We start from the raw sequence: 109,917 nt of genomic DNA, 5'->3' as shown, positions 1-109,917 counted from the left end.
GAACATCCATGTCGCCGTTTCACTGGGCCACCGCGGAGCGTGCCAGCCGGCTCCTGCGTCTTCTGATTCTCGTGCTTCTCGTCCTGGTGCCGCTCGCCGCGATCTATGCGCTCAGCGTCGGCGGCGCCGGCCGCGATGTGATGTATCTGCGGGACGAGGACGGCATCCTGCGACTGCACGCGGATGCGCCGGGCACGCGCCATGAGGTGATCGTCCAATGCGCCACGACGAACGGGAATCGCAAATGCACGCGCACCGAGCGCGACCTGAAGCCGGGCGAGCAGCCCGACACGCCGAAGACCCAGCTTCCGGCGCCGCCGCAGCACAGCGGCTTCATCAAGGCCGATTTCTCCGTCGCGGGCGATCCCGAGCTCGATCCGGCGGCGCAGGTCGTGCCGTTGCCGCCGCAACTGGTCGTGCGCAGCCGCGTCGACGCGCCGCCGCCGGGCGCGGGCGATGTCGCGCTGTCGGTGCTGTCGCTGCTGTTCGTGCTCGGCATCCTGTTCAACATCGAGCGGCTGCTGAAAGCGTTCGAGCAGGGCTCGGTCTTCGCCGAGGCCACCGTGCGCCGGCTCCAGCTTGTCGGGCTGTCCGTGGCCGCGCTCGGTTTCCTGCCGCAGGTCGACATCTTCGCGCTGCTGCGCAACGCGGCGCTGTCGCTGGTCGGCCCGGACCCTGTCGGTCCGCTGCCGCTGGTGGCGGGCGGCGGGATCAACATCGCGATGGTGCTCGCCGGCGTGTTCACCGTGCTGATCGCGCGCATCGTGCACGAGGCGAACGCGCTCGCCGAAGACGTGCGCGGCACGGTTTAGCCATGGGAATCGTGGTCAATCTCGACATCATGCTGGCGCGGCGGAAGATGAAGCTGACCGACCTGTCGGCGGCGGTCGACATCTCGCTGGCCAATCTGTCGATCCTGAAGACGGGACGGGCGCGGGCGATCCGCTTCTCGACGCTGGAATCGCTCTGCCGCGTCCTTGACTGCCAGCCGGGCGATATCCTGGAGTACCAGCCGGAGGAGGCGGCGGAACCCAAGCGGCCGCTGTTGCGAGCGGTGCGGCGGTAGTGGTCAGAATCGGAAAGGCCCACCCGCTGTCATCCGCCGCGAGTTCGTAGCGACAGCGTACGAACGGCGGACCCAGGTGAAATCTGCGCCGCCGGTGCAAACGTCAACTGGGTGCCCCGCATTCGCGGGGCATGACAGCTTTATTTATTTGCGCGCGGGCGCGCCTTTGGTGCCCTAACGCCCCCACGGATTGTCCGTGAAGTCGCCGACCGGGTGCAGCGGGATCTTCAGCGCCGGCTGCGTGCCGATATAGACGTAGAGCGTCATCGTCTTGGTCGTCGCGTCCCATTCGATCTGCGGCGCGATGCCGCCGGGCTTGCGGAAGGTCGTGCCGTCGAAATCCATCGGCCGGGGCGCCACCTCGCCCCAGGCGCCGGCCAGCCGGGCGCTCATATTCTGGCGCATCGCCGCGCGGTCGTCCTCGCTCGCGATGCCGGTGTCGACCACGTCGGGCGCGCTCACCCGCACGGTGCCGTCGGTCTCGATCTCCAGCCGCGCCGCGACGAAGGTCGTGCCGTCGTCGAACGCGCCCTCCCAGCGGCCCGCCGGCGGCGGGTTCCTGGAACAGGACGCAAGAAGCAGGGCGGCGAACAGGAGCGCGAGCAGCGGACGCATGACGCCTCACGACGAATCGGCGGCACAAGAATATTCCCATTTCGGACCGGCGAAACGCTCATACCGGCCCGGCGGCGGTTCTTTGTCCTTGGCGCGGCGGGCAAGGATTGATAGGTCAACGCCTCGCTCGTGAAAGTCGGATCGCCATGCCGCCCCTGCCCAAAGGCTTCCTCGCCGAATCGCTCCAGCGCATCCAGCCCTCGCCGACCATCGCGGCGTCGCAGAAGGCGCGCGACCTGAAGGCGGCGGGCCGCGACATTATCGGCCTGGCCATGGGCGAGCCCGACCACGACACGCCGGACAACATCAAGGAAGCGGCCATCGCCGCCATCCGCCGCGGCGAGACCAAATACACCGCGGTCGAGGGCATCCCCGAACTGCGCGCCGCGATCGTCAAGAAATTCAAGCGCGAGAACAATCTCGACTATGCGATCGCGCAGACCTTCGTTTCGCCCGGCGGCAAGGCGATCGTGTTCAACGCGCTCTTGGCGACGCTGAACCCGGGCGACGAGGCGATCTGCGTCGCGCCCTATTGGGTGTCCTATCCCGACATCGTGCTCTTGGCCGGCGGCACGCCGGTGATCGTCGAGACCCGGCTGGAAGATGGCTTCCGCCTGACGCCGGCGGCGCTGGAAGCGGCGATCACGCCCAAGACCAAATGGCTGGTCTTCAACCAGCCGTCCAACCCGACGGGGGCCTGCTACACGCGCGAGCAGCTCAAGGCGCTGACCGACGTGCTGCTGCGCCATCCCCAGGTCTGGATCCTGACCGACGACATGTACGAGCATCTGGTCTATGGCGGGTTCAAGTTCTCGACCATCGCCGAGGTCGAGCCCGGCCTCTACGACCGCACGCTGACGATGAACGGCGTGTCGAAGGCCTATTCGATGACCGGCTGGCGCATCGGCTATTGCGGCGGGCCGGAGCCCTTGATCAAGGCGATGGCCAAGCTGCAATCGCAGTCGGCGTCGAACGCCGCGTCGATCTCGCAATGGGCGAGCGTGGAGGCGCTGAACGGGCCGCAGGATTTCATCCCGAAATTCCAGAAGATCTTCGAGGAGCGCCGCGACCTCGTGGTCTCGATGCTGAACCAGGCGGCCGGGATCGAGTGTCCCAAGCCCGAGGGCGCGTTCTACGTCTATCCCTCGGTGCGCAAGCTGATCGGCAAGAAGACGCCGGAGGGCAAGACCATCGCGACCGACGAGGACTTCGCCGTCGCGCTGCTGGAGAGCGAGGGCGTGGCCGTGGTGCACGGCGCGGCGTTCGGCCTGTCGCCGTTCTTCCGCATCTCCTACGCGACCTCGACCAAGTCCCTGGAAGAAGCCTGCCGCCGCATCCAGCGGTTCTGCGCGAGCCTGCGGTAGGCCGTCCATTTCCCTTCCTTCCGTGGCATTCCTGCGATAGCGCCGCCGCGCCCGTCCGCTAAGCTGGCGCCTGGCGGGTGGGAGAGCGCGGATGGCCGACGAGCGCGATGGCACGTGGCGGCGATACGAATTCGTGCGATGGACCGACGTGACCGTGCCGGTCGAGGCCGCCCTGGTCTGGCTGGGACTCGCGATCATCGCCTTCGCGGTCGCCCTGCCGATCCTGGCCAGCGCCGGCGTGTCGAGCGCCCAGGTCTCGCGCGATCTGCCCGCGCTGCTGCGCCAGCCGGTGGCGGCGCAGCTCATCACCGCGACCTCGGACCTCGTTCTGGTGTTCTTCCTGTGGCGGATCGCGCGGCGCGTCGCCGACCGCGCGATGGTGGCGCGCTATCGCGCCGTCCCTGGCTGGGTCCTGCTGCTCGCGGCGCTGGGCGGCGCGGCGTTCGCGGTGCTGACGACCGTCGCGCTGGTGCAGCTCTACCAGCGCGGCCTCTACAAGCCGCACGACCATCCGAACGAGCGCATGTTCGCGCCGGGCCCGGCGTTCCAGTTCCCCGTCATCCTCTTCACCGTCGCGGCCGTCGCGCCCTTCGTGGAGGAGTTCTATTTCCGCGGCATCGTGCTGAGCTGGCTGTGCCGTAAGCTCCATGTCGTGCTTGCCGTCTTCGCCAGCGCCGCGATCTTTGCGCTGCTGCATTTCCGCTTCCTGACGCAGCCCGGCATCGAGGGATGGATGCTGACCGGGCTGATCGGCATGGTCGGCGTCGTCAACGCGACGCTGGCGCTGCGCACCCGCTCGCTGTGGCCGCCCTTTGCTTTTCACGCCGCCTATAACGGCACCCTGGCGGGCGTGACGATCGTGCCGTTCCTTATGGCGGGTCATTGAGGGCGCCATGGCGGCTCAGCGAAGCTGCGGCGAATGCACGGTGTGCTGCACCGCGCTCGCCATCGAGACCGCCGCGCTGCGCAAGGCGCCGGGCGTCGCCTGCGTTCATTGCACGGCGTCGGGCTGCGGCATCTACCTGACGCGCTATCCGATCTGCCGGAGCTATTTCTGCGGCTGGTTCGGCCTGCCGGAGCTCGGCGAGGACTGGCGGCCGGATCGCAGCGGCATCCTCATCTCGCCCCACGACGCGGGACAAAGCGAGGGCATCGAGTTCCTCGTGCTGGGCGGCGAACCCGCGATCCGCCGGCCGGCGTTCCTCACCGTCCTGACCGCGGTGCTGCGCGGCGGCACGCCGGTCTTCCTCGCCGTGCCGGGGCCCGCGGGCCATTATCCCGCGCGCCTGCGCCTAAACGATGCGCTGTCGCGCATCGCGCCGGAACGCCATGGCGACGCGCTGGCCGGCGCGCTGAAGGCCGCGAAGGGACACCGGTTCGAACCGATGGCGCCTTAGCGCCGCTCAATACCGCCCGCGCGTGCAGACCAGCCTGCCGTCGAAATTCGCGATGCGGCCGTCGCAGTCATAGGCGCCGTCGAGCGAGGTCCAGCGCCAGCTTGCGTCGCGCCGCTGGCAGGTCGCCTGCAGCGTGTAGCCGTCCATGCGGATGTTGCGGCAGGTCTCTCGATAGGAACCGCGCGGGCCGACGTCGTAATCGCGGCCGCGGTCGCGCCAGCCGCGCCGGCTGCATTCGAGCTGTCCGTTGTCGTTGGCGATGTGCCCGTCGCAGTCGCCGGCATTGTCGAGCCAGGTGTTGCGCCAGGATCCGTCGCGGCGCTGGCAGCTCGCGGTCAGCATGTCGCCGTCGAAATCGACATGGCGGCAGGTCGCCTCGTAGGAGCCGCTCGGCGTCCAGCGCGCCTGCGCGCCCGGCGCGAAAGCGAGAAAGGCCGCGGCGACGGCGGCGAAGCCGAGGGTCGATGGTTTCATGCAAATCTCCAATCGCACCGCGACAGACTATTGCGCAAGACGCGTTCGCACCTGCGGTATGCCGGTTCATATTACCGGGATTTGTGAACGGTGACACCTTGCCTTCGCCCGGTGGCGGCGCGAGCATCGCGCCATCGAAGTGGGGCGCGTGACGCGACCCGAAGACTCGGGATGCACGCCCGCCGCGCCCAGGAGCGCAACGTCAGTTGCGCGACCAAAGAAAGGTCGCGCAACGTCAGTTGCGCGACCAAGGAAGGGACCTGCCAGCAGCAGGCCCGCAGGAGGCGCTTAAATGTCAGGACAACATACCAGCGGCAGAGAACCACGCGCCGTGGCCGTGGTGGGACCTTATGGCAGCGGCAAGACCACGCTGCTGGAGAGCATCCTTTCCGTCACGGGCGCGGTGCAGCGAAAAGGCCAGGTGGCGCAGAAGAACACGGTGGGCGATTGCAGTCCCGAGGCGCGCGCCCGCCAGATGAGCGTCGAGGTCAATTGCGCGACGACGCGCTATCTCGACCAGGGTTTCACCTTCCTCGATTGCCCCGGCTCGATCGAATTCCTGTCGGACGCGCTGAACGTGCTGCCGGGCGTCGACGCCGCGATCGTGGTGTGCGAACCGGAGCCGGCCAAGCTGCAGATGCTGCAGCCCTATCTGAAGCGGCTCGCCGACCTGAAGATCCCGCATATCCTGTTCGTCAACAAGATCGACAAGGCGAGCGGCTCGCTGCGCGCGCTGCTGACGATGCTGCAGGACGCGAGCGAGATGCCGCTGCTGCTGCGCCAGATTCCGATCTGGGAGAACGATGTCGTGACCGGCTTCGTCGATCTGGCGCTCGAACGCGCCTATGTCTACCGCCCGCACGACGCCAGCGAGATCGTCGACATCGCCGACAAGGACAGCGAGAAGCGGGCGCGCTTCGCGATGCTGGAAAAGCTCGCCGACTATGACGAGCACCTGATGGAGGAACTGCTGCTCGACGTCGAGCCGCCGAAGGAGGAAGTGTTCGGCGATCTGGCGAAGGAATTGGCGCAGGGCCTCGTCGTGCCGGTGCTGCTCGGCTCGGCGGAAGGCGATAACGGCATCCGCCGTCTCCTGAAGGCGCTGCGCCACGAAGTGCCGCCGGTTTCGGCGGCGGCCAAGCGGCTGGGGCTCGAAACCAACGGCGATGCGGTGGTGCAAATCCTCAAGACCTATCATTCGAGCCATGGCGGCAAGCTGAGCCTGGCGCGCGTGCTATCCGGCACGCTGAAGGACGGCGCGCTCTTGCGCCGCGCCGATGGCGGCGAGGCGCGGGTCGGCGGCATCTTCGCCCTGAAGGGCGAGGCGCAGACCAAGCTTGCCGAAGCGCAGGCCGGCGACATCGTCGCGCTCGGCCGCCTCGAAGGCGTCGTCACCGGCGAGACGCTGGCCACGGGCAAGACGAAACTGCCGAAGGCCCTGATCGAACGGCTCACGCCGGTCTATCGCCTCGCCATCGAAGCGAGCGACCGCAAGGACGAGGTCAAGCTCACCTCCGCCATCGCGAAATTGCGCGAGGAGGATCCGTCGCTGATCTTCGACCAGAACGCCGAGCTTCAGGAGATGGCGCTGGTCGGCCAGGGCGAGATCCATCTGAAGGTCGCGGTCGAGAAGCTGCAGAGCAAATACGGCCTCAAGCTCAGGGTTCGTGCCCCCCGCATCCCCTACAAGGAGACCATCCGCAAGGGCGTGGCGCAGCATGGCCGCCACAAGCGCCAGAGCGGCGGCCACGGCCAGTTCGGCGACGTGCATCTCGACATCCGGCCCTTGCCGCGCGGCGCGGGTTTCGTGTTCGAGGACAAGATCAAGGGCGGCGTGGTGCCGCGCCAGTGGATCCCCTCGGTCGAGAAGGGCGTCGTCGATTATCTCAAGAGCGGACCGCTCGGCTTTCCGGTGGTCGATGTCGCCGTGGCGCTGACCGACGGATCGTACCACGCGGTCGATTCCTCCGATGCCGCGTTCCAGACCGCGGCGCGCATCGCGATGACGGAGGGCATGCCGAACTGCGCACCGGTGCTGCTCGAATCCATCATGCATGTGAAGATCCACGTGCCGAGCGAGGCGACGGCGAAGGTCAATGCGGTGGTCAGCGGACGGCGCGGCCAGCTCATGGGCTTCGACGCACGGCCGGGCTGGAAGGGCTGGGACACGGTGGAGGCGCAGATGCCGCAGTCGGAGCTCTCCGACCTGATCATCGACCTGCGCTCTTTGACGCAGGGCGTGGGTACGTTCGAAACGGCGTTCGACCATTTGGCCGAACTGACCGGCAAGCTCGCCGACCAGGTCGTGGCGACGGCCAAGGCGGCGTGAGAGGGGGCGCGGAGCGGCCAGGGCAGGGCCGCTCCGCCGTCTATCCGCTGTCACGCGCGGGCGCTAGTCTTGCCGCGATGTTCACAGCAAGGATTTGATCATGACCGATACGAACACAGAGACGCCCTTCCACGGCCGCGTGCGCGGCGCTTCGGGCCGGCTGCTCTGGCTCGGCCTGGCGCTATCTCTGCTGGGGATCGCGGCGATCGTCTTTCCGATGGCCTCCACGCTCGTCGCGGCGCTGGTTGTCGGCTGGACGCTTCTGTTCGGCGGCGCGCTGATCTTCGTCGGATCGTTCTCGATCCACGGCACCGGTCCGTTCTTCGGCGCGCTGCTCACCGGCCTGCTGTCGCTCGCCGCCGGCGTGTTCATCCTGTTCAGCCCGCTCGCCGGCGCCGTCGCGCTGACGCTGCTGCTGGGCTTCCTGTTCATGTTCCAGGGCGCGTTCGAGATCTTCTTCGCCTTCGAGCTGCGGCCGCTGCCCGGCTGGTGGAGCATGCTGCTGTCGGGACTGGCGAGTGCCTTCCTGGCGATCGTCATCGCGGCGGGCTGGCCGGAGGTCTCGACGATCGCGCTCGGCATCCTGCTGGGGGTGAACTTCCTCAGCACGGGTCTCGGCTACATCTTCGTGTCGCGGGCGCTGAAGCCTTAGGCCGTCGCGGCCGCGCCGAGCTCCACAAGCTCGGTGTGGCCGAAGCCCTTGGTGTAATCGAGGACCGACACCACGGTGAGCGTCACGCGGAACATCGCCATCTCGCCGGCGCCTTCCGGCGGCACGGCGGACATCACTTGCGGGAATTTCGCGAGCATGACTTGTCCGAAACGCGCCAGCTCGGCGGGATCGGTGATCCGCGTGGCGAGGCCGGCCGCCGAGATGCCCTCGATATGGTTCCAATCGGCGTAGGGCAGATTGATGGTCAGCGAAACCTTGTTGTTCTTCGCGAGGTTGCGCGCCTTCTGCGAAGCGGCGCCGGTGCCGAAATAGATCGCCAGCCCGTCGCCGGCATAGGACACCGTCACCGCCTGCGGCCAACCATCGGGCCGGACCGTTGCGATCGTCATGTCGTTGCCGGACGCGATGATGCGGCGGATCCGGTCGGTGAGCGCGGACATGACCGGTCTCCGAATGGACGGCGCAGGCTCTCAGTCGCGCGGCGCGGCGGCATTGCGCGCGATCAAACTTACTTCGGGAAATGCTGGGCCAGGTGCGCGCCGCAGGCCGCGATCGCGGTTTCGAGGCCGTCCGCGATCCGGCCGGTCTTCGCCGTCGCCGTGAACGCCGCGACGATGGCGTTCCATTTGTCCTGGCCGATCCGGCGGTCCAGCGCGTCGTCGGTGACGAGTTCGACATAGCGCTCGCCCAGCGAGGCGAACACCACCATGCCCAGCTTGCGCTCGTGCGCCGCCAGGATGCGGGCGGCATAGGCGCGATGCGCGAACTGGCGCGCCCGCTCGTGCTTCAGCCGGCGCGGCACCAGCAACAGCTTGAGCGGCGGCCATTCCAGCGCCACCGAGGACAGCACGAAGACGACGGCCTCGATCGCGAAGGCATCGCCCAGCGGCAGGCCGGGGCGGACCGCCGCCAGGAGGCCGCCGACGATCAGCGCGGCGAAGGCGCCATAGGCAACGGGATAGAGCGCGTAGCGGTCGCTGACCGGCACGATCAGAAGCTCGAAGCGCGCCGAGGTCTTGGCGCGCACGGCATCGACCGCCTTCGCCAAGCGCGCGTTCTCCTCGGGGTTCAGCTTCGCCATCACCAGTGCCCCGAGGCGCCGCCGCCGCCGAACGAGCCGCCGCCGCCGGAGAACCCTCCACCGCTGCCGCCGCTCCAACCGCCGCCACCGCCCCAGCCGCCGCCGCGCCCGCCGCCCAGGCCGCCGAGGAAGAACAGCGGCCAGAGGAAGCGCCCGAAGACGAGCCACAGCACGATGATGATGACGATGATGGGGATGTGGAATCCGCCGCCGCCGTCGTCGCTCGCGTCGCGCTGCAGCGACTGGAAATCCTGGGGGGGCGAGGTCGACGGCTTGCCGCCCAGCGCCTGCAGCGTGACCAGCGTGCCGTTCAGCACGCCTGTGTCGTAATCGCCCTTGCGGAAGGCGGGCAGCATCACGTTCTGCACGATCAGCACGCTCTGCGCGTCGGTCAGCGTGCCTTCCAGGCCGTAGCCGACCTCGATCCGCACGTCGTGGGTGCTCGGCGAGACGATGATGAGGGCGCCGTTGTTGCGGCCCTTCTGGCCGATGCCCCAGGCGCGGCCGAGCTGGTAGCCGTAATCCTCGATCGTGGTGCCGCGCAGCGATTTGAGCGTCGCGACCACGACCTGGTTGCCGGTCTGTTTCTCGTGCTCGGCCAGGAGCGCGGTGAGCTTTTCCCGCGTGTCGTCCGAAAGGACGGCCGCCTCGTCCACCACGCGCCCGGTCAGCGGCGGGAAGTCGAGCGCCGCTGCCCGCGCCGCCACCGCCAGGAAGGCGAGGGCGGCGAGCGCGACCGCGAAGACCCGCGAGCCGAGGCGCATGGTCAGAACTGCACGGTCGGCGTGGACTGGTTCTTCTCCGAAGTGGTGAACACCTCGCGCGGCTTGGCGTCGGGATAGAAGATCGCCGCCACCCAGCGCGACGGGATGGTGCGCAGCGTGGTGTTGTAGCGCTGCACCGCGTCGATGTAATCCTTGCGCGCCACGGTGATGCGGTTCTCCGTGCCTTCGAGCTGCGCCTGCAGCGCCAGGAAGTTCTGGTTCGACTTCAGGTCGGGATAGTTCTCGCTCACCGCCAGGAGGCGGCCGAGCGCGCCGGAGATCGCGGCCTGGTTCTGCTCGAACTCGTGGAATTTCTCGGGATTGGTGAGGATGTCGGACGGGATCGTCATCTGGGTCGCATGGGCGCGCGCCTCGGTGACTTCGCGCAGCACGGTCTCTTCCTGCTTGGCATAGCCCTTGACGGTCGCGACCAGGTTGGGGATCAGATCGGCGCGGCGCTGGTACTGGTTCTGCACCTCGCTCCAGGCCGCCTTCACCTGCTCGTCCTGGGTCGGCACGTCGTTGATGCCGCAGGCCGTAAGGCCGAACAAAACGAGGCCGAGCGCCAGGAAGCGGCCGGCGTATTTCATGACGGTCGAAGACATGGATTTCATCTCCCTCGCAAAGCTGACGACATCAGGAACAGGCGTTTACGCCTTAAGTATTGTGCCCGGTCAACATTTTCAAAAAAAACGCCGGGGAAGCTTTCGCGGCCCCGGCGTCAGTGTGCTTGGGATGCGCAGGGCCCGAAGGCCCCGCGCCGGTCAAGTGCTTTGGGGGCACAAAACCGCGCCGCCGGCCGCATTTGGGGGGATGGCCGGCAGCGTCATTGGAAGTAGGTGCGGTTTTGGACGGTTCAAGGGGGTGGTTTCAGGCCGGCGCGCAAATCCGCCAGGGTCACCATCAAGAGCCTGGGATCGAGTGGCGATACTTCGAAACCCTGCCGTTCATAAAAGGTCGTAGCCTCGTCGGATATGGCGTGAACGATCATGCCCCTGATTCCGATGTAATCGGCGGCGCGCATCACGCGCAGTGCCGCGTCGCGAACGAGCAGCGATCCGAAGCCCGACCCATGAAGCCTTCTCGCTATCGCGAGACGCGCGAGCACGGCCACGGGGACCGGTTCAGGCATATTTCGCCGGAAGCGGCCAGTGACGCCGGCCGTCTCGATTGCGCCGGACGCGAGTGCGAAATAGCCCACAACGCGGCGGCTTTCGCAGAGAACGAAGGTGCGGGAAGCGCCGCTCGCCTGATTGGCGCGCGCGCGCCGCCGCAACCAATCGTCCAGAGACGGGACACCGCAATCGAAGCCTTCGATCTCGTGATCGCCATCGAGCGGCTCCGGAGATGTCGGTATGGCCCCTATTCCCAAGGCGGGCGTTTCGCCAGCATCTTGCGCAGGCGTGCATTCGGCTTGGGAGGTGCATCCAGCCGCTTGACGAACTCGGCATAGGCCTCGGGACTGACTCGGAACAAGGTTCGCTCGAGAAGCGCCTCTTCCGCGGCGCGTCTTGCGGCTTCGAGGATGAAGTCCGTGCGGGTCTTTCCCGTTGCCTCGGCGGCGCGGTCGATCAATCCGCGCTCGGAGGCGCGAATGCGGATGTTCAGCGTCTCGCGACGCTTGGGCTCATGAACGGTCATCGGCCGATCCTCCGAGGGTCACCCTACCATGGCCGTAATGTCGTTGTCATTACAAAGAATCAGAACTTCCAGTCCTTCGACGCCTTGACCAGGAAGTCCCGGAACGCGCCGACGCGCTTGGATTGCCGCAAGGCGTCCGCGTAGACCAGATGCACGTCGAAGCTCGGGCCCGGCACGTCGGGCAACACGCGGATCAGGTGCGGCCGGTTGGCGGCGACATAATCCGGCACCGCGGAGATGCCGAGGCCGGCTTCCGTCGCGCACAATATGCCGGTGACGTTGTTGATGCGCACCGTGCGGCCCTTGCCGTTCATGCGCCGCCGCGTCTGGTCGAGCAGCCAGTTGATCTCGCGGATCTCGGGCGCCGCGGTCTCGCCATAGGAGATGACCGTGTGGTCGGCGATCTCGTCGAGCGTGCGCGGCGTGCCGTACTTATCCAGATATTCCTTCGTCGCGTACATGTGGTAATGCACGGTGAAGAGCTTGCGTTGGATGAGGTCGGCCTGCACCGGGGCGCGCATGCGGATGGCGATGTCGGCCTCGCGCTGCGCCAGATCGAGTTCGCGATCCTCCATCACGAGATGCACCTCGACTTCGGTGTATTCCTTCAGGAAGTCGTCGAGCCGCGGCACCAGCCAATAGGTGCCGATGCCGTGGCTGGAGGTGATCTTGAGCGCGCCGCGCGGCGCCTCGCGCACGTTCTTGAGCGCCTCCTCGGCCTGGGCGAGGCGGGTCAGCACGTCGCTGACCGCGGCGTAGAGCATCTCGCCCTCGTCGGTCAGCGTCAGGCCGCGGGCGTGGCGCTGGAACAGGGGCGTGGTGATCTCTTCTTCCAAGGCGCTGATCTGGCGGCTGACGGCGGACTGGCTGAGCGTCAGCATCTGGCCGGCATGGGTGAAGCTGCCCGCCGAGGCGACCGCGTGAAAGATGCGAAGCTTGTCCCAGTCCATCTTCGTTACCTTATTCGGGCCGGCGGGCCCTAGCTACATAGTTCAATGCAAAGTTCGTGACGCATAATTTCAGTGCCCGCCGGCGAGGAAGCGCTCGGCTTCCAGCGCCGCCATGCAGCCCATGCCGGCCGCCGTCACGGCCTGGCGGAAAATCTTGTCCTTCACGTCGCCCGCGGCGAACACGCCGGCGACGCTGGTGTGGGTCGAATCGGGCGCGGTCTTGATGTAGCCCGCCTCGTCCATCTCCAGCTTGCCCTTGAACAGTTCGGTCGCCGGCGAATGGCCGATGGCGATGAAGAGGCCGTCCACCGCGAGATCGTGGATCGAGCCGGTGATCGTGTTGCGCAGCTTGACGCCGGTGACGCCTTTCGGGTTCTCGCCACCCAGGACATTGACGACCTCGGTGTCGAACAGGCATTCGATCTTGGGGTTCGCCAGCACGCGGGTCTGGTTGGTCATGTCGGCGCGGAAACTGTCGCGGCGGTGGATCAGCGTGACCTTCTCGGCGAAATTGGTCAGAAACAGCGCTTCCTCGGTCGCGGTATTGCCGCCGCCGACCACGGCGACGTTCTTGCCGCGGAAGAAGAAGCCGTCGCAGGTCGCGCAGGCGCTGACGCCGAAGCCCTGGTATTTGCTCTCCGACGGCAGGCCCAGCCAGTTGGCGCTGGCGCCGGTGGCGATGATCAGCGTGTCGGCGGTGTAGTCGGTGCCGCTGTCTCCCTTGAGCCGGAACGGCCGGCGGGTGAGATCGACGCCGGCGATCGTGTCCTGGACCATCTTGGTGCCGAGATGGGCGGCCTGCGCCTGCATCTGCTCCATCAGCCAGGGGCCCTGGATCGCGTCGGCGAAGCCGGGATAGTTCTCGACCTCGGTGGTGATGGTGAGCTGGCCGCCCGGCTGGATGCCGGCGATCAAGGTCGGCTCCAGCATGGCGCGCGCGGCATAGACCGCGGCGGTGCAACCGGCCGGGCCGCTGCCGAGGATGACGACTTTGGAATGGGACATGACCGCTCCGACTCGGCGGGGAGCCGGACGCCGAGGGCGCGCCGGCCGCCTGGCCACGCCCCGAAAGCCCATCGCCCCTTGGCTGAGACTTCTCATATCGGAAGGCCGGCCCGAAAGGTCAAGCAGGCCGAATTGCAGTTTTGTGGCAGGGATTTGGCCGGCCCCGCGGCACTTTTGCAAAAGCGACATGGCGAATCGGGACGGGAACTTGCGCTACAGAAATATTATTGCGCTGGACGGGCGAGAAGGGTTAAATGCCGCCCGTTTCCATTCAGTCGAAGGTCCTGCCGTGGAGCATCACAAGCTCGATTCCATCGATATGCGCATTCTGTCCGAACTTCAGGCGAATGGCCGCATCACCAATGTCGAACTGTCCCGCCGGGCGAAGATTACCGCGCCGCCATGCTTGCGCCGGATGCGGGCCTTGGAGAAGACCGGATTCATCCAGGGCTATCACGCCGATCTTGACGCCAAGGCACTGGGCTTCGAGGTGACGGCTTATGTCTTCGTGCGGCTCTCCAGCCAGCACGACACGGACCTGAAGCACTTCGAGGAACGGGTGCGTTCCTGGCCGGCGGTGCGCGAGTGCTACATGCTGTCGGGCGAGGTGGATTTCCTGCTGAAATGCGTGGCGACCGACCTTTCCAGCTTTCAGCGTTTCGTGACCGAGACGCTGACGGCGGAGAAGAACGTCGCCAGCGTGAAGAGCTCGCTGGTGATCCATTCGAGCAAGAACGAAGCCGGCGTCCCGTTGGAAGTGCGCGCCTGATCGCCTATCCCGCGATGTCCCGCCCCTTGGTCTCGGGCAGGAACAGCAGCGTCACGACGAAGCCGATCGCGGCGATGCTCACCGGGTACCACAGCCCGGCATAGAGATTGCCCGTCGCCGCCACGATGGCGAAGGCGATGGGCGGCAGGAAACCGCCGAACCAGCCCACCCCCAGATGATAGGGCAGCGACAGCGCCGAATAGCGGATGCGCGTCGGAAACAGCTCCACCAGCGCCGCCGCCTGCGGGCCGTAAAGCGCGGCCGCCGCGACCACGAAAATCAGCAGCAGTCCGAAGGCCAGCGGGAAATCGACCCGGCGCGAATCCGCCTTCGCCGGATAGCCCGCCGCGGCCAGCAAGGTCTTCACCTCGGCGGCGAAATTCTTCTGCGCCGTCGCCAGCGCGGTGCTCGCCAGCACCGTTCCGTCGATGCTCGACAGAGTCGCCGTGCCGACCCGGATGCGCGCCAGTTCGCCGGGCGGGGTGGCCTCGTTGCGATAGGGCACGCCGAGATTGGCGAGGGTGCTCTTGGCGATGTCGCAGGAGCTGGCGAATTTCGACTGGCCGACAAGGTCGAACTGGAACGAGCAGTCGCCGGGCGCCGCGAACACCGTGACCGGCGCCTTCGCGATGGCCTCGGTCAGGCCGGGATTGACCGCCGCCGCCAGGAGCTGGAAGCCCGGCACGAACGCGACGGCGGCGAGCAGAAGCCCGCCCAGCATCACGGGCTTGCGCCCGACCCGGTCGGACAGCCGCGCGAAGAAGATATGCAGCAGCGCGCTCGCCACCGTCACGCTCAGGATCAGAAGGTTCACCAGGCGCGGCTCGACCTTCATGACACGCTCCAGGAAGAACTGGGTGTAGAACTGCGCCGTGTACCAGACCGCGCCCTGGCCCATCAGCAGGCCGATCAGCACCACGAGCACGATGCGCAGATTGCGCCAGCGCAGGAAGGTCTCCGACAAGGGCGCGCGCGAGGTCGTGCCGGCCTCCTTCAAGGCGCGGAACGCCGGCGACTCGTCGAGCTTCAGCCTGATCCAGATCGAGATCGCGAGCAGGATCGCCGACAGCAGGAACGGCACGCGCCAGCCCCAGGCGGCGAAGGCGTCCTCGCCCATCGCGGTGCGCAGGATGAGAATGACGCAGAGCGCGAGGAACAGGCCCACCGTGGCGGCGACCTGGATCCAGCCCGTCGCCGCGCCGCGCCGGTCGCGCTCGGCATGCTCGGCGACATAGACCGCCGCGCCGCCATATTCGCCGCCGACCGCGAAGCCCTGCAACACGCGCAGCGCGATCAGGAGAAAGGGCGCCAGCCCGCCGATCGCCGCGGTGTCGGGCAGCAGCCCGATGGCGAAAGTGGCGAGGCCCATGATGACGATGGTGAAGAGGAAGGTGCGCTTGCGCCCCGTGCGGTCGCCGAAATAACCGAACACCAGACCGCCGAACGGCCGCACCGCGAAGCCGACCGCGAAGGTCAGGAGCGCGAAGATATAGCCCTTGGTCTCGCCCGCGCCGGCGAAGAAATGCCGGCTGACGATCGACAGCAGCGAGCCGAAAATGAAGAAGTCGTACCACTCGAACACGGTGCCGGCGGCCGATGCCGACAGCACCAGCCCCATGCGCGTGCGGCGCGTTTCGGCCATCGACCAACTCCCCCGGACCGAAAAGAACTAACGGAGCGGAGCCGCCGGCTCAACCTCTAACCGTACCCGGAGCGATTCCGCTTCGTCGGCCGCGCCGGTTTCTGATAGCCTCGCCGGCGGGATCGGGGAGCAGGCCATGGTCAATAAAGAGTTCGATCTGCAGGGCGTCAATCACCTGGCGCTGGTATGCAAGGACATGGCGCGCACCGTCGATTTCTATTCCAACCTGCTCGGCATGCCGCTCATCAAGACCATCGAACTGCCGGGCGGCATGGGACAGCACTTCTTTTTCGATCTCGGCAATGGCGACAGCCTCGCCTTCTTCTGGTTTCCGAGCGCGCCGGACGCCGCGCCCGGTGTGGCCTCGGCCGCGCGGGGCATGATCCCGGGACCCTCCGCCCACGGATCGATGAACCATGTCGCGATCAACGTGCCGGCGGAGCGGATCGACGAATATTACGAAAAGCTCCGCGCCAAGGGCATCAAGGCGAGCCGGGTGATCAACCACGACGAATCGCCGATGCAGGCGAGCCTGGAGCGGACGCCGACGACCTTCGTGCGCTCGATCTATTTCTACGATCCCGACGGCATCGCGCTGGAATTCGCCGCCTGGACCCGCCCCCTCGGCACGGCGGCGGACGTCGCGGTCAAGCCGGCCAAGGCCGAGGACAAGACGCGGTATTTAGAAACGGCGAAATAACTTTCCTCCCCCGCTGTTGCGGGGGAGGAAATTTATCGTTGCGCCGCGATCGGAAAATACGCCTGCGTCAGCATGTCCAGGTCGAGCGGCGGCTCGACGATCATCTGCATCGCGGCGGCGCGGACGAAGGACTTGTCCGCCTCCGTGGTCAGGTATTCCACCGGCGATTTCCCGTCGACGCGGGCAAGGAACAGCATCGGCAGCAGCCGCGCCGTGCGGCGGTCGATCTCGCGCGCCTTCTCCCAACCGACGCCCGCGAGATAGGCGGTCTTCAGCGCCGCGAAGCCTTGCGCGTATGGCGCCGTCCATTGCGGCTGCCACACCGCCTTGAGCAGAAAATGGTTCAGGCAGAAGGCGAGGTCGAAGGCCGGATCGCCGTAGCAGGCGGTCTCCGCGTCCAGGAACACCGGGCCGTGCGGCCCGCACAGGATGTTCTTGGGCGAAATGTCGCCCTGCATCAGCGCGATGCGCGCGGCCGCGATGCGCGCCGCCTCGCCCCGGATCGCGGGCGCCAGGAGCGGATGGCGCTCCGCGGTGAACAGCAGATAGGGCTCCAGCCGCAGCGCCTGGAATTGCGCGCCGTTGTCGAATGCCGCGGCGATGTCGGCGCGGCCGGCGGTTGCGCCATGGATGCGGGCGAGCGCCGCGCCCACCGCGCCCGCGAAGCCGATATCGATGCGGCCCGCCGCCAATTCGCCCTTCCAGACCGGATAGGTTCGCGGCGGCAGGAATTCCATCGCGAACATGTGCCGCGCGCGGTCTTCGCCGACGACCTTGGGCACCCAGCGCGGATCGATCGCGGCCACCAGCCGAATCCAGGCGACTTCGGTCGCGGCGCGTTCCGGCGGCGCGCGCCAGTCCGCCGCCACGTTCAGCTTCTCCAGCGCCCGTTTGACCACGACGGGCGGCCGGCGCTTCACCTCGACGCGCCAGATATCGCAGGAGACGCCGCCGGCCAGCCGCGCCAGGGCGAATTGTTCGCCTTCGGCGAGCAGACCCATGCCGGCCAGCGCCGCGCCGACCTCGACCTGTTCCTTTGCGCTCATAACCTTTTATAACCGCTTCGCCCGCCCCGCACCTAGATGCACATGCCGCAGAAGCTCACCGATCCGGAAGTCCTCGCCGAGGCGATCATCGCCGCGGTCGGCCGCAGAATCGTGCTCGGCCTGCCGCTCGGCCTCGGCAAGGCGAACCATGTCGCCAACGCGCTGTTCCGGCGCGCGGCGAAGGATCCGTCGATCGAATTGCACATCTTCACGGCGCTGACGCTGGAGGCGCCGGTGGCCAAGAGCGAGCTCGAACGCCGGTTCACGGCGCCGATCTCCGAACGCCTGCTCGGCGGCTATCCGCCGCTCGACTACGCGGTGGCGCTGCATTGCGGCAGCTTGCCGCCCAATATCCGGGTCGACGAGTTCTTCTTCCTCGCCGGACGCTGGCTGAGCAACGGCGCGGCGCAGCGCAGCTACATCTCGGCCAATTACACCCATGCCGCCGATTATCTCTTGGCGCGCGGCGTCAACGTCGTCGCCCAGCTCGTCGCCGGACGCGGCGAGCGCTACAGCCTGAGCTGCAATCCCGATCTCACGCTCGACCTGCTTTCGGCGCGCGAGCAAGGCCGCGCGAACTTCCTGCTGGTGGGGCAGGTGAATTCCGAACTGCCCTTCATGCCGGGCGACGGCGATCTTCCGGGCGAGACCTTCAGCCATATTCTCGACGGCAACGACTTTCCGCTGTTCAGCGTGCCCAAGCAGCCGATCGCCACGGCGGAATATGCCAGCGGCATCCATATCGCGCGGCTGATCGCCGACGGCGGCACGCTGCAGATCGGCATCGGCGAGGAGGGCGACGCCGCGGTCCAGGCGATGATCCTGCGCCACCGCGAGACGGAGGCGTTCGGCGAAGCGGTGAACCGGCTCACCGGCGGCGCGCCGCCGCTCGCCATCGAACAGCGTGCGCCCTTCGCGCAAGGGCTTTACGGCCTCAGCGAGATGCTGGTCGACGGCTTCCTCGCGCTGATCGATGCCGGCATCGTCAAGCGCGAAGTCGACGGCGTTTTGGTGCATGGCGGCTTCTTCGTCGGGCCCAACAGCTTCTACCGCCGCCTGCGCGAGATGGCGCCGGACGAGCTCGCGCGCATCCAGATGACGCGCATCTCCTTCACCAACGCGCTTTACGGCGGCGAAGCGGCCAAGCGCGCCGCCCGCGTCAAGGCGCGCTTCGTCAACAGCGCGATGATGGCGACGCTGCTGGGCGCGGTGATCTCCGACGGATTGGAAGACGGGCGCGTGGTCAGCGGCGTCGGCGGCCAGTTCAATTTCGTCGACCAGGCCTTCGCGCTCGAAGGCGCCCGCTCGATCATCGCGATTGCCGCGACGCGGGGCCAGGGCCGGCGCATGCAGTCGAATGTCCGCTGGTCCTACGGCCACACGACGGTCCCGCGCCATCTGCGCGACATCGTGGTCAGCGAATACGGCATCGCCGATCTGCGCGGCAAAAGCGACGCGGATGTCGTGGAACAGATGCTCGCGATCGCGGATTCCCGCTTCCAGGACGAGCTTCTGCGGCGCGCGAAAGACGCCGGCAAGATCGCGCGCGATTACGAAATTCCCGCCGCGCATCGCGACAACCATCCCGGCCGCATCGAGACGGCGCTGGCGCCGCTGCGGGCGCGCGGCCTTTTGCCGGATTATCCGCTCGGCTGCGATTTCACGCCGGTCGAGCGGCGCCTGCTGCCGGCACTCGAACGCCTCAAGGATGCAACGCCGCGCCAATTGATAGGCTTTGCCGCGTCCGGCCTGTCGCCGGCGCCGAACGAAGCCGAGGCGCTGCGGCGCATGGCACTGGAAACGCCCAGGGGACTGGCCGAACGCCTCTATCGCGCGCTGGTGCGCGGCGCGCTCAAGACCTGACCGGACCGTGAGAAACATCACCGCGGCGTGAAGCGCCTTTGCGGTCCGTGCATCGCGCGCGCCGCCGGGCTAGTGTCGCGCCGCAAAACCGGGGAGGAACGCATGTCCCGCCATTGGATGGCCGCCGCTTTTCTGACGGCAACGCTCGCCGCCGCGCCGGCATTCGCGAAAGCACCAGCCGCCGTGACCGCCGCCATCGCCGATCCCGGCCGGCCGGACGCCGACCGGAAGGTCGACGACGAGCGCAAGCCCGCCGAGATGGTCGTCTTCGCCGGCATCCGGCCCGGTAGCCGCGTCATGGACCTGGCGCCCGGCGGCGGCTATTTCACGCGCATCTTCGCGAAAGTGGTGGGCGACAAGGGCTGGGTCTATGCCTTCGTGCCGGCCGAGCTCGATCCGATCCTCGCCAAGCGCTCGCCGGGCGTCGACATCAAGAAGATGTTCGCCGCCTATCCGAATGTCAGCGTGCTGCACGGGCCGATCAACAGCCTGGCCGCGCCGGAATCGCTCGACGTGGTGTGGACGGCGCAGAACTATCACGACTTCCACGATCCGTTCTACGCGCCGGCCGATCTCGCCCTCGTCAACAAGGCGGTGTTCGCCGCGCTGAAGCCGGGCGGGGTTTTCGTCGTGCTCGACCACGCGGCCGCGAACGGCTCGGGCCTGCGCGACACCGACACGCTGCACCGCATCGACGAGGCGGCGGTCAAGCAGGAGGTCGAGGCGGCCGGCTTCAAATTCGCGGGCGAGAGCAACGTGCTGCGCAACCCCAAGGACCCGCGCGACAAGCTCGTCTTCGATCCCTCGATCCGCCATCATACGGACCAATTCATCCTCAAATTCATCAAGCCGAGACACTGACAAGGACCTGGATGCGCGCCCGACTTTTCACGCTCGTTTCGGGCGCTCTTCTATTCCTGGCATCGGCGAGGGCGGACCCGCCGGCGGTTCCCGCCGTTCCCCCCGCGGCACCAGCATCCGCCGCGCCGGTCGCGGCGCAGCGCTATCGCGGCACGCTGGCGGAATTCGACGGGCCGTTCCTGACGTTGACGCTGACCGGCAAGAAGACGGTGACCCTCGGCATGACGGCGGAGACGCGCATCGTCCACAACCGCGCCCTGATGCTGGCCGATCTTCAGGCCGGGACCTATGTCGGCGTCGCGGCGCTCAAGGGCGCCGACGGCAAGCTACGGGCGCAGGGCATCCGCGTCTATCCGGCCGAGATGCGCGGGCAGGGCGAGGGCGCCTATCCCATCGATCCGGCGAACCCGATGCGGCTTCTGATCAACGGCGCGGTCACGTCGGTGGCGCCCGGCGGCATCGGCGGCGTGGTGACCATCGCTTTCCATGGCGCGGCCGCCCAGGCGGGAAGCGAATGCGCCGGCCGCGCGGCGCCGGACGGCTGCAACGGAGCGGCCGCGATCCAGTTCGCGCGCGGCGTGCCGATCATCGCGATCGAGGCCGGCGACACCGCGCAGCTCCTGCCCGGCGCGACGGTCAGCGTTTCGGCGGCGGCCGACGCCAGCGGAACGCTGGTCGCGACGACGGTCACCGTGGAGCGCGACGCGCCGCCGCCGAAGGTCCCGGCCGCGCCTTGAAGGGGCGGGGAACGCCGCCGCGTCAGTCGATCCACAGCCCGCGCTTGCGATGCCAGCCCTCGATCGACTCCCTGGAATATTCCTGGAACTTCTTGTCGCCCGGGCCGATGTCGGGCACCACCCAGCTCGGCTTGTAGCGCAGCATCAGATGCACCTTCGACGGCGGCTTGGGCAGCGCGGTGTCGATCGCCGAGGCGAAGGGATGCACCAGCTCCGGCCAGGCGTCGTCGTACATCCACAGCGCCGTGGCGCATTTGGAACAGAAATTCCGCTGCCCCGAGCTGGTGCGGCAGCTTCCGTCCTCCTCGCGGATCTTCGCGTGATAGACCCGGATCGCCCGCTTGCCCTCCATGTCGAGCGTCGCGAAATCGCCCATGATGTTGATGGCGAAGCCGCCGCCGCCCGCCGTCTTGCGGCAGATCGAGCAATAACAGAGCTGATAGGGATGGGGCGTATGGCTTTGCAGGCGGAACGTCACCGCGCGGCAATGGCACGAGCCTTCGAGAAGTTTCGGCACGGGAGTCTCCTGTCTTACGCCGTCAGTCCCTCGGCCTTCAGTGCCCGGTGCACGGCGGGACGCGCGGTGACGCGGGTGCGGAAATCGGCGACGTTCCGCGGCACCTCGATCTTCTGGAAGATCGACCAGCTTGTCATCACGAAGAAATAGGCGTCCGCGACGGTGAAGGTCTCGCCGGTCAGATAGCTCTGGTCGCCCAGCGCCGCCCCGGCGAAGGCGAAGTGCTTGGCGAGTTTCGCGCGCGACTCCGCCTTGACCTCGGCCAAGGCCGCGGGGTCGAACAGCGGCGAGAAGCTCTTGTGCATCTCCGAATTGACGAAGCTCAGCCATTCGATCACGCGATAGCGCGCGACGTCGCCGACCGGCGGCAACAGCCCTGCCTCGGGCTTGAGATCGGCGAGGTACTGCACGATCGCCGGGCCTTCGCTCAGCAGCGTGCCGTCGTCGAGCAGCAGCGCCGGCACATAGCCCTTGGGCGAGATGGCATGGAAGTCCGCGCCCGACGCGGTCCTATGCGTCTTGATGTCGACCCTCTCATATTCGAGCGCGATCCCCGCCTCCTCCGCCACGATGTGCGGCGACAGCGAACAGGTCCCGCGCGCGAAATAAAGCTTCATGACGGCCTCCGACGGAACGGGCGGACTGTGCTTCGGGACGGCGGCGCGATCAACCCGACTTTACGGCCGTTGCGCGGGTGCCTAGGGTCTTCACATGACCGATCTCGTATCTCTTCCGCCGCAGCCCGCCGGCACGCCCTGGCCGACGCGGGATTGGCCGACCGGCGATGTTCCCGCCTCCGCCGACCGGACGCGCCTGCACCAACTCGCCGACTATGCCTTCGCGTCCATCCTGCCCGACGATCTACGCGAGACCCATGCGCTGGTCGTGATCCATCGCGGCCGCCTTGTATTCGAGCGCTATGGCGCCGGCGTGACCGCCACCGACACGCTGCCGTCCTGGTCGGTCGCCAAGAGCATCACCCAGGCCCTTATGGGCCTTGTGGTGAAGGACGGCCTGGCCGACATCACCGCGCCGGCCGCCGTGCCGGAATGGCGGGAGCCCGGCGATCCGCGCCGCGCGATCACGCTCGATCAGATGCTGCGCATGTCCGACGGGCTCGCCTTTCTCGAAGTCTACACGCCGGACGGGCCGTCGGACACGGTCGCGATGCTGTTCGGCGAGGGCAGGGACGACGTCGCGCATTACGCCGCGCAGAAGCCGCTGGCGCACGCGCCGGGCACGTTCTGGTCCTATTCCAGCGGCACAGCGAATCTGGTGGCGCGCGCCGCCTCGATCGCGACGGGCAAGTTCGGCGCCGACTTCGAGGCTTACATGCGCGCGCGATTGTTCGCGCCGCTCGGCATGGCCTCGCCTGTGCCGAAATTCGACGCGGCGGGCACCTTCATCGGCTCGTCCTATTGCTTTGCGACGGCGCGCGACTTCGCGCGTTTCGGCCTGCTTTATCTGCGCGACGGCGTCTGGGATGGCGTGCGATTGTTGCCGGAAGGCTGGGTCGATTACGCCCGCACGCCGACCTCGCAGGAGTCGATCGAGACCGGCCGCTATGGCGCGCATTGGTGGCTCGACATCGCCGGCCCGGGCAGCTTCTCGGCGAACGGCTTTCAGGGGCAGTTCATCGTGGTGGTGCCGGATCGCGATCTCGTCATCGTGCGCCTCGGCGCCACGCAAGAGGACACGATCGAGAGCGTCAAGCAATGGATCAAGGCGATCGCGGAATGCTTTCCGCGGACCGCCTGACTATTCCCGCTCGCGCCCGCCCTGGCGCCAGCGCGTGACGATGGCGTCGAGCGAGGCGCGCTCCAGCTTCTGGCCCTTCCACGATTTGGAGAAGCCGGCGTTCATGTTCTTCGGGACATTGCCGCGGCCCAGCACGTCGAACTTGATGCGCATCGGCATCGACACGCCCTGGCCGAGCACGATGGCCTCGCGGTCGCCGAGCAGCGGCAGGAAATCGAGCAGATCGATCATGCCCTCATAGGTGTTGGCGCGGATCACCTGCTGGTCGCGCTCGCTGGAAAGGCGCATGGCGACTGCGGTGCCGCATTGCGACAGGATGTTGGGATCGAGGTCGGACGGCCGCTGCGTCACCAGCGCCAGCGACAGCGAGTATTTGCGTCCCTCCTTGGCGATGCGCCCCAGTTCGCGCCGCGTCGGCACGAAGGTCACGTCCTTGTCCGAGGCCGGGGCGTAGCGATGCGCCTCCTCGCAGACCAGCAGCATCGGCACCGCGCCGTTGCTCCAGACGGCGAGGTCGAAGGCAAGCCGCGAGATCACCGAGATGATGACGTCGAGGATTTCCGGCGGCGCGGTGGAAAGGTCCACCACGGTGATCGGCCGCCCCTCGTTCGGGATGCGGAACAGCCGGCTCAGCACGTCGGTCATCGTGTCCTGGATGGTCAGGCTGCCGAACATGAAATTGTAGCGCTGGTCGGCGACCAGGCTCTCGATCTGGGTCTTCAGCCGGCGATAGGGCAGCGTCATATGCGTGCGTTCCAGCTTGCCCAGCCGGTCGTCGATATAGGCGGTCACGTCGGAGAGGCGGAACGGCGTCGGCGTGTCGACGCTGATGACCGCGGACATTTCCTGCGGCCGGCGCGCGCGGCCCGCCGCGGCTTCCGAATAGCGCCGCTTGGCGTAGACCACCGCCTCGCTCAGGATCTCGATCTCGGCGTCGTGGTGCTGGTCCTTGGAGGTCAGCGCCGCCGACAATTCGGTGAAGTTGAGCAGCCAGAAGGGCAGGTTGAAATTGTTCAGCGTGACCCGCTCCACCATGCCCTCGAAGGCGGTGGCATATTCGTTGTGCACGTCCAGGATCACGACATGGGCGCCGGAATGCTCGTAGAGCAGCCGCTGCAGGATCGCGGTGAGCGCGCAGGACTTGCCCGAGCCGGTCGAGCCCACCACGATGAAATGCTTGGCGAGCAGATCGTCGGTCAGGAGCCGCGCCGGCACGCTCGGGTCCTGGAACAGGGTGCCGACCTTGACGCTGGCGACCGCCGGCGGGGCGTAGACGCGGGTCAGGTCGTGGCGGTCGGCGAACAGCACCGGATCGCCGATCGAGGGAAGCTGCGTCACGCCGCGCTTGAAGGTCAGGCGCTTGGAAGTGTCGTCGACCGCCACTTCGCCGGCGAGATTGATCTCGATGAGGCCGGTCTCCTCGGGGCCGTCGGCGTTGGGCATCGGCGCGGTCATCGCCGAGACCAGTCCCATCACGGCGGAAGCGGGCGTCACGATCTTCACCAGCGCGCCGATCTGCACGCGCGGATCCTTGGCCGCGACCGCGCCCTTGGCCCGGTGCTCCAGCACCGCGATGCAGTGCGAGCCGGCGACCGACACGACATGGGCGATCTGCACCGGCGGGCTGGCCGGCACGCCGCGGCGTTCCTTGGGCAGGGCCGCGCTGGCGGGCGGTGCCGGCGGACGGAAGACCTGGTTCATGACGCGGCGCTCCGTGGCAGGCTGAAGAGGACGGTGGTGCCCTGGCCGGGCTTGCTCTCGATGAAGATGTCGCCGCCGTGCTGGCGCGCCAGTCCGCGCGCGATGGGAAGGCCGAGGCCGGCCCCTTCCTGGGTGCGCGACAGATGGCCCTGGACCTGGCCGAAGGGCTTGAGCGCGACGGCGATCTGGTCGGGGGACATGCCGACGCCGGTATCGGCCACGGCGATGGTCGCGCCGCCATCGGGATTGGCGCGCGCCACCAGGACGATGCGGCCGCGCTCCGGCGTGAATTTGCTGGCGTTGGAAAGCAGGTTCACCAGCACCTGCCGGATGCGCTTGGAATCGACCGTCAGCATCGGCAGGTCGCGCGGCACGCGCACGTCCAGCGCCTGGTGCTTTTGCGCGATCGCCTCGCGCATCGTCTCGGCGGCGGCGTCCACGATGTCGCCCAGATCGGCCGGCTGGCGGTTGAGCACGAAGCTGCCGCTCTCGATCTTGGAGATGTCTAGGATGTCGGACACGACCTCGAGCAGCCGGCGCCCCGATTTGGCGATGTGCTGGGCGTATTCGGCGCTTCTGGGGTCCTTCTGCGACACGATCACGTCGGAGAAGCCGATGATCGAATTGAGCGGCGTGCGCAGCTCGTGGCTCATCGTGGCGAGGAAGGCGGATTTGGTGCGGTTGGCGAGTTCGGATTCGGCGCGCGCGGCCTTCATCGCCTGTTCGTGCCGCTTGCGCATCGTCATCTCGCCGAGAGATTCCGCGTATCGCGACAGAAGCGATTCCCGAAGCGCGATCTTGCGCTGGCGTTGCATGCGTGCACCCCGACTGAAGGGCCGAGGATAGGGGGCGATACTTTCACTCCCGGTTAACGACGGTTCCCGTTCCAGGGTAAACGGCCGTTAACGCTCCGGCCGTGCCGAGCTTCCCGCAGCGATGTTCGGGTCACGAGGGTAGATGGATCGACGTTCATGCGGCGATGCTCGCCACGCCGCTGGCCGGCGTCAACACGGCGCGATGGAACAGCCACCGAAGAGGCCCGGATGGCATGGGCGTTCGCTTGCGTGGTAGCATCCAATTCGTCCGCGTCGTTGAACACCGGGAGACCGCATGCCCAAAGTGGCGATACTCGACGACTATGCCGGCGTCGCGCTCGACCTCGCCGACTGGTCGCCCGTGCGGAGCAGGGCGGACGTCACGGCTTTCGACCGTCATCTCACCGAGGACGAGGCCGTGGAGGCGCTGCAAGCGTTCGACGCGGTCTGCACCCTGCGCGAGCGCATGGCTTTTCCGCGCACGCTGATCGAGCGGCTGCCGAAACTGAAACTGATCACCATCGTCGGCATGAGCCTGACGAACCTGGACATGGCGGCCGCCGGCGAACGGGGCATCCTTGTGGTCCATCCCAACTTCGCCAACCCCAGATTCGCCGCTGCCGGCAACGGCACCCCGGAACTGGCTTGGGGGTTGATGATCGCGACGGTGCGCAACCTGGCCGAAGAACATCGGCGCATGCGCGAGGGCGGGTGGCAGACCACCACCGGCATGACCTTGCACGGCAAGACGCTCGGCCTTCTCGGCCTCGGCCGGATCGGCAAACGCATGGCCGAATACGCGAAAGTGTTCGGGATGGAGGTCATCGCCTGGAGCCAGAATCTGACCGACGAGGCCGCGGCGGCGGTTGGCGTGCGCCGGGTCGAGAAAACGGCTCTCTTTGCGGAAGCGGATGTGGTCTCCATCCATCTGGTGCTGTCGGAGCGCACGCGAGGTCTCGTCACCGAATCCGAACTGGCGCTGATGAAGCCGAGCGCCTATCTGATCAACACGTCCCGAGGCCCGATCGTCGACGAAGCGGCTCTGATCGCCGCGCTCGGGGCCGGACAGATCGCCGGAGCGGGACTGGATGTCTACGACGCCGAACCGCTGCCGGCCGATCATCCGTTGCGGTTCCTGCCGAACGTGACGCTGTCTCCCCACCTTGGATACGTCACCCGCGAATTGCTGGGCGCGGTCTATTCCGACGCGGTGGAAGCCGTGGCGGCGTGGCTGGATGGAAAGCCCGTGCGGATCGTGAACCGCGAGGCGCTGCGGCGTTAGACTTCGCCGGGAAAGCATCTGGATCGGACCCGTCACGGCAGGCTTGCATGTTCGCGCGGACCGCCGCGCATCGCCCGCCGAGACGGCAGGCGAAGCAGCTCGCCGGTCCTCGCCGTCTCGCCGATGAGCGCCCGCAACGAAGCCACCGCCACCGGACCGATATGCGGCAGCGAGAGAAGGCTGCGATCCGACCATTCGGCGGCATCGTCCAGCGTGAAAATGCCGGCGCGCTTCAGCGCGGTGACCGCGCGTTTCGGCAGGTTCAGTCCCCCAAGCGCGCATTCCTTGCGAGGGCCGTCTCATGGCACCACCGTCTTCGAACCCCATTGCCGACCGCCGGATCAGCGGCCGATCGGAATCAGCTTGTCGCGGTAATATTTCGCGTCGGCGGGTTGCGTGCCGCTTACCAGCCCTTTCTGGGCCTCCATCGCCAGATGGGCGAGCAGCCCCGGCATCTGCCAGCCGGCCTGGCGGTGCAGGCTATCCAGAACCGCATTGACGCCTTGCTGATCGACAGCGCCGTGGCGCGCGTTCTGGCCTGGACGGCGCTCGCCGTGCCGCTCGGCATGGCGATCCGATGCCTGCGCGGCGCCTTCCGGATCGCCACATCGGCTTGAGGTCGATGGCCGAGGCCGCCCGGCTTGAAAACCCTGCTATAACCATCCGGCCATGCTTGTCCGCCATCTTGCCTATTTCGTGACCCTGGCGCGGGAGCGCCACTTCGCGCGCGCCGCGGAGGCCAGCAACGTGGCGCAGCCGACGCTGTCCGCCGCGATCCGCAAGCTGGAAGAGGACCTCGAGGCCCGCCTCGTGATCCGCAATCACCACTTCGTCGGATTGACGCCGGAGGGCGAGCGGGTGCTCGCCTGGGGCCGGCAGATTCTCACCGACTACAACAGCCTGCGCGACGACCTCTCGCGCCTGCGCAAGGGCATGGTCGGCACGCTGCGGCTCGGCGTCATCCCGGCCGCCATGCCCTCGGTGTCGTTCGTCACGGCGAAGTTCTGCAAGGACCATCCGGCCGCGGACGTCGAAATCCAGTCGCTGAACTCGCGCACCATCCAGCGCGGCCTCGACGCATTCGAGCTCGACGGCGGCATCACCTATCTGGAGAACGAGCCGCTGGAGAATGTCCGCCGCATTCCGCTTTACCGCGAGCATTACGTGTTCGTGACGCGGCGCGAGCATCCGCTGGCGGCGCGCCGCACCGTCACCTGGACCGAGGCCGCCGCCGAGAAGCTCTGCCTTCTCAGCGAGGACATGCAGAACCGGCGCATCATCACCAATCTTCTCGCCTCCATCGGCGTGGCGATAACGCCGCCGATCGTCAGCAATTCCTTTCTCGGCATCTATTCGCACCTCCAGCACGGCGAATGGTCGAGCATCGTGCCGCACACCTTCTCCTACATGTTCGGCGGCATGCGCGATCTGGTGGCCATCGACCTGGTCGAGCCGGTGCACACGCAAGCCATCGGGCTGGTGCTCTCCAACCGGGAGCCGCCGTCGCCGATGTCGAACGCGCTGCTCGCCACGGTGCTGGAAGGCGATCTCGGCTTCACCTTCTCGCAACCGCGAGAAGCTTGATCGGATTCGCCTATCAGGCGTTCCAAAGCTTTCATTGGATGCTGCAACGCACGCAGGACCAGTATCGCCGCGTTCGATGCGAGACGAAGGCGCGCCAAGCGCACGCTTCCTTCGAACGAGGAAACGATCCGGCGCGCGACACTTCGATGACAATCCCCAAGACCGCCATGGACGTTCCTCTTCCGCAAAATTCGAAGCATGAGGAATATCCCAATGGCGAAGGTTGTTTGCGTTCTCTATGACGATCCGGTCACCGGCTATCCCAAATCCTATGCGCGGGACGGCCTGCCGAAGATAGACGGCTATCCCGGCGGGCAGACGCTGCCGACCCCCGAAGCGATCGATTTCAAGCCGGGCACGCTGCTGGGCAGCGTGTCGGGCGAGCTGGGTCTGCGCAAATATCTCGAATCCCACGGCCACAAATTCGTCGTGACCTCCGACAAGGACGGCCCGGACTCGGTGTTCGAGCGCGAGCTGGTCGATGCCGACATCGTGATCTCGCAGCCCTTCTGGCCGGCCTATCTGACCGCCGAGCGCATCGCCAAGGCCAAGAACCTGAAGCTCGCGATCACCGCCGGCATCGGGTCCGACCACGTCGATCTGAAGGCCGCGAGCGAGCGCGGCATCTCGGTCGTCGAGGTGACCTATTGCAACTCGATCAGCGTCTCCGAGCATGTCGTGATGATGATCCTCGGGCTGGTGCGCAACTACATCCCCTCCTATCAGTGGGTGGTGAAGGGCGGCTGGAACATCGCCGACTGCGTGGCACGCTCCTATGACGTCGAAGGCATGCATGTCGGCACCGTGGCCGCCGGCCGCATCGGCCTGGCCGTGCTGAAGCGGCTTAAGCCCTTCGACATGCACCTGCACTATTACGACCGCCATCGCCTGCCGGATGCGGTCGAGAAGGAACTGGGCCTGACCTGGCATCCCAATGTCGAGGACATGGTGAAGGTGTGCGACGTCGTCACCATCAACGCGCCGCTGCATCCCGAGACCGAGGGCCTGTTCAACGACAAGCTGCTGTCGAAGATGAAGCGCGGCGCCTATCTGGTGAACACGGCACGCGGCAAGATCTGCGACCGCGACGCCATCGTGCGCGCATTGGAAAGCGGCCAGCTCGCCGGCTATGCGGGCGACGTCTGGTTCCCGCAGCCGGCGCCCAAGGATCATCCGTGGCGGACCATGCCGCATCACGGTATGACGCCGCATATCTCCGGCACCTCGCTGTCGGCGCAGGCACGCTACGCGGCGGGCACGCGCGAGATCCTGGAATGCTTCTTCGAGGGTCGTCCGATCCGCGATGAGTACCTGATCGTTCAGGGCGGCAAGCTCGCGGGCACCGGCGCGCATTCCTACAGCGAAGGCGACGCCACCAAGGGTTCCGAAGAAGCCGCCAAGTTCAAACGATAAAAACGCAAGGGAGGGGCCGGCACGCGCCGGCCCTTCTCGTTTTGGAAACACCGGGAATGTCCATACAGGACGACGCTTCAAAGCTGGGGCCGGAGCCTCTGCCGTCGCTGGCGCGCAAGCTCGGCTTCGCGGCGGTTTCCGGCCTCGGCGGGTTCATCGTGATCTTCCTGCTGGCGCAGGCGAGCGCGAGCCTGCACACGATGCTTCTCATCGCGCCGTTCGGGGCGAGCTGCGTGCTGGTGTTCGCGCTGCCGCACAGCCCCCTGGCGCAGCCGCGCAATGTGATCGGCGGGCATCTGGTGTCCGCCACGGTCGGCCTTTCGGCTTACGCGCTGCTCGGCGCCACGCCGTGGAGCTTCGCGCTCGCGGTCGGGCTTTCCATCGCGCTCATGGAATTGACCGGCACGCTGCACCCGCCGGCCGGCGCCGATCCCATCGTGGCGATCCTGGCCAAGGCGGGATGGACGTTCCTGCTGTCGCCGGTGCTCGCGGGCGCGGTGCTGATCGTCGCCGGCGCCTTCGTCTATCACCGCATCCTTTCGCATCGACCCTATCCAATCCAATAAAATCGGGAGACCTCATGACCAGCACGACCCTTTCCGGCACCGGAGGCTCGAGTTTCCTCGCGCGCGAGCGCACCATCGCGGGCCCCGCCTTCAACCGCTGGCTGGTGCCGCCGGCGGCGCTCGCCATCCATCTGTGCATCGGCATGGCCTATGGCTTCAGCGTGTTCTGGCTGCCGATGAGCAAGATGCTGCCCGGCGCGGCCGCCTGCTCGGGCGGATTCCTCGCCGAGTTGACGGCGAGCAATTGCAACTGGTCGGTTGCCGACGTCACCCACATCTTCGAGACCTTCATCGCCATGCTGGGCATCTCGGCGGCGATCTGGGGCGGCTGGCTGGAGCGCGCCGGGCCGCGCCGGGCCGGGCTCTACGCCGCGTTGTGCTGGGGCGGCGGACTGATCCTCGGCGGCTATGGCGTGCTGATCCACCAGCTCTGGCTGGTCTATCTCGGCTGCGGCTTCATCGGCGGCATCGGGCAGGGGCTGGGCTACATCACGCCGGTCTCGACCCTGATCAAATGGTTTCCCGACCGCCGCGGCATGGCGACCGGCTTCGCCATCATGGGCTATGGCGGCGGCGCGATGATCGGCTCGCCGCTCGCGGTGTGGCTGATGGCGCGCTTCGCGACCGACGGGACGTCGGGCGTGTCGAGCACGCTGATGGTCATGGGCGCGATCTATTTCGTCGCCATGGCGCTCGGCGCCTTCGGCTTCCGCGTCGCGCCGGTCGGCTGGAAGCCCGCCGGCTGGACCCAACCGGCCGCCGCGAACAGCGGCATGATCACCGGCCGCCATGTCCATCTGAACGTCGCATGGAAGACGCCGCAATTCTGGCTGATCTGGGGCGTGTTGTGCATGAACGTCACCGCCGGCATCGCCGTGATCTCGATGGCGAGCCCGATGCTGCAGGAGGTGTTCGGCGGCCGGCTGCTCGGTCTGGCCGCGCATACCGCGCTCACCGACCTGCAAAAGGCGGCGATCGTCGCCGCCGCGGCGGGACTGGTCGGCCTGATCAGCCTCTTCAACAGCCTGGGCCGGCTGTTCTGGGCCTCGCTGTCGGATTATCTCGGCCGGAAGAACACCTATTTCGTGTTCTTCATTCTCGGCATCGTCCTCTACTGTCTGCTGCCGACCTGGGGCCATATGGGTCTTGCGACCGCGTTCGTGGCCTCGGTCTGCATCATCATCACGATGTATGGCGGCGGCTTCGCCACCCTTCCGGCCTATCTCGCCGATATCTTCGGCACGCAGATGGTCGGCGCCATCCATGGCCGGCTCATCACCGCCTGGTCGGTCGCCGGCGTGGCGGGACCGGCGCTGATCGCGGGCCTGCGCGACACCCAGCTTGCGCATGGCGTGCCGAAAGCGCTCGTCTATGACGGGACGCTCTACATCATGGCCGGCCTTCTGTTCGTCGGCCTGCTGTGCAACCTGTTCGTGCGGCCGGTCAACGAGAAGAACTACATGACCGAGGAACAGCTGGCGCGCGAACGGGCGCTGCAGCATGAAGACCGCGTGACGGCCGATGCCGCTACCGCGGCGCGGGGCGGGCTCGGCGCGCTCGGCGTCGTGGCGTGGCTGGCGGTGGGCGTTCCGTTCCTGATCGGCCTTTATATCGCCCTCACCAAGGCGGCGGCGCTGTTCTGACGGCGCGCCGCGCCAACATTCGCGTGATATCCCATTGGATATCACGCGATTTGAGGCGAAGCTCGCCTCTTGCCGGACGGACGGCCTCGCGACGGCACAGCGCGGTCCGCGAGAGGGAGGGTCGCCGTGATTTTGCTCTTGTTGTCGTATCTCGGCGGCGTCCTGACGATCGTCAGCCCCTGCATCCTGCCGGTCCTGCCGTTCGTGTTCGCGCGCGCCGATCAGCCCTTTGTGCGTTCGGGGTTGCCGCTGTTGCTGGGCATGGCGCTCACCTTCGCCGCCATCGCGACGCTTGCGACGCTGGGCGGCAGTTGGGCCATCCACGCGAACCAGTATGGCCGGATCGCCGCGCTGATCCTGCTCGCGTTTTTCGGGCTCACGCTGCTTTCGGATTCGCTCGCCGAGCGGCTGACGCGGCCGCTCGTTGCGTTCGGCGACCGGCTCAGCCGGCGGACCGGCGATACTGGCGACGGAAACGGCAATATCGGCGCCTCGCTCTTGCTGGGCGTCGCCACCGGCCTGCTCTGGGCGCCGTGCGCCGGGCCCATTCTCGGTCTGATCCTGACCGGCGCGGCGATCAAGGGCGCGAGCGCCAGCACGACGCTGCTGCTGTTTGCCTATGCGGCCGGCGCCGCGACGTCGCTCGCGGCGGCGCTTCTGGTCGGCGGCCGCGTCTTTGCGTTCATGAAGAAATCCCTGGGCGCCGGCGAATGGATCAGGCGCGGGCTGGGCGTCGCGGTGCTTCTGGGCGTGGTCGCCATCGCGCTGGGACTGGACACCGGCATCCTGGCGCGGCTGTCGCTCGCCCGGACGGCGGGCCTCGAACAGGTGCTTGTCGACAAGGCCATGCCGGAGCGCAAGGTGACGACCGTGGCGGTGGCGGGCAGCGATCTTCCGGTCGAGGGCACGTTCCCGTCGCTTGGCGGCGCGACGACCTGGCTGAACGCGCCGCCGCTGACGCCAGCGCAGTTGCGCGGCAAGGTCGTATTGGTGGATTTCTGGACGTACTCCTGCATCAACTGCCTGCGCGCTTTGCCCTATATCCGCGCCTGGGCGGCGAAGTACAAGGATCACGGCCTGGTCGTGATCGGCGTGCACGCGCCGGAATTTGCCTTCGAGAAGGACCTCGACAACGTGAAGACCGCGGTTCGCGATCTCGGCGTGACCTATCCGGTCGCCTTGGACGACGACTTGAAGATCTGGCAGGCGTTCCACAACGAATATTGGCCGGCGCACTACTTCATCGACGCGCAGGGCCGCATCCGCCACCATCATTTCGGCGAAGGCGCGTACGACGATTCCGAAAGGGTGATCCAGAAGCTCCTGAAGGAAGCCGGCTACCGGAACGTGCCGGCGGGCATCGTCAATCCGCAGGCCACCGGCGCCCTGGCCGCCGCCGACAACGCCGACATGCAGTCGCCGGAGACCTATATCGGCTACGCGCGCGCCGAGAATTTCGCCTCGGGCACGCCGTTATTCGATGCGCCGCAGTCTTATGCCGTGCCGACTTCGCTCCAGCTCAACCAATGGGGCCTGGTCGGGACCTGGACCATCTCCGGCGAGCACGCCGCGCTCGCCCGCGCGCCGGGCGAGATCGTCTTCCGCTTCTACGCCCGCGACCTGCATCTGGTGATGGGTCCCGGACCGGACGGCAAGCCGGTGCGGTTCCGGGTGACGATCGACGGCGCGCCGCCCGGCGCGGACCACGGCGCCGACACCGACCAGAACGGGTCCGGCACGATCACCGGACAGCGGCTCTATCAGCTGGTTCGGCAGAACGGCCCGGTCGGCGGCCGAACCTTCGCGATCAAGTTCCTGGATCCCGGCGTTCAGGCGTTCTCATTCACGTTCGGCTGATCGGCCCGCCGCGACAGGTGTGGGCCGTCAAATGGGCTTCGCGGGCGCGTGATGTTCAGGAAAATATCACGCTTGGCCCGGGCGAATTTCGCGTCCGGAGACGCAAACTTGGGAAGAGGAGGCGCGGAATGTCTGAAATGTATCAACGTCAAGTAAAATATCGGACCAAGGACGCGGCGGATTCCTGAGGCATCTCGCCAGGAGACGATGGCGACAAGGTAGTGCTTGATGCTGGTGCAGATGTGCCCACGCAGCGTTGATTGCTTAAAGACTCGAAGGTGATCGACCGCTGCATCACTGATACCAAGAGGCGGAAAGGCGGCCTCATGATATTGCACTAAAGAGTCTTGCGGCTCGTGATCTAAAGGCCCGCGGGTGAGGTATGGCGTACCGGTCGAACGAACTTGTTCGTATACGCTTCTAAGTATCCGCTCGAATTCCGGTACATGAGCCTCTATCTGCGTGATGCGTATCCCTTTGAAGTACCTGTTGAAGGCCTGTCTTTCAGCGTCTCCCACATAGCGGTACTCATAGTCTGCGCCGTCACCGATCACTCTGGCGGTTATAATATAGCGGAGGATCGTCGCCATGCCACGCAGCGTCAGGTCGTCGCGCGCGGGAAACCGCCTTTGCCCACACAAGGAGCGTCAGTAATCGATTCCGCTTTTGACGAATGTGTTTTGCGCACCTTCGATCGATACCGGCGCAGAATCGGCGGCTCGCTGACGTACGATGAGCAGTAGCAAATCGCACCTATCTATCTGATTTATTTGGTTAACTTTCGTGGTGGTACCCGCCGAAATACCCACTTTCCGGCTGATACCCATGCATCCCATCATTTTCGCGGAATCGCGGCCGGATTGAAAGGTCGCGCCGAGCGGGCCAGCGTGACGAGGTCAGATCTTTCCGGCTGCCAGTCATGGGCGTCTCTTTCCAGCAGAAGAGCCGTCCCCTCTGCGAGAGCAGATCGTTGATGCTGACAAGCGGTGCCGGCGTGAGGTTGAAACGGGCGAGAGCCGCAAAGGCTCGCTCTTCGCGATCATGGCGTGGTTGCGGGCCGACGGTCCGCGCCTCTTCCGCTTCGCGACCGTCTTCGGATTGGTGCTGCATCGACTGAAAAAGATGCCCCCTCAAATCCGGGATCAAAAACAAATCAAGAAGAGCGCTCCGTCATTTCATCGTCGGCATGACGAATTCCGCGCCGGCGCGGATTCCCGTCGGCCAGCGCATGGTCGCGGTCTTGAGCTGCGTGTAGAAGCGGACGCCCTCCGGGCCATGCATATGGTGGTCTCCGAACAGGGACCGCTTCCAGCCACCGAAGGAGTGGAACGCCATCGGCACGGGGATCGGCACGTTGATGCCGACCATCCCGGCCTGGACGTCGGAGAGGAAGGTGCTGGCGGCGTCGCCATCGCGGGTGAAGATCGCGGTGCCGTTGCCGAACTCATGCGCATTCACCAGGCCCAGCGCGTCGTCGAAACTTTTTGCGCGCACAACGGAAAGCACAGGTCCGAAAATCTCTTCCTTATAGATGCGCATGTCCGGGCGCACATGATCGAACAAGCTGCCGCCGAGGAAAAAGCCGTCTTCATAGCCTTGCAGTCGCAGCCCGCGGCCATCCACCACGAGGTCGGCACCTTCCGCGACACCGAGGTCGATATAGGACGACACCTTTTCGCGATGCTGCGCTGTCACCAGCGGCCCCATCTCGGCCTCCTCGTCGATGCCCGGACCCACCTTCAGCGCCGCGACGCGGGGCTTCAGCCTCTCGACCAGCGCATCGGCGGTGCCCGCGCCCACCGGCACCGCGACGGAGATCGCCATGCAGCGCTCGCCTGCCGAGCCGTAAGCCGCGCCCATCAAGGCGTCAACGGCCTGGTCGAGGTCGGCGTCGGGCATGACGATCATATGGTTCTTGGCGCCGCCCAAAGCCTGCACCCGCTTTCCGGCCGCCGTGCCGCGCCTATAGACATATTCAGCGATGGGTGTCGAACCGACGAAGCTGATCGCGCGCACCTTGGGATGGTCGAGCAGCGCGTCCACCGCGATCTTGTCGCCCTGCAACACGTTGAACACCCCGTCCGGCAGTCCCGCTTTTTTCAATAATTCGGCCAGGGCCACCGCGAGCGACGGATCCTTCTCGGAGGGCTTGCAGACGAAGGTGTTGCCGCAGGCCAGCGCCACCGGAAACATCCACATCGGAACCATGGCCGGAAAGTTGAACGGCGTGATGCCGGCAACGACACCCAAGGGCTGGCGCAGCGCGACGGAATCGACGCCGCGGCCGACGCTTTCGCTGTATTCGCCCTTGAGCAGTTGCGGGATGCCGCAGGCGAACTCGACGACCTCCAACCCGCGCGCGATTTCGCCTTTTGCGTCCGACAGGATCTTGCCGTGCTCGGCGGTGATGATCGCGGCCAGCGTATCGGTGGCGGCCTCGACCAGGGCGCGGAAACGGAACAGCACACGCGCGCGCACATGCGGCGGCGTCGCCGACCAAGCCGGGAAGGCATCGGCGGCGGCGGCGATCGCGGCATCGGCGTCCTCGCGCGAGGCGAGCGCGACACGTCCCGTCACCGCGCCAGTCGCGGGATTGAACACGTCCGCGAAGCGTTCCGAGGTCCCGGCGACATGCATGCCGTTCACAAAATGCGTGATGTCCCGAACGGTCCTGCTCATGCGTGGTCTCCGTCGCGCCATACGTCCGCGTATAGCTGCTCTATCTCTTCATGGCTGGGTACGCGCGGATTGTTGCCCGGCGAGCCGGAGGCGAGCGCCTGTTTCGCCATCGTCCCGATCAGGCCGTTCCAGCGTGCCTCATCGATGCCATAGGCCTTGGGCGGCGGCACTTCGAGATCCGTGTTGAGCCGCGAGAGTTCTTCGAGCAGGCGTGCCACCGCAGCCTGGTCGCCTTCGCCTTCGTTGGCGATGGCCATGGCGCGGGCGCTGTCGGCGTAGCGGCCGAGCGCGGCGGGCGCGGAATAAGCCGTCACCGCCGGCAGCAGCATCGCGTTCGACAGGCCGTGCGGCACATGGAAATGCGCACCGATCGGCCGGCTCATGCCGTGCACAAGCGCGACGGAGCTGTTGGAAAAGGCTATGCCGGCGAGCGTGGCGCCGATCATCAGCGCCTCGCGCCCCGCGCGGTCCGCCGGATCGCGATAGACGCGGCGAAGATTGGGCGCGATGGCGCGCATGGCGCTCAGCGCCATCGCATCGGAGAACGGATTGGCGCGCTTCGAAACATAGGCCTCGATCGCATGCGTCAGCGAGTCGATGCCGGTATCGGCGGTCAGCCGCCTCGGCTTGGTCAGGGTGAACTCGAAATCGATCAGCGCGGCGATGGGCAGATAGGCGACGCCGGGGCACAGCATCTTCTCGTCGGTGACCTCGTCGGTGACGATGGTGAAGCGCGTGGCTTCGGAGCCGGTGCCCGCCGTGGTCGGGATCGCGATGATGGGAAGGCCGGGTTCGTCCTGAACATGCGGCGCCTTGTAGTCCTGCATCCGCCCGCCATGGACCGCGAGCACGGCGATCGCCTTTGCGCTGTCCATCGGGCTGCCGCCGCCGAATCCGATGACGCAGTCGTGCTCCGCCTCGCGCAGGAAGGCGAGGCCGGCCTCAACCGATGCGACCGTGGGATCGGGAATGGAATCGGCGAACACGCGAGGCGCGATACCCGCCGCCTTCAGCCCATCGGCGAGGCGATCCACGCGTCCGCTGTCGACGAGATAACGGTCGGTGACGATCAGCGGGCGTGACAGGCCCTGTTGTTGGAGAACCGCCGCCAATTCGGCGGAGGCGCCGCCGCCGATCCGCATCAGGCGCGGCAACGCGATCGCTGCAACCATTATTTCCTCGAAGATTTTTGTGTTCTGTGCAAGCCGGCCGGCAGGCTAGTCCGGCCGGGTGTGCGGAAAAACAAGCATTATCGCGCCATCTATGTGCGCAAATGTGGAAGATGAGCGTCTTGCCTATTGCCGCATCGCTGCGACCCGCGCGGTGTCCTCGCGCACCGAGCGGCTCGCCTGCCAGAAGCACCAAGCCGCGGCGGCAAGTGGGATAATGGTCGTCACCATGGCGTAGCGCAGCGAATCCGTGCCGAAGCGCGGACGCAGCAGATCGGAGACGATACCGACCCATTGCGGGCCGAGGCCCAGCCCCACCATATTGACCATGAACAGCAGGAGCGCCTGTGCCTTGGCGCGAACGCGAAGCGGCGACAGTCCCTGCACTGCCGCGAAACTCGGGCCCATATAAGTCGTGCTCAGGGCCGAGGGGATCGCCGCCGCCGCAATGGTCCAGGTCAGGCTGTCGGCGAGATAAAACACCGGGAAGGCGGGCAGGGCGAGCAGCACGCCGATCATCGACACATACATGCCCCAGCGCCTGTCCGTTTTGCCGAGCCGGTCGGCGATCACGCCGGCCAGCATCGTGCCGAAGAAGCCGAAGAAACCGGTGAGCAGTGCCAGCATGACGCCGATCTCCACCGGCGTCATGTGGTGCGTGCGGGACAGGAAGGAGGGGTTGAACGCGAGCCCGGCATAGCCGGTGAAGGAGCTGAGCGACGCGCCCGCCACGATGTAGCGGAAGCTGCGCAGCGCGAACAGATGCTTCGCCGCCCCCAAGATGCCGGGCGCCTTGGCGGTGTCTTCCAGCCGGTCGACAAGGCCGCGTTTCGGCTCCTCGATGGTGAAGAGGAACAGGAAGACGAGGATGAGGCCGGGGATGCCCGCCACCATGAACGCCGCGCGCCATCCATAATGCTCGGCGAACCAGCCGCCGCCGAAAAATGCGATCAGCAGGCCGATGTTGAGGCCACTGGAATAGACGCCGAGCGCCGTCGCCCGTTCCTCCGGCGGAAACAGGTCGGAGATCATCGTGCTGACCGCCGGGGAAGTCCCCGCCTCGCCGATGCCGGTGCCGAAACGGGCGGCCAGAAGCTGCACGAAATTCGTGACATAACCCGACAGGAACGTCGTCGCGCTGAACAGCGCCAGCGTCACCGCGATGAGGTTGCGCCGGCTCACCCGGTCGGCAATCAGCGCCAGCGGCAGGCCGAGCACCGAATAGACCACGGCGAAGACGGGTCCGGCGAGCATGCCGAGCTCGGTATCGGTCAGGTGGAATTCCGCCTTGATCTGCGGCAGCAGGATGTTGAGGATTTGCCGGTTCATGTAATTGACGACGTAGATGAGCGTCACCATCGCCAGAACGTAATTGCGATGTTTGAACAGGCTCCGGCGGCGCGGAGCGATGGTGTTTTCGATGTTCACGCGGGCGGCTCCCGTTTGCCGGCGGCCGGCTTATCGCAGAAGACCGCTCGCGCCAAGCTTTATCCGAAACACTGGCATATTGACCTTTCTGGACTTTTGAGGCTAGGTTTTTTGCGCTCGATCGCGCCGCCCATCCGCGCGTGCATTGCATAACAAGAGCATCAGGGACGAACAGGCAGCGCCAATCCAAACGGCGCGGGGAAGAAGGCGGCAATGACGGACGCGCTCCATCGCATCGCGAAATTCTGCGGCCGCTTCGCGGCAAAGGCCGTCCTCGTGTCGATCGCCTTGGGTGCGCTGTCGGCGACGGCGCCGGCGGCCGGCGACAATCCGGGGCTCGCCGTCGCGCGGCTCGCCCGCGATGTCGATCGCGCCGAAGCGGTGCGCGACGTCAAGCGGCTCCAGATCGCCTATGCGCAATATTCGCAATTCGGCCTGTGGAACGAGATGGCGGCCCTGTTCGCCGACCGGGCCGAGCTGATCTACGGCAAGGACACGGCGCGCGGGCGCAAGGCGATTGCCGCCTACTTCCTGAACAGTTTCGGCAATGGCCGGCAAGGCCTGCCGCCGGGCGGCCTGCACACCCAGATGGTGTTCGATCCGATCGTCAATCTGTCCGTCGACGGCAAGACCGCCAAGGCGCGCTGGCACGAGGTGTCGATGCTCGGTCGCTTTGGCGCGAACGCCGACTGGGCCGGCGGCGTCGAGGAGAATGAGTATGTAAAGGAGCATGGCGTTTGGAAGTTCGCGCGCCTGCATTATTTCCCGATATTCGCCGGCCCCTACGAGGCGGGCTGGAGGAACGTCGATGCCGACCAGAAGGTCGTTCCCTATCACTACACGCCGGATGAGGCGGGCACTCCCGTTCCCGACGCGGTGGGCAATACCGGCGTCGTGGTTTCGAAACAAAAGCCCGCCGCGCGCCTTCTGGAGATCGACCGGCGCATTTCGGCGATGAACGACGAGGACAAAGTCCGCAATCTTCAGAACGCCTATGGTTATTACGTCGACCGCAAGATGTGGGACGATGTCACCGATCTCTTCACCGAAGACGGCACGCTCGAAATCGCCGATCTGGGCGTCTATAGCGGCGTGAAGAGCATCCGCCGCGCACTGGAACGGCACGGCCCGGCGGGACTCCTGCGTGGCCAGCTCAACGATCACGTCATGCCCGACACTCTGGTAACCATTTCGTCCGGCGGAATGGAGGCCCACGCGCGCGGCATCGAATTCGCCATGCTGGGCGACGTCGATAGCGGCACGGCATCGATGGGGCTGGCGGTTTTCGAGAACCGCTATGTCAAGCAAGATGGCGTCTGGCGGATTCGCGAAGTGCGGATTTTTCCGGTCATGAGCACCGATTACTATCAAGGCTGGGCCAAGAGTGCGCTGCGCACGCCGGCGCCGGCGGCACCATTCGCGCCCGATGCGCCGGTGCCCGCGTCCGATGCCATGGAAGGCCAAGCGATTCCGGTCTTCCGCGATCCGAACCCGGGCAGCGGCAAGCCGGTGGCCTATCCGGCGGCCGCGCGCATCGTGGGCGGGGGCGATCTGCTTTCGCCGGTCGCCGCCGCGCCCGCTCCGCATGTGACGCTGGCCGACGCGCAGCGCAAGCTTGCGGTGTCGAAAGCCTATGACGGGGTCGATAATATCTCGGCCGCCTTCGACTGGATCAACGACTATCAATGGGACAAGTCGAGTGCCCTCTTTACCAAGGATGGGCGGCGGCAGAAATATCTTGTCGGCTTCTATATCGGTCCGGAGCGCATCCGTCAGGCGGAGGTTTCCGAACTGGGCGAGTTGAAGACGCCCCGCGGTTCCATCGACAATCATTTCCGCACCCAGCCGGTCATCGATGTCGCCCCGGACGGAAAATCCGCGAACATCCGCACCCGGCTGCTTTTGATGCGCAGCAGCGCCACGCGCGCCGGCGCGTTCTCCAGCGGCATGTACCCGAACGATCATGCCGTCCTCGATGGCGGCGTGTGGAAATTCACCAATGTCGCGATCGACGAGCCCTATTTCCAATCCGCCAGCTATGCCGATGGCTGGGCGCGCTTTCCGGCTCCCGTCCCGCCGCCGTCCGGTCCGCGCAAGCCGACGATCATGGACAAATTGATCCATGATTTCCCGCCGGACATCCCGCTCACCACCATGCCGATGCGCGAACAGGGTTTCGGCGGCGACGCCAAGATCATCGAATTCCCGGACATCAAGCCGATGTGGTTCAGCTATCGCAATCCGGTCAGCGGCCGCGTGCCGCCCTATTACTGCCCGGACGAGACGACCTGCGAAAAGGATCTGGAAAAGCCGAGGTAGCCGTGCGCGTCGCCGCGTCACGGCACGCCCATGAAGGCGCCTTGCGCCGAGGCCGCCTCGTCGAGGATGAACCGGCGGGCGGTGCGAATACGCGCCGTTTCGGCGGTATCGGCGTGCATCACGAGCCAGTAGCTGCGCCGCAGCGATATCTTCTTCGGCAGCACGGGCACCAGGTTCGTTTGGCGCGAGGCAATGAAGGCCGGCAGCACGCACAGGCCATAGCCGGCGAGCGCCGCTTCCATCTGGGCATGCAGGCTCGAACTCTGCAGGTGTGGGCGCCGCTTGAAGCCGATCTCGCTCAGATAGTCCAGGTCGCGCATGAAGACGAGATCGTCGATATAACCGCAAAACAGGTGACTCTGGAGGTCTTCGCGCGTGCGTATGGCCGGTGCGCGCGCAAGGTAGGATTTGGCGCCATAGACGTACAGCATATAGTCCGTCAGCCGTTCCGAGACGAAGCGGCCTTGTCCCGGTGGCTGCAGGGTGATGGCGATGTCCGCTTCGCGGCGTGACAGCGCGACGATCTGCTGGATCGCAATCAGCTCTATGGAGAGGTTGGGCTGGGCAGCCGCGAAGCGCGGCAGCTTGGCGGCCAGGAAGAAATTTCCGAAGCCTTCCAGGGAGCTGATGCGCACGACGCCGGTGATCTTGGGATCGGTTCCCGCGATGCTCGCCATCGCCCGCAGGGTTTCGCTCTCGATGGCCTGCGCCGAAGCCAGCAGCCGCTCGCCCGTCTGGGTGAGATTATAGCCGCGCGGATTTCGCTCGAAGAACTTGGCCCCGAGCGAGCGTTCGAGATTGTCCAGCCTGCGGATGACCGTCGCATGGTCGACGGCGAGCCAGCGGCTGGCCTGGGAGATGGTCTTCGCGCGCGCAACGGCGAGAAGAAATTGCAGGTCGTCCCAGTTGAATCGCTTCGTCACGCGTCCCTCCCGCATTTTTGCACATAGACGGCGCGATAATGCACGTTTTTTCGCACAATCCGACATACTAGATTCGGCCTGGGAACTGCGATCGGCGGCGCGCCGGTCAAGGATAGTTGTCGTATAGCACAAAAAACTATACTATTGACTTTTCGAGGCCGGCTTCGCAAGGTTCCCGCCTATAAGAGTGTGGCGACGACCGTTCTGCGTGCCGCACCGGCTCCTTGGGGGCCGGCGCGCAGAGCGTCGGTGAGATCACACCGGGCTGGAAACGTGACCTGCGAGGGCGAGGGAATGTATCACCACGACGATGGCGTCTGCGTGCGCCGATGCCTTCGAACCGATCGCATCGCGAATCACCCATCTGTGCAGCGCCATGCCGCTCCCGGCATCTTCGCCATCGATCCCGCTCTCTCCGCCAAACGGCCGGGCGCGTCGCGTTGCGGCGGCTTGCAAAAGCAGGATCCGGCCGCGCGGGTGTGGCGCCCGCGGCACAGCATCGACCTTATCGTAAAGGTCATAGAACTAGACTTTGACAACAAAGCCGAAAACTGAATTGAATGCTTGCATAATCGGACGGCCTGGTAAGGGCCGCTGGCTGGGAGGAAGACGCGTTGAACATTCGGGTCGCGCCAAGCGGTTTGAGCCGTGGATGTGAGGGCAATGCGCCCGCGCATCCGTCGGGCGGCCCCGCCGCGCAATCCCGCACCCATCGTCCCGGCCCGCGCGCGCTTGCCCACAACGGGTGTTCGCCAATGAGGCGAAGCGTGTGGTGTGCCCGCCGTCGCCGGCCATATCGTTCATCAAAAACCTGAAAGAGGGGGAAATCCAATGAAGGTTCGGAAAAAAAGGAATGCGGCGGAAACCTTGGGGAAGGGGTGGCGGGGTAGCCGCGCGCGCGCGCGCTCGGCGGGAATGATCGGACCGCTTGCCCTGGCGATGGTCGGATGCATCGGCTTTCACGGCGCCGCCAGCGCGCAGGACGCATCGGCCGCGCCGGCTCCGGACGTGGAAACGGTCGTGGTCACGGGCAGCCAGATTCAGCGCAGCGGCTTCGAAGCGCCGACGCCGATGACGACGGTGAGCGAGAAAGAGCTTCAGCTCAAAGCCGTCGTGAACATTTCCAGCCTCCAATACGATATTCCGGAGTTCAAGCCGCAACAGGACGTTTCCAACAATGCCGCCCCGATCGGCGGCGCCAATCTCGACCTTCGCGGGCTCGGCCCGACGCGCACATTGGTCCTCCTCGATGGCCGGCGCCTCGAAGCCTCGAACCCGGTGGGTGGGATCGACGTCTCGCTGATCCCCGGCGCTCTGGTCAACCGGGTCGAGATCGTCACCGGCGGCGCCTCGGCCGCCTATGGCTCGGACGCGGTGTCCGGCGTGGTCAACATTTCGCTCGACAACAAATTCGAAGGCCTGAAGGCGCAAGCCCAGTACGGCCAGACCGGCTATGACGACGTCAAGGAGGCCGATCTGTCCGGCGCCTGGGGCACCTCGTTCGCCGGCGGGCGCGGCCATTTGGTCGTTGCGGCGGATGTCTACAACAATACGGGCGAGAACAACGAAGGCTCGCGCCCCTGGGGCGCCAAGAATGGCTGCTTGCTGATTAATCCGAAGAATTCGACCAGCGGGCCGATCACCGCAACGAACATCATCGCCACGGGCTGCACTTGGTCGCAGATGACCGATGGCGGCTTGATCGATAGCGGCGTGGCGAAAGGCACCGCCTTCGGCGTCGGCGGCACGCCCTATCCGTTCCAATACGGTCAATATGTCGGCGTGTTCTGGCAGCAGGGCGGCGGCGGCGGCAGCGAGCAGGGCCAAGCCAACATCTTCCCCAAGGAACGGCGCGACGTCGGCTATGGCCGCTTGACGTACGACTTCAACGAAAACATCACCGGCTATGTCGACGTGCTCTATGCGCACGAAACCGGCTTCTATCACCTCGTCAGCAATTACGATAACGGCACACTGACGATCCACAACGACAATGCCTTCCTGCCTACTGCGATCAAGAACGAGATGGCGGGGGCCGGCCAGACCACCTTCCTTTATGGCCGCTCCGGCATTGACGGCGGCTTCGGCGGCAATTATTCGGCGCAGAATGACGGCCGTTATGCGGCGGGCCTCGAAGGCGTGTTCGGTGACGGCTGGTCGTGGGATGCCCACGCGCAGATTTCGCGCAACCAATATTATGCGACCGTCCCGAACAATCGCATCCAGGCCAATTGGCTCAACGCGGTGGATTCGGTGATCAATCCGGCCACCGGTCAGCCGGTCTGCCGTTCGACCCTGGCGAATCCCAACAATGGCTGCGTACCGGCCGACGTGTTCGGCATCAATATGGTGAGCCCGGCCTCCATCGCCTATTACGAGGGTACGTCGTGGACGCGCGAGGAGCAGAGCCAGAACGATTACGCGGTCAACCTGCGCGGCAATCCGTTCTCCATCTGGGCCGGCCCGGTATCCGTCGCCACCGGCTTCGAATATCGTTCCGAAACGATCGATGGCACATCGGATCCGATTTCGCTCGCTTCCGGCTGGCGCTCGGTCAACCAGCAGCCCATCAATGGCGCCGTCAATGTCAAGGAAGGCTATGTCGAAACCGTCATCCCGCTCGCCAACGACTATTCCTGGGCGAAGTTGCTTGAGGTCAACGCCGCAGCGCGCGTAACCGACTACAGCACCAGCGGCACGGTCGAGACCTGGAAGGTCGGCTTGAACTATATGCCGATCGACGATCTGCGTCTGCGCGGAACGATCTCGCACGACATTCGCGCGCCCACCATCAACGAGCTGTTCTCGGGCCAGAACACCACCCTGAACCAGCCCGTCACCGATCCGTTCAACAACAACCGCCAGTCGCTTGTCCTGCAACTCAACGGCGGCAACCCGGCGCTTCGGCCCGAAATCTCGGACACCCGCACCTTCGGCCTGGTCTATCAGCCGAGTTATCTTCCCGGCCTCAGGACGTCAATCGACTACTACAACATCAACATCGCGGGCGCGATCACGACAACCCCGGTGCAGACGATCATCCAGGACTGCTTCCTGGGCCAGACGATCTTCTGTCCCCTGATCACGCGTGATCCCGTGACCCAGACCATCACCAAGGTTCAGGCCACGTTGATCAATTCGCAGACCCTGAAGACCAGCGGCGTGGATTTCGAGATGGATTACGATTTTCCGGTGGATGACTGGTTCAAGGGCACGGGCGGCGATCTCGACTTCCGCGTCCTCGGCACCTATGTCGATCACCTTATCTCGATCAACAACAATGTGGCCATCGACAATGCCGGTCAGGTCATGAGTGGCGTGCCGCATTGGCGGGTCAATATCGGCGCGACCTACACCAACGAGCCGTATACGTTCTCGGTCCTCGTTCGCAACGTCCAGGGCGGCCTTTACAATGCGACCTATGTCCAAGGTGTGGACATCAACAACAACAACATCTCCGGCCGTACCTATGTCGACCTGTCGACCTCCTACGACTACGACGAACACTGGACGTTCTACGCTCGCGGCGTGAACGTGTTCGACGTCGATCCGCCGCTGGTGCCTCAGAACTTCTCGCTGGCCAATGCCGCCCAGTCGCCTTATTACGACCGCCTCGGCGCGCGATGGATGGCCGGCATCCGGATGAGGTACTGATCTTTACGGGGACCTTCGTCCGCGGAAGCGGGCGAGGGTCTTCCGGCTTGAAGCGTGTCGTTCCGGGAGAGAGATATGCATCATTCGGCTTTGAAGAAAGCGGCGATCTGTGCCGCGGTCGTCGCGATCGCGGCATCGGTCTGCGGCGCGGCGGCCGCCGAGGCCACCCGGCATTACGACATCATGGAGTTCGACCGGCCGGCGGAGGGCAGGGATGTCGCGTTCAATGCTTGGCTCGACGAGCAATATATTCCCGCCCTGCTGGCGGTGCCCGGCGTCGTGACGGCGCAGCGTCTCCACATCGATCGGGGACAGACGCCCGATGGCCCGCCCTATGTCACGATTTTCGGCGTCGAGACCGCGGATCTGGATGCGACCAGGGCGACCATCGCTCAGCGCGCCAGGAATATTCCGCAAACCGATGCCGTCGATACCGCAAGCACCATCACCGCGATCTTTTCTCCGCTCGGCCCCACCGTCATGGCAAAGGATTTGCCGGGCATCAGCCCGCCGGCGCCGGTTCCGGGCAAAACCGAACTGCGGACCTACTATCTCTTCGCCCATCTCAACGTGGCCGAGGGCCATGACGAGGAGTTCAACACATTCTACAACGAGACGCATCGCCCGGATGTGCTGCGCAATCCGGGGATGGTCTGGGGCGCGCGCTCCAAGCTCGTCGCCATCGAACCGGCGGGAACCGTGTTTCCCGGCTATCTCGCGGCGTATGAGTTCCAGAGCTACGATCTCGACGGCAGCATCGCCGAAGTGATTCGCCGCCTGCGCACCGGCATCACCCGTCCCTTTCCCAAGGGATCGTTCGGCAAGGGCGTGCTGAATTTTTATCTCTCGCCGATCGGCCCGGTGCGGCACGCGAAGTAGCGTTTCCGCAAGGCGGCGCCGATGCTCAGATCACGGGCGCGATGAAGACGTGCTCCTGAAGAACTGGCGTTCGGCTCTTGTTGCGCGAGATGAAGGTGCTTCCGTCGGCGCCCCAGGTCTTCATCTGGTCGGAGAAATTCATTTGTCCCCGCCCATCGGTGCTGGCTTCCCACCACACCTCCGCGATGCCGTCGATACCGGGATACACCGCTTCGTCGCCCGGAATCGTGCCGACGATCTCGGACAGGACGAAGCCTTTCAGGCCCGGCACCGTGAGCGCCATCGGGCCGTGGATCGTGAGCCAGTGATCGACGAATTCCGCATGGGTCAAGCCGTCCTTGCGCACCAAGAGCGCGAATTGCTTGATCGTGCCGCGCGGCGGCGGAATGAAGACGTGCTGCCGCGTCACAAAGGTCGTGGCCTTGCTCGCGAGCGCATCGGTCGCTGCGGCCCAGTCCTTGGCGGCGGACAAGGTCGTCTTTCGTGCAGCGTCGTTCGGCGACCACACCTCCAGGACGCCATCGACGGGCGCAGAGGGGATGGAGGCGTCGAGATTGGCCGGCAATTTCTCGCCGATGACTTCGGACATCACGAGCCCACTGAAGAAATTCGGCAACGCCTTCGCCGCGCTTCCCTGAGCCAGCCATTGCGCGGCGAAGTCTTCATGCGAGAGGCCGTCCTTGCGCGCCACGACGGTCAGGTATCGGCGGGCCGGCGTCCCATCCGCCGTCGCGCGCAACGCGGGCGCGCAGACCGCAAGGACAGCGGCACCCGCCAGGATCCCACGTCTCGTATGCAGCAATGCCGGCATCGGTCGTCTCCTCAGTACGGCGGGCCAGCTCTGTGGTGGCTGCCTCGATTCTTTTCGGTAAAAAGTGCTATCATCTAATTATCCGTGTTTTAAGTGTTTTGTCAAAAGCGCTATGCTTTAATTCGACTGAAAGGACAGTCTTATGATCGTTTACCGGCGGCGCACCTCGAACGACGCGGCCCGCGAGGACGAGGTCTGAATGGCGACCCATATGACGCTCCACGATGCGGTTTCGCAATTCGTGCGCGACGGCGATGTCGTCGCGCTCGAGGGCTTCACCCATCTCATTCCCTATGCCGCGGGCCACGAGATCATCCGTCAGGAGCGCCGGAACCTGACGCTCGTGCGCATGACGCCCGATATCCTCTACGACCAGATGATCGGCATGGGCTGCGCGGCCCGGCTGACGTTTTCCTGGGGTGGCAATCCCGGAGTGGGATCGCTGCACCGTCTTCGCGATGCGGTGGAGAAATCCTGGCCGGGCCCCCTGGCGCTCGACGAGCACAGCCACGCCGCGATGGCCAACGCGTATGACGCCGGCGCCGCCAATCTTCCCTTTGCCGTCTTTCGCGGCTACCGCGGCGCCGAATTGGCCGAGGTCAATCCCCGGATCAAATCCATCGCCTGTCCCTTCACCGGCGAAAGGCTGGCGGCCGTGCCGGCAATTCGCCCCGACGTTGCGGTCATCCACGCGCAGAAGGCCGATGCCGACGGCAATGTGCTGATCGAGGGCATTGTCGGCGTGCAGAAACAGGCGGTGCTGGCGGCCAAGCGTTCGATCGTGACGGTGGAGGAACGCGTGACGTCGTTGGACGCGGCAAGCCCGAACGCCTGCATCCTGCCGCACTGGGCGGTGGGCGCGGTGGTGGTGGTGCGAGGCGGGGCGTTTCCGTCCTATGCCCAGGGCTATTATCCGCGCAACAACGGCTTCTATATCGCCTGGGACGACATTGCGCGCGAGCGCGACACATTCCTCGCCTGGATGGACGAAAACGTGATGCGCAAGGGGCCGGACGTATTCGCGTCGCAGGCCTATCGGCGCAACGAAGCCTAGAACCGAAAGATGCCCGAACCGATGCCCGAGACCTATTCGCCGGACGAAATCATGACGGTCGCGGCGGCACGGCTGCTGGCCAGCAGCGATGTCTGCTTCGTCGGCATCGGAAATCCGTCCGCGGCCTGCAACCTCGCGCGGCTGTCGCACGCGCCCGGCATCACGCTGATCTACGAATCCGGCACCATCGGAACGCGTCCGAGCGTGCTGCCGCTCTCCATCGGCGACGGCGAGCTGTGCGAGACCGCGCTGACGACGGTTTCGGTGCCGGAGATGTTTCGCTATTGGCTACAGGGCGGGCGGATCACCGTCGGTTTCCTCGGTGCGGCCCAGCTCGACCGTTATGGCAATATCAACACCACCTTTGTCGGCGGAACCTACGGCCGGCCCAAGACCCGGCTTCCGGGCGGTGGCGGGGCGCCCGAAATCGCGACCGCCTGTCAGGCCGTCTTCGTGGTCATGAAACAGTCCAAGCGCAGCTTCGTGGAGAAGGTCGATTTTGTTACCTCGCTCGGCTTCGGCAGCGGCGGCAACGAGCGTTGGCGCCTCGGCGTCGCGACCAAAGGACCCGTCAAGGTCATCACCGATCTGTGCATTATGGAACCCGATCCAACGACCAAGGCTCTCACCGTCGTCAGCCTGCATCCCGGCATCGCGCGCGAGCAGGTGCGGGCGGCGACAGGTTGGGAGGTGAACTTCGCGGAGCGGCTGGAGGAGACCGTTCCGCCGGGCCGCGAGGAACTTGCTATCCTGCGCGAATTGCATGCGCGCACCCGCGCCGCGCACGGCGACGGCAGATAGAACGGAGGGCCGACTGAGCCATACCGATGGATGTCATCGAGCTCGACGAGGTCTCTACACGATGTGCATCGGCGTCGGCCGGCATCGCCACGATCTTGGAGCGGGGTCTAGCGCGCTATCATACGGTCGATGGGGCCGGACCGATCGCCCGTAATGGGCCTATAGTCCAGTCATCTCGCTTTTGGTAAATTCCCTGCTATCCTGAAACGATTCTCTGCCCACCGGGCATAGGTAGTGGCGGGAATTCTTGGCGAGATCCGGTGTAGGAGTTTCCGTTCCGCCGTAATATTGTTGGAGCGCAGAACGCATCCTGTCAAACAAAGAGCCCGATGGCGTGGCATTCCGGTCGCCTTGCTTGCGGCTCCCTGAGGCGGCGGGCTTCTCCGTCGAATGCCCCGACAATGCCACGATATTTCAAGTGAGGACTACAAGTGCGCGAACAAGAAAGTGACGCAAAATCGGTGCTTGCGAACGGCAGCAGCGGCGTCTCGCGCTATATACAGCTCGCCACGCTGTTCCGGCGCCATATCGCGACGGGACGCTGGAAGATCGGCGAGCAGATCCCGACGATCGAGGAGTTGGCCGCGGAGCACGGCGTTGCGCGCGCCACCGTGCGACAGGCACTGGATATTCTGGACAGCGAAAAGCTGATCGAACGGTTCCGTGCCAAGGGCACGTTCGTGACGCACCATCCCGAAGAGCAATTGTGGTGCGAGGTCGAGACGGACTGGCCCGGCCTGCTGCGTTCGCGCAAGGGCGCGACGATCGAAACCCTCGCCGAAAGCGTCAACCAGCAGCTTCCCGTGCTGCCGGATGTCGCGGGCAAGCACACCAAAGGCTACCGCCATTTTCGCCGCCGCCACTGGCGCAACGGCGAACCGTTTCTTTTATCGGACATCTATATCGACGAGGCCCTTTGCAAGCGCGTGCCGCGCGCCACGATCGCGACGAAGACGGGCCTGCAAATCTTGTCCGAAGTGCGCGGCCTGGAAATCGGCGACGTCCGCCAGATCCTGACGATCGGCGCCGCGGACATGGTCACCGCGGAGATGCTTAACATGGATTTGAACGCCCCCGTCGCCTTCATGCGGCGCTACGCCTCCGACAAGAAAGGTTCGCTCATCTTCATGGGTGAAACCGTCTATCGCGGCGATGTGGTCTGGCTCAGCATGAAGCTGAAATAGGCCTGCGGCCGGACCGCCGGCTGGCGTCACGGCAAGAAAGACTAAAAACATGGCTTAATAGGTCTTGAGGAGCCGGATTTTCGTCTCTAAAGTCCGCGTCAGGCGCCCATGGGCAGTATCGGCGCGTTCACAAGACCGGAGTTGGGGCATTTCGATGAAGCTTTATTGGGCATCGCGGTCTCCGTTCGTGCGCAAGGTCATGATCCTGGCGCATGAAACCGGCCAGGCCGAGCGCCTGACGCTGGCCAGCACCGCCGTCTCGATGACAAAAGCCAATGAGGTGCTGCTGAACGACAACCCGCTCAGCAAGATTCCCACGCTTGTGCTCGACGACGGCCGTCCGCTCTACGACTCGCGGCTGATCTGCGAATATCTCGACGCCCTTCACGGCCAGCGCAAATTCTTTCCCGAGGCCGGCGAGGCGCGCTGGGACGCGCTGCGCCGCCAGGCTCTGGGCGACGGGCTGATGGATGCGCTCATCTTGTGGCGGCAGGAGCGACTGAAGACGCTGGAACGGCAGACGCCGGAATTGCTGACGGCGTTCGCGCTCAAGGTCGCGACGGCCCTCGATCAGCTGGAAGAACAGGCCGAGGCGCTTGCCGAAGCACCGTTCGACATCGGCAGCGTCACGCTCGGCTGCATGCTCTCTTATATCGATTTTCGCTTCGCCGATCTTTCCTGGCGCAGCGACCGGCCGCTTCTGGCCGCCTGGCATGAAGGCTTTGAGAGCCGGCCGTCGGTCCGCGCCACCAGGCCCGATCCCGTCGTTTCCTGATCCCGCGCCGCAAATGACGTCTTCGAGAAGGTAATCCGAAATGGCCGATGTCCAGCAACCTGTCATGCCGAAAATGCCTACGCGGCCCCGCAACACGCTGCCGCCTTTGGCCTGCGACGGGCACACGCATGTCTTCGGCCCGTTCGACGGCTTTCCCCTGATGCTTCCGTCGAGCTACCCGCCGCCGGACGCACCGGTCGAGCGGCATCTGAAGATGCTGGATACGATCGGCGCGGCGCGCGGCGTCATCGTGCAGCCCGCGCCCTACAGCACCGATACGCGTCTGATGGTGCATGCGCTGAAGGCGGCCAAGGGCCGTCTGCGGGGCATTGCCATCGCCACACCGGCGATCGCCGATGCCGCTTTACGCGAACTCGACGAGGCGGGCGTGCGCGGCCTGCGCTTCGTCGACATGCTAGACCTTCAGGGCAACAAATTTTCGGGCGCGGTTTCGGCGCGCGAACTCACGCATCTCGCCCCGCGCATGAAGGCGCTGGGCTGGCATGCCGAACTCTGGGCGAATCTGGACGACCACCTGGCCCTGCTACCCGATCTCATTCCGCACGGCATCGCCATCGTGCTCGATCACCTAGCCTGTCTCGATGTTTCCCGCGGCGTCGGCGATCCGTCGTTCCAGTCGCTGCTGCGCCATGTCCGCGTCGGCGATGTCTATGTGAAGCTCACGCTCTGCCGCCGCTCGAACCAGTATCCGTCTTATGCGGAGCTGAAGCCGTTCCACGATGCGCTGGTCGCGGCCAATCCCGACCGGCTGCTCTGGGGGTCGGACTGGCCCTATGTCGCCATGGGCGACAGCGCCCCCGATGTCGGGGTCATGGTCGATCTGGTGCATGACTGGGTGCCCGACGCCGCCATTCGCCGGAAGATATTCGTCGACAATCCGGCGCGGGTTTACGCCTTCTGAGCGGCGCGGTCTTTCGGAGGGCCCCATGAAACTCGCCACCTTCCTGTCGCCATCGGGCGCCCGGCGCATCGGCGCGGTGGACGTCGCGAAGGATCGCGTCCTGGACCTTGCGGGCGCGGCGAAAATCCTCAAGGGCGATGGGGATGTCTTTGCCAGCATGATCGACCTGATCGAATCCGGCGACGCGGGCTTCGCCGAGGCCAAGCGTGTTGCCGAAGAATGGCCGCAAGGGGCAAGCCTGCCGCTGACCGGCCTCGATCTACTTGCGCCGTTGCCGCGTCCGGTCTCGCTGCGCGACTGCCTGGTGTTCCAGCAGCACATGATCAACGGCGCCGAGCGGCTCTCCCGGATTTCCGGGCACCCGCCGGTGCCGATCACGCCGCTCTGGTTCGAGCGACCGACCTATTACAAGGGCAACCGGATGAGCGTGATTGGAAGCGGCGCTGACATTATCTGGCCGCGCTATTCCGAGCAGATGGATTTCGAGCTCGAACTCGCCTGCATCGTCGGACGCGGCGGCAAGGACATATCGCGCGCCGAAGGGCTGGATCACATTTTCGGCTTTACCATTTTCAACGACGTCTCTGCGCGCGACACCCAGGCCAAGGAAAAAATCTTCAGCCAGGGCCCGACCAAGGGCAAGGATTTCGATACCGGCAACGTCCTCGGACCGTGGATCACGACGCGGGACGAAATCGGCGACCCACAGGATCTGGACATGGAAGTGCGGATCAATGGCGAGCGCTGGGGCGGCGGGAATTCGTCCGATATGTATCATTCCTTCGCCGCCATCATCGCCTTTATCTCGATCGAGGAAACCCTGTATCCCGGCGAAGTCATCGGCAGCGGAACTGTCGGCACCGGCTGCGGCCTGGAATTCGACCGCTTTCTCAAGCCGAACGACACGATCGAATTGGAAATTGAGAAGATCGGCATCTTGCGCAACCGCATCGTGCGCCGGCACGCCTGAAGACTGTGCGGCGCAAAGCTCCGAAAGCGAGGAGGCGCGCGCGCCGCCGCCCGTGCGTGTCGCGTGGCGGGCGAGTTGCCGGCGTCCGACTTGAGCGCTGGCGGCGGGATCAGCGGCGCATAGCCGGAACGCCATCCGATTTTCCGCATTCTGCGCCCGAAGTTTTCGGATTCGTTCGGACGCGTGCGATTTGCCGTCCGCCATGGTAGAGCACCGCCGAACGGGAGTTCGATGCCATGAAACAATACGGCCATTTCATCGACGGCAAGACCGTCGCGGTCGCGTCCAAGGCGTTCCGCGAATGGTCCGCCGTCAATCCCCAGCGCCGCGCCCGGGTGATGTTCAATTTCAAGGCGATGGTCGAGAAGAACATGGACGAGCTGGCGCGCCTGCTGTCGTCCGAGCACGGCAAGGTCGTCGCCGAAGTCCCGGTGCCGCTGGCCTATCACACGTTCGGCGGCTGGAAGCGCTCGGCGTTCGGCGACGTGAATCAGCACGGCCCGGAGGGCGTGCGGTTCTATACACGCGTCGAGACGGTGACGGCGCGCTGGCCCAAAGGCGGCGTGCGCGAAAACGCCAGCTTCGTAATTCCGACGATGAAATGAATGCCCGCCTGTCACCCCCGGCTGAGCGATGCGACAGCATCGCGAAGGGGAGGGGGCCCAGGCGGTCAGAGTAAGCTAGGTCTACCCGCCTGGATCCCCTTCCTCTCGCTTCGCTCGGCCGGGGATGACAGTGAGTGGAAATGAATGGCTGACGAGCCAGAAATAATCCTCGTGGGCGGCCGCGACATCGGCATGGCGTTGCGCGATTTCACCGACACGGTGCCCTACGCCCAGACTCGCTAGCTCCAGCGCTGGAGGCAGCCAGGCTGGCCCAGAAAAGCACCCGCTCCAGAGGCGTCCTAGCGGGTTTGGGAAGGGTTAGGGGTAGGCAGCACCATAAACGATAATATATAATATAATCAGACACTTACATGTCAACTTGGCGGGCCACGGCCGACGATGATGAGCACTATGTCTACGCTATAGCCCGATAATCTCAGGCACAAAGGCTGGCCGAGGCCGGACCGTCTCGCTCCTGGGATTAGCGAAGGTCGGAATGCGGGTCTGGCCCGCATGGGCTAACAGCGTGGTAAAGATTTCGACCAGAGGTGCCCCGTCAACCAAGGGAGAGGACGATGACTGACGCGGCGACCGGCGCGGCTTCCGCACCGCTTTTCAAGTATGTGGACATCGCCGGCCTGAAGCGAATTCTCGAAGGCTCCATACGGTTCACACAGCCGAGCGCCTTCAACGATCCGTTCGAGTTGCTGCCGGAAGTCGTGGTCCCTAACGACACGGGCGAAAAGCAGCTCAGCTTTTCGTTCGACGTACGGGCGCAACGCCGGCAGCCGCCGCCGGGTGCGCTGAACGAGGTGCCGGACGGCTGCCAGGCGAGCGACTCCATGTCGCGCGACATCGTTCAGCAGTTCAACACCCTTATCGGCATTCTTTGTCTGTCGCGGGTTAGTGACTCGCTCTTAATGTGGTCCCACTATGCCAATCAATATGCCGGCGCCGTGGTTGAGTTTGACGGATCGCACGAATTCTTCGACGGCCAGATCGATGTCGAATATCGACCGCGACGGCCGATGCGCGATGTCGGCGCATACGTCTCTCCGCCCCAACCAATCCCCGTCGCCGAACTTTGCGCAAAGTCCGAGGAGTGGAAATACGAGCAGGAAGTCCGGGTCATACGCAGCCTTGCAGATTGCGAGGAAAAGGGCATTGGTCCCCGCGGGTTTCCAGTTTACACACAGCATCTCCCGCCTGAGTGTATCAAATCCGTAACCCTAGGCGAGAGAACGCCCATCACCGAGCAGCGCGCGATCTATGACGCTGTGAAAGACACTCGGATAATCCTCACGCTCGCCGCCATCGACCATCGCGGCTATGCGTTCAGACGCGAGTTGATTAAAATGGCCGTTCCGGCGTCAGAGATGAATCCATGGATCACGCCGCGCACGGCTCACATCTTCAGCCACCTAACGACGCCATTCGGCGAGATCGCGCGTCATCTGATCGCCAACCATCCGATGAGCAAGACCGTCAACAAGCCCGTGTGAATGCAGCGCATGCGATAGTCTAGAATGTAATCCCCCATCCTATTTTCCGGATGGTAGAAAACCGGAATAGCGAAAAGTATGTGGTATCGTTGTCGTAGCACGCTTGCGGCGAGGAGTATGGGATGAAGGTGCCGCTGAAAATCACGGTATCGCCGCTCCGAAACATGGAGACCGTATTGTAGAGGGGTGAGTTAACGGGAATTACTGTCGAACCATGAGGCTGCGTGTTCTGTTCATCGACGCCATACGCATAGTAATTCCCTAAAGAAAGCTCGACTCCCAATCCGCCGCTGCTCAGATCCTGGGTATGCACCTCCAAGGACAGACGTATTCCCTTGTCTGGTGAGTTGTTATCGATGGAGTTCACCTCACCGACCCAGCCGGATACCTCGCCCCTCGGTATCGCCGCGCAAAACTCCTTCCGAAATTCCAAATCAATCTTGTCTCGCTGGATGTCGTTCGGAGCGCTCTCATGGAGATCATTGTATTTTGAAAGGATGCGCGTGAGTTCTCTTTGTTGTGTTGGAACCTGAACGCTGTTTTGTGCCCATGAGATTGAGGCACTGCAGACGCTTACGACCAGCGCCAACATAATGGTGGTAGGGAGTCGGCTCATTCGATTACCCTCTGTGCGAGCTCTGCCAGCGTTACAAATTCAATTCCAAACTTTGTATTGAGCCACTGGCGATTATCGTGGTCGAGCACGGAACGACCCGTGCCATCCTTTCGGAAATCTTCACTGCAAAAAAGCTTCAAGCCGAAACCGTAGTGAGCAGCAACACTATCGCCGTCTGCCCATTCACGGACTGCTTCTGCTACCTTTCTCCTTTCCGGCTTATCCTTCGCGCGGCCAAGGCCTTGCAGGAATAACTCCGGATTCTCGACACCATCACGTTGGCTAAACTGCAATCCAAGCTCGACAGCGATGGCCTGACCGACGCCGCGTCTCGCGATTTCAGTTGTCAGCTCATTTACCTTGTCCATGCAACGGACGAGTTCGAGTATTCCCCCATCCGGCTCGTAAAGCTCGCAATCTTGGTCCCTCAGATGATATCCGCCGATTCGGGCAGCCGTTCGTAAGGATCGCATGCCTAGCTCCAGTGCCGCCCGGACTCTTGCAGAGGATCGGGGGTCGAGGGGATTTCGGACATGCCGGATGCCAACCGTGAGAGTGACATTATTCTTGCCGGTCGATGAGGCATCGGAAACCACCCGAGCGCTCCCAAGAACGTCGGCACGATCGACGTTCTTGATTCCCTCCAACGTGATAACGGTCTCACTAAAAAAGCCGCGAACGCGCCCAGCCCGCATGGCAGCCGCGACAATGGCCCCGCTTGCGCCGGTCCCACGTTGCGCGGTTTCGGGGGCAACCACCGAGGCCAGCGTGTTGGTGTCGAACGTCACCGTCAAAGGAGTTGAATCGTACGGTCGATGCATCGGCGTGAGCATTACCACATGCGTCCTGACAGCGCCCGCCTTGCTCTCATCCGTCGAGAAAGATGGCGATGCGGTGTCCTGCTGGCGACGAACGACCGGAGCGGACGCGATCCTAATCGTCGGTCTCAGAAGCGGTGGCTCATGCACAAGTCCGTTCGTCGCGCAGCCGCGACCTGGCACCTCGCTACGCAAATTTGCGCCATTCCGATCAAGGTTCATGGACAGTCCCGACTGTACGATATGCGCCAATCCTGCTCAGCGACGACATGGTCAAAGATCGTAGTTAGGGTTGTGCGACGTAGGAAGAGCGAAGGCACGAAGGCGCCGATTTGTGCTGGGACGGGGATGGCAAGATAAAGCGGATTTTCAATCCGCGCTCCCTTCGGTCGTAAGTGGTTGTCTGCACATTGTTTTTGAGCCGCTTTACGGCGATGTAGCGGCACTCCGAACGGTGTGCGTGGTGCCGCCTGAGGCACTTTTCTCTTTATTTTCAATGCAAAAGTGGGTGGCGGTCGCAAGGTGCCGCGTGGCGCGTTCTGCCGTTTCTACGCTACAGCAAGTCTTTTTCCGCCACACCACGACGAGTGCTTTCGAGGACTTGCGCATCCCGAATCCGATGCTGATCGTCCTGTCATGGCAGGCAATGACGCAGACGATTTCCGCATCAAACCGGGGCGGTCCCGTACCCAAAGGACGCGCGTCCGTTCGCACGACCTGCCGTTCCTGCAACAGGTCAAGGCGGCCGTTCGCAAGGCCGGCGGCAACCCCAATCGGATCGGCCGGGGATCGGGATCGGCGGGCAGCCGGAAAGGGGAAGGCGGCGGGCGGTTCAATGCGCACGGCCGGGGCGCGAAGGTGGTGGCTTCCTTTCCGAAAGACGGTGGCGGATGGAGCCGCGACGGGAACGGCGCGCGGTTTCGTTCGCGCCGTGTGGTGGTCAAGGCGCGGGTGGTCAAGCTCAACCCGCAGCGCGGCTCACGCGGCCTGAAGATGCGCGGCACGGTGAGCAAGGCGGCCGACGCCCACCTGCGCTACCTCGAACGCGACGGGGTGATGCGCGACGGCGAGAAGGGCCGCGCCTATTCCGCCATTGAGAACGAGGCGGATGGTCGTGCCTTTGTCGAGCGCGGGCGGGAGGACCGTCACCAGTTCCGCTTCATCGTCGCGCCGGAGGATTCCGTCGAGATGAGCGACCTGCGCGGCTTCACCCGCGACCTCATGCGGCAGATGGAAACCGACCTCGGCACGAAGCTCGATTGGGTTGCGGTCGATCACCACAACACCGGCCACCCCCATACCCATGTGATCGTTCGGGGCGTTCTCGACGATGGCCGTATCCTCAATATCGCCGGCGACTACATAGCCCATGGGGTCCGCCACCGGGCGAGCGAACTGGTGACGCTGGAACTCGGGCCACAGACCGAGCTTGATGTCGCCCGCAAGCTGGCGACCGAGGTGGATGCCGAACGGCTGACCCGGCTCGACCGGATGCTCATCACCGAGCAACAGGAGAAGGGCGTCGTGGACCTGCGCCCTGACGCCGCCGAGGGCTACACCGTCCGCGCCAACCGGCATCTGCTGATCGATCGGGCGAAGCGGCTGGAACGCTACGACCTCGCCACCGAAACCGAACCTGGACGCTGGGCCATCTCCGACAGGGCCGAGCCGACCTTGAAGGCTCTGGGCGAGCGCAACGACATCATCAAGACCATGCACCGGGCACTGGCCGATCACGGCATCGCGGACGAGCGCGGCCCGAGCCAGTATGTCACCCACGGCAAGCAGATCGCCCATCCAGTCGTCGGGCGCGTGCTCGCCAAGGGATTGGCCGGCGACGAGATGGGCGACCGGCTGCATCTGGTCATCGACGGGGTAGACGGTCGCACCCACTATGTCGAGACGGCGGATGCGACCAAGCTGGACGAGATCAAACGGGGGCATATCATCTCGCTCGATCCCGCCCCGACCAAGGCCGAGCCGAGACCCGCCGACCTCAATATCAACACGATGGCGGAAGCCAATGGCGGCATCTACCGGCCGAGCCAGCATCTGGAAGCCACGCGGGACATCATCGAACGCCGCCACGGCGACCCGGACGCCTTCATCCGCTCCCATGTCCGCCGTCTGGAAGCGCTTCGCCGTGCCGGGCACGTCGAACGCATCGACGCCGATCACTGGAAAATCCCCGCCGACATCGCCGAGCGCGGTGTCGCCTATGACGCGCAGGGGCGACCCAAGGACTTCGCTGCCCGCACGCTCTCCACCCTTGACCTTGAACGGCAGATCGGCAGCGGCGGCGCAACCTGGCTGGATCGGGAGCTTGTCGCCGACAAACGGACCCCGCTGGCCGAGGCGGGGTTCGGCCAGGAGGTAAAGGATGCCCTCCATCGCCGCGCCGAGCGGCTGGTGGAGATAGGCTACGCCACGGACAATGGGCAAACCATTACCATCCCGCGCAAGACCATCGCCGCGCTGGAACGACAAGAGGTCGATCACGTTGGCCGGCAGATGGCGGCCGAGCGCGGGCTGCCCTACGCGCCAAGCGGGCCGGGGGAATATGTGACCGGCCGGCTGGCGGGCGTCGCCAATCTTACCAGCGGGCGCTTCGCCATGATCGAGGACGGCATGGGCTTCCAGCTCGTGCCCTGGCAGCCAGTTCTCGAAAAGCGTATCGACCAGTACATCAGCGGTGTCCGGCGCTCCGACGGCGGCATTGATTGGGGATTCGGTAGAAAAAGAGAACTTGGGATCGGATTATGATCGCCTGTGTCACGCCACGCCTCGGAGATTCGGATTTTATATGAACGGAGGCGGGCTTTACGATAAGTGCGAAGCCCTTAGCCGCGTAACCGCGGCCGGACATTTATGGATGAATGCAAATTAGTGAAGGAACGGCCGCTCATGCTAGACGCCCGCGAGGCCATTCAAGCGATAGGTGACTCCCTCGCGGCCTTTATGAAGTCAGGCCCGCAGTCGGACGCTCACCAAGATGAGATCAAGAGGCAGGTGGCCGAAGTCGTACGGGACATATCGGCTACGGTCGAACAAGCGACAGCCACCTATAAGCTGGCCGGCGAAGATTTTCTTGAAAAGGTGATACAAGTCAGAGGCATGCCAACCCGTCAAATCATTGGCGGCGACGGCCAATCTGGCCTAGTTAGTTCTAGCGGTAGTCAAATCGCAGGGAATTTCGACGCGCTGTTGCCAAATATAAAGGTCTGCCTTGCAGAGTGCGTAGCGACTTATCATTTGCAGGCACAGCACTATTTCGATCAGCAGATAAGTGAGTTTAACTCTCGATTAGAGCAATTTATTGAACAAGTGCCGAGCGTCGGAACAAAAGACAAGGCTGCCAAAAGACAGATTACGGAGATCAAGAAGGAGCTTCAGCAATTAGCAAAGTGGGAGAAGCTATTCTATGTCTATAAGGCAAATAGCCTTGCCGCTGAGATCGAATACATATTCTCCCTTCAAGGAAATCCGCTTGCAGCGATTTGGCACTACAGCGAATTGGATGAACAAGGCGAATATCAAAAGACCTACGATCACGAGGCGCGCGACGGAAAAGTTTACGCCGTGCGGGGCAATTGGGCTATCGAGAAGGGCCTTATGAATGCGGGCGCCCACGGCTACATCAATGATTCCACAAGGCCCGCTCAAGAAGTTGGCTGCATGTGTCGCCTTCAATGGGTTTACAATCTCCGTAGCTTGCCAAGCGACATGATAACAGCGAAGGGGCGATCCGAGCTTGAGCGTGTGACGGCAATTATCGCTAGTTCGCCCGAGCCACCCCCACAAAAGTCGTCGAGCGCGGCCGTGCCGGGGAATGACCGGAACCGCCCCAAAAGCTGGCTTGGGCGTTTATTTGGCCGAGATTGATGCTTCCCCATGCAAACCTGCTTCCTCGATGAGGCCGGACCGGCTCCAGCCCGTCAAGGCTGGCGCTGGCGCGCCACCGCTGCGCGGCTTACGGCCTTGACCGGCTGTCCCCGGCCCGGCAGGGGGCTCTCCAGGCAAGTAAGGCTGATTGGGAGTGATCCACTCCTTCCCTGACGAGGGGCTGGTCACGGCCCATTGCCCGTGATAGGTTACATGTAACTTATTTGGAGATTGATCATGCCATCGGCATCGAGGCCCAAGCCCTCCCGCGTGAAGGTACGGGAACATCGAGAACGCCTGCGGTCGCAGGGCCTTCGTCCAATTCAGATTTGGGTACCGGATGTGCGCTCGCCATCGTTCCGGTCGGAGGCACACCGCCAGTCCTTGGCCGTGGCGGCGAGCGCGCATGCCCGCGAGGATCAGGCGTTTATCGACGCAGTATCGGACTGGGGCGATGAATGAGGCGTGGCGACATCTGGACCGTCGCCGGCGGCAAGGATTACGCGGGCAAACCGCGCCCGGTTGTCATCGTGCAGGATGACAGCTTCGACGCCACCGACTCGATCACCGTCTGCGCCTTTACGACGGACGCAACCGAAGCGCCTCTGTTCCGCCTGCCCGTGGAGCCGAACGAGCGCAACGGGCTGCGCGCAGCTTGCCGGCTGATGGTGGACAAGATCACTACCGTCCCGAAGTCTAAGGTCGGCGCGCATGTCGGTCGCTTGGACGACGAGGACATCCTACGGCTCAATCAAGCGATCCTCGTGTTCCTTGGGCTGGCCGTGTCTCCGAGGACGCAACGGGAGGCTTAGACAGTGAGGGAACTGCTCTGGACCGCGCTCGCTACGCTCCGCTCGTCTGATGTCATACCACGCAAGTATTTTCACGCTCCGCCGCGAAGCGTGCTGTGGCGTAAAATTCGGCTATTCTTGTCTCGGGTTAGTCGCGCGATCCTGTCGGGATGTCCCAACCGCGTGCCCTTCACCGCAAAGACCGTCGCGACTATCCGCACCTGGACGTCCTGCCCGACGATCTTTACGTCCAGTTGGAGCCGTGGCCCCGCATCGGCCGGCCGCCGAAGCATGATGTTGCGACGTGGACCGTCACCGACGACTGGCCCCGGCGCGTCCCGGTCACGGAAGCCGAGGTTGACGTGTTCGAGGCATGGTTCGGCGACCTCTTCGATGAACTGTTTGGGCCGTGCCGATGATTTGACAAGGAGACTTCTGCCATGACCGTGCCGCTGCGCGCCGCCCTCTATCTGCGCGTCTCGACGGCGCGGCAGGCCGAGCATGATGTCTCCATTCCAGATCAGAAGCGGCAGGGCGAAACCTATTGCCAGTCGCGCGGCTACCAGCTTGTCGAGACCTACGTTGAACCCGGCGCATCCGCCACGAACGACCGCCGCCCCGAATTCCAGCGCATGATCGAAGCGGGCACCAGCAAGCCTGCGGTGTTCGATGTCGTCATCGTCCATTCGTTCAGCAGGTTCTTCCGCGATCACTTCGAGCTTGAATTTTACGTCCGCCGGCTCGCCAAGAACGGCGTCAAGCTCGTCTCCATTACGCAGGAGATGGGCGACGATCCCATGCACGTCATGATGCGTCAGATCATGGCGCTGTTCGACGAGTACCAGTCCAAAGAGAACGCCAAGCACGTCCTGCGGGCCTTGAAGGAGAATGCCCGTCAGGGTTTCTGGAACGGCTCCCTGCCGCCCATTGGCTATCGCATCGTCGCGGCGGAGCAGCGTGGGGCCAAGGTCAAAAAGAAGCTGGAAATCGATCCGCTGCACGCCGACACGATCCGACTGATTTATAGGCTTGCGCTGGAGGGCGACGGCACGTCCGGCCCAATGGGCGTGAAGAACATCACGGCTCATCTCAACCGCCACCGCCTCTTCACCCGCGACGGCGGACGCTGGGGCATCGGGCAGGTTCATCGCATCCTGACGCGGCGCACCTATATCGGTGAGCACGAGTTCAACAAGCGCTCCAAGGCCAAGGCGTTGAAGCCGGTCAGCGAGATCGTCACCGTCGCCGTGCCGCCGATCATCGATCAGACGACCTTCGATGCCGTGCAGGCGCATCTTCGTTCACGAAACCCCAAAGTCACGCCGGCCCGTGTGGTCAGCGGCCCCACCCTCCTTACCGGCATCTGCTTTTGCGCTGACTGCGGCGGGGCTATGACGCTCCGCACGGGCAAGGGCGGGCGCTATCGCTACTACACCTGCTCGATCAAGGCACGGCAGGGCGAGACGGGCTGCAAAGGCCGCTCGATCCCGATGGAGAAGCTGGACAACCTTGTGGCCAGCCATATCGAGGACAGGCTGTTGCAGCCCGAGCGGCTTAAGGAAGTGCTGGCCGCCGTGCTCGACCGCCGGCAGGAGCGCTCGGAACGTCGCCGCGAACACATCGCTGAACTGAACAAGCGCGCCACCGAGACCGACCTACGGCTCAAGCGGCTCTATGACGCCATCGAGTCGGGCGTGGCCGATCTGGGCGACACGGCGCTGAGAGACCGTATCGCCGGCCTCAAGGCAACTCGCGATCAGGCGCAGGCAGACTCCGAGCGCGCTCAGGCCATGCTCGAAAGCTCCGGCCAGCAGGCGATCACGCCGCAGATGGTCCGCAAGTTCGCCCGGACGGCGCGGGAGCGTATGCGGATCGAGGGTGGTGGCTACCGTCGCGACCATCTCCGCGCGCTTGCCCAGCGCGTCGAAGTCGCTGACAAAGAAGTCCGCATCATGGGATCGAAGGGGGATTTGCTCAGAACCCTTGCCACTGGTGCGGGCGTAGCGCCGGCTACGCCCGGCGTGCCCAGTTCTGTTCTGAAGTGGCGGACAGGGAGGGATTCGAACCCTCGAACGGCTATTAACCGTTACACACTTTCCAGGCGTGCGCCTTAAACCACTCGGCCACCTGTCCGGGACGCCCGCCTTGATAGACGGCGGCGCGAGATATCCCGCCTGCAGGCCAAATGCAAACCCGGACAATTCCTGGGAATTTCGCCCTCGCCGAACCGGCCCCTTGCGGGCAGCGCGGCACCCCGCACTTTGCCTTCGGCAACATGAACTTTCTGTTCGGTTCGAGAAACTTTTGAGCGGGACCGGATTCTAGTTTCGCGCCCGGAGCGCTGCCATGCGGACGTTGGGGAATGTCCGCCGACCGAAGGCAGGACAGTGCAGAGCTCGCAGGACGGCGTGCCCCAGCCCCCGCTCTTTATCGCCGGCATCGAGCAGGCGATCGCCGCCGGCGATCTCGACCTTGCCGCGCAACTGGCCCAGCGGGCGCTGGATGCCGGCCACACCCATCCGCTCCTGTTCGAAAGCCGGGGCCGGTGCAGGCTGCGCCGCGGCCAGCTCAAGGATGCGCTCGACGATCTGCAGCGCGCCCACGCCCTGGCGCCGAAATCGACGCGGACCCTGTGCGCGCTCGCCGAATGCCTGAACGCGCTCGGCCGGCCGCGCATGGCCGTCCTCGCCTGCGGCGACGCCCTGACGATCGACGCGACGCTCGCCGGCGCCTGGTTCCAGAAAGGCCTGGCGCATCGCCAGCTCAACCAGCCGGAGCGGGCCGAGGTCTGTTTTCGGCAGGCCGTCCGCCACGACCCCGCCTTGGCGCCCGCCTGCGCCGAGCTTGCGCCGGCCGCGCGCGTCGGCAAGCCGGCGGACTGAACGGCCGGCGCGAAAACGGGCGGCCCGCATGGACCGCCCGTTCGCGAAGGCTTGCGTGCCGTCCTAGTCGGTGCCGGCGCGGCCGAGGCCGAGATCGTGCTCCGCCGCGACGATGGAGATCGTGTAGCCGGCCGTCACGTCGAACAGCGTCATCACCATGATGAAGAAGAACGGCGTCGAGGCGAAGCCCTTCACCACGATGAATTCGACCAGCGCGATGATGAAGACCAGGAGCGACAGGCCGTGATTGATGATCTCGCGCGAGGTCGTGCGCGTCGCCTTGACCACTTCCACGAACAGCAGGCACAGGCTGAGCAGGACGAGGAAGTCGCCGAAGCTGAACTTCCAGACATCGCCCGAGAACATCGGAATGGACACGGCGTGCTCGTAGCTCAGCAGGTCCTGCGTGGCGTGATGCAGGATCGCGCCGCCGCCCAGGGCGATCAGATTGTAGACGATGAGCGGAATCACAAGCAGCGGAAACAGGCGAAACATGGAATCCTCCCCACGGGCATTTCCGGCACCGCCGGCAAATGCGGCTAAAGCTACGGGACCGACACGGCCGTCAGGCTTGTACCATATTGGGGCGAAAAAGGGGCGCGGTTAACGCGGCCGATGGTTAAGCCGGCGGCGCCGCGGCTTTCCGGGTGCGGTCGCGGTAGATCATGTAAAGATTGCGCAGATAGATCGGGATCGGCATGCCCTGGCCGATCAGCAGCGGCCAGGCCTGGATGTGCACCGCATAGGCGAAGCTGATCAGCCCGCCGCCGAGGCTGCAATACCAGAAGGCGACCGGCACCACGCTGTGGCCTTCCTGCTCGCTGCGCAGCCACTGGATCAGGAAGCGCACGCCGAAGATCGCCTGGCCGAAGAAGCCGATGCCGGTCCACACGGTGTCATAAGGGTGCTGCAGCGCCAGCATATAGAGATGCGTGAGATAGCTCATCAGATCTCCCGCGATTCGGCGTTGGCCCGAAAACGCCGCTGCAGCCAGCGCACGCCCAGAATGTCGTTCACGCTCACCAGCAGCCGGCCGAAATTGGTGTACTTCGAGCGGCCATGCGTCCGCGGGCGATGGTTCACCTCGGCGAAGCGCACGTCATAGCCCTCGCGGATCATGAGCGTGATGATGAAGCGGTGGATATGGTCGAAATAGGGAAGGGCGAGGAAGGCCTCGCGGCGGAACACTTTGAGGCCGCAGCCGGTGTCGATGGCGCCATCGTCGAGCAGGCGGGCGCGGATCGCATTGCCCAGCCGGGACGCGAGGCGCCGGCTGAACGTGTCCTTGCGGCGGGCGCGCACGCCGGAAACCACGCCGACATTGCCCGCGTCGGGGCCGCGCAGCACGGCGAGCAGCTTGGGGATGTCGGCCGGATCGTTCTGGCCGTCGCCGTCCAGCGTGACGATGGTTTCGGAGCGGGCGGCGCGCACGCCGGTGCGGATGCCGCGGCTCTGGCCGAGATTGCGGCCGTGCCGGATCACGCGCAGCGACGGGATTTCGCTCTTGAGTGCCGCCAGCGCCGCGCCGGTGCCGTCGGTCGAGCCGTCGTCGACGAAGATGATCTCGGCGTCCTCGCCGTTCACCGCGGCCGCGATCTCGCGCGCCAGCGGGCCGACATTCTCGGCTTCGTCCTTGACCGGCACGACTACGGAGAGGGCGACCGCCATGCTGAGGTTCCGTTCGATCCCATCGTAGAATAGAGTGCCCGCCGGCCGTCCTTGGGCCTGCCTTTCGGGCGCGCGGCCGGGCGCCTTATACAGGCCCGGCCCCTCAAGAAACAGGCTTGTTCCAGGATGACCCATTTGCCGCAATCCCCCCGCCGGAGGCACCCGGCCGCGGCAACGCCATACAAGGGACGTTCCAGATGAGCGGCAACGACGAGGCTGTCGCCCCGCCGCCCGTGATGCTCGCGCCGCAAGTGCCGGCGACGCGGACCGGCCACGCTTTGTCCTGGGCGGCGCGCCATTGGTGGGCGACGCTGGCCGTGCTGTGCCTGGCGCTGTGGCTGCCGGGCATCCTCAGCCTGCCGCCCATCGACCGCGACGAGAGCCGCTTCGCGCAGTCCTCGCGCCAGATGCTTGAGACCGGCAATTTCATCGACATCCGCCTCGGCCATGTGCCGCGCTACAAGAAGCCGGCCGGCATCTATTGGCTCCAGTCCGCGACGACCGCCATCGCCGGCCTCGGCGACCGCAGCCATATCTGGACCTACCGTCTCGCTTCGCTGCTCGGCGGCATTCTGGCGGTCCTTTTATGTTTCTGGTGCGCGCGGACCTTTGCGATCCCCGAGGTCGCCTGGCTCGGCGCGGCGCTGATGGGGACCTCGCTCCTCCTCACCGCCGAATCGACCATGGCGACCACCGACGCGGTGCAGCTCGCCTGCCTGATGGGCGCGATGGGCGTCTTGCTTCGCATCTATCTCGCGTCGCGCGCGCCCGACCGTCCGGCGGTCGGCACGGGTCTGGTCCTGATCGGCTGGGGCGCCTTCGCCGCCGGCATCCTGGTGAAGGGACCGGTCGTGCCCGGCGTCTGCGCCGTGACCGTGCTCGCGCTCATCGCCTGGGGGCGCGGCGACTGGCGCTGGCTTGCCGGCACCAAGCCGCTTCTCGGCGTCCCGCTGATGCTGCTGATCGTGCTGCCCTGGGGCATCGCGATCCTGCTCGCGAGCCATGGTGCGTTCTACGAACAGTCGCTGGGTCAGGACTTCGCCGCCAAGCTGGCCGGCGGGCAGGAGAGCCACGGCGCTTGGCCGGGCACTTATCTGCTGCTCGTGACGCTGACCTTCTGGCCGGCGATCCTGTTCGTCGTGCCCGGTCTCGGCGCCGCGATTCGCGGTCGCGACGATCCGGCGACCCGCTTCCTTCTGGCCTGGGCCGGCGCGAGCTGGCTGATGATCGAAATCGTACCGACCAAGCTGCCCAACTACATCCTGCCGGCCTATCCACCGCTCGCGATGCTGGCGGCCGTCTGGATGCTGTGGCCGCGCGAGACCAACGGCCCGCGCTGGCAGGCGGCGCTCTCTTATCTATCGGCCGTGCAGTTCCTGATCGGGGCTGCGGCGCTGGCGGCCGCGCCGATCCTGGTGTCGCTCTATTATGGGCCCGGCGCGCCCTGGTGGCTGATCGCGCCGGCGGTGCTCGGCGCGCTCCTCGGCCTGACCGCCCTCATCCTCTATCTTCGCACCGCGAAAGTGCCCGCCTTCGCCTTCGCGATACTCTCGGTTTTCGTGGCTTATCCGACGCTTACCGCCGGCGCCGGGCCGCGGCTGGACGCGATCTGGATCAGCCCGCGCGCCGCCGCGCTCGTCGCGAAATATGCCAGGCCGGGCGACCCGCCGGTGGTCGCCGCCGGCTATGCCGAGCCCAGCCTGCTCTTCGCGCTGGGAACCGAGACGCGGTTGACCGACGGGATGGGCGCGGCCGAGGTCGGCGCCTATCAGGGCGGCCTTGCCCTCGTCGAAGACGCGGAGCGGCCGTCCTTCCTCGCCCATCTGGCCGAGCGCGAGACCGACGCGGTGCCGCTCGACCGGCTCGACGGGTTCAACTACACGCGCGGCCGCAAGGTGCACATCACGCTCTATCGCGTGACGGCGACCCACGACGTGACCGTTCCCCCGGCCGAGTGAGGCGCGTCGGTCACAGGCCGGCAATTCATTCACAGGGACGTTCGATCGGGCCGCCCCCCGTCGCGCGGACGCCAATGCGCCGGTCCTACGGTCGACGGCGCTGTCCGCATGCCGCCCAGGACGGTCGAATGCAGCGTCCGCGAAATTCATCCGATGCCGATTCGGCAAGGGTTAGATGCAACGCGAGTTGAATCGGACCGCGCCCGATGCGCCGGCCCTCGCGATCGTCCTCATACGCATCGAATGGCCCCCTCGAAGGTCGTCGCGCGGCGTTCGTTGCCGCTCGACGCGGCGGGGCCGACCGCTTGTTACTCTTGACGCGTGAATTGAAGCTACTAAATATCGCTCTCGTTGTTGCATCCGTTGATGGGGAGTCGTTGGGGCTTTCGCGTGGATCGCAACTTCGGAGCGTCTTATAGGACGATGAGTCTCCAAATCGCGCGGGGGCGTGAAGCCAAGCCTCCGCTCCGGACGATCCGCCCAAGGCAGGATGTCCGACCCCAACTGACGGAAGCGTCCGGCGCGCAGCCGCTGCTTGCTCCCTCCAAAGAGGCCGCCCCCGCGAAGAAGGTGGCCCTCCGCTTCCCCGTCAATCCCGATACGCGCGCTTTCTACAAGACCTTCTATCCCGGCACCTCGACGGTGGAGTGGAACGACTGGCGCTGGCAGATGCGCGCCCGCATCCGCACCCGCGACGAGCTGGTCCGCATCTTCTCGCTGTCGGCCGACGAGTTCGACGCGGTGAGCCGCCACAAGGGCTCGCTCCCGGTCGGCATCACGCCTTATTACGCCAGCCTGATGGGGCTGAAGGACGCCCGCGAACCCTTGCGGCGCACCCACATCATGACCGGCGACGAATACCTGACCACGGCCGGCGAGGACGACGACCCCCTGGCCGAGGACCACGACATGGCCGCGCCGGGCCTGGTCCACCGCTATCCCGACCGCGTGCTGTTCCTGACCACCGGCACCTGCTCGACCTATTGCCGCTATTGCACGCGGGCCCGCGTCGTCGGCAATCCGGGCGGCGAATACCAGTTCTCGACCAAGCAATGGGAACAGGCCCTCGCCTATCTGGAGCAGCACACCGAGATCCGCGACGTGCTGCTCTCGGGCGGCGACCCGCTGACCCTGGGCGACGACAAGCTCGACTGGCTGCTCGGGCGCCTTCGGGCGATGAAGCACATCGAGTTCCTGCGAATCGGCACCAAGATGCCGGTCGTGACGCCCCAGCGCATCACCAAGAACCTGATCGCCATCCTGAAGAAGTATCACCCGCTCTGGATGAGCATCCACTTCACCCATCCGGCCGAGTTGACCGACGAGGTCACCGAATCGACCGCCCGGCTGGCTGATGCCGGCATCCCGCTCGGCAGCCAGACCGTGCTGATGAAGGGCATCAACGACGACATCGAGGTGATGAAGCCATTGATGCAGGGCCTGCTCAAGCGCCGGGTCCGTCCCTATTACCTCTATCAATGCGATCCGATCCGCGGCTCGGCCCATTTCCGCACCAAGGTGGAGAAGGGCCTGGAGATCATCGAGGGGCTGCGCGGCCACACCACAGGCTATGCGACGCCGATCTTCGCGGTCGATGCGCCGGGCGGCGGCGGCAAGATCCAGATCGCGCCGGACTTTGTGGCGGGGCGCGACGGCGACGATCTGCTGCTGCGCAATTTCGAGGGCGGCGTGTACCGCTACCCCGATCCCGGCGGCACGCTGGGCGCCGACAAATAGGCGGCTAAGGTCGAAGGCGAAGTTATGCGATCACCCAGCCTCTCCGAACGGGGAGGCCGAACTGTTTGGGATATGCGCACTTCCATCACCTCCCCCTTGCGGGGAGGTCGAAAAAGATTCGCGCGAAAGCGCGAAGCTTTTTCGGGTGGGGGGCCGCTCCCTCCGTCCGGCACCGCCCCCCACCCGGAAAACATCTCGCTGCGCTCAATGTTTTTCGACCTCCCCGCAAGGGGGAGGTGATTTCATGCTCCGCATCGGCGTCACCTTCGATTTGCGCAAGGACTACCTCGCCCAGGGTTACAGCGAGGAGGAGACGGCCGAGTTCGACGCCGAAGTCACCATCGACGGTCTCTGCGACGCTCTCGCCGGGCTCGGCTTCGCGCCCGTCCGCATCGGCAATGTGAAGGCCCTGGTCGCGCGCCTCGCCGCCGGCGACCGCTGGGACGGCGTGTTCAATTTCTGCGAGGGCCTCAAGGGCCTGGCGCGCGAGGCCCAGGTTCCGGCGATCCTGGAAGCCTACGACATCCCTTATGTGTTCTCCGATCCGCTGACCATGGCGGTGACGCTCGACAAGGCGATGTGCAAGCGGATCGCGCGCGATTGCGGCGTGCCGACGGCGGACTTCGCCGTGATCGAGCGGATCGAGGACGTCGACGCCATCGACCTGCCGTTCCCGCTCTTCCTGAAGCCCGTCGCCGAAGGCTCGGGCAAGGGCATCGGTACCAACAACAAGGTCGCCGACCGCGCTCAGATGCGCGCCACCGCCGCCGACCTGCTGGCGCGCTTCCGCCAACCGGTCCTGGTCGAGCCGTTTCTCGCCGGGCGCGAGTTCACCGTCGGCATCACCGGTACCGGCCACAGCGCCGCCGTGCTTGGCGTCAGCGAGATCGTGCCCTTGGCCGGCTATCACGGCGACGGCTACGGCCTCGTCAACAAGCAGGACTGGGACGGCCGCCTCGACATCGTGGGCGCGCCGCCGGCCGAGGCGAAAGCCGCCGGCGAAGTCGCGCTCGCGGCCTGGCGCTGTCTTCGATGCCGCGACGGCGGGCGAATCGACATACGATGCGACGGCGCGGGCAGGCCGTTTTTCATCGAGGTCAATCCGCTGGCCGGCCTTCGGCCGGAGTACTCGGACATGTGCTTCATCGCCGCGCGCGAGGGCGTTTCGTACCAGGAGCTGATCGGCAGGATCATGGACTCGTTCCTGAGGCGCTATCCGGCGCTGGCGAAGTAGGAAATTGGGGGACCGCATGCGCATTCTCGTTCTGCATTCCGACGTGCCGCCCGACGCGCCGCCGGAGGACATCGACACGCTGACCTCGGCCGAGGCCGTGGCCCAGGCGCTCCTGAAGCACGGCCACGAAGTCTCCAAGGCGCCGTTCACCACCGATACGGACCGGTTCCGCGCGCTGCTGGCGCACGAGGGCGCCGATGTCGTGTTCAACCTGGTCGAGGGCGTCGACGGGCTCGGGCGGCTCGCGCCCGTCGCGCCGCGCATGCTGGAGGAGGCCGGCGCCGTCTTCACCGGCGTCGATTACGCCGCCATGGCGGTCACCACCGACAAGCCGCTCACCAAGCGCAAGCTGCGCGAGGCCGGCATCGCCACCGCCGACTGGCACGAGCCGCCCGATTGGGCCGGCCTGGACGACCGCAAATACATCGTCAAGTCGACGCTGGAGGACGCCTCGGTCGGCCTCGACGACGGCTGCGTCGTGGAAGGCGCAGAGGCGGTCAGGCGCCGGGCGGCGGAAAGCCTGGCGCGCCATGGCGGCCAATGGTTCGCCGAGGAATATATCGACGGGCGCGAATACAACATCTCCATGATGCAGGGCCCGAACGGCAAGCCGATGGTCCTGCCGCTGGCCGAGATGCGGTTCGACGACTGGCCGTCCGACAAGCCGCGCATCGTCGGCTATGGCGCCAAATGGGACGAGAGCCTGGACATCAACGACCAGATGATCCGCTGCTTCGAGACCGAGACCGCCGAACCGGTGCTGGCCGCCAAGCTCAAGCGGGCCTGCCTGCGCACCTGGAAGCTGTTCGGCTTCACCGGCTATGTCCGCGTCGACTTCCGCGTCACGCCGAAGGGCGAGCCCCTGGTGCTGGAGATCAACACCAATCCCTGCATCGCGCCCGATGCCGGCTTCGCCGCCGCGGGCGAGAAGATCGGCCTCGCCTACGACCAGCTGGTCCAGCGAGTGGTCGACACCGCGCTCGCCAACGCCAGGGCGCAATCGACGAAGAAGAGAGCCGGCGGCCGCTCGGATCGCACGGCGCTCAAGAAGATCGCATGAGCGTCGTCCCGCTCGCCCGAAGCTACATCTGCGTGCAGGGCGCGCCGGTGATCCATTCGGTCGACACGGCGATCTTCTCGCTGCGCTATTTCGCCAAATGCATGGACTGCATCTTCTGCGACGACCAGTGCTGCTCCTATGGCGTCGATATCGACGTCGGCAACGCGATGCGCATCGCCGCGCTGGGCGAGGATTTCTCGGCGCGCATCGCCGCCCCGCGCACCGAATGGTTCACCGACGCGGTGACGGACGACGCCGAATTTCCCACCGGGCGCTATATCCGCACGCGCGAGCGGGGCGGCAAATGCGTGTTCCGCAACGCGCGGGGCCGCGGCTGCGCCATCCACGCCTATGCGATCGAGAAGGGCATCGACTATCACGAGCTCAAGCCGATCGTCTCGACGCTGTTCCCCACGACCTTCAACTACGGCGTGCTCGAAGCGAGCAGCGAGGTCCACGACAAGAGCCTCGCCTGCGCCGGCCAGGGGCCGAGCGTCTATGAGGGCGCCCGCGACGAGCTCAAATACTATTTCGGCGAGGATTTCGTGGCCGAGCTCGACCGGCTGGCGGCTCAGGGCCCCGAGAGGATGAAGCGCCGGTCGAGCGGCTGAACCTCGCGCGCGCTGTCGGGATAGAGCGCGACGAATTTGTCGATGCTCGCCGGATCGACCTTCACCCCGTGCCGCAGCACGATCCAGCGCACGATCTGGCTGTAGGGCGGCGTCGTCAGCGAGCCCATATAGGTCCAGTAGTGCCGATCCTTCGGCAACAGCGTGTTGGGATCTATCCTGACGCGGTTCGACGGCCCGGGGCTCGCCGGCGCGGCGTCCATGATCGCCTTGAAGGCCGCGTTCGCCGCCCCGGTGTCCAGGAAGACGCCCAGCACGACGGCATCGCCGTCCAGCGTGTTCACGAAATGCAGTTCCATCGGCGTCTGCACGCCGTTCACCTCATGCTCGCTCTTGTGATGGAAGTGGAACTGGCTGAGCGTGTAGACCTTGCCGTCATAGGCGACGGTGTTGGTGCCGCCGACGGGCGTCACCTTGATGGTGTGGCCGTCATTGGTGACGTCGAAGTCGCGCGAGCGGTAATCGACGACGAACGGTTTGATCTTCGCCGGGATCGTGCCGACGATGTTCACCGGCGATTGCTGGTCGCCGACCGGCTCGCCGCCGCCGGCGTCCGAGGCATGGGCGGAGAACGCGATGGCCGCGGCGGCCGCCAGGCCGATCCAGAGTGCCCTGAATTTCATCCCGTCCCCCAACCGAAAGCCGGCGGGATTTTCAACGGATGCCGATGGCCGTCAAGGCCGCGCCGCCCCCGCAAACATGGGGTGCTCAGACCGCCTCGACCCGGCTCGCCAGTTCGCGGCCCAGCCGGTGCTCGCGCACCGCGATATAGGCTCCAGCCGCCGTGACGACGGCGGCGCCCGCCAGCACCAGCGTTGCCGGCACCTCGGCGAAGACCAGATAGCCGAACGCCACCGCCCAGATCATCGCGGTGTAGTCGAACGGCGCCAGCAGCGAGGGTTCGGCATAGCGGTAGCCGAACGTCATCATGATCTGCCCGAAGCCGCCGCAGATGCCGCCCAGGATCAGCCAGGTCGCCATCCACAAGGTGAGCGGCACGCGCCACCAGATCATGGTGACCGCGCCCAGCGCGGCGCAGAACGACATGAAGTAGAAGACGATGGTCTCGCTTTTCTCCGTGGCGCTCATCTGGCGGATGAAGATCACCACGAAGGCCGAGAACAGCGCGGCGGTCAGCGCCAGGCCGGCGCCCACCGACAAGCCGCCCGAGGCCATGCCGAGCAATCCGCCATGCGGCTGGACCATCAGGATCACCCCGCCGAACGCCACCACCACGGCGAAGCCGCGATGCGGCCCCACCTTTTCCTTCAGCATCAGCGCCGCCAGGATCACCGCGAAGACCGGTTGCACGAAGCCGAAGGCCGTGATGTCGGCCAGCGGCAGAAGCTTCAGCGCCGCGAAGCCGAGGAACATCGAGGACGAGCCGATCGCCGCGCGCATCAGGTGCAGTCCCGGCCGCTTGGTCCGTATCAGTGCCGCCGGCCCGACCGTGTAGAAGGAGAGCGCCAGCAGCGGCACCAGGGCGAAGAAGGCGCGGAAGAACACCACCTCGCCGACCGGCACGGTGTTGCCGGCCAGCTTCAGGGCGACATATTGGACGGAGAAGGCGAAGGTCGCGCCGAGCTTCAGCGCGATGCCCCGGGAGGAGTGCTGCATCGCGGTCAGTCTACAGCCAGCCGCGCCGCTCGAACCAGCCGTAAGGCAGAATGCCGGATATGACGACGATGACGAGCGCGTTTTGCGCCAGGTGAGGATAAAACAAGACGCCCCAACCGACAGGTCGCCATGTCCATCGCCCTCCCCACCTTCGCCGATGTCGAAGCCGCCGCGGCGCGGATCGCGCCCTATGCGGTGCGCACGCCGCTTCTGGAGAACGCCGAGCTCAACGCCCGCGCCGGCGGACGCATCTTCCTCAAGCCCGAGCCGTTGCAGCGCACCGGCTCGTTCAAATTCCGCGGCGCCGTCAACACGGTGCTGCAGATCCCGCCCGACAAGCGCGCCGGCGGCGTCGTCGCCTTCTCGTCGGGCAACCACGCCCAGGGCGTGGCGGCCGCGGCGGCGCAGTTCGGCCTGCCGGCAACCATCGTGATGCCGAAGGATGCGCCGCAGGCCAAGATCGCCGGCACGCGCCGGCTCGGTGCGACCATCGTGTTCTACGACCGGCTGACCGACGACCGCGAAGCCATCGCGCAGGCCATCGTCGAGCGCACCGGCGCGACCCTGATCCAGCCCTTCGACAACGCCATGGTGGTCGCGGGGCAGGGGACGATCGGGCTGGAGATCGCCGCCGACGCGAAGGCCGCCGGCGTCGTCCTCGATTCGGTCGTCTCGCCCTGCGGCGGCGGCGGCTTGCTGACCGGAATCGCGCTCGCCCTGTCCGGCACCAGTCCGGCGACGCGGGTGATCGGCGTCGAGCCGGAGGGCTTCGACGGCATGCGCCGGTCGCTGGCGGCCGGCGCGCGGACGGCCGCCCCGGGCGGCGCCCTGTCGATCGCCGATGCCCTGATGGCGCCGGCGCCCGGCCATATCCCCTTCGCGCTTGCGAAAAAATTTGTGGCTGAAGTGCGTACCGTGACGGACCCGGAGCTCGAAAGGGCCGTCAGCTATGCCTTCCAGCGGTTGAAAATCGTCGTCGAGCCGGGCGGCGCGGCCGCCCTGGCGGCGGTGCTCGCGGGCAAATTCGATACCAGAAACAAGGCCATCGCGGTCGTTCTGTCCGGCGGCAACGCCGATATCGCCATGGTTGTGCGCTGCTGTGCGTCCATCACCGATCCGTAACCATACTGGGTTACCATTTGCGCCCGATCAGCTTTTCTTATCCACAACAACGTGTTTAGGATTGGGCAACCAAAATATGGCGGGCGTTGGGGACCATGAACGAGGGACAGGGTAGCGGCTCACTCCGCTACGCCGCTTCGATTGCGCTTTTGGTGGTAACGGTGGCGTTGCTGGGATGCGGCACGCTGACTTTGCTGCCGCGCCCCTCCTCCGACAGCCCCAGCAGCAGCCAGCTCCGCTCCCTGCAGGACCTCGCCACCGCTTATATAAGAGTGCAGCCGGGCGAGACCCGCGCCTCCCAGCTCGCGGCGCTCGGCTTCGACACCACGACCGCGAATGTCCAGGTTCTTTCCTATCTCGGCGTCATGGAGCGGTTCGCCGGCGATTCGCGCAAATTCGACCGGATGGACGCGGCGCTGCAGGAATGCATCGAGGCGCGCGACCGCTGCACCGCGCTGGTGTTCAAGCCCGGCGACCAGAGAAGCGGCTCCGGCATGTTCGCCTCCTTCGGCCTGGGCTCGGCCAACGCGGCGACGCGCGAGGCGGCGGTGACGCTGCTGGTGCAGGACGGCCGCGTCGCCTACAAGGCGATCAGCGGCGTGCCGCAGACGATGCTGGCGCAGCGCGAGCCCGCGCCGGCGCCGATCGAGCGCCCGCGCACCGCCGCGATCCCGGTTTCGGCCCGGACGGTTTACTGAATCACTCTTCCGTCTTGCCGCAGGCCGGATCGGCCTTGCATTCGGCCAGCCGCTTGTCGAACGCGGCCCGCGCCTTGGCGAAGAAGGCGCGGCAGCCTCGCGGGTCGATGAACGGATTGGGTTTGGCGCCGAGCCGCGCCGTCTTTTCCTTCATGTCGAAGAACTGGCCATGCGCGCCGAGGAACACGTCGCATTTCAGTCCGTCCAGCGTCGCGAAGGATTTCTCGTAATCCGCCGCCTGGTTCGGATAGCGCGGATCGCCGATCAGCCGGTAGCTCGACAGCACCGATAGGCTGCACAGGAACAGCGCGTTTTCCGTCTTGCCGTCCATCGTCACCGGCAGCGTCCAACTCGTGCAGCCCTTGGTGTGGCCCGCCGTGATGTGCGCGGTGATCGCCACGCCGCCCAGCGTCACGCGCTCGCCGTCGGCGATAATGCGGTCCGGCCTGGCCGGTGGGAAGTCCGCGCCGCCCGCTTCCAGCGCCGGCGCATCCGGCGCGCTGGCGACGAATTTCGCCCCGGTCGCGGCGCGGATCGCCGCGATGCCGCCAGCGTGATCGAAATGGGCGTGGCTGTTCAGGATGTATTTGATCCCTTTGGGATCGAAGCCGAGCGCGCGGATATGACCGAGGATCATCGGCGCGGTCTGCGCAAACCCGCCATCGAGCAGGATGTAGCCGTCCCGCGTCACGATCAGATAGGACGTCACGTCGCTCGCGCCGACGTAATAGAGATCGTCGGCGATCTTGAACGGTGCCTGGGGCTGGTTCATCGCCGCCATGTCGGGCGGCAGTTCGGCGGCGGTGGAAAAAGAAAGAGCGCCGGCGGCCATCGCCGCCAGCGCTCCGATAAGTGTCGTCCGTCTCATCGATGGCTCAGCGCGGGGCCAAGACCATCATCATCTGGCGGCCTTCCATCTTCGGCCACTGTTCCATCTTGGCGACCGGCTCGACGTCCTTGTGGACGCGGTTGAGCAGGTCCATGCCGAGATTCTGGTGCGCCATCTCGCGGCCGCGGAAGCGCAGCGTGACCTTGACCTTGTCGCCCTCGTCGAAGAAGCGGCGCATCTGCTTCATCTTGGTGTCGTAGTCGTGGTCGTCGATGGTCGGGCGCATCTTGATCTCCTTGATCTCGATGACCTTCTGCTTCTTGCGCGCCTCGGCGGCCTTCTTCTGCTGTTCGTATTTGAACTTGCCGTAGTCCATCAGCTTGACCACGGGAGGCTTCGCCTCGGGCGACACCTCGACCAGGTCGAAGCCTTTTTCTTCCGCGATGGCGCGGCCTTCGTCGAGGCCGATCTCGCCGTACTTATGGCCGTCGTCGCCGATCAGAAGGATGGTGCGCGAAAAGATCTCCTCGTTCACGCGGGGGCCGCCCTTGGCCGGAGCCTTGTCGGGCTGCTGAAAACGTCTGGGGACTATGACTTTCTCTCCTCATTTGCGCCCACGCGAAAACGCATTCCGCGAGGACCCTTGCCGTTATGCCTCGCGAAACGATGTCCGGTTCTGCGGCGTGGCGGGGTGTCCTCGCAAAGCGTCGCGCGGGGCGACGGTTGACCCCTTAAGAATAGGAGCCAAATCCGTTAACGCAAGGGCTATTCGGCCACATCCACACGGGATTCGGCTTCCTTTTTCAGCCGTTCTATGACGGTTTCGAGCGGCATCGGCCCCAGATCCTTGCCGGAACGCAGACGCACCGCGACTTTTCCTTCCGCCGCCTCGCGCTCGCCGACTACCAGCATGTAGGGGATCTTCTTGAGCTGGGCGTCGCGGATCTTCTTCTGCATGCGCTCGTTGCTGGTGTCGATGTCGACGCGCAGGCCGGTGGTGCCGTTGACGACCGGCGCCTGGAAGATCGCGTCCACGACCTTGTGGCCGTAGTCGAATGCCTTCTCGCTGATCGGAATCACCCGCGCCTGCACCGGCGCCAGCCAGGTCGGGAAGTTGCCGGCGTAATGCTCGATCAGGAAGGCGGTGAAGCGCTCGTGGCTGCCCAAGGGCGCGCGATGGATCACATAGACCGGATGCTCGCCGCCGTCCTCGCCGATATAGGAGAGGCCGAAAGTCTTGGTCGCCATGAAGTCGAGCTGGTTGGTCGAGATCGCATACTCGGTCCCGATCACGCTCTTGATCATGAAGTCGACCTTGGGGCCGTAGAACGCGGCCTCGCCCTCGGCCTCGACATAGGGCAGGCCGCTCTCGGTCATCGCCGCGCGGATGATCTCGCCCGAGGCGCGCCAGCTTTCCGGCTCGTCGACGAAATTGTGCTTCTTGGTCAGGTCGGGCAGCGAGAAGCGCATGTAATAGTCCTTGATGCCCATCAGGTCGTAATAGCGGGCATGCAGGCGCATCACCTTCAGGAACTCGTCCTTGGCCTGGTCGAAGCGGCAATAGATATGCGCGTCGTTCTGGGTGAAGCCGCGCACGCGCATCAGCCCCGACAATCCGCCCGACGCCTCGTAGCGATAGCAATGGCCGTATTCCGCGAGCCGCAGGGGAAGTTCACGATAAGAGTGCCGCGTCGCCAGATAGATCATGTGGTGATGCGGGCAGTTCATCGGCTTGAGGTAGTAGTTCTCGCCCTCGATATCGATCGGCGAGTACATGTCGTCGCCGTAGTAGGCGAGATGCCGCGAGCGGATGTAGAGATTTTCCTTGGTGATCTCCGGAGTCGACACGCGCTTGTAGCCGTCGCGCCGCTCCTCCTGCACCGCGAGGAATTCCAGCTCCTGGCGGATCACCATGCCGTTGGGCATCCACAGGGGCAGGCCGGCGCCGACCTCCGGCGAGAAGGTGAACAGTTCCAGGTCGCGGCCGATGCGGCGGTGGTCGCGCTTCTCCTGCTCGGCCAGCCGTTCGAGATGGGCGTCTAATTCCTTCTGGTCGCGCCAGGCGGTGCCGTAGATGCGCTGGAGCTGCGCGTTCTTGGCGTCGCCGCGCCAATAGGCGCCGGCGATCTTGGTCAGCTTGAAGGCGTCGCCGATCGGCGCGGTGGTCGCGAAATGCGGGCCGCGGCACAGATCGTGCCAGTTGCCGTGATAGTAGATCGACACGTCCTCGTCGGATGGAATGCTCTCGATCAGCTCGGCCTTGTAGGTCTCGCCGATGTCCTTGAAGTGCTGGATCGCCTTGGCGCGCGGCCACACTTCGCGCGCGGTCGGCAGCGCCGCCTTCACGATCTCGTGCATCTTGGCTTCGATCTTCGGCAGGTCTTCCGGGGTGAACGGCTCGGCGCGCGCGAAGTCGTAATAGAAGCCGTCCTCGATCGCCGGGCCGATGGTCACCTGGGTTCCGGGATAGAGATCCTGCACCGCCATCGCGAGCACATGCGCGGCGTCGTGGCGGATCAGCTCCAGCGCCTCGGGGTCTTTCCTTGTGATGATGCGGACATTGGCGTCCCGTTCGATCGGGCGGAACAGGTCCCATTGCTTGCCGTTCACTTCGACGATCAGCGCCGCCTTGGCGAGGCCCGGACCGATGGAAGCGGCGATTTGCGCGCCCGTCACGCCCGAGTTGAAATCCAGGGTCTTGCCGTCGGGCAGGGTGATGTGGATCGGCGAGGCGGCGGACATGGTCCAGTCTCCATACGGAAGAGAGGGCGGACCATGAGTCGAAGTCGCGCCGCAAGTCAAGGAATGGGCCCGGATTTCAGCTATGCGCGGCGCCGCCGCCGGGTGAAACTCGTCGCGGAGCGGCACACTATATTTGGAGAAACGACATGAGATGTTTTGCCATTCTAGGCGCCCTGGCCGTCCTCGCCCTGACCGCGCCGGCGGCGGCGCAGCAGCAGCAGCATGCCCGGATCTGCCTGAAATCCCGCCTGATCGACCGCACGACCGTGGTCAACCCGAAGAAGCTCCTGTTCCGCCTGAAGGACGGCAGGGTCTATGCCAGCCATCTGCGCACGCCGTGCCTGGGCCTCAACTTCAACGGCTTCGTCTATGTCACGCCGCTGGACGAGATCTGCGGCGGCACGCAATCCATCCGTGTGCTGCGGACCAACCAGATCTGCGTGCTGGGGCCGTTCGTGCCCGAGCAGATCGGCCAGCGCGCCGGCTGATATTGCCTCGGCCGCGTCCGGCGGGCTTGATGTAGGCTTCTGCAGGGGAGTGACCATGCCGGCGACACAGCGCAGCAGCCTGGACGCGGAATTCGCGAAGCGGGAAATTCCGCCGCGATGAACCTTGTTCGTTTCGCCGCGTTCCTGGCGGCCGCGCTCGTGCTCGCGGGTTGCGGCAAGGCGCCGCCGACCGACAACGAGATGGCCGCGAGCTTCCGCGCCCGGCGCGCCGCGTTCGAGACGCTGCGCACCGATCTGTGCAAGCTCAAATACGATCTCACCGTGATGCGCGATCCGCCCTGGGCGCAGCCGCAGATGCCGCCGGCGGACGAGAAGCGCCTGCGCGCCCTGCTCGGCACGCTGGGTGCCGCGGGCGTGAAATACATCCGCGGCTGCCAGCTCTGGATCGAGGTGTGGTCGGCCGGCGTCGGCGAGCCCGCCGCCTACAAGAAGTACCGCTATGGGCCGCCGCTCTACCGCATCATCGAGATCAAGGAGCCGCCGCCGAAGGACCTGAACGACTATCTCGACAAGCGCGTCGCGATCGCCTCCTTCGAGAAGAACATCGAGGGCGATTGGTGGATCGAACTGGATCACTGGCGATGAGGCGCGCGCGGCCGGCGCGTCCTACGGTTGCGCGCGGCGGCGCGGGCCGCGATCCGCGTTTCTACTCGCGGTAGAGCGCCCGCGCGTCCACGCCCCCCAAAACAAGGGGGATGCCGCGATGCGCGTTTCGTCCAATATTCCCGGGCGTATTTTGAAGTCCTGCGGATGCCATGACCGCTACATCCGAAGACGGCGCGGTCGATCCCAATCGTCTGCCTACGGCGGAATTCGCCGTCGTGTTCGACGGCACGCCGGGGCTGTATCTCGTGCTCGACCCGAGCTTCATGATCGTGGCCGCGAACGATGCGTTCTGCGCGGCGACGATGACGGAGCGCGACGCGATCCTCGGGCGGCATCTGTTCGAGGTGTTTCCCGACAATCCCGGCGACTCCGCCGCCGACGGGGTGCAGAATCTGCGCGCCTCGCTTTTGAAGGTGCTCAAGTCGCGCCAGCCCGACCGCATGAACGTCCAGAAATACGACGTCCGCGAGCACGGCACCGGCGCCTTCGCGGAGCGCTATTGGAGCTGGCTCAACGTTCCGGTGATGGGACCGGACGGCTATGTGAAGTGGATCATCCACAGCGTCGAGGACGTGACCGAGCTGATGAATTTGCGCACCGAGTTCGCGGCCCGGCGCGGCGCCGCGGCGGCGCAGCGCCTGCTCACGCAGCTGCGCGAGACCGAGCGCGAACTGGCCGCCGCGCGCACGCAGAACGCCGAGCTGCGCGAGAGCCTGCGCAAGCAGGCGAAGGGCTGAGCGGTCAGACCGCGCCGCTGCGCCAGCGCACGCGGCCGAAGATTCGCAACTGCTCCGCTTCCTCGGGCGCGAGCGTCTGCGTGCCGTATTCGGGATTGCGCGACTTCAGCGTCACCGTGCCGTTCGGCGCCGTCTCCACGAAGCGCACGAAGTACCGGCCGTCGCGCAGCGAGACATAGAGGCCGTCGCGCGCGATGCGGTCGTTGGAGGTGTCGACCAGCAGCAGGTCGCCGTCGCGGATCACCGGCTCGTTGGCGGCGCCGCGCTGGACCACGATGCGCAGCTTGTCGATATCCGCGGCGCCCAGGCCGTGCAGGAAGCCGGCCGAGAACAGCACCGCATCCTCGCCGCCGTCCGGCCCCGCATCGGCGTCGCGCGCGACCGGGATCGACACGAAACCGTCGGGCTCCGCCTCGCCCGCCTGCCGCGATCCCTCGCCGCTGGCGAGCCAGTCGAGCGAGACGTTCTTGGCGGCGGCGAGCCGCGCGACGAGTTCGAAGGGCGGCTTGGCGCGCCCGGCGATGTAGGAGGCAAGATGCTCCGGCGTCACGCCCGCGATCTCCGCCGCCTCGACGCGATTGGGAAACTGATCGAGCAGCCAGCGTATCCGTTCGCCCAATTCGACCCGAAAATTTGCCGGAGCTTCCCCGACATTCCTCGGGAAGCTGCGATTTCCTTTAGATTTTCTCCCGATCACGCCGAAATTCCTACAATTTTCTCTTGACCGCAGGTTGCAATGTCCGATATCTAAAGTTTTGTCTGCTTGAAGACTTGCGGACCGCGAGTTTGTTCTGGACAGCCGTGATATTCATGGGTGCCTGGGCGATTTGTCGTCCGCAAATCGCGGAAACCCGACCTTTATCGGGTTGGTATGCGGAGGGCGTCAAGCGGCGGCGCGCAGAAGAGTCGAGTCCTGGCCGGTATTCTTCCGCACCGGCCGCTCTTTCCGCGCGTCGCTCACTTCTTCCGGGTGTCGCGCTTGGCCGCGAAAATTGCGATTGAAGGAATGCCGGACCGTCAGAATGTCCACCGCCTCGGTGCCCAGACCCGCTCGCTCCCGCCCGCCCTTCAATCGCTCATTTCGTACTGGTTGCGGAAATGCGGCGGGCGGCCGATGCCGGCAGGGGTCAGCACACCCGAGCAGGACCTCCGACCATGGCTCGGCAACCTCGCTTTGATCGAGATCTCAGGCGACCAGCAATTCCGCTTTCGCCTTTCGGGTACAAATCTCATCCGCCGTTTCGGCCGGGAGGCGACGGGGCTGAACGTCGACGTCCTCGCCGACGACATCAAGCGCCAATTGCGGTCGATCCTGAACGCCACGATCCGGGCCGGCGTGCCGGTCGTCGCGAATTCCGCGGTCCCGCTCGGCCGCGCGACGTATTGGCATTGCGAGGTGGCGCTGCCGCTGGCGGGCGCCGGCGGCGGGCTGAGCACCATCCTGTTCTGCAGCTATCCGCAGGCGGTGTCCTAGGCGGGCAGGTGCTGCTCGATCCAGTGGTTGAGCTCGCCGGGCGGCAGCGCGCCCGACAGCCGCGCGATCTCCCTGCCGCGCTGGAACAGGATCAGCGTCGGGATCGAGCGGATGGCGAACCGCGCCGACAGCGCGCCCTCGGCGTCGGAATCGACCTTGGCGAGACGCGCCCTGGGCTCGAACAGGGCGGCCGCCTTCTCGAAGCCGGGCGCCATCATCCGGCACGGGCCGCACCACGCGGCCCAGAAATCGACCAGCAGCGGCAGGTCGGAATTGGCGTGACGGTCGAACCGCGCCGCCGTCAGGGCCAGCGGCCGGCCCTCGAACAACGCCTTGTGGCAGCGCCCGCAGCGAGCATCCCCCGGCGCGCGCCCGGCCGGAACCCGGTTGGCGGCGTCGCAATGCGGGCAGGGAACGATCCGGGCTTCCATTCAGCGGAAAATGGGCATCGCGGGGCGCGGTTGCAATCCCGCCCCGCCTCCGCATTATGCGCGCCGCAAAACGAGCACACGCCCATGACCGACACGCTGCCCGACCGCCTCTCGACCGATCCCGACAGCAAGCACTACAACCGCGAGCTTCTCGAGCGCGGCGTCGGCATCCGCTTCAACGGCCAGGAAAAGACCAATGTCGAGGAGTATTGCGTCAGCGAAGGCTGGGTGCGGCTGGCCGTCGGCAAGACGGTCGACCGCCACGGACGGCCGATGACGATCAAGTACAAGGGCAAGGTGGAGCCCTTTCTCCAAGGCCCGGCCGACGGCGCCACCGAACCGGCGTAGCGCCGTCGCGCGGTTCGCGCCTTAGGCGCCGCCGAGGAAATCCGACTTGCCGATCACGATGCCCTTGTGCCGCAACAGGGCATAGGCGGTGGTCACGTGGAACAGGAAGTTCGGCAGCGCGTAGCCGGCCAGGAAGTCGCGGCCGGTGAATTTCCTCTCGCCGCTGGGGAATTTGAGCACGATCTCACGGTCCTCGGCGCCGGCAAGCTGCTCCGGCCTGATCGTCTCCAGGAAGGCGATGGTCTTCTGCAGCCGCGTGTGCAGCTCCGGGAAGGTCGTTTCGGTGTCCGGCATGCCCGGCGGCGTAACGTCGGCGAGCCGCGCGGCGGCGCCCTTGGCGGCGTCCGACGCCAATTGGATCTGGTGGGTGAAGGGACGCATGTCCGGCGCCAGCCGCGCCTCGAGAAGTTCGCTGAGCGGCAGGTCGTCGGCCTTGGCCTGCGCCACCGCCTTGTCGAGGATTTTCGACAGGCTGGTCAGGCTGCGGATCATCACCGGAATGGAGGCGTCGTAGATCGTATAGGCCATGGTGTCCTCGCTTGGGATATTGCGCGCGCACCGGACGCCTCTTCGCGGCGCCGATCAAGGCTTGAAATCGGTCGCCCCGGCCCAGTGGCGGTTTTATTCGTCGGTCGTCGATCGCGCGTCGCGATCCCGTCCCGGGCGGAGCGCGTCAAACCGGCTAGGCGGGCCCGCCGCCTACTTGCGGTATTGCCCGGTGAGGTTTTCGTCCCCGGCCTCGCCGCTGTTCTGCTTGGGCGGCGGACGGCGGACATGGCCGCCATGGCCGCTTGAGATCTGGGCCACGGTCGGGGCGCCGGAATCGTCGGAAGGGCCGGCATGCGGCGCCGGAACGGGGCGGTTGCCATCGCGCGCGACGCGCGGCGCCGGCTCCGACGGCACGCCGTTCAGCACCAGGGCATGGCGGCCATTGTCGAGCGACCAGGAGCGGAAGCGCTCCAGGAAGCTTTGGCCCAGAAGCGCGCTGCTCTCGTCGCCGCCGATACTGGCCGTGACGTCGTGCACCACGATATTGCCGACCTTCAGCGTGCGGATGCGCACCACGCGCCCGTGCTCGGTCGACCCGTCGGCGAGCGTGTAGTCTTCGGTGCCCAGCAGGTCGCTCTGCTGGATGGCGCCGGCGCGCTGCAGCTTGCGGTACACGCCGGCGGGGATGTTCACGTCGGAGGCGCCGCTGTCGACGATGCAGTCGATGGTGACGAGGCCGTTCACCGTCACCGGCACGACATAGACCCCGCCGTCCTTCTTCATCGGGATCGCGGCGGTCGAAGCGGCGGGCGGCGGCGCGGCCGCCAGCGCCGCCTGGGCGGCGCCGAGCGCGAGAGCGGCCGACAAGGCGGCGGCGCGTGCATGTCTGAACATCGTTCCAGCCCTTAAGCGATCCGGCGGGATCGCGTCCCTTCGCGCGGGATATCAGTTGCGCAGGCAATCTTGGCAAATCGGGGGCGAACCGGAAAGGGCGCTCTATGGCGACCGCGAGGCGGCGTGGCCCCAGCCGTCGTCGTTGCGCGGCGGGAACACGGCGCGGAACACGATCATCGGCCGCGACGCGCCGCGAATGGCGAGCGCCACCAGGGGCGCGACGATCACGCCCTCATTGCCGCACATCCCGCTGGACAGCGCCGGCCGCATCGCGCGCAGCCATACGAGGTCGTCGAGCGCGCGCGAGCCGTTCGACAGCCGCTCGGCGATCGCGTCCATATGCCCGGCATAGACGGTCCAGGCGCCGCCGAGCGGGGCGGCGGCCTTGCGCAAGAGTTCCGCCGCGCCCAGCGGACTGGTCGGCACGACGGTATAGAGGTCTTCGTTGAGCATGGAGAGGATGGCGAGCCAGCGCGTCGTCATCTTCTCGTCGCGCCGAAGCCGCGCGTCGCGCAGGGCGCGCTCCGCGTCGGCGAGTTTCTGCGCGAGAGCCACCACCGGATCGATCTGCATCGGCCCAATTCCCTTGCGAGGACGTTAACCGCGCGGCGTCCGATTACGCCGCTGTGAGCAGTATTGGACGATTCTCCGATACGCCAAACGTCGTTGCTGTGGATTCTCGAATTTGCATAAAAGTTTAGAGATATGTACCGAAACGGGACGCGGCGCGGATCAAATGAATCCGGACCGTTTCGAAGGCAGGAGCAGCAGTGATCCTTATCGAGTTCGTGATTTTCGTCGTGTCGTCCGGGCTGTTCTACAGCGGGCGGTTTCGCCACCATCTGTGGGCCGTGGTGGTCGCGGGCGCCATCGCGACGGCATCCTCGCTGCTGTTCTTCTACGATCTCTACGAGAAGCTCGAAGTCCGCACCGAAGCGCCGGTCAAGGTCGTGAAGCAGCTCGTGCGCGTGCCCGTCGTGCAGCACGTCTCCCAGCCGCCGGCGCTGTCCAAACAGGAGAACTGCCGCAACGATTACCCGTTCTTCGCGCGGGTGTTCGACCGGGAGGGCACCACCGAGCTCGCCTTCACGGTATCGGCGGACGGCACGGTGCGCGATGTCAAGGTCGCCAAGTCGAGCGGCTCGGACGGCCTCGACGACGCCGCCGTGCACTGCGTGGCCAAGTGGCACTACCGCCCCGCGGTCAAGGACGGGCAACTCGTCGATGCGCCGATGACGGTGAAAGTGGCGTGGAATTTGGATCAGGACGATGCGCAGGGCAAGCCCGATCCGGACACGCAGAAGGCGCCTGACCCCGAAAAGAAGCAGGACGGCTTTCCCTGACCGCCACGCAACAAAAAAGGCCGCGTGTCGTCACCGGGCCTTTTCCTCTTCGCTCTGCAATTAGAGCCGTTTCGGTTTGGATTGAATCATTCAAAGAATAGTCGTCATCGCCCGCTTTATGCGGGCGATCCAATTTTCTTTGTGCGGCCAAATTGGATTGCCCGGACAAGCCGGGCAATGACGACTTCCGGTGAATAATTTCAAACCGAAAGGGCTTTAGGATTGGCATGCCGCCCCGTCCTGCGCCGCCATTTTGCCCGACTCGATCTCACAAGAGCGGCGTTACCTTCGCTTTCAGAAGAGCGACGAGGGCCGGCTCCATGAAGGAGAATCTGTCGGGAATATCGAGACAGACGACGCGCGTGTTTTTCAACGCGGACCGAAACCGCGACGTCAGTTTTTCGCGGTGGGACTTTTCCATCACGAAGATGATGTCCGCCCACGCCACCAGGTCGGCGTCGAGCGGCGCGTCGGCGTCACGACCGACACCGGCCGACGCCACCTCGATTCCCGGATGATCGGAAAACACGGCTTCGGCGGTGGGGCTGCGAAGCCGGTTGCGACCGCAGACGAAGAGCACATGCTTCATGTGTCGAGTTTACCTGCCCGACGCGCGGCGGGAAATCGACCGTCGCCGCGAACGTCCGACGGGCCTTGCCGCAAAGAAAAAGGGCCGGATCGCTCCGGCCCTTTTCCGCATTTCTGTCGAACGACTGGATGGCCCGGACAAGCCGGGCCACAAGCTTTAGAAGTCCATGTCGCCCATGCCGCCGCCGCCCATGCCGCCGCCGGGCATGCCGCCGCCGCCCGATTCCTTCTTCGGACGATCGGCGACCATCGCCTCCGTCGTGATCAGAAGGGCCGCCACGCTCGACGCGTTCTGCAGCGCGACGCGGACCACCTTGGTCGGGTCGACGATGCCGAGGTCGATCAGGTCGCCATAGGTCTCGGTCTGCGCGTTGAAGCCGAAGGTGGACGACTTCTGCTCGAGCAGCTTGCCGACCACGATGGAGGCCTCGACGCCCGCGTTCTCGACGATCTGACGGATCGGAGCCTGGATCGCGCGACGCACGATCGCGATGCCCTGGGTCTGGTCGTCATTGTCGCCGGCGACGCCATTGAGCGACTTGGTGGCGTAGAGCAGGGCGGTACCGCCGCCCGGCACGATGCCTTCCTCGACCGCCGCCTTGGTGGCGTTGAGCGCGTCGTCGACGCGATCCTTCTTCTCCTTGACCTCGACCTCGGTCGCGCCGCCGACGCGGATCACCGCAACGCCGCCGGCGAGCTTCGCCAGACGTTCCTGCAGCTTCTCCTTGTCGTAGTCCGACGTGGTTTCCTCGATCTGGGTCTTGATCTGGCCGACGCGGGCCTGGATCTCCGACTTCTTGCCGGCGCCGTCGATGATCGTGGTGTTGTCCTTGTCGATGCGGACCTTCTTGGCCGTGCCCAGCATGTTCAGCTTGACGTTCTCGAGCTTGATGCCGAGGTCTTCGCTGATCACCTGGCCGCCGGTCACGATGGCGATGTCTTCCAGCATCGCCTTGCGGCGATCGCCGAAGCCCGGCGCCTTGACGGCGGCAACCTTGAGGCCGCCGCGCAGCTTGTTCACGACGAGCGTGGCCAGGGCCTCGCCCTCGATCTCTTCGGCGATGATGAGCAGGGGACGGCCCGACTGCACGACCGCTTCCAGGATCGGCAGCAAGGGCTGCAGGCTGGTGAGCTTCTTCTCGTGGATGAGGATCGACGGCTCGTCGAGCTCGGCGACCATCTTGTCCGCGTTGGTGATGAAGTAGGGCGAGATATAGCCGCGGTCGAACTGCATGCCTTCGACGACGTCGAGCTCGGTGGCGAGGGACTTGGCTTCCTCGACCGTGATCACGCCTTCATTGCCGACCTTGGCCATCGCTTCGGCGATCATCTTGCCGACTTCGGTGTCGCCGTTCGCGCTGATCGTGCCGACCTGGCCGATCTCTTCGTTCGACTTGACCTTCTTGGAGCGCTTCTTGAGGTCGGCGACGACGATCTCGACCGCCTTCTCGATGCCGCGCTTCAGGTCCATCGGGTTCATGCCGGCGCTGACCGCCTTGGAACCCTCGCGGACTATTGCGCGTGCCAAGACTGTCGCCGTCGTCGTGCCGTCGCCGGCCGCGTCGTTGGTCTTGGAGGCCACTTCGCGCACCATCTGGGCGCCCATGTTCTCGAACTTGTCGCCGAGCTCGATCTCCTTGGCCACCGTCACGCCGTCCTTGGTCGTGCGCGGGGCGCCGAAGCTCTTCTCGATGACGACGTTGCGGCCCTTCGGGCCCAGCGTCACCTGCACTGCATCGGCGAGGATGTCGACGCCGCGGAGCAGACGCTCACGCGCATCGGCGCCGAATTTTACGTCCTTGGCTGCCATGTGTCTTTATCTCCTGTGAGAACTTGAATTACGCGGCCTTCTTCGAGGACGACTTGCGGCCCTCGAGAATGCCCATGATGTCGGACTCCTTCATGATCAGGAGATCCTCGCCCTCGACCTTGACCTCGGTGCCCGACCACTTGCCGAACAGCACGAAATCGCCGGCCTTCACTTCCGGAACGACGCGCTTGCCATTGTCGTCGAGCGCGCCGGGGCCGACCGAGATGACTTCGCCTTCCTGGGGCTTTTCCTGCACGGTGTCGGGAATGATGATTCCCCCGGCGGTCTTCTGTTCCTCTTTCACGCGACGGACGACCACGCGGTCGCCAAGCGGACGGAATTTCATGCGTCTTGCTCCCTAGATTGTTGAGACTAAAGGATTAATCCCGAATGGCAGCACTCGCCTTTGGAGAGTGCCAAGCCATATAGTGGGCTATTTAGGGTGGCTGTTGATGGGCGTCAAGAACCTTGTCCGGGCAAGGATCGAGACTTTCGTCGTTATTTAACGCCGTCCGGGTGCTGGATTCTGCCGGGCACAGCAAGGAGACCGACGATGAGCTGGTACGATGACCTTCAGGCCAACCTCAAAGACGCCGCGACCAAGGCCGGCCTCACGCCCGAAAAGCTCAAATCGGTCGGCGATACTTTGAACCGGGAACTCGCGCGCGTGCCCGATCACGCCAAGGCGCTGAAGGCGGCGGCGGAGCAGCACGGCGTCGAAGTCGACAAGATTCTGGAAGCCCTCAACCACGCCGGCGCGGAGATGACCAAGGCGGTCGACGATGCCGCGAGCGCGGTGTCTCGCAACGTCCCGCCGCCGCCAAAGGCGTAGAAAGAGAGGCGGCCTTCGCCGCCTAGTCCAGCACCTTGCCGTCGAAATCGCTGGCGTCGTGGCGTTCGATCACCTGGCCCTCCACGGGGCCGAAGGCGCGGTTGACGGCGCGGCCGCGCTTCACCGCGGGACGCGCCGCGATCTGGTCCACCCAGCGGATGACATGCGTGTACTCATGCACCGACAGGAACTCGGCGGCATTGTAGGCTGCGCCCTTCACGACCGAGCCGTACCACGGGAAGATCGCGATGTCGGCGATGGTGTATTCGTCGCCCGCGAAATATTCGTGATCGGCGAGATGGCGGTTCAGCACGTCGAGCTGGCGCTTGGTCTCCATCGCGAAGCGGTCGATGGCGTATTCGATCTTGATCGGCGCATAGGCATAGAAATGCCCGAACCCGCCGCCGACGTAAGGCGCGCTGCCCATCTGCCAGAACAGCCAGTTGAAGGTCTCGGTGCGCTTGGTGCCGCTCCTGGGCAGGAAGGCGCTGTCGAACTTCTCGGCGAGATGCACCAGGATCGACGCCGACTCGAACACCCGCGTCGGCGGGTTGGTGGTGTGGTCGGCCAGCGCCGGGATCTTGGAATTGGGATTGAGTTCGACGAAGCCCGAGCCGAACTGGTCGCCCTTGCCGATATTGATCAGCCAGGCGTCGTACTCGGCGCCCTTGTGGCCGGCGGCGAGCAGCTCCTCGAACATGATCGTCACCTTCACGCCGTTGGGCGTGCCCAGCGAGTAGAGCTGGAAGGGATGCTTGCCGATCGGCAGCACCTTCTCATGCGTCGGCCCGGCGATCGGCCGGTTGATGTTGGCGAACTGCCCGCCGCTCGGCTTGTCCCAGGTCCACACCTTGGGCGGCGTATAGGGGACGTCGGTCATCGCAAGGCTCCTCGCATGGTCGCTGGAGCCGACTTTGCTGCGCCTTGGACGCGCGCGCAACGGGGCAGCCGGGCCCGTCCTTGGGCCGGCGCCGTGTTTTCCGCGCGCTATGCGCCGTCAGTGCAGCGCGAATTCGCCGCCGACGAGCTTTAGCTCCGCGTCGCTGATCAGTCCGCGCGAGGCGACGCGCACCTGAAAGAGCTTGCCCTCGATCGAGGTCTCCCAGAAGCGCAGGAATTTGTTGAGCACGGGAAAGCGCGGTGCGACGTCGAGATCCTGCCAGATAAACGTCTGAAGCATCGCGGGATGGTCGGGCAGGCGATAGACGATCTCCGCGGTGGTCAGGCGATAGCCGCGAAGACGGGACTCGAGATTGCTCATCATGACCCCTTCGATCTTTGCTCCGTTACGCCCTTCCTCGACTGCGTTTCCCGATCCTGTCACATCATTGTTAAACGCAGGATGAAGCGGTTTGGTGCATCTTGTCGAGCGCCGCGTTCGGCAGCACTCCGCGGCCGCGAGTGCTTGAAAGCGCCGCGCGGCCGGCGCAGCATCGCGCGCGGGGGCGTCGCCAAAGGGATAGTGTCGAAGCCGCATGCCCGCCCGGTTCACGATGGAGAATGGACGCGCGCTCCTGGGCGCGGGCATCGCCTACTTGGAAGGCGACGGCAGGGGGCTTGCGGCTTCGCTGGCGCTGCACGGATTGTTCGCGGCGCTGTTGCTGCTGATGATGCTTCATCGCGGCGCGCCGCCGGCGGCCGCGCCGCCGCACATCGTGCCGATCGACGTCATCCGCCTGGGCGAGGAAACGACCTCGCCGCCCGCGCCGGTGAAGGCGAAAATCCCGCGCCCCTTCGCGCCGCGCACCGCCGCGCGCGAGCCGGCTTCCGCGAACCGCCCCGAAGGCACCTCGCCGAAAGGCACCAGGCCGCTGCCCGACGACCTCGAGACCAAGCTGAATTCGCTAGCGCGCCTGCGCCAGCCGCAGAGCAACACCAGGCCGCTGGAAACGCCGGCGGCGGAGGAGGCGGCGAGCAGCAACGACGCGGCGCCCGGCAACGAGGCGGCCTATGCGGTGCGCGATCTCATCCGCGCCCAGGTCGAGCGCAAATGGAATTTCAACGTCGCGCTGCTCGGCAATCGCGGCTTCATCGTCGCGCTGCGCATCGTCGTCTTAAAGAACGGCACGGTGGCGAGCGCCGAGATCCTCGACCGCGAGCGCTATACGCGCGACGCGCTCTACCGCGACATCGCGCTCAGCGCCCGCAACGCGGTGCTGCTGTCCTCGCCGCTGACGCTGCCGGCCGGCGCGATCGACTACAGCATGGAAGTGACGTTGAACCTGAACCCGCGCGATGCGCTCAGATAGCCAGGGCGGCGAGCGCGTCGCGGCTGCGCTTGGCGGGGCCGAAGCCTTCCATCCCGTGCTGCCACTGGAACGCGACGACCGCGCCCTTGACCGGCTGGATCAGCGCCAGCGCCATGGCCAGGGTAAGCGGGATCCAGAGCAGCGCGTGCAGCCAGAGCGGCGGCGAGTAAGCGGCTTCCACGCCGAGCGTCAGCGCCACCACGATGTGGCCGACGATCACGATCACCAGATAGGCGGGGAAGTCGTCGGCGCGGTGGTGATGCAACTCCTCGCCGCACACCGGGCAGTTGTCGTTCACTTTGAGGAAGGCCCGGAACATCCGGCCTTCGCCGCAATTGGGGCAGCGGCCGAGCAATCCGCGGATCACGGGCTCTGCCTGAAGCTCCTGGAGCTTGGACGTCAGCGCGTTCATGGTGGTGGACGTAGTACCGTGCCGGCTACCGGACAATGAACGGCGTCGCACATGCCGCAGGGTCGGTTGTCGCACGCTATGGCAGCGTCCGCGCCACGCGGAATCCGGCCAGGCTCGAATAATCATATTCGCCCTTCACCGCCGGCGCGCCGGTGCGTGCCGCCGAGCGCACGAACACCGGCACGTTGTCCCACGAGCCGCCGCGCAGCACATGCCGCGTGCAATCGCCGCCGCCCGTCCAGGCCGAGCCGTCGCGCGGCGCGCCGAGATAGCTCGGATGCCAGCAATCCGCCGTCCACTGCCAGGCATTGCCCAGCATGCCGAACAGGCCGAACGGGTTGGCCGCGAAGCTGTCGACCTCCGTCAGCACCCGCGCGTCCGACTTGCTGCCGCAGCCATTGCAATTGGCGTTGCCGGCGCCCAGATCGTCGCCCCACCAGCGCGCCGTCGCGGTGCCACCGCGCGCGGCATATTCCCATTCCGCCTCGCTCGGCAGGCGATAGGGTCCGGCGCGCCCCGCAAGCTGCGGCCGCGCCGTCTTCACCGTCGCGTTGAGCCAGTCGACATAGGCCTGCGCATCCTTCCATTCCAGGCACACCGCCGGCCAGCGCGGCGGCTCGACCTCGGCCGGCGGCCGCGGCAGCCCGCCCGCCGCCGGCTGCCAGCGCAGGTTCAGGATCGAATTGCAGGCCGCCGGCCGATAGCCGGTCTCCTGGAGGAAGCGCAGGAATTCCTCGCTCGTGACATCGAACTTGCCGAGCGCGAAGGCCCGCACCGAAACGGCGTGAAGCGGCCCTTCATTGTCGAAATGGCCCGCCTCGCCTGGCGGGCTTCCCATCGTGAAGCCGCCGGCCGGAATACCGACCATCACCGGACAGCCGGGGCACTCCTGGAATTCGCGGTCCGTGTGCTCTTCGCCATGCGCCGCGCTCCACGACAGGGCAAGCACGAGGAGGAGGAGAACGCGTTTCAAGGTGTGGGGTGCGCCGTTGTTTGCCTGACCGAACGTAAGTTTGCGCAACCGTGCTGGCAAGCCGCGCGGCCATGGTGACGCAAAAGTGAGAGGCGATGTTGTGCGCGCCCGCGATCGCCGCCACAGTGCATGAACCGCTATCCAAGGCTTGCCATGTCCGCCGACATTCCCGAAGGCTTTAGGCCGTTCAAGTTCAACATGGGCTTCATCGAAGTCGTCGGCCCGCTCTATGGCAAATGGGACGGCGCGACGCTGACGATGGGCTTTCGCGTCGAGATGCGCCACTGCAATCCCGGCCAGGTCGCGCATGGCGGCATGCTCGCCACCTTCGCCGACATGTTCATCCCCATCGCGGCGCGCGTGCAGGCCAAGGCCGATGTCGGCTTCGCGCCGACCGTGAACCTGACGCTCGATTACATCGCGCCGGCCAAGCTCGGCGCCTGGGTCGAGGGCCGGGCGGAGTTCCTGCGCGCCGGCAAGAGCCTGTTCTTCGCGCAGGGGCTGGCGACGGCGGACGGTGTGCTGTGCCTTCGGGCCAGCGCGATCTTCAAGGTCACCGCGCCGATGGGCGTCGTGGCGACGCCCGAAGCGATGTTCGGCGACGCGTGACCTTCCGGCGGCGGTGGTTTTGCGCGCGCGGCGTCATCGGGCATACTCCGGCGCGCCATGAGCGACTTGACCCCACCGCCGACGCCGAACGCGGACACGCGCTGGAAATTCATCCGCGACGTCGCCGTGTTCGAGATGAAGCTGGCGCTCAACAATCTGCACAATTTCTTCCAGATCCCGCTGACGCTGGCGGTGGCGGCGTTCGATCTGGTGATCCGGGGCAAGACCGAGGGCGAGCGCTTCTACAAGATCGTGGAGATGGGCCGCACCATCGACGATTCGATCGACATCTATTCCATCGTCGCCCATCGCGAGCGCGTCCTGAACAAGGATTTCACGGTCGACGCGGTGATCGGCAAGGTCGAGGCGGTGATCCTGCGCGAATTCGAGAAGGGCGGCACCGCCGCCAGCATGAAGCAGGCGGTGGACAAGGCGATCGACGAGATGCAGGCCAAGACCGGCGACGCCGCCGCCAAGGCGGCCGACGCGGCCAAGGCCGCGGCCGACAAGCTGCACGAGACGGTGCGCAAGATGGGCGGCGACGCGCCTTAGAGGCGGTTAGAGTCCGTTGCGATGGAATCCGTTGCGATCTGTTGGGATATTCCAATCCCAAATTGCCATGGTCCGTCCCAAATTGTCATGGCCCGCGAATGCGGGCCATCCAGGTGACAACGCTACTGGCTTCAACGGAATTGGCGCTTCAACTGGATGGCCCGCATTCGCGGGCCATGACACCATTTGTGAATTTCAATAGCGCGCAGACCCTAACCGCCCTCGAACCCTTCCAGCACGTTGACCGTGATCCCCGCCAGCGCATCGAGATTATACCCGCCCTCGAACTGGAACAGGGTCGGCAGGCCCAGCGCCGCGATCTTCTCTCCCATACGTAGATAATCCGCCGCCGCCAGCTTGAACTTCGAGATCGGATCGGCCTCGAACGTATCGAGCCCCAGCGACACCAGCAGCACGTCCGGCCCGAACGCCGCGATCCGCTTCGCCGCCGCGCCCAGCGCCTCGCCATAGCGGTCCCACGCCGTGTACATCGGCAAGGGCAGGTTCAGATTCGCGCCTTCGCCCGCGCCCGCGCCGATCTCGTCCGCGAAGCCCAGGAAATGCGGATAGGCGAAACTCGGATCGCCGTGGATCGAGCAGAACAGCACGTCGCCGCGGCCGTAGAAGATGCTCTGCGTGCCGTTGCCGTGGTGATAGTCGACATCGAGGATCGCCGGCCGCAGCCCCTGGTCCGCGAACCACTGCGCCGCGACGGCGAGGTTGTTGAGATAGCAATAGCCGCCGAACACATCGGCGCTGGCGTGATGGCCGGGCGGGCGCGCCAGCGCGAAGGCGGATCGCGCGCCGCTCCTGATCTCCGCCGCCGCCGACAGCGCGCAATCGACCGCCGACAGCGCCGCGCTCCAGGTGCCTTTCAGGATCGGCGTCGCGGTATCGAAGGCATAGGTGCCGAGCCGCGATTCGACATCGCCCTCGAAACGGTCGCGCATGCCGCGTCCCGGCCAGGCGGACGGAATCGCCGGCGGCGCCTCCTCGCCATACTGCTTGCGCCACAGCGCGCTGGCCTCGCCGAGGAAGCGCACCAGCCCCGCATCGTGCACCCGCGCAATCGGCGCCATGCCGAAATCGGCGGGCGCCTGGATCGGCCCGACGTTCCGCCGCTCGGCCTCGGCCTTCACGCGTTCCACCCGCGCCGGCACTTCGACGGCCGGACTCATCCGCCCGCCCTCGAACTCCTCGGGCGGCGCATGGCCCAGATGGACGGGCGAATAGAAAACCTTCATGGGCCCATCTGTAGCATGATCGCGCCGGCCGCAATCACGCCGGCGGCGAGCCAGCGGCGCGGCGTCATGTGCTCGCCCAGGAACGTCATCGCCAGCGCGGTGCCGAACAGCACGCTGGTCTCGCGCAAGGCCGCGAGCTGCGCCGTGGCGCCGAAGCTGTAGGCCAGCATCGCCGAACCATAGGTCGTGATCGAAAGCGCGCCCAGGAGCACGCCGAGCTTCCATTGCCGCCGCGCCTCGATCACCACCGCGCGGCCGCGGATGCCGGGCGCCGTCAGCAGCACCGAGGCGCCATGCGCCACGAAGAACCACGCCACATAGCTCAGCGGCTGCTCCACCGCGCGCACGCCCGAGGCGTCGATCAGCGTGTAGACGCCGATGGTCAGTCCCGTGGCGAGCGCATAGGCGAGGCCCTTCAGCGCGCCGTCGGTCGCGCGATGCGACAGCCCGATCGCGATCACCCCGCCGCACACCATCACGATGCCCAATATCTCGCTGACCGGAGCGTGCTCGCGCAGGATCAGGATCGCGCCGATGGCGGTGAACAGCGGACCGGTGCCGCGCGCCACCGGATAGACGGCGGAGAACGCGCCGTTCTCGTATGACTTGACCAGCAAAAGCTCGTAGAGCGCATGCACGAAGGCGGTGGCGACCAGCAGCCACACCGCGATCCCGCGCGGCGGCGGCAGGAAAAACAGCGCCGGCGTCACCAGCACCGCCGAGAACACGCCGATCAGCAGCCGCATGGCGTATTTGTCTTCGGCGCGCTTGGTCAGCACGTTGACGACGGCATGCACGGCGGCCGAAACGAAGATGAGAACGAGCGCGAAGGTCACGCATCGACCTTATCTTGGCGCCGCTTTCGCGCAATACTGCCGCCGCATCGCTACCCAAAGGGAAACATGACCGCCTTGAACGAAGACCTCATCGGCGTCGCGGGCGGCGTGGCCCGGCTGCAGACGCCCGCGCTCGTCATCGACCTGGACGTCTTCGAACGCAATCTGGCGCGCATGGTCGCCCATGCGAAGGCGGCCGGCGTCGGCCTTCGCCCGCACGCCAAGACGCACAAATCGGTCGAGATCGCCAGGCGCCAGATCGCGGTCGGCGCCAACGGCATATGCTGCGCCAAGCTCGGCGAGGCCGAGGCGCTGGCCGAGGGCGGCATCGAATCGATCCTCATCACCTCGCCGGTCGTCACCGAGGCGGGCATCGCGCGGCTGATGGCGCTGAACGCGCGCATGCCGGAGCTGATGGCGGTCTGCGACAACGCGACGGTGGCGGCGCGTCTGGACGCGGCGGCGCGGGCGGCGGGCAAGCCGCTCAAGGTCCTGGTCGACATCGATCCGGGCATCAGCCGCACCGGCATCCGCCCCGCCGACGCGCCCGCGCTGGTCGAGCAGGTCGCGGCCGCGTCCGGCCTCGCCTATTGCGGCCTGCAATGCTATGCGGGCCAGGCCCAGCACATGGAATCGCCGAACGAACGGCGCGCCGTCTCGCTTCAGGTGATGCAGGAATTGGGCGCGCTGCGCGACACGCTGGCGAAATCCGGACTCGCGCCGAAGATCATATCGGGCGGCGGCACCGGCACCTTCGACATCGATCCGGACGCGCGGGTGCTGACCGAGCTTCAGGTCGGCTCCTACATCTTCATGGACAAGCAGTACAACGAGGTGTGGGAGAAACCCGGCGACCGCCCGCCGTTCGAAACCGCGCTGTTCGTGCAGACCACGGTGATCAGCGCCAATCGCGCCGGCCTCGCCACCACCGATGCGGGCTTCAAATCCTTCGCGACCGATGCCGGTCCGCCGCTGCTGCATGCGGGCGCGCCCGCCGGCGCGGTCTATTTTTTCTTCGGCGACGAGCAGGGCGGCATCTTCTATCCGAAGGACGGCCCGCCGCTGCAGCCCGGCGATGTCCTGCGCTGCGTCGTTCCGCATTGCGATCCGACGGTCAACCTCTACGACCTTTATCACGGCGTGCGCGGCGACGTGCTGAAGGCGATCTGGCCGGTCGAGGCGCGCGGCCGCTCGGCCTGATTTTGCCGCCGCCATCCTGACGGCGACGTTCATGTCCGGTTCAGGCGCTCGGCGTCAATGTCGGCCTCGGCAATCCATTCAAGGACGAGGTAAGCCATGAAACTCTTCAAGAAAGCCGCGATCGGCGCCATGCTTCTGGCCGGCGCGGCAGCCTTCACCGCGGCGCCCGCCGAGGCGCATGTCTCCATCGGCATCGGTATCGGCGGCGGCGGTTATTACGGTCCCGGCGGCTATCCGCCGGCCTATTGCGATCCCTACAGCCGCTGGTACGACCCCTATCGCTGCGAGGACTATGGCGACTACGACTACTACAACGGTCCGGTCTTCATCGACGGCCTCTGGCTGAACGGCGGCTTCCGGTCGCGCTATTACGGCGGCCATCGCCAGTTCTACTATCATGGCGGCTGGCATGGCGGTTCGGGCTGGCATGGCGACTTCCACCACGGCGGCGGCAATTGGAGCGGTCACGGTGGCGGCCATGGCGGCGGCAACTGGGGCGGCCATGGCGGCGGTCATGGCGGTGGCGGCGGACATGGTGGCGGCGGCGGCCATCACCACTGACATTTAGCGCCTACAAAGCGGGCGGCTCTCGCGCGGCAAGCGAGAGCCGCCCGTTTTCGCATGCGCGCGCGAAAGCGGCGGCAATCCCGTTCTCTGGCTGAGCGGGCGGCTTTTCTGAAACATTCGGTCGGGGCGGCGGCAAAGAGCGCAATCGGCTTCGATTGAATGTGCCGCCGCCGACCGATATTTTCCGCGCTTCTTCGTGACCGCGCCCCACCCCGGCGCAACCTCAAGAGGCCAGCCCATGCGCGTCGGCGTTCCCAAGGAAATCAAGAACCACGAATACCGCGTCGGCATGACGCCGCCGGCGGTGCGCGAGCTCACCGCGCGCGGCCATGAGGTGTTCGTCGAGGCCCAGGCGGGCGGCGGCATCGGCATCTCCGACGAGGACTATGTCCGCGTCGGCGCCAAGATCCTTCCGACCGCCGACGAGATCTTCGCGACCGCCGACATGATCGTGAAGGTCAAGGAGCCGCAGCCGGTGGAGATCGCGCGGCTGCGCCCCGGCCAGGTGCTGTTCACCTATCTGCATCTCGCGCCCGATCCCGAGCAGACCCAGGGCCTGCTGAAAAGCGGCGCGATCTGCATCGCCTATGAGACCGTCACCGATGCGCGCGGCGGCCTGCCGCTGCTGGCGCCGATGAGCGAGGTCGCGGGCCGCATGTCGATCCAGGCCGGCGCGCACAGCCTGGAGATCGCCCAGGGCGGCCGCGGCCAACTCCTCGGCGGCGTGCCGGGCGTGCCGGCGGCCAAGGTCGTGGTGCTCGGCGGCGGCGTGGTCGGCACCAATGCGGCGCGCATGGCGATGGGGCTCGAGGCGCATGTGATGGTGCTCGACGTCTCGCTCGGCCGGCTCAAGGAGCTCGACGAGCAGTTCGGCTCGCGCATGCACACTTTGTTCTCGACGCTCGACGCGATCGAGGAGCAGGTGATCAGCGCCGACCTGGTGATCGGCGGCGTGCTCCTGCCCGGCGCCGCGGCGCCCAAGCTCATCACCGCCAAGATGGTGAGCCAGATGAAGAAAGGCTCGGTGATCGTCGATGTCGCGATCGACCAGGGCGGCTGCTCGGAGACGAGCCACGCCACGACGCATGCCGATCCGACCTATCTGGTCGACGGCGTGGTGCATTACTGCGTCGCCAACATGCCGGGCGCGGTGGCGCGCACCTCGACCTTCGCGCTCAACAACGCGACGCTGCCGTTCACCATCGCGCTGGCGGAGCAGGGCGCCGAGGCCGCGATGCGCCGCAACCCGCATCTGCGCGCCGGCCTCAACGTCTACAAGGGCACGATGACCTACAAGGCGGTCGCCGATGCCCAGAAGCTGCCCTACCGGGACGCCGAAGACGTCATCGGCATGTGAGCGCGCGAACCGCCGGCCCCTCATGGGAGAGGCCGGCGCCCGGCGCCGTCAGAAGTCCGCGACCGTCCAGGAGAAGTCGGTCCGTGTCGTCGTGGCGTTGTAGTAGGACGGATCGGTGAAGTAGATCACCGGCTTGGTGTATTGCGTCGGATAACCGCCGAAGCTGTTCACCGTCGCGACGCCGTGGCAACTCATGCAGTTCGAGGTGACGCCGGCGGGAATGCCGGGCGACGTCTCGAGATAGGGATTGTAGCAGACATCCATCGTGGTGCCGCCAGAGGTCGTGGTCTGATCGTAATTGGCGCACATCGAGTAGGTCTTCCACGGCGCGGGAAGGCTGGTCGGCTGATTGTCCTTGCTTCCCGGATTCTGGCCGGCCGGATCGGGCAGCGGCTCCCAATAGAAGGTCTGCCACGTCCACAGCGTCGTTTCCTTCGTGTTGACGTGCATGGCCACGAGAACCGCGAAGTCGCCCGCCGCGGCGCCGTGACCGAAGCGCGCGGCGTCGCCCGCCGACAGCTTCTGCGCATAGATCAGGGACAGCGGCCCGTAGAAGAACGTCTTGCAGGCCAGTCCCGTCAGCCGAGCCGCCGGAACGCTCTTGATTTGCGCCGGCGTCGCGGGCTGCACGGCGCCCGCCCCCTTCGGATCGATCAGCAGGCAATTCGTCCAGGTGTCTTCGGTCGGGTTGGTCTGGTTCGTCGCGCCGGCGCCGCCCTGCCACACCGGCAGCGGCGTCAGGCCGGTCGCCTTGACCAGATTGTAGACCGGCTTGGTTTCGATCGCGGTGTTCGGGAAGTCCACGATCGCGCGGTTCTGCACCGGCGTGTTGGTCGGCCATGCGCTGTTCAGCGCGTTGAGGCTGGTCGCGCTGTTGTAGAAATAGGTCTTGCCGTCGGGCCCAGGATGCGGCGAACGGACGAAGGCGACGTCGGTCGGGTCGAATCGCTCCGCCTCGATCGGGGTCTGGGCGGCCGTCACGCTGGTGCCCAGCATCGCCTTCAAGTGAAGGCGGCGCGCGCGATGGGTGAACTGGATCGGCGTCTCGAAAGCGTGCCCGGCGGCGGCCCGCGGTATTGCCGTCAGCGCCACGGCGCTCGGCGGCGGTCCCTTCAGATCGGCCTTGCCGCCCCAGGTGTCCCACACCGGCAGGGTGCCCTGGCCGGACGGCGCCGTCATTCCCGCCCAAAGCTCCCAGGCATGGCCGCGCATCGCGCCGGTGTCGCTGGTCGCGATCCATTGCTCGATCGTCGCGTTCGGCGTGGGAAACCCGTAGCCGGGCGGAATCGGAACCGGTGTCGTGCCCAACGCGGCCGGCTTGCCGTTGGTCGCGATGCTTGCGGCTGCCATCGCGGTCAGGACCGCGATGCCGGTCCATGCGAGTCTGCGAGTCATGATGCCCCTCCGTTTCGGTTCAGATTTGGAATCCGTCGTTCATCCACGCCTTGTAGGTATCCAGCCACGCCTGCGACCACGGTCCATCGGGCGGCATCGGCGCGGCTCCGTTGCCCGCGAGATAGGTGAAGACCTGCCTGGCATTGCCGTGATCGGCGAAGCCATGGGTCGGGGCGCCGTCGCACATCCACGCCGCTTCGCCGAGCATCACCCGATTGCGTTTCATGCACGCGATGTCGCTGTCGCGGAATTTCGGCCGGATGTCGGCCGTATAGGTCTTCGCCATGGTGCGACGCCTCCGGAACGGCAGCGGTACGCAACAAATGGTCGGGCAAAGGCCGAGAGCGATTACCGCGCTCGACTAGAGAAACGGCTAACGAGTCCTTTATACTACTGGAATAAGTTCTTGCCTAGACCCCGGGCAAAACCGCGACGCGCGCTCGCGGCGCGATGTCTGGCGGCCTATTGCTGCCCCGCTTTGAGCTGCTTCGTCCGCGCCAGGGTCAGCTCCGTCAGGCAGCCGGAATAGACCAGCGGATAGATGCTGCCGCCCTCGTTCTGCTCGGCCCGATACGCGCATTCCAGGTCGCGGAACTTGATCCAGTTGCGCTGGGCGGTGCGCAGCAGCTCGCGGCTGCGCCCGTCCAGTCCCTCCATCGCCCGGACATAGGCCGCGTTGAGCTGCCGGTCCGCGGCGCGGTAGTCCTTGTCGGCGCAGATGTTCATGTCGCGCTGGGTCATCGCGTTGTTGCAGTCCAGGCCGTCCGCCTCGTCCGCCCGGGCCGGCGCGGCGCCGAGCAGCAGCGCCGCCGCAGTCGCGATCATCAGCGTTCTCATGCCGGCGGACCTCGTCATGGGTGATTGCAGCTCAGATCGCCTTCCTGGCAATCGCGCTGGGCCTTGAGGCGCTTGATCTGGGCGCGGGTGAGGTCGGCGCGGCAATTGGTTTCCATCGCCGAATGGATCGTGCCGCCGACCGTCAAATTGGTCTCGAAGGCGCATTCATCGTCGCGGTACTTGATCCAGGAGCGCTGCGCCGCCTGCAGCAGTTTCTTGTTGTCGGCGTCGTATTTGGCGACGAGCTGGCGGTAGAGCGCGTTCAGCGCCGCGTCGGCGGCGGTGTAGTCCTTGCCGGCGCACTGGTCGATGTCGAAGGTCGTGTCGGGATTGGCGCAGTCCGGCTTATCGGCGGCGACGGCCGGCGAGCCGGCGCCCAGCGCGATGGCGGCGATGAGGACAAGGCGTTTCATGCGGTGCTTCTCCCAAGTTGAAGACGGTCTCACGCCAGCGTGCCGCCGTCGATGACGATCGACTGTCCCGTCATCCACGATCCCGCCTTGCTCGCCAGGAACACCGCGGCGCCCGCGATGTCGTCCGGCTCGCCGAGGCGGCGCAAGGGCGTGCCCGCGCTGGCGCGCTTCTCGCCCTCCGGCGTGTCCCACAGCGCCTTGGCGAAATCGGTCTTCACCAGGCCCGGCGCGATGCAGTTGACGCGGATGTTGTGCGGCCCGTTCTCCACCGCGAGGTTGCGCGCGAGCTGCAGGTCGGCCGCCTTGGAGATGCAATAGGTCCCGATCACCGGCGAGCCGCGATAGCCGCCGATCGACGACACGATGATGATCGCGCCATCCTTCTTCTCGATCATGTCGGGCAGCACCATCTGCGCCAGCCAGTGGTTCGAGCGGATATTGGCGCCGAGGATCTTGTCGAAGGCGTCGTCGGCGATCTGCGACATCGGGCCATAGGCCGGATTGATCGCCGCGTTGCACACCAGCACGTCGATCTTGCCGAGCTGCCTGCGGGTCTCGTCGACCAGCGCCTGGAGCTGCTCCTTGTAGTTGATGTTGGCCGGGATCGGCACCGCGACCTTGGCGCCGCGCGCGGCGTTGATGTCGCCGGCGACTTTCTCGCAGGCGTCCGCCTTGCGGCTGGAGATCACCACCTTGGCGCCGTGCTCGGCCAGGCGGTGCGCGATCGCCTCGCCGATGCCCTTGGTCGAGCCGGTGACCAGCGCCACCTTCCCCGTCAGATCGAACAATGTCGTCATTTTTCCGTCCCCGTGCGTTATGGATAGCGAGGCGTTCTCTTTACCAGCGGGCGGGCCCGCGGCCAAACATCCGCCACCATCGCCGCGCGAGATCGGCGCGGCAAAAACGGAAAATGCGCGCATGTCCAGGTTCAGGTTCTCGGTCGTGTTTCTGGCGCTGGGCCTCGCGGCCTGCGGCGGCGGGCCGAGGCCGATCTACGAGCCGCCGCCGGTCGACCGCACCGCGCGCGAGACGCCGCGTCCGCCCATCGCGAAGCCACCGGCCCATGGCGCCGTGCCGGGCGTGGTGGCCGCCGCGCCGATCCCGCAGGCGCTCGCCGGCCCGCTCACCGTGGCGCGGATCGAGCCCTATATGGACGCGCTGGAGACCGATCTGCGCCGCCACGTTCATGCCCGCGGCCTCGTCACGGCGCGGCGCGGCGACGAGATCGCCATCGTCATCGAGAACAGCCTGCTGTTCGCGCCGGACGGCGGCGTCGCCGGCGACGACGTGCTGGAGCCCCTGGCCGCGATCCTGCGCGGCTATGGCCATACCGCGATCGCGGTGAACGGCTATACCGACACGGCCGGCACGCCGGAGCGGAATATGGCGGTGTCGCAAAGGCGCGCCCGCGCCATCGCCGACGCGCTGGCCCATGAAGGCGTGCCGGCGGGCCGCCTCGCCGCCCAGGGCTTCGGCGAAGCCCATCTGCGGGTCATGACCGGCGACGGGAAGGCCGAGCCGCGCAACCGCCGCATCGAGATCCTCATCCGCCCGGCGCCCGGATAGGCAAGGTAAACTTGCCGTGTCGCGCTTGCTCTTGCCGCCGTTCTCGTATGCACTGCCGCCAACCAGATCGCACAATGTCGGGGAAACGCCATGAAATTCCGTACACTGATGATGTCCACGGCATTCGCGCTCCTCGCCGCTCCGGCGCTGGCCGCCGACGCCGCGCCGCCCGTGCCGCTTTTGGTGCGCGGCGTCATCGCGAGCTTCGACGGCAAGTCCGTCACCATCACCAAGGCCGACGGCACCTCGGTGACCGGCGCCGTCGGGCCCGGCACGTTCTTCTCGGCGGTGGAACCCCGACGCTTCGACCAGATCAAGGCGACCGATTTCGTCGGCATCACCTCGGTGCCCGGGCCGGGCGACACGCTGAAGGCGGAAGAGATCCACATCCTGCCGATCCATGTCGGCGAGGGGTCCTATCCCTGGGATCATCACCCGGGCGGCGCCAGGGCCACCGCCGGCAGCATGACCAACGGCACCGTCGCGGTGGTGCAGACCGCGCCGGTGACGGCGGGCAGCATGACCAACGGCACGGTCACGATGTCCGGCGGCCAGACGCTGAAGGTGACCTATCGCGGCGCCGGGATCGTGGACGGCAAATGCGTCGGCCACGCGCCGGCGGCCGGCGGCTGCACCGGCGTCGCCTCGGTCGCGGTCACGCCGCAGACCCAGATCGTCGCCATCGTTCCGGCCCAGCCGACCGATCCCAAGCCCGGCCTCGCGGTGTTCGCCGGCGCCGCGACGCTGGCGGACGGCAAGATCGTGATCGGCTCGCTGGTCCTGGAAAAGAACGGCGTCAAGCCGCCGATGTAGCCGCGCAGCTTTAGCCGGCCCAGCGTGCCGCCGTTCGTTTTCACAAAAAGGTGTCATGCCCCGCGAATGCGGGGCACCCAGTTGACGACTGCACATCCTCGCATCACCTGGGTCCGCCGCATTCGCGGCGGATGACACCGGGGAGAGGGGCACCCATGCACCCTACTTCGCGAGCGCTTCGTCGATCGCCTTGTTCATCTCCGCGTCGTCCGGCGTGGTGCGCGAGCCGAACACGCCGGCGATGCCGCCGTCCTTGGCGATCAGGTATTTGTGGAAGTTCCACTTGGGCGCCGCGTCCTCGCCCAGCTCGCCGGCGAGCCATTTGTACAAGGGATGTGCGCCCGGGCCGATCACGTCTTCCTTGGCGGTCATCGGAAAATCGACGCCGAACTTCGTCTCGCAGAAGGTCTTGATCTGGTCCTCGGTGCCGGGTTCCTGGCTGCCGAAATTGTTGGCCGGCACGCCGAGCACGACGAGCCCCTTGTCCTTCTTCGCCTTCCACAAGGCTTCGAGCCCGGCATATTGCGGCGTCAGCCCGCACTGGCTCGCGACATTGACCACCAGGACCGCCTTGCCCTTGAAGCCCGCCATCGGCAGCGCGCCGCCGTCGATCGACTTGAACGAAAAATCATAGGCCGTGGTCATATTGTCCTCCGGTTCGAAGCCACTCGAATAGTAACGCTTCCGGCGCGCGCTATGCCAGACGCTTAACCTCTCTTTAACGTCCGCGCCCCGCCATCCGCGCCCGTTCCATGGTTAATCCTTTCGAAACGCGCGGCCTGCAAATATTGCCCAGTGAAGCCGAGAGCCCGTTCATGACGCGTGCCCTGATCGTCGCGACCTATCTTCTGGCCTGCGCCACCGTCGCCACCGCGATGTTCATGGTCGCCGGCATTCCGCTCGGCCTTCTGACCGGCGTCGTGCTCGCGCTCGGCTGCACCCAGATCCACGCCGCCTTCCGCCGCCGCCGCGACAAGCGTATCGCCGACCGCGAGATCGCCGGCCTCAAGCGCGTCAGCTTCCAGTTCGAACAGGCGCTGAACGACACCCGCGCCAAGATGGACGACATGTCCCGGACGATCGAGGCCAAGACCAGCGCCCAGAACAAGAAGATCGTCGCCGAGCTCCAGGTGCTCGAAACCCTGATGCGCGAATTCGCCAGCAAGGTCTCCGGCCGCGCCAAGCTGGAGCCGGTAGAGGCGCGCGAACCGGCGCCGCGCCAGGGCACCGCCGCCGCCTATGTCAACGCGCTCGGCGATTCCGCGATGCTGGAGACCATCCGCGCCTCGCTCGAACAGAACCGCGTCGACCTTTATCTCCAGCCCATCGTCAGCCTGCCGCAGCGCAAGCTGCGCTATTACGAGGCGCTGTCGCGGCTGCGCTCGGAAGACGGCAAGGTCATCATGCCGGAGCAGTACATCAAGGTCGCCGCGCCCGCCGGCCTGATGTCGGTGGTCGACAACCTGCTGCTGTTCCGCTGCGTGCAGATCGTGCGCCGCCTGACGCAGAAGAACCGCGATGTCGGGGTGTTCTGCAACATCTCCGGCGACACGCTGACCGACACCGAATTCTTCCCGCAATTCCTCGAATACATGCACCACAACCGCGACCTCGCCGGCCACATCGTGTTCGAGTTCTCGCAGGACGCCGTCGCCAAGGCCGGCGGCGCCGGCGAGGCGAACCTCGCCTATCTGTCGAGCCTCGGTTTCACGCTGTCGATGGATCACGTCACCTCGCTGGCGCTCGATTTCGTCAAGCTCAAGAAGACCGGCTTCCGCCATCTCAAGGTGCGCGCCCACACGCTGGCCTACGGCATGAGCGGCGCCGGCGCCGCCGTCACGGCGGAGGATCTCAAGAAGCTGCTCGAACGCAACGGCCTCAACCTGATCGCCGAACGCGTCGAGGACGAGAAGACCGTCGTGCAGCTGCTCGACTACGGCGTCGACTACGCGCAGGGCTATCTCTTCGGCGAGCCGCGCGCGGTGCGCGAGGAGACGCTCAAGGCGGTCGAAAAGGACGCGGCCGTCATACCGCTGCGCAAGGCGGGATAGCGCGCCATATTGACCCTCCGCCGTCGTCATGCGACCGCTACGCCATGGCCGACGCACCGAAACTTCTCACCCATCTCGCCGACATCGCGCCCGGTTACGACGCGCTGGTCTGCGACGTCTGGGGCGTGCTGCACAACGGCGTGACGGCCTTCGCGCCGGCCTGCGCCGCGCTCAAGACCTTCCGCGACACCTGCGGCCGCGTCGTCCTGCTGTCCAACGCGCCGCGCCCGCCCTCCGATCTCGAAATCCAGTTCGAACGCCTCGGCGTGCCGCTGGACTGCTACGACACCATCGTGACCTCCGGCGGCGCCACGCGCGAGGAACTGGCGCACCGGCGCGGCGCCGCGATCCTGCATCTGGGCCCGGAGCGCGACCTCGGCCTGTTCGCCGGCCTCGACCTGGAACGCACCGACCTCGCCCGCGCCGACCTCGTGGTCTGCACCGGCCTCTACGAAGACGAGACCGAGGGCCCCGGCGACTATGCCGGCCTGCTCGCCCGGATGAAGGCGCGGAACCTGCCGATGATCTGCGCCAATCCCGATCTCGTCGTGCAGCGCGGCGGCAAGCTGGTGCACTGCGCCGGGGCGCTGGCGAAGGCTTATGAGGCGCTCGGCGGCAAGGTCGTCTACTACGGCAAGCCGCACCGGCCGATCTACGATCACGTCCGCGCCGCGTCCGGCGGCGCGCGGCGCTTTCTCGCCATCGGCGACGGCCTCGCCACCGACATCAGGGGCGCCAACGCCGCCGGCATCGACGCGGTGTTCATCGCCGACGGCATCCACGGCGAGGACGTCAAGGAATTCACCGCGCCGCACATGGCGGAATTGTTCGCCGGCGCCGGCGTCCACGCCGTCGCGGCGATGCGGGCGCTTGTCTGGTAGCGGCGCGAACCGATAGAACTTCTGCCCGTATCGAGAGGCGCCCATGCCCTATTACATCGAAGACCTGAAGCCCGGCATGTCGGAGAGCTTCACCAAGACCGTCACCGAATCCGACCTCCAGAAATTCGGCGAGATTTCCGGCGACACCAACCCCGTCCATTTCGACGAGGACTTCGCCAGGACCACGATCTTCAAGGGCCGCATCGCCCATGGCGTGCTGTCGGCGAGCTATATCTCCACCGTGCTGGGCATGAAGATGCCCGGCCCCGGCACGATCTTCATGTCGCTGACCACCCGCTTCAAGGCGCCGGTGCGCATCGGCGACACGGTGACGGCGACCTGCACGGTGCGCGAGGTCGTGCCGGAGAAGCGCCGCGTGGTGTTCGACTGCGTCTGCAAGGTCGGCGACATCACCGTGGTTGATGGCGAGGCGCTGGTCATGGCGCCGCCGCGCCCGAAGGGGTGAGCGTGCCTCGCTCCGCCGCCGGCATCGCGCGCGCCAGCGCGCAATCGATTCACGCGGAGCCGCGGAGATCGCGGAGCCAGGTTGGAATTCTCCGCGTCTGCGCGTCTCCGCGTGCGATAGAATCGCCAGGTTCGCGGGCGCGATGAAGATCTTCCGCCACACCAGCGACGTGACCGATGCCTATAAGGGCGCGGTGGTGGCGGTCGGCAATTTCGACGGCGTGCATCTCGGCCACCAGGCGCTGATTGGCGAGGCGCGCCGCATGGCGGAGGAACGTCACGCGCCCCTCGGCGTGCTGGCCTTCGAGCCGCATCCGCAGGAATTCTTCCGCCCCTCGCCGCAATCCTTCCGCCTGACGCCGTTCCGCGCCAAGGCGCGGCTGATCGCAGGGCTCGGCGCCGACGCGCTCTACGCGCTCGCCTTCGATGCCGAGATGGCGGCCAAGGCCGCGCCCGATTTCGTGATGGACGTGCTGGTCGACGGCCTCGCCGTCGGCGCCGTCGTCGTCGGCCGTGATTTCCAGTTCGGCAAGGGCAGGGCGGGCAACACCACGATGCTCTCCTATATGGGCGAGATGGAAGGCTTCGGCGTCACGCTGTTCGATCCGGTGCTGGCGCATGGCAGCGACAAGATCTCCTCGACCGATATCCGCGACGCGCTGAAGGCCGGCAAGCCCGATATCGCCGCGCGCCTGCTCGGCCATCCCTGGGCGGTGGAGGGCCGCGTCGAGCACGGCGACAAGCGCGGCCGCACCATCGGCTTTCCGACCGCGAACATGCGGCTGGTCGACTGCCTGCAGCCCGCCTACGGCATCTATGCGGTGCGCGTGAAGCTGTTCGAGGACGACGCGGTGGTGTCCGAGCATGACGGCGTCGCCAATTTCGGCATCCGCCCGATGTTCGAGACCAAGGTCCCGATGCTGGAGACCTATCTGTTCGATTTCTCCGGCGACCTCTACGGCAAGCATCTGGCGGTGGAGTTCGTCGCCTATCTGCGCCCCGAAGCCAAGCTCGACGGGCTGGGCGCGCTCAAGCTGCAGATCGCCAAGGACACGGAAGACGCGCGGCGGATCCTGCATTCGCGCTGAACGTGTTTCGCCAGTTTTCAGCGACGACGCTCGCGGCGACAGATTGCGACACACAGGGCTGCGACATGATCTTTTCCCCGTGACTTTTCACGAATTCGTCACATGCCCTTACAGCGTTTGTTACGCTGCGCCCCGACATCTCCGGCCTCTCGAAGGTTGGGGAACTCAATGTTTTCAAGGGTAAAATGTCACGGTCTTTCCGCGCGCCGGTCCGCGCTTCTGTGCGCGGCGGCGCTGCTGATCCCGGCCGGGGTCCGGGCCGCCGACAATGCCGCGT

General features: G+C 65.7%; 118 protein-coding genes and 1 tRNA gene (1 of these 119 cut by a window edge). 64 read left to right on the top strand and 55 right to left on the bottom strand.

The features are described from left to right. Positions 1–8 precede the first annotated feature (8 nt). A complete protein-coding gene (locus WDM86_22080) occupies positions 9–812 on the top strand; it encodes a DUF2975 domain-containing protein (GenBank protein MEI9992709.1) in 804 nt (267 codons plus the stop codon). Between the two features lie 2 nt (positions 813–814). Continuing rightward, positions 815–1,066, top strand: a complete 252-nt coding sequence (locus tag WDM86_22075) for a helix-turn-helix transcriptional regulator (protein MEI9992708.1) — start codon at positions 815–817, stop codon at positions 1,064–1,066. 174 nt (positions 1,067–1,240) lie between these two features. On the opposite strand, the gene WDM86_22070 is transcribed toward WDM86_22075, so the two are convergent. After that, a complete protein-coding gene (locus WDM86_22070) occupies positions 1,241–1,681 on the bottom strand; it encodes a hypothetical protein (protein ID MEI9992707.1) in 441 nt (146 codons plus the stop codon). Positions 1,682–1,827: 146 nt separating this feature from the next. On the opposite strand from WDM86_22070, the gene WDM86_22065 reads away from it, so the two are divergent. The 3 genes from WDM86_22065 to WDM86_22055 all read left to right on the top strand — a co-directional run bounded on the left by WDM86_22065 (position 1,828) and on the right by WDM86_22055 (position 4,442). Continuing rightward, positions 1,828–3,045: a pyridoxal phosphate-dependent aminotransferase gene (locus WDM86_22065; protein ID MEI9992706.1), complete on the top strand. Its 1,218-nt coding sequence runs from the start codon at positions 1,828–1,830 to the stop codon at positions 3,043–3,045. Between the two features lie 91 nt (positions 3,046–3,136). After that, entirely contained in the window at positions 3,137–3,931 is a 795-nt protein-coding gene (locus WDM86_22060; protein ID MEI9992705.1) for a CPBP family intramembrane glutamic endopeptidase, read from the top strand. 7 nt (positions 3,932–3,938) lie between these two features. Continuing rightward, positions 3,939–4,442 carry a hypothetical protein gene (locus tag WDM86_22055; protein MEI9992704.1) on the top strand — a complete coding sequence of 168 codons (504 nt, stop codon included), beginning with the start codon at positions 3,939–3,941 and terminating at the stop codon, positions 4,440–4,442. A 6-nt stretch (positions 4,443–4,448) separates the two neighbouring features. Here the strand turns inward: WDM86_22055 and WDM86_22050 are convergent, their stop codons facing one another. Further along, positions 4,449–4,916: a CVNH domain-containing protein gene (locus WDM86_22050; GenBank protein MEI9992703.1), complete on the bottom strand. Its 468-nt coding sequence runs from the start codon at positions 4,914–4,916 to the stop codon at positions 4,449–4,451. Positions 4,917–5,208: 292 nt separating this feature from the next. On the opposite strand from WDM86_22050, the gene WDM86_22045 reads away from it, so the two are divergent. Next, positions 5,209–7,245, top strand: a complete 2,037-nt coding sequence (locus WDM86_22045; GenBank protein ID MEI9992702.1) for an elongation factor G — start codon at positions 5,209–5,211, stop codon at positions 7,243–7,245. A 100-nt stretch (positions 7,246–7,345) separates the two neighbouring features. Next, a complete protein-coding gene (locus WDM86_22040) occupies positions 7,346–7,897 on the top strand; it encodes an HdeD family acid-resistance protein (protein ID MEI9992701.1) in 552 nt (183 codons plus the stop codon). Here WDM86_22040 and WDM86_22035 read toward each other — a convergent pair. From WDM86_22035 to trxB, 8 genes are all read right to left on the bottom strand, one after another. Continuing rightward, entirely contained in the window at positions 7,894–8,358 is a 465-nt protein-coding gene (locus WDM86_22035) for a pyridoxamine 5'-phosphate oxidase family protein (GenBank protein MEI9992700.1), read from the bottom strand. The genes WDM86_22040 and WDM86_22035 overlap by 4 nt on opposite strands. Positions 8,359–8,426: 68 nt before the next feature. Further along, positions 8,427–8,999 (bottom strand): hypothetical protein, encoded by a 573-nt coding sequence (locus tag WDM86_22030; protein MEI9992699.1) that lies wholly within the window; start codon positions 8,997–8,999, stop codon positions 8,427–8,429. Beyond that, the gene (locus tag WDM86_22025) at positions 8,999–9,763 is read right to left on the bottom strand and encodes a TPM domain-containing protein (GenBank protein MEI9992698.1); all 765 of its coding nucleotides are present in this window, start codon (positions 9,761–9,763) and stop codon (positions 8,999–9,001) included. Before WDM86_22025 ends, WDM86_22030 begins: the two co-directional genes overlap by 1 nt. A 2-nt stretch (positions 9,764–9,765) precedes the next feature. Beyond that, on the bottom strand, positions 9,766–10,368 hold the full coding sequence (locus WDM86_22020; GenBank protein ID MEI9992697.1) for a LemA family protein: 603 nt from the start codon (positions 10,366–10,368) through the stop codon (positions 9,766–9,768). 251 nt (positions 10,369–10,619) lie between these two features. Beyond that, positions 10,620–11,135 (bottom strand): GNAT family N-acetyltransferase, encoded by a 516-nt coding sequence (locus tag WDM86_22015; GenBank protein MEI9992696.1) that lies wholly within the window; start codon positions 11,133–11,135, stop codon positions 10,620–10,622. After that, a complete protein-coding gene (locus tag WDM86_22010) occupies positions 11,126–11,404 on the bottom strand; it encodes a DUF1778 domain-containing protein (GenBank protein ID MEI9992695.1) in 279 nt (92 codons plus the stop codon). Before WDM86_22010 ends, WDM86_22015 begins: the two co-directional genes overlap by 10 nt. Positions 11,405–11,463: 59 nt before the next feature. Next, positions 11,464–12,354, bottom strand: coding sequence for a LysR family transcriptional regulator (locus tag WDM86_22005; protein ID MEI9992694.1), 891 nt, complete (start codon positions 12,352–12,354; stop codon positions 11,464–11,466). 69 nt (positions 12,355–12,423) lie between these two features. Further along, positions 12,424–13,359, bottom strand: a complete 936-nt coding sequence (gene trxB, locus WDM86_22000; GenBank protein ID MEI9992693.1) for a thioredoxin-disulfide reductase — start codon at positions 13,357–13,359, stop codon at positions 12,424–12,426. Between the two features lie 289 nt (positions 13,360–13,648). On the opposite strand from trxB, the gene WDM86_21995 reads away from it, so the two are divergent. Beyond that, entirely contained in the window at positions 13,649–14,128 is a 480-nt protein-coding gene (locus tag WDM86_21995) for an Lrp/AsnC family transcriptional regulator (GenBank protein MEI9992692.1), read from the top strand. A 4-nt stretch (positions 14,129–14,132) separates the two neighbouring features. On the opposite strand, the gene WDM86_21990 is transcribed toward WDM86_21995, so the two are convergent. Further along, a complete protein-coding gene (locus WDM86_21990) occupies positions 14,133–15,770 on the bottom strand; it encodes an MFS transporter (GenBank protein MEI9992691.1) in 1,638 nt (545 codons plus the stop codon). Positions 15,771–15,906: 136 nt separating this feature from the next. On the opposite strand from WDM86_21990, the gene WDM86_21985 reads away from it, so the two are divergent. Continuing rightward, the gene (locus tag WDM86_21985) at positions 15,907–16,470 is read left to right on the top strand and encodes a VOC family protein (protein ID MEI9992690.1); all 564 of its coding nucleotides are present in this window, start codon (positions 15,907–15,909) and stop codon (positions 16,468–16,470) included. Positions 16,471–16,502: 32 nt separating this feature from the next. Here the strand turns inward: WDM86_21985 and WDM86_21980 are convergent, their stop codons facing one another. Then, complete coding sequence (locus tag WDM86_21980) at positions 16,503–17,516, bottom strand: aminoglycoside phosphotransferase family protein (GenBank protein ID MEI9992689.1); 1,014 nt, start codon at positions 17,514–17,516, stop codon at positions 16,503–16,505. A gap of 42 nt (positions 17,517–17,558) precedes the next feature. Here WDM86_21980 and WDM86_21975 point away from each other — a divergent pair, with 42 nt between their 5' ends. The 3 genes from WDM86_21975 (at position 17,559) to WDM86_21965 (ending at position 20,977) form a co-directional block, all read left to right on the top strand. Continuing rightward, positions 17,559–19,379, top strand: coding sequence for an acetyl-CoA hydrolase/transferase C-terminal domain-containing protein (locus tag WDM86_21975; GenBank protein ID MEI9992688.1), 1,821 nt, complete (start codon positions 17,559–17,561; stop codon positions 19,377–19,379). A 102-nt stretch (positions 19,380–19,481) separates the two neighbouring features. Continuing rightward, on the top strand, positions 19,482–20,240 hold the full coding sequence (locus tag WDM86_21970) for a hypothetical protein (protein ID MEI9992687.1): 759 nt from the start codon (positions 19,482–19,484) through the stop codon (positions 20,238–20,240). An 11-nt stretch (positions 20,241–20,251) separates the two neighbouring features. Beyond that, the gene (locus WDM86_21965; protein MEI9992686.1) at positions 20,252–20,977 is read left to right on the top strand and encodes a DUF5666 domain-containing protein; all 726 of its coding nucleotides are present in this window, start codon (positions 20,252–20,254) and stop codon (positions 20,975–20,977) included. A gap of 22 nt (positions 20,978–20,999) precedes the next feature. On the opposite strand, the gene WDM86_21960 is transcribed toward WDM86_21965, so the two are convergent. Together WDM86_21960 and gstA are read right to left on the bottom strand one after the other, a co-directional pair. Continuing rightward, a complete protein-coding gene (locus tag WDM86_21960) occupies positions 21,000–21,494 on the bottom strand; it encodes a GFA family protein (GenBank protein MEI9992685.1) in 495 nt (164 codons plus the stop codon). A 14-nt stretch (positions 21,495–21,508) separates the two neighbouring features. Continuing rightward, a complete protein-coding gene (gstA, locus tag WDM86_21955; GenBank protein ID MEI9992684.1) occupies positions 21,509–22,111 on the bottom strand; it encodes a glutathione transferase GstA in 603 nt (200 codons plus the stop codon). Positions 22,112–22,205: 94 nt separating this feature from the next. On the opposite strand from gstA, the gene WDM86_21950 reads away from it, so the two are divergent. Beyond that, complete coding sequence (locus WDM86_21950; GenBank protein MEI9992683.1) at positions 22,206–23,252, top strand: serine hydrolase; 1,047 nt, start codon at positions 22,206–22,208, stop codon at positions 23,250–23,252. On the opposite strand, the gene WDM86_21945 is transcribed toward WDM86_21950, so the two are convergent. Then, complete coding sequence (locus WDM86_21945) at positions 23,253–24,953, bottom strand: DUF87 domain-containing protein (protein ID MEI9992682.1); 1,701 nt, start codon at positions 24,951–24,953, stop codon at positions 23,253–23,255. Continuing rightward, the gene (locus WDM86_21940) at positions 24,950–25,768 is read right to left on the bottom strand and encodes an ATP-binding protein (GenBank protein MEI9992681.1); all 819 of its coding nucleotides are present in this window, start codon (positions 25,766–25,768) and stop codon (positions 24,950–24,952) included. Before WDM86_21940 ends, WDM86_21945 begins: the two co-directional genes overlap by 4 nt. A 295-nt stretch (positions 25,769–26,063) precedes the next feature. Here WDM86_21940 and WDM86_21935 point away from each other — a divergent pair, with 295 nt between their 5' ends. From WDM86_21935 to WDM86_21900, 8 genes are all read left to right on the top strand, one after another. Next, positions 26,064–27,050, top strand: coding sequence for a D-2-hydroxyacid dehydrogenase family protein (locus WDM86_21935; GenBank protein ID MEI9992680.1), 987 nt, complete (start codon positions 26,064–26,066; stop codon positions 27,048–27,050). Between the two features lie 47 nt (positions 27,051–27,097). After that, positions 27,098–27,667, top strand: a complete 570-nt coding sequence (locus WDM86_21930; GenBank protein MEI9992679.1) for a hypothetical protein — start codon at positions 27,098–27,100, stop codon at positions 27,665–27,667. A 52-nt stretch (positions 27,668–27,719) separates the two neighbouring features. After that, a complete protein-coding gene (locus WDM86_21925; protein ID MEI9992678.1) occupies positions 27,720–28,634 on the top strand; it encodes a LysR family transcriptional regulator in 915 nt (304 codons plus the stop codon). Beyond that, positions 28,631–28,876, top strand: coding sequence for a hypothetical protein (locus tag WDM86_21920; GenBank protein ID MEI9992677.1), 246 nt, complete (start codon positions 28,631–28,633; stop codon positions 28,874–28,876). The genes WDM86_21925 and WDM86_21920 overlap by 4 nt, the downstream gene beginning before the upstream one ends. Continuing rightward, positions 28,848–30,047: an NAD-dependent formate dehydrogenase gene (locus WDM86_21915; protein ID MEI9992676.1), complete on the top strand. Its 1,200-nt coding sequence runs from the start codon at positions 28,848–28,850 to the stop codon at positions 30,045–30,047. Before WDM86_21920 ends, WDM86_21915 begins: the two co-directional genes overlap by 29 nt. A 56-nt stretch (positions 30,048–30,103) precedes the next feature. Next, complete coding sequence (locus tag WDM86_21910) at positions 30,104–30,613, top strand: HPP family protein (GenBank protein MEI9992675.1); 510 nt, start codon at positions 30,104–30,106, stop codon at positions 30,611–30,613. Positions 30,614–30,627: 14 nt separating this feature from the next. Further along, the gene (locus tag WDM86_21905) at positions 30,628–32,256 is read left to right on the top strand and encodes an OFA family MFS transporter (protein ID MEI9992674.1); all 1,629 of its coding nucleotides are present in this window, start codon (positions 30,628–30,630) and stop codon (positions 32,254–32,256) included. Between the two features lie 126 nt (positions 32,257–32,382). Further along, positions 32,383–34,113: a cytochrome c biogenesis protein DipZ gene (locus WDM86_21900; protein MEI9992673.1), complete on the top strand. Its 1,731-nt coding sequence runs from the start codon at positions 32,383–32,385 to the stop codon at positions 34,111–34,113. Here the strand turns inward: WDM86_21900 and WDM86_21895 are convergent. The 4 genes from WDM86_21895 to WDM86_21880 form a co-directional block, all read right to left on the bottom strand. Further along, complete coding sequence (locus WDM86_21895) at positions 34,086–34,703, bottom strand: hypothetical protein (protein ID MEI9992672.1); 618 nt, start codon at positions 34,701–34,703, stop codon at positions 34,086–34,088. The genes WDM86_21900 and WDM86_21895 overlap by 28 nt on opposite strands. Positions 34,704–35,283: 580 nt before the next feature. Next, positions 35,284–36,792, bottom strand: a complete 1,509-nt coding sequence (locus WDM86_21890; protein MEI9992671.1) for a CoA-acylating methylmalonate-semialdehyde dehydrogenase — start codon at positions 36,790–36,792, stop codon at positions 35,284–35,286. Then, positions 36,789–37,964 (bottom strand): iron-containing alcohol dehydrogenase, encoded by a 1,176-nt coding sequence (locus tag WDM86_21885; protein MEI9992670.1) that lies wholly within the window; start codon positions 37,962–37,964, stop codon positions 36,789–36,791. Before WDM86_21885 ends, WDM86_21890 begins: the two co-directional genes overlap by 4 nt. Positions 37,965–38,087: 123 nt before the next feature. Then, on the bottom strand, positions 38,088–39,389 hold the full coding sequence (locus tag WDM86_21880) for an MFS transporter (protein ID MEI9992669.1): 1,302 nt from the start codon (positions 39,387–39,389) through the stop codon (positions 38,088–38,090). A gap of 213 nt (positions 39,390–39,602) precedes the next feature. Between WDM86_21880 and WDM86_21875 the strand changes: the two genes are divergently transcribed. Next, positions 39,603–41,708, top strand: coding sequence for a nuclear transport factor 2 family protein (locus WDM86_21875; GenBank protein ID MEI9992668.1), 2,106 nt, complete (start codon positions 39,603–39,605; stop codon positions 41,706–41,708). A 17-nt stretch (positions 41,709–41,725) separates the two neighbouring features. Here the strand turns inward: WDM86_21875 and WDM86_21870 are convergent, their stop codons facing one another. After that, positions 41,726–42,631, bottom strand: a complete 906-nt coding sequence (locus WDM86_21870; protein MEI9992667.1) for a LysR family transcriptional regulator — start codon at positions 42,629–42,631, stop codon at positions 41,726–41,728. A 294-nt stretch (positions 42,632–42,925) separates the two neighbouring features. Between WDM86_21870 and WDM86_21865 the strand changes: the two genes are divergently transcribed. The 3 genes from WDM86_21865 (at position 42,926) to WDM86_21855 (ending at position 47,164) form a co-directional block, all read left to right on the top strand. After that, positions 42,926–43,186 (top strand): hypothetical protein, encoded by a 261-nt coding sequence (locus WDM86_21865; GenBank protein MEI9992666.1) that lies wholly within the window; start codon positions 42,926–42,928, stop codon positions 43,184–43,186. Between the two features lie 360 nt (positions 43,187–43,546). Continuing rightward, a complete protein-coding gene (locus tag WDM86_21860) occupies positions 43,547–46,285 on the top strand; it encodes a TonB-dependent receptor (protein ID MEI9992665.1) in 2,739 nt (912 codons plus the stop codon). A 75-nt stretch (positions 46,286–46,360) separates the two neighbouring features. Next, on the top strand, positions 46,361–47,164 hold the full coding sequence (locus tag WDM86_21855) for a hypothetical protein (protein MEI9992664.1): 804 nt from the start codon (positions 46,361–46,363) through the stop codon (positions 47,162–47,164). A gap of 25 nt (positions 47,165–47,189) precedes the next feature. Here the strand turns inward: WDM86_21855 and WDM86_21850 are convergent, their stop codons facing one another. Next, positions 47,190–47,975, bottom strand: a complete 786-nt coding sequence (locus WDM86_21850; protein ID MEI9992663.1) for an EthD family reductase — start codon at positions 47,973–47,975, stop codon at positions 47,190–47,192. 199 nt (positions 47,976–48,174) lie between these two features. Here WDM86_21850 and WDM86_21845 point away from each other — a divergent pair, with 199 nt between their 5' ends. The 8 genes from WDM86_21845 (at position 48,175) to WDM86_21810 (ending at position 55,788) form a co-directional block, all read left to right on the top strand. Continuing rightward, the gene (locus WDM86_21845; protein ID MEI9992662.1) at positions 48,175–49,029 is read left to right on the top strand and encodes a CoA-transferase; all 855 of its coding nucleotides are present in this window, start codon (positions 48,175–48,177) and stop codon (positions 49,027–49,029) included. A gap of 9 nt (positions 49,030–49,038) precedes the next feature. Continuing rightward, positions 49,039–49,830 carry a CoA-transferase subunit beta gene (locus tag WDM86_21840; GenBank protein MEI9992661.1) on the top strand — a complete coding sequence of 264 codons (792 nt, stop codon included), beginning with the start codon at positions 49,039–49,041 and terminating at the stop codon, positions 49,828–49,830. Positions 49,831–50,261: 431 nt separating this feature from the next. After that, positions 50,262–51,014 carry a GntR family transcriptional regulator gene (locus WDM86_21835; protein ID MEI9992660.1) on the top strand — a complete coding sequence of 251 codons (753 nt, stop codon included), beginning with the start codon at positions 50,262–50,264 and terminating at the stop codon, positions 51,012–51,014. A 154-nt stretch (positions 51,015–51,168) separates the two neighbouring features. Further along, on the top strand, positions 51,169–51,789 hold the full coding sequence (locus WDM86_21830) for a glutathione S-transferase (protein ID MEI9992659.1): 621 nt from the start codon (positions 51,169–51,171) through the stop codon (positions 51,787–51,789). Between the two features lie 64 nt (positions 51,790–51,853). Then, the gene (locus WDM86_21825) at positions 51,854–52,711 is read left to right on the top strand and encodes an amidohydrolase family protein (GenBank protein MEI9992658.1); all 858 of its coding nucleotides are present in this window, start codon (positions 51,854–51,856) and stop codon (positions 52,709–52,711) included. A 25-nt stretch (positions 52,712–52,736) separates the two neighbouring features. Further along, complete coding sequence (locus WDM86_21820) at positions 52,737–53,681, top strand: fumarylacetoacetate hydrolase family protein (protein ID MEI9992657.1); 945 nt, start codon at positions 52,737–52,739, stop codon at positions 53,679–53,681. A 236-nt stretch (positions 53,682–53,917) separates the two neighbouring features. After that, positions 53,918–54,286 carry an aldehyde dehydrogenase family protein gene (locus WDM86_21815; protein ID MEI9992656.1) on the top strand — a complete coding sequence of 123 codons (369 nt, stop codon included), beginning with the start codon at positions 53,918–53,920 and terminating at the stop codon, positions 54,284–54,286. Positions 54,287–54,861: 575 nt separating this feature from the next. Next, on the top strand, positions 54,862–55,788 hold the full coding sequence (locus WDM86_21810) for a DUF2971 domain-containing protein (GenBank protein MEI9992655.1): 927 nt from the start codon (positions 54,862–54,864) through the stop codon (positions 55,786–55,788). A 19-nt stretch (positions 55,789–55,807) separates the two neighbouring features. On the opposite strand, the gene WDM86_21805 is transcribed toward WDM86_21810, so the two are convergent. Together WDM86_21805 and WDM86_21800 are read right to left on the bottom strand one after the other, a co-directional pair. Further along, positions 55,808–56,404, bottom strand: a complete 597-nt coding sequence (locus tag WDM86_21805) for a hypothetical protein (GenBank protein ID MEI9992654.1) — start codon at positions 56,402–56,404, stop codon at positions 55,808–55,810. Continuing rightward, the gene (locus WDM86_21800) at positions 56,401–57,444 is read right to left on the bottom strand and encodes a hypothetical protein (protein ID MEI9992653.1); all 1,044 of its coding nucleotides are present in this window, start codon (positions 57,442–57,444) and stop codon (positions 56,401–56,403) included. The genes WDM86_21805 and WDM86_21800 overlap by 4 nt, the downstream gene beginning before the upstream one ends. A 414-nt stretch (positions 57,445–57,858) precedes the next feature. Here WDM86_21800 and WDM86_21795 point away from each other — a divergent pair, with 414 nt between their 5' ends. The 3 genes from WDM86_21795 to WDM86_21785 all read left to right on the top strand — a co-directional run bounded on the left by WDM86_21795 (position 57,859) and on the right by WDM86_21785 (position 61,916). Next, on the top strand, positions 57,859–59,985 hold the full coding sequence (locus WDM86_21795) for a DUF3363 domain-containing protein (GenBank protein ID MEI9992652.1): 2,127 nt from the start codon (positions 57,859–57,861) through the stop codon (positions 59,983–59,985). Between the two features lie 141 nt (positions 59,986–60,126). Further along, the gene (locus WDM86_21790) at positions 60,127–61,104 is read left to right on the top strand and encodes a hypothetical protein (GenBank protein MEI9992651.1); all 978 of its coding nucleotides are present in this window, start codon (positions 60,127–60,129) and stop codon (positions 61,102–61,104) included. A 458-nt stretch (positions 61,105–61,562) separates the two neighbouring features. Continuing rightward, positions 61,563–61,916 (top strand): type II toxin-antitoxin system PemK/MazF family toxin, encoded by a 354-nt coding sequence (locus tag WDM86_21785; GenBank protein MEI9992650.1) that lies wholly within the window; start codon positions 61,563–61,565, stop codon positions 61,914–61,916. 71 nt (positions 61,917–61,987) lie between these two features. On the opposite strand, the gene WDM86_21780 is transcribed toward WDM86_21785, so the two are convergent. From WDM86_21780 to WDM86_21770, 3 genes are all read right to left on the bottom strand, one after another. Further along, positions 61,988–63,190, bottom strand: coding sequence for a hypothetical protein (locus WDM86_21780; GenBank protein MEI9992649.1), 1,203 nt, complete (start codon positions 63,188–63,190; stop codon positions 61,988–61,990). Positions 63,191–63,550: 360 nt separating this feature from the next. Next, the gene (locus WDM86_21775; protein ID MEI9992648.1) at positions 63,551–63,796 is read right to left on the bottom strand and encodes a hypothetical protein; all 246 of its coding nucleotides are present in this window, start codon (positions 63,794–63,796) and stop codon (positions 63,551–63,553) included. A gap of 141 nt (positions 63,797–63,937) precedes the next feature. Further along, a tRNA-Ser gene (locus WDM86_21770) sits at positions 63,938–64,028 on the bottom strand. Between the two features lie 254 nt (positions 64,029–64,282). Here WDM86_21770 and WDM86_21765 point away from each other — a divergent pair. Further along, on the top strand, positions 64,283–64,777 hold the full coding sequence (locus tag WDM86_21765) for a tetratricopeptide repeat protein (GenBank protein MEI9992647.1): 495 nt from the start codon (positions 64,283–64,285) through the stop codon (positions 64,775–64,777). Positions 64,778–64,840: 63 nt separating this feature from the next. Here WDM86_21765 and WDM86_21760 read toward each other — a convergent pair whose 3' ends face one another. From WDM86_21760 to WDM86_21750, 3 genes are all read right to left on the bottom strand, one after another. Beyond that, positions 64,841–65,272 carry a hypothetical protein gene (locus tag WDM86_21760; protein ID MEI9992646.1) on the bottom strand — a complete coding sequence of 144 codons (432 nt, stop codon included), beginning with the start codon at positions 65,270–65,272 and terminating at the stop codon, positions 64,841–64,843. Positions 65,273–65,396: 124 nt separating this feature from the next. Further along, positions 65,397–65,723, bottom strand: a complete 327-nt coding sequence (locus tag WDM86_21755; GenBank protein ID MEI9992645.1) for a lipid-A-disaccharide synthase N-terminal domain-containing protein — start codon at positions 65,721–65,723, stop codon at positions 65,397–65,399. Next, positions 65,723–66,445 (bottom strand): glycosyltransferase family 2 protein, encoded by a 723-nt coding sequence (locus tag WDM86_21750; protein MEI9992644.1) that lies wholly within the window; start codon positions 66,443–66,445, stop codon positions 65,723–65,725. Before WDM86_21750 ends, WDM86_21755 begins: the two co-directional genes overlap by 1 nt. Before the next feature lie 197 nt (positions 66,446–66,642). Between WDM86_21750 and WDM86_21745 the strand changes: the two genes are divergently transcribed. The 5 genes from WDM86_21745 (at position 66,643) to WDM86_21725 (ending at position 73,045) form a co-directional block, all read left to right on the top strand. Then, positions 66,643–68,403, top strand: coding sequence for a glycosyltransferase family 39 protein (locus tag WDM86_21745; GenBank protein ID MEI9992643.1), 1,761 nt, complete (start codon positions 66,643–66,645; stop codon positions 68,401–68,403). 570 nt (positions 68,404–68,973) lie between these two features. After that, positions 68,974–70,140 (top strand): KamA family radical SAM protein, encoded by a 1,167-nt coding sequence (locus WDM86_21740; protein MEI9992642.1) that lies wholly within the window; start codon positions 68,974–68,976, stop codon positions 70,138–70,140. 244 nt (positions 70,141–70,384) lie between these two features. Further along, the gene (locus WDM86_21735) at positions 70,385–71,374 is read left to right on the top strand and encodes a hypothetical protein (GenBank protein MEI9992641.1); all 990 of its coding nucleotides are present in this window, start codon (positions 70,385–70,387) and stop codon (positions 71,372–71,374) included. Positions 71,375–71,390: 16 nt separating this feature from the next. Then, complete coding sequence (locus tag WDM86_21730) at positions 71,391–72,434, top strand: hypothetical protein (GenBank protein ID MEI9992640.1); 1,044 nt, start codon at positions 71,391–71,393, stop codon at positions 72,432–72,434. After that, complete coding sequence (locus WDM86_21725) at positions 72,431–73,045, top strand: hypothetical protein (GenBank protein MEI9992639.1); 615 nt, start codon at positions 72,431–72,433, stop codon at positions 73,043–73,045. The genes WDM86_21730 and WDM86_21725 overlap by 4 nt, the downstream gene beginning before the upstream one ends. On the opposite strand, the gene WDM86_21720 is transcribed toward WDM86_21725, so the two are convergent. Together WDM86_21720 and WDM86_21715 are read right to left on the bottom strand one after the other, a co-directional pair. Next, complete coding sequence (locus tag WDM86_21720; GenBank protein MEI9992638.1) at positions 73,006–73,686, bottom strand: carbonic anhydrase family protein; 681 nt, start codon at positions 73,684–73,686, stop codon at positions 73,006–73,008. The two genes, WDM86_21725 and WDM86_21720, sit on opposite strands and share 40 nt — an antisense overlap. A gap of 85 nt (positions 73,687–73,771) precedes the next feature. Then, positions 73,772–74,680 carry a DMT family transporter gene (locus WDM86_21715; protein ID MEI9992637.1) on the bottom strand — a complete coding sequence of 303 codons (909 nt, stop codon included), beginning with the start codon at positions 74,678–74,680 and terminating at the stop codon, positions 73,772–73,774. Positions 74,681–74,809: 129 nt separating this feature from the next. On the opposite strand from WDM86_21715, the gene WDM86_21710 reads away from it, so the two are divergent. Together WDM86_21710 and WDM86_21705 are read left to right on the top strand one after the other, a co-directional pair. Beyond that, positions 74,810–75,802 carry a threonine/serine dehydratase gene (locus tag WDM86_21710; GenBank protein MEI9992636.1) on the top strand — a complete coding sequence of 331 codons (993 nt, stop codon included), beginning with the start codon at positions 74,810–74,812 and terminating at the stop codon, positions 75,800–75,802. 161 nt (positions 75,803–75,963) lie between these two features. Then, positions 75,964–76,500 carry a hypothetical protein gene (locus tag WDM86_21705; GenBank protein ID MEI9992635.1) on the top strand — a complete coding sequence of 179 codons (537 nt, stop codon included), beginning with the start codon at positions 75,964–75,966 and terminating at the stop codon, positions 76,498–76,500. Between the two features lies 1 nt (position 76,501). Here the strand turns inward: WDM86_21705 and bla are convergent, their stop codons facing one another. The 3 genes from bla to thrS form a co-directional block, all read right to left on the bottom strand. Further along, positions 76,502–77,368 (bottom strand): subclass B3 metallo-beta-lactamase, encoded by an 867-nt coding sequence (gene bla, locus WDM86_21700; protein MEI9992634.1) that lies wholly within the window; start codon positions 77,366–77,368, stop codon positions 76,502–76,504. Between the two features lie 7 nt (positions 77,369–77,375). Continuing rightward, positions 77,376–77,864, bottom strand: coding sequence for a translation initiation factor IF-3 (infC, locus tag WDM86_21695; protein ID MEI9992633.1), 489 nt, complete (start codon positions 77,862–77,864; stop codon positions 77,376–77,378). Between the two features lie 230 nt (positions 77,865–78,094). Then, positions 78,095–80,071: a threonine--tRNA ligase gene (thrS, locus tag WDM86_21690; protein MEI9992632.1), complete on the bottom strand. Its 1,977-nt coding sequence runs from the start codon at positions 80,069–80,071 to the stop codon at positions 78,095–78,097. Between the two features lie 146 nt (positions 80,072–80,217). On the opposite strand from thrS, the gene WDM86_21685 reads away from it, so the two are divergent. The 3 genes from WDM86_21685 (at position 80,218) to WDM86_21675 (ending at position 81,923) form a co-directional block, all read left to right on the top strand. Then, the gene (locus tag WDM86_21685) at positions 80,218–80,559 is read left to right on the top strand and encodes a hypothetical protein (GenBank protein MEI9992631.1); all 342 of its coding nucleotides are present in this window, start codon (positions 80,218–80,220) and stop codon (positions 80,557–80,559) included. A gap of 117 nt (positions 80,560–80,676) precedes the next feature. Next, positions 80,677–81,165, top strand: coding sequence for a hypothetical protein (locus WDM86_21680; protein MEI9992630.1), 489 nt, complete (start codon positions 80,677–80,679; stop codon positions 81,163–81,165). A 170-nt stretch (positions 81,166–81,335) separates the two neighbouring features. Next, positions 81,336–81,923 carry a PAS domain-containing protein gene (locus WDM86_21675; protein MEI9992629.1) on the top strand — a complete coding sequence of 196 codons (588 nt, stop codon included), beginning with the start codon at positions 81,336–81,338 and terminating at the stop codon, positions 81,921–81,923. Between the two features lie 4 nt (positions 81,924–81,927). Here WDM86_21675 and WDM86_21670 read toward each other — a convergent pair whose 3' ends face one another. Continuing rightward, entirely contained in the window at positions 81,928–82,542 is a 615-nt protein-coding gene (locus WDM86_21670) for a S24 family peptidase (protein MEI9992628.1), read from the bottom strand. 252 nt (positions 82,543–82,794) lie between these two features. Here WDM86_21670 and WDM86_21665 point away from each other — a divergent pair, with 252 nt between their 5' ends. Then, entirely contained in the window at positions 82,795–83,397 is a 603-nt protein-coding gene (locus WDM86_21665; protein MEI9992627.1) for a PAS domain-containing protein, read from the top strand. Here the strand turns inward: WDM86_21665 and trxC are convergent. Next, positions 83,394–83,828: a thioredoxin TrxC gene (gene trxC, locus WDM86_21660; protein MEI9992626.1), complete on the bottom strand. Its 435-nt coding sequence runs from the start codon at positions 83,826–83,828 to the stop codon at positions 83,394–83,396. The two genes, WDM86_21665 and trxC, sit on opposite strands and share 4 nt — an antisense overlap. A gap of 84 nt (positions 83,829–83,912) precedes the next feature. On the opposite strand from trxC, the gene WDM86_21655 reads away from it, so the two are divergent. Continuing rightward, the gene (locus WDM86_21655) at positions 83,913–84,176 is read left to right on the top strand and encodes a DUF3297 family protein (protein MEI9992625.1); all 264 of its coding nucleotides are present in this window, start codon (positions 83,913–83,915) and stop codon (positions 84,174–84,176) included. Positions 84,177–84,197: 21 nt separating this feature from the next. On the opposite strand, the gene WDM86_21650 is transcribed toward WDM86_21655, so the two are convergent. The 3 genes from WDM86_21650 to WDM86_21640 form a co-directional block, all read right to left on the bottom strand. Continuing rightward, positions 84,198–84,704 carry a DUF1993 domain-containing protein gene (locus WDM86_21650; protein MEI9992624.1) on the bottom strand — a complete coding sequence of 169 codons (507 nt, stop codon included), beginning with the start codon at positions 84,702–84,704 and terminating at the stop codon, positions 84,198–84,200. A gap of 171 nt (positions 84,705–84,875) precedes the next feature. Further along, a complete protein-coding gene (locus WDM86_21645; GenBank protein MEI9992623.1) occupies positions 84,876–85,559 on the bottom strand; it encodes a retropepsin-like aspartic protease in 684 nt (227 codons plus the stop codon). 102 nt (positions 85,560–85,661) lie between these two features. Beyond that, positions 85,662–86,132 carry a hypothetical protein gene (locus tag WDM86_21640; protein ID MEI9992622.1) on the bottom strand — a complete coding sequence of 157 codons (471 nt, stop codon included), beginning with the start codon at positions 86,130–86,132 and terminating at the stop codon, positions 85,662–85,664. 197 nt (positions 86,133–86,329) lie between these two features. On the opposite strand from WDM86_21640, the gene WDM86_21635 reads away from it, so the two are divergent. Next, positions 86,330–86,902 (top strand): energy transducer TonB, encoded by a 573-nt coding sequence (locus WDM86_21635; GenBank protein MEI9992621.1) that lies wholly within the window; start codon positions 86,330–86,332, stop codon positions 86,900–86,902. A 268-nt stretch (positions 86,903–87,170) separates the two neighbouring features. Here WDM86_21635 and WDM86_21630 read toward each other — a convergent pair whose 3' ends face one another. From WDM86_21630 to groES, 3 genes are all read right to left on the bottom strand, one after another. Further along, a complete protein-coding gene (locus WDM86_21630) occupies positions 87,171–87,491 on the bottom strand; it encodes a low molecular weight protein tyrosine phosphatase family protein (protein ID MEI9992620.1) in 321 nt (106 codons plus the stop codon). A 156-nt stretch (positions 87,492–87,647) separates the two neighbouring features. Further along, entirely contained in the window at positions 87,648–89,300 is a 1,653-nt protein-coding gene (groL, locus tag WDM86_21625; GenBank protein MEI9992619.1) for a chaperonin GroEL, read from the bottom strand. 28 nt (positions 89,301–89,328) lie between these two features. Continuing rightward, positions 89,329–89,646, bottom strand: a complete 318-nt coding sequence (gene groES, locus WDM86_21620; protein ID MEI9992618.1) for a co-chaperone GroES — start codon at positions 89,644–89,646, stop codon at positions 89,329–89,331. A 207-nt stretch (positions 89,647–89,853) separates the two neighbouring features. Between groES and WDM86_21615 the strand changes: the two genes are divergently transcribed. Beyond that, on the top strand, positions 89,854–90,132 hold the full coding sequence (locus WDM86_21615) for a hypothetical protein (GenBank protein MEI9992617.1): 279 nt from the start codon (positions 89,854–89,856) through the stop codon (positions 90,130–90,132). Between the two features lie 22 nt (positions 90,133–90,154). Here WDM86_21615 and yghU read toward each other — a convergent pair whose 3' ends face one another. Next, the gene (yghU, locus tag WDM86_21610; GenBank protein MEI9992616.1) at positions 90,155–91,012 is read right to left on the bottom strand and encodes a glutathione-dependent disulfide-bond oxidoreductase; all 858 of its coding nucleotides are present in this window, start codon (positions 91,010–91,012) and stop codon (positions 90,155–90,157) included. 117 nt (positions 91,013–91,129) lie between these two features. Then, positions 91,130–91,393, bottom strand: a complete 264-nt coding sequence (locus WDM86_21605; protein MEI9992615.1) for an usg protein — start codon at positions 91,391–91,393, stop codon at positions 91,130–91,132. 214 nt (positions 91,394–91,607) lie between these two features. On the opposite strand from WDM86_21605, the gene WDM86_21600 reads away from it, so the two are divergent. Next, positions 91,608–92,381 carry a hypothetical protein gene (locus tag WDM86_21600; GenBank protein ID MEI9992614.1) on the top strand — a complete coding sequence of 258 codons (774 nt, stop codon included), beginning with the start codon at positions 91,608–91,610 and terminating at the stop codon, positions 92,379–92,381. On the opposite strand, the gene WDM86_21595 is transcribed toward WDM86_21600, so the two are convergent. Next, positions 92,374–92,793, bottom strand: a complete 420-nt coding sequence (locus tag WDM86_21595) for a DUF983 domain-containing protein (GenBank protein MEI9992613.1) — start codon at positions 92,791–92,793, stop codon at positions 92,374–92,376. The genes WDM86_21600 and WDM86_21595 overlap by 8 nt on opposite strands. 76 nt (positions 92,794–92,869) lie before the next feature. After that, positions 92,870–93,766, bottom strand: coding sequence for a formylglycine-generating enzyme family protein (locus WDM86_21590; GenBank protein MEI9992612.1), 897 nt, complete (start codon positions 93,764–93,766; stop codon positions 92,870–92,872). 153 nt (positions 93,767–93,919) lie between these two features. Between WDM86_21590 and WDM86_21585 the strand changes: the two genes are divergently transcribed. Continuing rightward, positions 93,920–94,375, top strand: a complete 456-nt coding sequence (locus tag WDM86_21585; protein MEI9992611.1) for a PaaI family thioesterase — start codon at positions 93,920–93,922, stop codon at positions 94,373–94,375. A 57-nt stretch (positions 94,376–94,432) separates the two neighbouring features. After that, positions 94,433–94,927 carry a hypothetical protein gene (locus tag WDM86_21580; GenBank protein ID MEI9992610.1) on the top strand — a complete coding sequence of 165 codons (495 nt, stop codon included), beginning with the start codon at positions 94,433–94,435 and terminating at the stop codon, positions 94,925–94,927. Positions 94,928–95,139: 212 nt separating this feature from the next. Here WDM86_21580 and WDM86_21575 read toward each other — a convergent pair whose 3' ends face one another. Both WDM86_21575 and WDM86_21570 read right to left on the bottom strand, forming a co-directional pair. After that, positions 95,140–96,171, bottom strand: coding sequence for a histone deacetylase family protein (locus tag WDM86_21575; GenBank protein ID MEI9992609.1), 1,032 nt, complete (start codon positions 96,169–96,171; stop codon positions 95,140–95,142). Further along, positions 96,168–97,007 carry a DMT family transporter gene (locus WDM86_21570; GenBank protein MEI9992608.1) on the bottom strand — a complete coding sequence of 280 codons (840 nt, stop codon included), beginning with the start codon at positions 97,005–97,007 and terminating at the stop codon, positions 96,168–96,170. The genes WDM86_21575 and WDM86_21570 overlap by 4 nt, the downstream gene beginning before the upstream one ends. Before the next feature lie 66 nt (positions 97,008–97,073). On the opposite strand from WDM86_21570, the gene WDM86_21565 reads away from it, so the two are divergent. The 3 genes from WDM86_21565 (at position 97,074) to ald (ending at position 100,131) form a co-directional block, all read left to right on the top strand. Then, positions 97,074–98,207, top strand: a complete 1,134-nt coding sequence (locus tag WDM86_21565; GenBank protein ID MEI9992607.1) for a DSD1 family PLP-dependent enzyme — start codon at positions 97,074–97,076, stop codon at positions 98,205–98,207. Positions 98,208–98,303: 96 nt separating this feature from the next. Beyond that, a complete protein-coding gene (locus WDM86_21560; protein ID MEI9992606.1) occupies positions 98,304–98,768 on the top strand; it encodes a hypothetical protein in 465 nt (154 codons plus the stop codon). Between the two features lie 244 nt (positions 98,769–99,012). Next, the gene (ald, locus tag WDM86_21555) at positions 99,013–100,131 is read left to right on the top strand and encodes an alanine dehydrogenase (protein MEI9992605.1); all 1,119 of its coding nucleotides are present in this window, start codon (positions 99,013–99,015) and stop codon (positions 100,129–100,131) included. Between the two features lie 48 nt (positions 100,132–100,179). Here the strand turns inward: ald and WDM86_21550 are convergent, their stop codons facing one another. The 5 genes from WDM86_21550 to WDM86_21530 form a co-directional block, all read right to left on the bottom strand. Beyond that, positions 100,180–101,526 carry a hypothetical protein gene (locus tag WDM86_21550; GenBank protein ID MEI9992604.1) on the bottom strand — a complete coding sequence of 449 codons (1,347 nt, stop codon included), beginning with the start codon at positions 101,524–101,526 and terminating at the stop codon, positions 100,180–100,182. Between the two features lie 19 nt (positions 101,527–101,545). Then, positions 101,546–101,812 (bottom strand): hypothetical protein, encoded by a 267-nt coding sequence (locus WDM86_21545; protein ID MEI9992603.1) that lies wholly within the window; start codon positions 101,810–101,812, stop codon positions 101,546–101,548. A 176-nt stretch (positions 101,813–101,988) separates the two neighbouring features. After that, positions 101,989–102,351 carry a lysozyme inhibitor LprI family protein gene (locus WDM86_21540; GenBank protein MEI9992602.1) on the bottom strand — a complete coding sequence of 121 codons (363 nt, stop codon included), beginning with the start codon at positions 102,349–102,351 and terminating at the stop codon, positions 101,989–101,991. 26 nt (positions 102,352–102,377) lie between these two features. Next, a complete protein-coding gene (locus tag WDM86_21535) occupies positions 102,378–102,776 on the bottom strand; it encodes a lysozyme inhibitor LprI family protein (GenBank protein MEI9992601.1) in 399 nt (132 codons plus the stop codon). Between the two features lie 29 nt (positions 102,777–102,805). Next, positions 102,806–103,573 (bottom strand): SDR family oxidoreductase, encoded by a 768-nt coding sequence (locus tag WDM86_21530; protein MEI9992600.1) that lies wholly within the window; start codon positions 103,571–103,573, stop codon positions 102,806–102,808. A 121-nt stretch (positions 103,574–103,694) separates the two neighbouring features. Here WDM86_21530 and WDM86_21525 point away from each other — a divergent pair, with 121 nt between their 5' ends. Next, on the top strand, positions 103,695–104,342 hold the full coding sequence (locus tag WDM86_21525) for an OmpA family protein (GenBank protein ID MEI9992599.1): 648 nt from the start codon (positions 103,695–103,697) through the stop codon (positions 104,340–104,342). A gap of 90 nt (positions 104,343–104,432) precedes the next feature. Next, a complete protein-coding gene (locus WDM86_21520) occupies positions 104,433–105,155 on the top strand; it encodes a hypothetical protein (GenBank protein MEI9992598.1) in 723 nt (240 codons plus the stop codon). A gap of 162 nt (positions 105,156–105,317) precedes the next feature. On the opposite strand, the gene WDM86_21515 is transcribed toward WDM86_21520, so the two are convergent. Beyond that, positions 105,318–105,800 (bottom strand): glutathione peroxidase, encoded by a 483-nt coding sequence (locus WDM86_21515; protein MEI9992597.1) that lies wholly within the window; start codon positions 105,798–105,800, stop codon positions 105,318–105,320. 170 nt (positions 105,801–105,970) lie between these two features. On the opposite strand from WDM86_21515, the gene WDM86_21510 reads away from it, so the two are divergent. From WDM86_21510 to WDM86_21490, 5 genes are all read left to right on the top strand, one after another. Then, on the top strand, positions 105,971–107,206 hold the full coding sequence (locus tag WDM86_21510) for an EAL domain-containing protein (GenBank protein ID MEI9992596.1): 1,236 nt from the start codon (positions 105,971–105,973) through the stop codon (positions 107,204–107,206). Positions 107,207–107,250: 44 nt separating this feature from the next. Further along, a complete protein-coding gene (locus WDM86_21505; GenBank protein ID MEI9992595.1) occupies positions 107,251–108,087 on the top strand; it encodes a TIGR01459 family HAD-type hydrolase in 837 nt (278 codons plus the stop codon). Between the two features lie 43 nt (positions 108,088–108,130). Beyond that, positions 108,131–108,553: a MaoC family dehydratase gene (locus WDM86_21500; protein MEI9992594.1), complete on the top strand. Its 423-nt coding sequence runs from the start codon at positions 108,131–108,133 to the stop codon at positions 108,551–108,553. A 142-nt stretch (positions 108,554–108,695) separates the two neighbouring features. Next, positions 108,696–109,640: a bifunctional riboflavin kinase/FAD synthetase gene (locus WDM86_21495; GenBank protein MEI9992593.1), complete on the top strand. Its 945-nt coding sequence runs from the start codon at positions 108,696–108,698 to the stop codon at positions 109,638–109,640. A 168-nt stretch (positions 109,641–109,808) separates the two neighbouring features. Then, positions 109,809–109,917, top strand: the 5' end (the start) of a protein-coding gene (locus WDM86_21490) for a TonB-dependent receptor (GenBank protein ID MEI9992592.1). 2,138 nt of this gene lie beyond the right edge of the window; only the first 109 of its 2,247 coding nucleotides appear in the window; its start codon is at positions 109,809–109,811; its stop codon lies off the right edge, out of view.

It is taken from the genome of Rhizomicrobium sp., assembly GCA_037200045.1.
Classification (GTDB): domain Bacteria; phylum Pseudomonadota; class Alphaproteobacteria; order Micropepsales; family Micropepsaceae; genus Rhizomicrobium.
This window is presented reverse-complemented; position numbering and strand designations above follow the sequence as displayed.

What these genes read in the sequence shown, in the direction of transcription:
- WDM86_21895 (MEI9992672.1), bottom strand. Translation starts at nt 34,703, where the DNA reads ATGGCGACGATCCTCCGCTATATTATAACCGCCAGAGTGATCGGTGAC.
- WDM86_21520 (MEI9992598.1), top strand. Translation starts at nt 104,433, where the DNA reads ATGAAATTCCGTACACTGATGATGTCCACGGCATTCGCGCTCCTCGCC.
- WDM86_21885 (MEI9992670.1), bottom strand. Translation starts at nt 37,964, where the DNA reads ATGGTTGCAGCGATCGCGTTGCCGCGCCTGATGCGGATCGGCGGCGGC.
- WDM86_21580 (MEI9992610.1), top strand. Translation starts at nt 94,433, where the DNA reads ATGAGCGACTTGACCCCACCGCCGACGCCGAACGCGGACACGCGCTGG.
- WDM86_22010 (MEI9992695.1), bottom strand. Translation starts at nt 11,404, where the DNA reads ATGACCGTTCATGAGCCCAAGCGTCGCGAGACGCTGAACATCCGCATT.
- WDM86_21785 (MEI9992650.1), top strand. Translation starts at nt 61,563, where the DNA reads ATGAGGCGTGGCGACATCTGGACCGTCGCCGGCGGCAAGGATTACGCG.
- WDM86_21905 (MEI9992674.1), top strand. Translation starts at nt 30,628, where the DNA reads ATGACCAGCACGACCCTTTCCGGCACCGGAGGCTCGAGTTTCCTCGCG.
- WDM86_21940 (MEI9992681.1), bottom strand. Translation starts at nt 25,768, where the DNA reads ATGCAACGCCAGCGCAAGATCGCGCTTCGGGAATCGCTTCTGTCGCGA.
- WDM86_21645 (MEI9992623.1), bottom strand. Translation starts at nt 85,559, where the DNA reads ATGTTCAGACATGCACGCGCCGCCGCCTTGTCGGCCGCTCTCGCGCTC.
- gstA (MEI9992684.1), bottom strand. Translation starts at nt 22,111, where the DNA reads ATGAAGCTTTATTTCGCGCGCGGGACCTGTTCGCTGTCGCCGCACATC.
- WDM86_21800 (MEI9992653.1), bottom strand. Translation starts at nt 57,444, where the DNA reads ATGAACCTTGATCGGAATGGCGCAAATTTGCGTAGCGAGGTGCCAGGT.
- WDM86_21495 (MEI9992593.1), top strand. Translation starts at nt 108,696, where the DNA reads ATGAAGATCTTCCGCCACACCAGCGACGTGACCGATGCCTATAAGGGC.
- trxB (MEI9992693.1), bottom strand. Translation starts at nt 13,359, where the DNA reads ATGTCCCATTCCAAAGTCGTCATCCTCGGCAGCGGCCCGGCCGGTTGC.
- WDM86_21500 (MEI9992594.1), top strand. Translation starts at nt 108,131, where the DNA reads ATGCCCTATTACATCGAAGACCTGAAGCCCGGCATGTCGGAGAGCTTC.
- thrS (MEI9992632.1), bottom strand. Translation starts at nt 80,071, where the DNA reads ATGTCCGCCGCCTCGCCGATCCACATCACCCTGCCCGACGGCAAGACC.
- WDM86_21750 (MEI9992644.1), bottom strand. Translation starts at nt 66,445, where the DNA reads ATGGCGGTCGCCCTCTCCGTAGTCGTGCCGGTCAAGGACGAAGCCGAG.
- WDM86_22050 (MEI9992703.1), bottom strand. Translation starts at nt 4,916, where the DNA reads ATGAAACCATCGACCCTCGGCTTCGCCGCCGTCGCCGCGGCCTTTCTC.
- WDM86_21595 (MEI9992613.1), bottom strand. Translation starts at nt 92,793, where the DNA reads ATGAACGCGCTGACGTCCAAGCTCCAGGAGCTTCAGGCAGAGCCCGTG.
- WDM86_21825 (MEI9992658.1), top strand. Translation starts at nt 51,854, where the DNA reads ATGCCGAAAATGCCTACGCGGCCCCGCAACACGCTGCCGCCTTTGGCC.
- WDM86_21910 (MEI9992675.1), top strand. Translation starts at nt 30,104, where the DNA reads ATGTCCATACAGGACGACGCTTCAAAGCTGGGGCCGGAGCCTCTGCCG.
- groES (MEI9992618.1), bottom strand. Translation starts at nt 89,646, where the DNA reads ATGAAATTCCGTCCGCTTGGCGACCGCGTGGTCGTCCGTCGCGTGAAA.
- WDM86_22045 (MEI9992702.1), top strand. Translation starts at nt 5,209, where the DNA reads ATGTCAGGACAACATACCAGCGGCAGAGAACCACGCGCCGTGGCCGTG.
- WDM86_21600 (MEI9992614.1), top strand. Translation starts at nt 91,608, where the DNA reads ATGCCCGCCCGGTTCACGATGGAGAATGGACGCGCGCTCCTGGGCGCG.
- WDM86_22040 (MEI9992701.1), top strand. Translation starts at nt 7,346, where the DNA reads ATGACCGATACGAACACAGAGACGCCCTTCCACGGCCGCGTGCGCGGC.
- WDM86_22060 (MEI9992705.1), top strand. Translation starts at nt 3,137, where the DNA reads ATGGCCGACGAGCGCGATGGCACGTGGCGGCGATACGAATTCGTGCGA.
- WDM86_22025 (MEI9992698.1), bottom strand. Translation starts at nt 9,763, where the DNA reads ATGCGCCTCGGCTCGCGGGTCTTCGCGGTCGCGCTCGCCGCCCTCGCC.
- WDM86_21725 (MEI9992639.1), top strand. Translation starts at nt 72,431, where the DNA reads ATGAGCGTCGTCCCGCTCGCCCGAAGCTACATCTGCGTGCAGGGCGCG.
- WDM86_21990 (MEI9992691.1), bottom strand. Translation starts at nt 15,770, where the DNA reads ATGGCCGAAACGCGCCGCACGCGCATGGGGCTGGTGCTGTCGGCATCG.
- WDM86_21515 (MEI9992597.1), bottom strand. Translation starts at nt 105,800, where the DNA reads ATGACCACGGCCTATGATTTTTCGTTCAAGTCGATCGACGGCGGCGCG.
- WDM86_21975 (MEI9992688.1), top strand. Translation starts at nt 17,559, where the DNA reads ATGCCGCAGAAGCTCACCGATCCGGAAGTCCTCGCCGAGGCGATCATC.
- WDM86_21820 (MEI9992657.1), top strand. Translation starts at nt 52,737, where the DNA reads ATGAAACTCGCCACCTTCCTGTCGCCATCGGGCGCCCGGCGCATCGGC.
- WDM86_21650 (MEI9992624.1), bottom strand. Translation starts at nt 84,704, where the DNA reads ATGGCCTATACGATCTACGACGCCTCCATTCCGGTGATGATCCGCAGC.
- WDM86_21530 (MEI9992600.1), bottom strand. Translation starts at nt 103,573, where the DNA reads ATGACGACATTGTTCGATCTGACGGGGAAGGTGGCGCTGGTCACCGGC.
- WDM86_21685 (MEI9992631.1), top strand. Translation starts at nt 80,218, where the DNA reads ATGAGATGTTTTGCCATTCTAGGCGCCCTGGCCGTCCTCGCCCTGACC.
- WDM86_21680 (MEI9992630.1), top strand. Translation starts at nt 80,677, where the DNA reads ATGAACCTTGTTCGTTTCGCCGCGTTCCTGGCGGCCGCGCTCGTGCTC.
- WDM86_21935 (MEI9992680.1), top strand. Translation starts at nt 26,064, where the DNA reads ATGCCCAAAGTGGCGATACTCGACGACTATGCCGGCGTCGCGCTCGAC.
- WDM86_21715 (MEI9992637.1), bottom strand. Translation starts at nt 74,680, where the DNA reads ATGCAGCACTCCTCCCGGGGCATCGCGCTGAAGCTCGGCGCGACCTTC.
- WDM86_21930 (MEI9992679.1), top strand. Translation starts at nt 27,098, where the DNA reads ATGTTCGCGCGGACCGCCGCGCATCGCCCGCCGAGACGGCAGGCGAAG.
- WDM86_22030 (MEI9992699.1), bottom strand. Translation starts at nt 8,999, where the DNA reads ATGGCGAAGCTGAACCCCGAGGAGAACGCGCGCTTGGCGAAGGCGGTC.
- WDM86_21665 (MEI9992627.1), top strand. Translation starts at nt 82,795, where the DNA reads ATGCGGAGGGCGTCAAGCGGCGGCGCGCAGAAGAGTCGAGTCCTGGCC.
- WDM86_21925 (MEI9992678.1), top strand. Translation starts at nt 27,720, where the DNA reads ATGCTTGTCCGCCATCTTGCCTATTTCGTGACCCTGGCGCGGGAGCGC.
- WDM86_21840 (MEI9992661.1), top strand. Translation starts at nt 49,039, where the DNA reads ATGCCCGAACCGATGCCCGAGACCTATTCGCCGGACGAAATCATGACG.
- WDM86_21795 (MEI9992652.1), top strand. Translation starts at nt 57,859, where the DNA reads ATGGCAGGCAATGACGCAGACGATTTCCGCATCAAACCGGGGCGGTCC.
- WDM86_21720 (MEI9992638.1), bottom strand. Translation starts at nt 73,686, where the DNA reads ATGAAATTCAGGGCACTCTGGATCGGCCTGGCGGCCGCCGCGGCCATC.
- WDM86_21550 (MEI9992604.1), bottom strand. Translation starts at nt 101,526, where the DNA reads ATGACTCGCAGACTCGCATGGACCGGCATCGCGGTCCTGACCGCGATG.
- WDM86_21875 (MEI9992668.1), top strand. Translation starts at nt 39,603, where the DNA reads ATGACGGACGCGCTCCATCGCATCGCGAAATTCTGCGGCCGCTTCGCG.
- WDM86_21675 (MEI9992629.1), top strand. Translation starts at nt 81,336, where the DNA reads ATGACCGCTACATCCGAAGACGGCGCGGTCGATCCCAATCGTCTGCCT.
- WDM86_22075 (MEI9992708.1), top strand. Translation starts at nt 815, where the DNA reads ATGGGAATCGTGGTCAATCTCGACATCATGCTGGCGCGGCGGAAGATG.
- WDM86_21805 (MEI9992654.1), bottom strand. Translation starts at nt 56,404, where the DNA reads ATGAGCCGACTCCCTACCACCATTATGTTGGCGCTGGTCGTAAGCGTC.
- WDM86_21985 (MEI9992690.1), top strand. Translation starts at nt 15,907, where the DNA reads ATGGTCAATAAAGAGTTCGATCTGCAGGGCGTCAATCACCTGGCGCTG.
- WDM86_21815 (MEI9992656.1), top strand. Translation starts at nt 53,918, where the DNA reads ATGAAACAATACGGCCATTTCATCGACGGCAAGACCGTCGCGGTCGCG.
- WDM86_21945 (MEI9992682.1), bottom strand. Translation starts at nt 24,953, where the DNA reads ATGAACCAGGTCTTCCGTCCGCCGGCACCGCCCGCCAGCGCGGCCCTG.
- WDM86_21965 (MEI9992686.1), top strand. Translation starts at nt 20,252, where the DNA reads ATGCGCGCCCGACTTTTCACGCTCGTTTCGGGCGCTCTTCTATTCCTG.
- WDM86_22020 (MEI9992697.1), bottom strand. Translation starts at nt 10,368, where the DNA reads ATGTCTTCGACCGTCATGAAATACGCCGGCCGCTTCCTGGCGCTCGGC.
- WDM86_21575 (MEI9992609.1), bottom strand. Translation starts at nt 96,171, where the DNA reads ATGAAGGTTTTCTATTCGCCCGTCCATCTGGGCCATGCGCCGCCCGAG.
- WDM86_21615 (MEI9992617.1), top strand. Translation starts at nt 89,854, where the DNA reads ATGAGCTGGTACGATGACCTTCAGGCCAACCTCAAAGACGCCGCGACC.
- WDM86_21710 (MEI9992636.1), top strand. Translation starts at nt 74,810, where the DNA reads ATGTCCATCGCCCTCCCCACCTTCGCCGATGTCGAAGCCGCCGCGGCG.
- WDM86_21525 (MEI9992599.1), top strand. Translation starts at nt 103,695, where the DNA reads ATGTCCAGGTTCAGGTTCTCGGTCGTGTTTCTGGCGCTGGGCCTCGCG.
- WDM86_22055 (MEI9992704.1), top strand. Translation starts at nt 3,939, where the DNA reads ATGGCGGCTCAGCGAAGCTGCGGCGAATGCACGGTGTGCTGCACCGCG.
- ald (MEI9992605.1), top strand. Translation starts at nt 99,013, where the DNA reads ATGCGCGTCGGCGTTCCCAAGGAAATCAAGAACCACGAATACCGCGTC.
- WDM86_21505 (MEI9992595.1), top strand. Translation starts at nt 107,251, where the DNA reads ATGGCCGACGCACCGAAACTTCTCACCCATCTCGCCGACATCGCGCCC.
- WDM86_21540 (MEI9992602.1), bottom strand. Translation starts at nt 102,351, where the DNA reads ATGATCGCGACTGCGGCGGCGCTGCTGCTCGGCGCCGCGCCGGCCCGG.
- WDM86_21565 (MEI9992607.1), top strand. Translation starts at nt 97,074, where the DNA reads ATGACCGCCTTGAACGAAGACCTCATCGGCGTCGCGGGCGGCGTGGCC.
- WDM86_22065 (MEI9992706.1), top strand. Translation starts at nt 1,828, where the DNA reads ATGCCGCCCCTGCCCAAAGGCTTCCTCGCCGAATCGCTCCAGCGCATC.
- WDM86_21780 (MEI9992649.1), bottom strand. Translation starts at nt 63,190, where the DNA reads ATGCGCCTGCACGGCATCGAAGGTCGTCTGATCGATGATCGGCGGCAC.
- WDM86_21560 (MEI9992606.1), top strand. Translation starts at nt 98,304, where the DNA reads ATGAAACTCTTCAAGAAAGCCGCGATCGGCGCCATGCTTCTGGCCGGC.
- WDM86_22005 (MEI9992694.1), bottom strand. Translation starts at nt 12,354, where the DNA reads ATGGACTGGGACAAGCTTCGCATCTTTCACGCGGTCGCCTCGGCGGGC.
- WDM86_21890 (MEI9992671.1), bottom strand. Translation starts at nt 36,792, where the DNA reads ATGAGCAGGACCGTTCGGGACATCACGCATTTTGTGAACGGCATGCAT.
- WDM86_21810 (MEI9992655.1), top strand. Translation starts at nt 54,862, where the DNA reads ATGACTGACGCGGCGACCGGCGCGGCTTCCGCACCGCTTTTCAAGTAT.
- WDM86_21830 (MEI9992659.1), top strand. Translation starts at nt 51,169, where the DNA reads ATGAAGCTTTATTGGGCATCGCGGTCTCCGTTCGTGCGCAAGGTCATG.
- WDM86_21735 (MEI9992641.1), top strand. Translation starts at nt 70,385, where the DNA reads ATGCTCCGCATCGGCGTCACCTTCGATTTGCGCAAGGACTACCTCGCC.
- WDM86_21630 (MEI9992620.1), bottom strand. Translation starts at nt 87,491, where the DNA reads ATGAAGCATGTGCTCTTCGTCTGCGGTCGCAACCGGCTTCGCAGCCCC.
- WDM86_21510 (MEI9992596.1), top strand. Translation starts at nt 105,971, where the DNA reads ATGACGCGTGCCCTGATCGTCGCGACCTATCTTCTGGCCTGCGCCACC.
- WDM86_22035 (MEI9992700.1), bottom strand. Translation starts at nt 8,358, where the DNA reads ATGTCCGCGCTCACCGACCGGATCCGCCGCATCATCGCGTCCGGCAAC.
- WDM86_21790 (MEI9992651.1), top strand. Translation starts at nt 60,127, where the DNA reads ATGCTAGACGCCCGCGAGGCCATTCAAGCGATAGGTGACTCCCTCGCG.
- trxC (MEI9992626.1), bottom strand. Translation starts at nt 83,828, where the DNA reads ATGGAAGCCCGGATCGTTCCCTGCCCGCATTGCGACGCCGCCAACCGG.
- WDM86_22080 (MEI9992709.1), top strand. Translation starts at nt 9, where the DNA reads ATGTCGCCGTTTCACTGGGCCACCGCGGAGCGTGCCAGCCGGCTCCTG.
- WDM86_21730 (MEI9992640.1), top strand. Translation starts at nt 71,391, where the DNA reads ATGCGCATTCTCGTTCTGCATTCCGACGTGCCGCCCGACGCGCCGCCG.
- WDM86_21775 (MEI9992648.1), bottom strand. Translation starts at nt 63,796, where the DNA reads ATGGTCGCGACGGTAGCCACCACCCTCGATCCGCATACGCTCCCGCGC.
- WDM86_21760 (MEI9992646.1), bottom strand. Translation starts at nt 65,272, where the DNA reads ATGTTTCGCCTGTTTCCGCTGCTTGTGATTCCGCTCATCGTCTACAAT.
- bla (MEI9992634.1), bottom strand. Translation starts at nt 77,368, where the DNA reads ATGAGACGGACGACACTTATCGGAGCGCTGGCGGCGATGGCCGCCGGC.
- WDM86_21855 (MEI9992664.1), top strand. Translation starts at nt 46,361, where the DNA reads ATGCATCATTCGGCTTTGAAGAAAGCGGCGATCTGTGCCGCGGTCGTC.
- WDM86_21535 (MEI9992601.1), bottom strand. Translation starts at nt 102,776, where the DNA reads ATGAAACGCCTTGTCCTCATCGCCGCCATCGCGCTGGGCGCCGGCTCG.
- WDM86_21640 (MEI9992622.1), bottom strand. Translation starts at nt 86,132, where the DNA reads ATGCAGATCGATCCGGTGGTGGCTCTCGCGCAGAAACTCGCCGACGCG.
- WDM86_21980 (MEI9992689.1), bottom strand. Translation starts at nt 17,516, where the DNA reads ATGAGCGCAAAGGAACAGGTCGAGGTCGGCGCGGCGCTGGCCGGCATG.
- WDM86_21655 (MEI9992625.1), top strand. Translation starts at nt 83,913, where the DNA reads ATGACCGACACGCTGCCCGACCGCCTCTCGACCGATCCCGACAGCAAG.
- WDM86_21605 (MEI9992615.1), bottom strand. Translation starts at nt 91,393, where the DNA reads ATGAGCAATCTCGAGTCCCGTCTTCGCGGCTATCGCCTGACCACCGCG.
- WDM86_21950 (MEI9992683.1), top strand. Translation starts at nt 22,206, where the DNA reads ATGACCGATCTCGTATCTCTTCCGCCGCAGCCCGCCGGCACGCCCTGG.
- WDM86_22070 (MEI9992707.1), bottom strand. Translation starts at nt 1,681, where the DNA reads ATGCGTCCGCTGCTCGCGCTCCTGTTCGCCGCCCTGCTTCTTGCGTCC.
- WDM86_21585 (MEI9992611.1), top strand. Translation starts at nt 93,920, where the DNA reads ATGTCCGCCGACATTCCCGAAGGCTTTAGGCCGTTCAAGTTCAACATG.
- yghU (MEI9992616.1), bottom strand. Translation starts at nt 91,012, where the DNA reads ATGACCGACGTCCCCTATACGCCGCCCAAGGTGTGGACCTGGGACAAG.
- WDM86_21545 (MEI9992603.1), bottom strand. Translation starts at nt 101,812, where the DNA reads ATGGCGAAGACCTATACGGCCGACATCCGGCCGAAATTCCGCGACAGC.
- groL (MEI9992619.1), bottom strand. Translation starts at nt 89,300, where the DNA reads ATGGCAGCCAAGGACGTAAAATTCGGCGCCGATGCGCGTGAGCGTCTG.
- WDM86_21915 (MEI9992676.1), top strand. Translation starts at nt 28,848, where the DNA reads ATGGCGAAGGTTGTTTGCGTTCTCTATGACGATCCGGTCACCGGCTAT.
- WDM86_21970 (MEI9992687.1), top strand. Translation starts at nt 19,482, where the DNA reads ATGTCCCGCCATTGGATGGCCGCCGCTTTTCTGACGGCAACGCTCGCC.
- WDM86_21865 (MEI9992666.1), top strand. Translation starts at nt 42,926, where the DNA reads ATGTATCACCACGACGATGGCGTCTGCGTGCGCCGATGCCTTCGAACC.
- WDM86_21745 (MEI9992643.1), top strand. Translation starts at nt 66,643, where the DNA reads ATGAGCGGCAACGACGAGGCTGTCGCCCCGCCGCCCGTGATGCTCGCG.
- WDM86_21860 (MEI9992665.1), top strand. Translation starts at nt 43,547, where the DNA reads ATGATCGGACCGCTTGCCCTGGCGATGGTCGGATGCATCGGCTTTCAC.
- WDM86_21845 (MEI9992662.1), top strand. Translation starts at nt 48,175, where the DNA reads ATGGCGACCCATATGACGCTCCACGATGCGGTTTCGCAATTCGTGCGC.
- WDM86_21755 (MEI9992645.1), bottom strand. Translation starts at nt 65,723, where the DNA reads ATGAGCTATCTCACGCATCTCTATATGCTGGCGCTGCAGCACCCTTAT.
- WDM86_21850 (MEI9992663.1), bottom strand. Translation starts at nt 47,975, where the DNA reads ATGCCGGCATTGCTGCATACGAGACGTGGGATCCTGGCGGGTGCCGCT.